The following is a 114,161-nucleotide window of genomic DNA, read 5'->3' on the forward strand; positions in this document are numbered from 1 at the left end:
CGCGCGGCCATTTCCGGCCAATCGTCCTTTTGCAATTCGAGCAGATGCCGGCGCGAGGAGATGAAGGCCATCAAGGCGGATTCATTGCCACCGAGATCGGCCGCCCTGATTTGTTTGAGCAATTGCTCGCGGCCATAGCGTTCCATTTCGGTGCGAAACTGGCGCGCGGCCTGATGTTCCTGCGCTGTGCCGAGGGCTTTGACATAGCTGTCGGCGCTGGTGTTGAGCGTCTCGAGCCAACCTTCGAGGCCGCAGGACGGGCCGGCAAAGCCGGGCAGAGCCAGGGGGGCACCGAGGATCAGGGAGAGGCACAGGCGCAGGATCGCAAGCCGCTTGCGCGGATCGCCACGCAGAAAATTGTGCTGATGTCGTTTCGATCTGGACCGCGGCATGACCTGTCAAACATATGGGTTTTCCCCTTGATACGGCGGAAAACCTCAATATCTGGTTACTTCACGCCGCCGTTTTTGGCTGGCTGATGCGTCTCGGACTTCCATCAACGGGCCGAGCCGTGTAAGGAAAAGCAGTCGAAAAATAAGGGGGCACGAATGCGCCGAGTAGTTGTCACTGGACTTGGAATGGTTTCGCCGCTGGCCTGCGGTGTTGAGGAAACGTGGACGCGTCTTCTGGAGGGCCAATCGGCCGCCGGAACGATCCAGCGCTTTGATGCGAGCCATTTGGCAACGGATTACGCCTGTGAGGTGAAATTCGGCGATGGCACGGAGGGCACCTTCAATCCGAACGATTGGATGGAGCCGAAAGAGCGCCGTAAGGTCGATGATTTCATTCTCTTTGGCATGGCGGCCGCCGAACAGGCGCTCAATGATGCCGACTGGATGCCCGAGGACGAAGACGACCGTCTGCGCACCGGTGTGCTGATCGGCTCCGGCATCGGCGGCTTGTCGTCGATTGCCGATGCGGCGATCGTGCTGAAGGAAAAAGGCCCGCGCCGGATCTCGCCCTTCTTCATCCCCGGTTCGCTGATCAACCTGATCTCCGGTCAGGTGTCGATCCGCTACGGTTTCAAAGGCCCGAACCACGCGGTGGTGACGGCCTGTTCCACCGGCGCGCACGCGATTGGCGACGCCTCGCGTCTGATCATGCTCGGCGATGCCGATGTCATGGTTGCGGGGGGCGCCGAAAGCGCGATTTGCGAGCTGGGCATCGCCGGGTTCAACGCCTGCAAAGCGCTCTCGACCAAGCGCAAGGACGATCCTTCGCACGCTTCGCGCCCCTATGATGAGGACCGGGACGGTTTCGTCATGGGCGAGGGCGCCGGTGTGGTGATCCTCGAGGAATACGAACATGCCAAGGCGCGTGGCGCCAAGATCTATGCCGAGGTTGTCGGCTATGGTCTCTCGGGCGATGCCTATCACATCACCGCGCCCTCCGAGGATGGCGATGGCGGCTATCGCGCCATGCAGGCGGCGCTGAACCGCGCCGGCATCACCCCAGATCAGGTGGATTACATCAACGCTCATGGCACCTCGACCATGGCGGACACGATCGAACTCGCCGCCGTCGAGCGGCTGATGGGCGATGCGGCCGAGAAGGCCACCATGTCCTCGACCAAAAGCTCCATCGGTCACCTTCTGGGCGCTGCCGGTGCGGTCGAGGCGATCTTCTGTGTCCTGGCGATCCGGGATCAGGTCGCGCCGCCGACGATCAATTTGGACAATCCGGCGGTGGAACCGAGGCTCGATCTGGCGCCCAACCAGAAGCGCGAGCGCGAGATCAATGTCGCCCTGTCGAATTCCTTTGGCTTCGGCGGCACCAATGCCTCGCTGGTTCTGAAAAAGGTGGATAGCTGAGATGTGGCGATCGATCGCCTCGAACGCTCTCACGCTTCTGATTGTCGCCCTCGTCGCTTTGGCGGGGGTGATTGCTTGGGGCAAGAGCCAATATACCGCCGAAGGCCCGCTCGATCAGGCGATCTGCCTGCGCGTGCCCTCCGGCTCGAACATGCGCCGTGTGTCGGAGGATCTGGCCGGCCAGCATGCGATTTCCAACCCGTCGATCTTTCGTATCGGCGCGGATTACAGCGACAAGTCGCAACAGTTGAAAGCCGGGGCCTTTCTGGTCGATGAGGGCGCCTCGATGGCGGAGATCATCGAGATCATCACCCGTGGCGGTGCCTCGACCTGTGGCACGGAAGTGGTTTACCGGATCGGTGTGAACCGGGCGCTGATGCAGGTGCGCGAACTCGACCCGGCCCAGGGCAATTACGTCGAGACGGCCGAATTCCAGCCCGGTGAAGCCGGTGACGAAGGCGATGCCATCCCGGAGACCTATACCAAGGTGCGCGCCGACGCCAACACCCGCTACCGGGTGCTGGTGGCCGAGGGCACGACGGTATGGCGCGTGGTCGAGAGCCTGAAAGGCGCGGACTTCCTCACCGGCTCGGTCGAGGCCGATGAAATGCCGGCCGAAGGCATGCTGGCGCCCGACAGTTACGAGGTGCGCGACGGCGATGATGTCGATGCGCTTCTGGCCCGGATGGAAGCAGTGCAACAGCAGCGGATCGATACGGTCTGGGCGACGCGTGTCGACAGTCTGCCCTTCGAGACGCCGGAAGAAATGCTCACCATGGCCTCGATCATCGAGAAAGAGACCGGGGTTGCGGCGGAACGGCGTCAGGTGGCGTCCGTGTTCGAGAACCGTCTCAAACGCGGCATGAAGCTGCAAACCGACCCGACGGTGATCTATGGCGTCACCAATGGCATTGGTGTGCTGGGGCGCGGCCTGCGGCAATCCGAGCTGCAGTCGAACAGCCCCTACAACACCTATGTGATCGAAGGCATGCCGCCGGGACCGATCGCCAACCCGGGGCTCGAGGCGCTTGAGGCCGCGGTGAACCCGGATACGACGCCGTACCTGTTCTTTGTCGCCGATGGCACGGGGGGGCACGCCTTCGCGGAAACGCTGGCGGAGCATAATGCCAATGTCGCCAAATGGCGCGAGATCGAGGCGCAGCGCGCCAGCGAGTAAGGCAGAGATGATTTGACGGGAGGGCGCGGTGCAGATCGCGCCCTTTCGCGTTTTGAAGGTTTTCAAAGGAACGGGCATGCAGCTATTGGCGATCATCGGCGCGACGCTTCTGGTGGCGGGGCTGTTGAGCTGGCGAGGTTTTTCCAGCGCGCCTTTGTGGAAAGCCACGGTAACGCCACTGGCCTCGATCATCGGCTCCGGGTTTCTGGTGCTTGGGCCGATTCTGGCCCAGGCCTATGGTGCCTGGACGCCGCTGGCCATGGCGCTCCTGTGTGCGCTCGCCTATGCGATCGGGGCGGCGATCCGGTTCAATATCTCGGTGCGGGCGGGGACGGGTCATGATGCGCTCTCGGCGCGGATCGAAAGCCTTGCCTCCTGGGCGCTGTCCTTCGCCTATGTGATCTCGGTCGCCTATTATCTCAATCTTCTGGGCGCGTTTGCGGTGAGCCTGACGCCCTGGGACAGCCAGCTGGCCGGGCGCTGGGTGACGACGGTGGTGTTTCTGCTGATCCTCATTGTCGGCTGGACCAAGGGCTTCTCGGCCTTGGAACGTCTGGAGCAGGTCTCGGTGAGCCTGAAACTGGCGATCATCGCTGGGCTTCTCATGGGATTGGGCTGGTATTTTGGCGGGCGGGCCTCCGAAGGGAGCTTGATCGTGAGCCCGGCAAAGCTCACGGGCGGGGCGGCGGTGAGCCTGTTGTTCGGGCTGTTGGTGACGGTGCAGGGCTTTGAGACCTCGCGCTATCTGGGCGCCGAATACGATGCGGCGCTGCGCATCCGGGCGATGAGGTTGGCGCAAGGGCTCTCGACCGCGATCTATATGATCTATGTGGTGCTGATGGCCTATGTGTTCGTGCCAGAGCAGATCGAGACCTCGGAGACCGCGATCATCGACATGATGGCCGTGGTCGCGCCGGTGTTGCCCATCATGCTGGTGATGGCGGCGCTGGCGGCGCAGTTCTCGGCCGCGGTGGCGGACACTTCGGGGGCGGGCGGTCTGGTCGCGGAACTGACCCGGGGCAGGGTGCCGGTGAAGACGGGTTATGCCGCGCTGGTGGCGCTGGGGCTATGCCTCACCTGGTTTCTCGACGTGTTCCAGATCATCTCCTGGGCGTCGAAGGCTTTCGCTGGGTATTACACGCTGCAAGGCGCGATTGCCGTGGTGTTGGCCCGGCGCGAGAGGCGCCCTGCGGGCCAGGTGGTGTTTTTCGCTCTGGTGACCGCTTTGGCGGCGGCCGTGACGCTGTTCGGCGTGGCGGTGGAGTAGGGTGAGGCTCTGCTTCGCGGGACGGAGGGAACGTTTGAACCATGTGCAACCGCCCGGAACAGCAACGCAGTTGCCCGGGCGTGCGCCGGACCGTCCCGGCGGTCAGGCGCATTACCACCCTAGTACAACGCTCTGATCTCTTTCGGGTTTGGCAGACATAAAGCACAGCGTTCAATCGTTGCTGCGCCAGCCCACGGTCCGGCGCACGCCCTCACGACCAATGTCTGCAAAGGGCTCAGTTCAACCCTTCGGTGCCGATATGCACCACCGCGCCGCAATGTTTGCAATGCACCGCATCGGCATCATGGAGCATCAACCCGCAGCTCTCGCATTCGTAGCGCACTTTCGAGGGGCGAAAGAGCACCTGTGCCAGGCGCAGGAACAGGGTGACGCCAAAGAACATCACGCCGATGGACAGGAGCCGCCCCGAGGTGCCCTGAAGCGTGATATCGCCAAAGCCCGTGGTGGTGAGCGTGGTGATGGTGAAATAGAGCGCATCCGCATAGTTGCGGATCATCGGGTTGCGCCCGTGTTCGAGCGCGTAGATCAGCCCGGTGGTGACGAAGATGAAGACCAGAAGGTTGATCGCGGCGATGATCACCTCTTCATGTTTGCGGAACAGGATGAAATCCTGCCTGAGCCGGTTCATCAGCTGATAGGTGTGCAAGAGCCGCAAGGTCCGCAGGATGCGCAGAAAACCGAGCCCTTCGCCGGCCAGCGGCGCGATGAAGGACAGCATCGCGACGATATCCGCAAGCGTCGAGGGCCGGGTGAGGTAATGGAGCTTGCGCTGGGAGACATAGACCCGGGCGGAAAAATCCATCAGGATCAGCAGTCCGACGATGAGATCGGTGATCTCGACCCAGAGCGGATGGGTGAAAAACGAGGTGACGATGACGAAGAGGATCGTCGTCAGGTCAAAGGCCAACAGCGCATAGCGGAACCGATGCGCGCGGTCGCTGCTGCCCTCATAGAGTTCGCTGAGCCTCGCATGAAACGTGCTGGCCATATGCGCGCCTCCTTTGCACCTCTTGCCACGATCCTGTCGTGGCTTCTGGTGATGGGCGAAAACCCGTGTGTTTTCAAGAGTAAACAGCACGGCGCCTGCAAGAGGGTAAAAAGACTGCCTGCACTGCGGACTTTGTGTTAGTTCTTTGAAAAATATAAATAAATTGACTTTCGAGCGGTGTTGTGGCAGGTTCCGCCCATGCTAGAAGACCTGAGCGAACGGTCCATGGTGCACCTGAGGGGGTGTGCCGGGGCCGTTTTTCTTTGGCGCGGCGGCGCGGTCGGACGGAGCGGTTTTGACCGTCCGATCCTGTGAGGCGCGCCGGGCACTCGGATCTCTCGTGCGGAGACAAGCATGAGAGGCACTACCATGAAAAAGACAGCATCATCTGTGGGGGATGAGAGCGGTTCGATGGATCGCATCGACAGATCCGTGACGAATGCGCTGAGCTGGGCGATCGACGCCCTGGAAGACGCAGTCGGCAGGCTGGCTCTGGGCGAGAAGGCGGAAAAAGAGGTGCGACCTCTGATCGCCGATCTGCGGCGGGCGCAATTGCTGGCGATGAAAGAAAGGCAAAATCTCGATGAGGAAAGACGCAAACGCGGAGAGCTTGTTCCGGGAGAGATCGACTTTGACGCAGCCCGATCTCAGATCCTTGATCACCTGGCTCGCCTCCGAGCCGCCCGAGGTCCAGAGTGAGTTTCTGGATAGATTGGAGGAGGGGGCGCTTCTGGCGCTCCCTTATCTGTTCGAGGCCTGGGCGCTCGAGCATCAGATCCCACCCGAGGGCAGATGGCGCAGCTGGGTGATCCTCGGCGGGCGCGGTGCGGGTAAGACCCGCGCCGGCTCCGAATGGGTGCGGAGCCAGGTCGAGGGCGCGCGGCCGAGGCAAAAGGGCAAGGCCCGGCGGGTGGCGCTCATCGGTGAGACCTATGATCAGGCGCGCGAGGTGATGGTGTTTGGCGACAGCGGTATCCTCGCCGCGTCGCCGCCGGACCGACGGCCGACATGGTCGGCCACACGCCGGACGCTTGTCTGGCCCAATGGCGCCGAGGCGACGGTGTTTTCCGGCCATGATCCGGAGGCTCTGCGCGGGCCGCAATTTGATGCCGCCTGGGTCGATGAGCTGGCGAAATGGCGCGATCCTCAGGCGGCCTGGGATATGCTGCAATTCGGGCTCCGCTTAGGCGACGACCCGCGGGCGGTGGTCACCACCACGCCGCGCAATGTGGCGGTACTCAAAGCGCTTCTGGCCCGCGACAGCACGGTCACGACGCATGCCCCGACCGAGGCCAATGCCGCCAATCTCGCCAGCTCCTTTCTCGAAGAGGTCAAGGCGCGCTATGCCGGAACACGGCTCGGGCGGCAGGAGCTCGACGGTGTGCTTCTGGACGAGGAGGAGGGCGCGCTCTGGTCGTTGGCAAAACTCGAGGCGAGCCGTGCCGACAGATTACCGGAGTTCGACCGCATCGTCGTCGCCGTCGATCCGCCGGTCACCGGCCACAAAGGCTCGGACGAATGCGGCATCATTGTCGTGGGCGCGGTGACACAGGGCCCGCCACAGGACTGGCGTGCCTATGTGCTCGAAGACGCTTCGGTCTCGGCCGCCTCGCCCACCGTCTGGGCCGAGGCGGCGATTGCGGCCTTGGCGCGCTGGCGGGGCGACAAGGTGGTGGCCGAGGTCAATCAGGGCGGCGATCTGGTGGAGACGGTGCTCAGACAGATCGATCCTCTGGTCGCCTATAAATCCGTCCGGGCGAGCAAGGGCAAGGCGGCGCGTGCCGAACCCGTCGCCGCGCTTTACGATCAGGGCCGGGTCCGGCATGTCAGAGGCCTGGGCGATCTGGAAGACCAGATGGTTCGCATGACTGCCCAAGGTTATCAGGCGCCGGGCAGCCCCGACCGCTTGGACGCGCTGGTCTGGGCCATCCACGAGCTGATGATCCTGCCCAACCCGGCACGACCGCGGATCAGGACGGTGGGGTGACGCGACTTGTGACGCGCGGCGCATCGAAAAGGTGATGCCGCGCATCCGGGTTATTGAGCTGTCTCTTTCGCGGTGAACTCATCCAGTGTGGATTTGAGTTGTTTGGGGAGGTGGCGTTGATCAAAATGGGCAGTCAGAGCCTGAAACGCGAGAACCGCCCCGGCTAACCCCATGATTTGCACTCGGGATATGTTTGCCGATGGCTCGACCGTAATCATTCCGAAGAGGAAGATCGCCAGCATGATCCTCCAGTATATTTTTGTTATCTTTTTGCTTTTGGAAGTCGGTTCCAGAACGAAACAGGGCAAGGAGGTGCTGGTCTCTAGCCGAACTTCGTAGATCACCGTGAGAAACCAGAGCATTGCTATCGGATACAGTTTGATCCGCCCGGCATTCAGATAGTCCAGCGCGTCTTCGGCGACTGTTGTGCGATCCTCGTCCACCTTGGTGAGAGGGATACAAACTGTGTTCAAAAACATGAGCTCAAAAAGGATCTTCCTAGACGTGTCGAAGAAATCTTTAAGGCGTGTAAAAATCAAATTCATCTTCTGCAAAGCCAAATCTTTCTCAAAGCATCCTTGATCTTCATGGCAGGTGCAAGACGCATCACCCGTTGCGCCCCGTGCCCTCACCGTACGCTCTGCTCAGAACTTCTTTTCTCCTCGGCGTTAAAACCTGTCTCCAACGACGGCGCGGGATCGCAGGACCCGGCACAGATCAGGAGATGAGAGCCAGATGTTTGATATGTTCAAGCGCAGTGCCGAGGCCCGTGCAGAGAGCCCGGAAGAGGCGAAGGCCTCGGCCACCGGGCCGGTCGTGGCGGCGATGTCCGGGGCGATGTTCGGCACGGGTCGGGTGGCCTGGTCGCCGCGCGACACGGTGACGCTGGCCCGCGTCGGCTTTGCCGGCAACCCGGTCGGGTTTCGCTGTGTCAAACTGATTTCCGAGGCTGCGGCTGCCCTGCCTTTGATCTTGCAAAACAAAGAGATGAGGTTCGAGGTTCATCCTGTCTTGGAGCTGATTTCGCGCCCCAATCCGGCGCAGGGGCGCGCCGAGTTGTTCGAAGCGCTCTACGGTCAGTTTCTTCTGTCCGGCAATGGCTATCTTGAGGCGGTTGGCGATTGGGAGATCGGCCCCGCAGAGGTGCCAAAAGAACTCCATGTGCTGCGCTCGGACCGGATGAGTCTCATTCCCGGCGCCGATGGCTGGCCGGTCGGGTATGAATACGCGGTGGGCGGGCGCAAGCATCGGTTCAGCGTGACCGAGGGGCATGCCCCGATCTGCCATATCAAGGCCTTTCACCCGTCCGATGACCATTACGGGCTCTCGCCCATCCAGGCGGCGGCCACCGCGATCGATGTGCACAATGCCGCCTCGCGCTGGTCCAAGTCTCTCTTGGACAATGCCGCACGGCCCTCGGGGGCGATCGTCTACAAGGGCGCGGATGGCCAGGGCGCCATGGGGGCGGATCAGTACGATCGGCTCCTGTCCGAGATGGAGGCGCATCATCAGGGCGCGCGCAATGCCGGGCGACCGATGCTTCTGGAAGGAGGACTGGACTGGAAACCCATGGGGTTCAGCCCGTCCGACATGGAATTTCAGAAGACCAAGGAGGCGGCGGGGCGCGAGATCGCGCTCGCCTTCGGGGTGCCGCCGATGCTCTTGGGCATTCCTGGCGACATGACCTATGCCAATTATCAGGAGGCCAACCGGGCCTTCTATCGCCTGACCGTGCTGCCGATGGTCACCAAGGTGAGTGCGGCGATCGGCCATTGGCTCTCCGAGATGGTCGGTGAGGCCTTGGAGCTGAAGCCCGATCTCGATCAGGTGCCGGCGCTGGCCATCGAGCGCGATGCGCAATGGGCACGGATTGCGGGGGCGGCTTTCCTCACCGATGAGGAGAAGCGCAGCATGTTGGGTCTGCCGCCGCTGGTGGCAGAGGAGGCGCCGAAGGATGACCCCGCGCCAGATACCGATCCCGAAGCCGCAGGGCCGGACGCCGCCCCCGAGCACCCAGCGCCCTCCGAACTCCCTGTGCCCCTCGGGCCACCCGCGCAGGACGCGCGGGACTCGGAGCCCGAGACGCAGGGAGGCAGCGATGCGTAACTCGGAGGTCGCGGCTTTGGAGCATAAATTCACCCGCATCGACGCTATCGATATTCTTGATAATATCGTTAAAATAGAGGGTTACGCCTCACTCTTCGGGCGATGCGACAGTGGCGGCGACATCGTGCAGAGCGGCGCCTACCGGGCTTCGCTTGCCGCGCTCAAGGCCAAGGGGCGCTCGGTCAAGATGCTATGGCAACATGATCCGGCGCAGCCGATCGGCGTTTGGGATGCGGTCTATGAGGACGCACGCGGGCTCTATGTCAAAGGTCGGATCCTGCCGGAATTGCAGCGCGGCCGCGAGGCGATGGCGCTGATCGAAGCCGGCGCGATCGACGGGCTCTCCATAGGCTATCGCACGGTGAAGGCGCGGAAGGATGCCAAAGGCCATCGGTTGCTGACCGAGCTGGAGCTTTGGGAAGTCTCGCTGGTGACATTCCCGATGCTGCCGGACGCGCGGCTGAGCCCGGAGGCGAAAACTGATCTGCTACACGAGATTGCGGCGGCGCTGAGAGCGGCGCGGGCGGCGCTGGCGGCCGATCCATGACGCCCGGTCCAAATCTTCGCGTCCCGGCGCCCCCCCATGACACCAAAGGAGCGTTTGGATGAGCACCATCGAGACCGAGGAGATCGGATCTGTGCAGGAGGTCAAACTCGAACTTTCGAGTTTCATGAAGGATCTCAAAGGCTTTCAGGCCGATATCAACTCAAAACTTCAGTATCAGGAAGAGCGACTGACCATGCTTGATCGTAAATCTCTTACTCTGTCCGCCGCGGCGATGCGCCCGGCCTTGTCCGCCTCGCGGGAGCCGGACCTGTCGCATAAGACGGCGTTTACCACCTATGTCCGCAATGGCGATGACGAGGCGCTGCGCGGGTTGGCGCTCGAGGGCAAGTCCATGTCGACGGCGGTGAATGGCGATGGCGGCTATCTCGTCGATCCGCAGACGTCGGAGATGATCAAATCGGTGCTGAAATCCACCGCCTCGATCCGCTCCATCGCCAATGTGGTCAACGTTGAGGCGACCTCTTACGACGTGCTGATCGACACCACCGATCTCGGCTCCGGCTGGGTCACCGAGACCGGCAGCCTGTCGGAGACCGACACGCCGACCATCGATCGCATTTCGATCCCGCTTTACGAGCTGTCCGCCCTGCCGAAAGCCTCGCAGCGGCTGTTGGACGACAGCGCCTTTGATATCGAGGCCTGGCTTGCGGGCCGCATCGCCGACAAATTCGCCTCCGCCGAGGCGATGGCGGCGGCGTTCAATCAGGAGATGGGCCGCCTGCAGGCCACGGTGGCGGAGACGGGCCGCGAGGTTTCGAAGCTCGAAAGCGGTATCTCGCGCGGGCTGAAACGCGCCATCGACGGGCTGGTGTTCGACGGCGATACGCTCTCGGATGCGCTCAGGGGCTTGGGCACATCGATGCTGGATGCCGCCTATAATGCCGCGCTGACGCCGGTGACCTCGCATCTCGGCTCGGCGCTGGGCTCCGGGCTCGAAGGGATCATCCAGGGGCTGATGCCGTTCGAGCGCGGCGGGGCATTTGCCCAGGGCCGGGTGATGCCTTTCGCCAAGGGCGGGGTGGTCACCTCGCCGAGTTATTTCCCGATGCGCGGGGCCATCGGGCTGATGGGCGAGGCGGGCGCGGAGGCGATCCTGCCGCTCACCCGTGGCGCGAATGGCCGGTTGGGCGTCGAGGCGCAGGGCAGGGCCCGCCCGGTGAATATCACCATGAATGTCACGACGCCCGATGTGCAGGGCTTCCGGCGCAGCCAGAGCCAGATCGCGGCGCAGCTCAGCCGGGCGCTGGGCCGCGGCTCGCGCAATCAATGACGGATGGGAGGCAGAGACATGGGATTTCATGAGGTGAGATTTCCGGCCAATCTGAGTTTCGGCTCGGTCGGCGGGCCGGAGCGGCGCACCGATGTGGTGACGCTGGCCAACGGGTTCGAGGAGCGCAACACCCCCTGGGCGCATTCGCGTCGTCGCTATGACGCGGGGCTGGGCATGCGGTCCCTGGACGATATCGAGCTGATGATCGCCTTCTTCGAGGCCCGTCAGGGCCAGCTCTATGGCTTTCGCTGGAAAGACTGGTCGGATTACAAGAGCTGCAAACCCTCGGCCACGGTCGGGTTCGAGGATCAGCTGATCGGCCATGGCGATGGCGAGACCGCCACATTTCAGCTCGCGAAATCCTACATCTCCGGCGACGCCAGCTATCGGCGCCCGGTGACCAAACCTGTGCTCGGCACGGTGCTGGCGGGGATTCAGGGGCAACAGGCGCTGGAAGCCGTCGACTGGTCGGTCGACACCGACACCGGGCTGATCACATTCGAGGCGCCGCCGGGTGAGGGCGCCGCCGTCACCGCAGGCTTCGAATTCGACGTGCCGGTGCGGTTCGACACCGACAGGATTTCGACCTCGGTGGCCTCGTTTCAGGCCGGCGAAGTGCCGAATGTCCCGGTGGTGGAGCTGCGCATCTGATGGCTTTTTCCGAGGAGTTCAAAACCCATCTCGCCTCCGGTGTCACCACGCTCTGTCGCGCCTGGTCGCTCAGGCGGCGTGACGGCGTGGTCTATGGCTTCACCGATCACGACCGGGAGCTGCGTTTCGACGGGATGGTCTTCAAGGCCGATACCGGGCTCACGGCGCAGGCGCTGGAGCAATCCACCGGGCTCTCGGTGGACAATAGCGAGGCGCTGGGCGCGCTCACGGCGGCCTCCGTCACCGAGGACGACATTCGCGCCGGGCGTTTCGATGGTGCCGAGATCCAATGCTGGCTGGTCAACTGGGCCGATGTCGGCCAGCGGGCGCTGTTGTTTCGGGGCAGATTCGGCGAGATCACCCGGGTCTCGGGCGGGTTTCGTGCCGAACTCAGGGGGCTGACCGAGGCGCTCAACCAGCCGCAGGGGCTGATCTATCAGAGCCAATGTTCCGCCATTCTCGGCGATGCCCGCTGTGGCGTGGCCCTCGACCAGCCCGGCTATTTCACCGAGATCGCCGTGGAAACGATGGAAAAGGGCAAGGTTTTCAGCTTTGCGGGTCTCGATGAATTCGACGACCGGTGGTTCGAACGTGGCCGGTTTCTGGTGCGGAGCGGCGCGGGTGAAGGGCTGATCGGGCTGATCAAGAACGACCGGCTTTCGGCCACGGGCCGCGTCATCGAGCTTTGGGAAGATCTGCGCGCCGATGTCCGGCCCGGCGATCTGATCCGCATCGAGGCGGGCTGTGACAAACGCGCCGCGACCTGTCGTCTGAAATTCGACAATTTCGCGAATTTTCGCGGCTTTCCGCATATCCCCGGCGAAGACTGGCTCGCCACCTATCCGGTCAAATCCGGCCAGAATGACGGTGGCAGCCTCTCGGGGAGCGGATCGCAAGAGGCATCGGGGTGAGAAGATGATGGATCAGCTTGTCCTTCACCATGCCCGCGACTGGCTCGGAACGCCGTACCGGCATCAGGCCTCCTGCAAAGGCGCGGGGGCCGATTGTCTCGGGCTTTTGCGCGGGGTCTGGCGCGAGCTCTATGGTGCAGAGCCCGAAGCCGTGCCGGCCTATACCGCCGATTGGTCGGAGCCGCAGCACGACGAGCGGCTTTTGGCGGCGGCGATGCGCCATCTGATCCGCAAACCCTGCGCCGCGATGGCGCCGGGCGATGTGATCCTGTTTCGCATGCGCGCGGGCTCTGTGGCCAAACATCTCGGCATCCTTAGCGCAGGGGGCAGCGCGCCACGGTTCATCCATGCCTACAGCGGCCATGGGGTGATCGAGAATGCGCTCAGTGCGCCCTGGCGGCGGCGTGTGGCCGCCTGTTTCGCCTTTCCTCCAATCACCGCAACCTCGGGGAGCTGAACCATGGCAACGATCGTGCTTTCTGCGGCGGGGGCCGCGCTCGGGGCCTCCGTCGGCGGCGGGGTGTTCGGCCTGTCCTCGGTGGTGATCGGCCGCGCCATCGGCGCCACCATCGGCCGGGCCATCGATCAGCGCCTGATGGGATCGGGCAGCCAGACGGTGGAGAGCGGCCGGGTCGAACGTTTTCGCCTCACCGGCGCTTCCGAGGGCACGGCGGTGGCACAGCTCTTTGGTCGGATGCGTATCGGCGGTCAGGTGATCTGGGCCACCCAGTTCAAGGAGCATGTGACGGCCAGCGGCGGTGGTGGCGGCAAGGGCGCGCCGAGCCGCCCGACGGTGGCCGAATACAGCTATTCCGTGTCTCTGGCCGTGGCGCTTTGCGAGGGCGAGATTTCCCGTGTCGGCCGGATCTGGGCCGACGGCAGCGAGATCGACCGAAGCGCGGTGACGCTTCGGGTCTACTCGGGGGCGGAAGACCAGCAGCCGGATGCCAAGATCGAGGCTATCGAAGGCGCAGGCCAGGTGCCGGCCTATCGCGGCATTGCCTATGTCCTCTTCGAGGATCTGGATCTCACGCCCTTCGGCAACCGGGTGCCGCAATTCACCTTCGAGGTGATGCGCCCGGAGCAGGTCTTGAACCCGGGCGATACGGCGCGTGATCTCACCCATATCGTGCCCGCCGTGGCGATGATCCCGGGTACGGGCGAATATGCGCTGGCCACCACGCCGGTCTATGTCGGCGACGGGGCCGGGGTGACGCTCGCCTCGAACATGAATTCGACCTCGGGTCAGCCGGATTTCACCACCTCCCTGGACGCCATGGTCGATGAGCTGCCGAATTGTCGCTCGACCTCTCTGGTGGTGTCCTGGTTCGGTTCCGATCTGCGGTGCGGGCAATGCGCGCTGCGGCCCAAGGTCGAACAGAAAGCGGTGGATGCCGCCAAGATGTCCTGGACGGTCTCCGGCGTGACCCGCAGCACGGCGGAGGCTTTGGCAAAGGATGCCGAGGGCCGGGTGATCTATGGCGGCACGCCGTCGGATCAATCCGTCATTCAGGCGATCAAGGCGCTGCACGCGGGCGGCCAGGAGGTGATGTTCTACCCGTTCATCCTGATGGATCAGGAGGCGGGCAACGGGCTCACCGATCCCTGGACCGGAGAGGCCGAACAACCGGCGTTGCCCTGGCGCGGGCGGATCACCACATCGCTGGCGCCGGGTGTCAGCGGCACGCCGGATGGTACGGCGGCAGCCGAGGCCGAGGTGGCGGCGTTTTTCGGCACGGCGCAGCTCGGCGATTTCACCGCCGCAGGCAATACGGTCAGCTATAGCGGCCCGGCGGAGTTCTCGTTTCGGCGGATGATCCTGCATTACGCCCATCTCTGTGCGCTGGCCGGCGGGGTGGAGGCGTTTTGCATCGGCTCTGAATTGCGCGCGCTCACCCAGATCCGCGACGACAGCGGCTTTCCGGTGGTGGATCAACTGATCGCCCTGGCCGCCGATGTGCGCGCCATCCTCGGCGCGGGATGCAAGATCACCTATGCCGCCGATTGGTCGGAATATTTCGGTTATCACAAGGGGGGAGACCTGTATTTCCATCTCGATCCCTTATGGGCCGATGACAATATCGATTTCATCGGCATCGACAATTACATGCCGCTCTCAGACTGGCGCGAGGGCGATGACCATGCCGATGCCAAGTGGGGCGCGATCTACAATCTCGACTACCTCAAAGCGAATATCGAGGGCGGCGAGGGCTTCGAGTGGTATTACGCCCATCCGGAGCATAAGGCGGCGCAGATCCGCACGCCGATCACGGATGGGGCTTACGGTGAGGCCTGGGTCTGGCGCTACAAGGATATCCGCAGCTGGTGGCAGAATGCCCATCACGAGCGCATCGCCGGGGTGCGCAGCGCCACACCCACCTCGTGGGAGCCGCAATCGAAACCGATCTGGTTCACCGAGCTGGGCTGTGCCGCCGTGGACAAGGGCACGAATGAGCCGAACAAGTTTCTCGATGCCAAAAGCTCCGAAAGCGCCCTGCCGGCCTATTCGACCGGGCGACGCGATGACTTTATCCAGATGCAGTATCTCCGCGCCATGCTCTCCTACTGGGGGGATGCGGCGCATAACCCGATCTCCGAGACCTATGCCGGGCCGATGATCGAGATGTCCCGCGCCCATGTCTGGGCCTGGGACGGGCGGCCTTACCCGGCCTTTCCCTCTGTGTCCTCGGTCTGGTCCGATGGTGAGAATTACGCCAGGGGGCATTGGCTCAACGGTCGGAGCACGGCACGGTCGCTGGCCGATGTGGTCACCGAGATCTGTGCCCGTTCCGGGGTCACCGAGGTCGATACATCCGAGCTCTGGGGCGTGCTGCGCGGTTACCACGTGAACGACATTCAGGGCGCGCGCGCGGCTCTGCAGCCTTTGATGCTGGCCTATGGGTTCGAAGCGGTGGACCGCGAGGGGCGGCTCAGCTTCCGCTCCCGCACCGGCAAGCCCGGGTTTGCGCTGACCGAAGCGCAACTGGCCGAGAGCGAGGAGCTGGACGGTTTGCTCGAGCGCAGCCGGGCGCCGGAGGCGGAAGTGGCGGGACGCGTCCAGCTTACATTCGTCGATGCCGATGGCGATTATGCCGCGCGGTCCGAGGAGGCGATCTTCCCGGATGAGGAGAGCCGGCTTCTTTCACAGAGCGAGTTGCCGCTGGCGCTGACCCGGGCCGAAGGCCGGCAGGTGGTCGAACGCTGGCTCGCCGAATCCCGTGTCGCGCGCGACAGCGCACGCTTCTCGTTGCCGCTCTCGAAACTGCCCTATGGCGCCGGCGATGTGGTGAGCCTTGACACCGAGGCAGGCACGCTGCGCTACCGGATCGATCATGCGACGCTCGGGGCGCAGCAGGACATCACTGCGGTCAGGGTGGAGCAAGAGATCTACACCCCCTCCGACGCGGTCGAGGAGGTGATCGAGGCCCAGCCTTTCGTCGCGCCCCTGCCGGTCTATCCGCTGTTTCTCGATCTGCCGCTGCTCAGCGGTGATGAGGTGCCGCACGCGCCGCATATCGGGGCTACGGCAAAGCCCTGGCCCGGATCGGCGGCTGTCTACAGTTCCGCCTCCGACAGTGGCTATGCGCTCAACACGCTGTTGCCGACATGGGCCACCATCGGGGTGACCGAGACCGCGCTGGGCGGGGCGACACCCGGGCTCTGGGACCGTGGCGGGGCGCTTCGGGTCCGGCTCACCCGGGGCGAGCTCTCCTCCGCCGATCCTCTGGCGGTTCTGAACGGTGCCAATGTGGCGGCGATCGGGGATGGGACATCCGGCACTTGGGAGGTCCTGCAATTCGCCGAGGCCGAACTGGTGGGGCCGCAGATCTATGAGATTTCGCTGCGGCTCAGAGGGCAGGCGGGAACCGATGCGCTGGGCGAAGGTCTTCTGAACGGGGTGACGCCGGACTGGCCGGCGGGGTCGCGCTTTGTCTTGATCAATTCGGCCCTGCGTCAGATCGATCTGGCGCAATCGGCGCGCGGTCTTGCCCGGCACTACCGGATCGGACCTTCGGGGCGGAGCTATGAGGACGCGAGCTATCAGCATCTTGTCGAGGCTTTCGATGGCGTCGGTCTGCGCCCCTATGCGCCGGCGCATCTGACGGCGCATAGCGGCGCTTCGGGGGAGATCGAACTGCGCTGGACCCGCCGCACCCGCATAGATGGCGACAGCTGGCAATCCGTCGAGGTGCCGCTGGGCGAGAGTTTCGAGCTTTACCTGATCCGGGTGGTGCAGGGCGGCAGCCTTCTGCGCGAGCTGACCACGGGCAGTCCGAACTGGACCTACACGGCGGCGCAGAAGGCGAGGGACGGCGTGGCGCCGCCCTATGAAATCCATGTGGCCCAGATGTCCGAGAGCTTCGGCCCGGGGCTGTTCCGAAAGGTCGAGATCAATGTGTGAGACGAAGATGCGTGAGGAATACCATGAAGGAGAAGGGGCATGAGTAACACCAGCCGTTTCGCCCTGCCGCTGCTGGAGGCGGCGCAGGCCCAGAAACATGTCACCGTGAACGAGGCGCTGGCCCGCATCGACGGGGTGATTCAGCTCAGCCTGCGATCCGTGGCGGACAACACCCCGCCGCTGACGCCGCAGGAGGGAGAGGTTTACGGTGTCGGCGCGGCACCGGTCAATGATTGGGCCGGGCAGGCGGGCATGATCGCGCTCTATCTGAACGGTGGCTGGGTCTTTGTGGCGCCCGCGCTGGGCCTGCGGGCCTATGTCACCGATCAGGCGGGCTGGGCCGCCTATGATGGGGCAGGGTGGCAACTCGGGGCGCAAACGCTCTCCGTTCATGGTGCCGGCATGGTGATGAAAGTGATCGAGATCGATCATGCGATCAGCGCCGGGGCCAGCTCGGCTGTCAGCTTTGCGCTGCCGGGGCAATCCGTGGTCTTTGGTGTCACCGGGCGGGTGCTCTCCGACATCACCGGTGCCGGGCTGACCGGGTTTTCGCTCGGCGTCGCCGCCTCTTCCAATCGCTACGGCTCCGGCCTCTCGACCGTGCAGGGCAGCTGGCTTCGGGGCCTCACCGGCACGCCTTTGACCTATTACGCCTCGGAGGATCTGATCCTCACTGGCGAGGGCGGCGATTTCAGCGGCGGAACGATCCGGCTCGCCGTGCATTGTGCACAGTTCTCCCTGCCGTCGGAGTGAGCGTTTGCGTAGGGAGGGAGTTCGTCGTTCACGGCGCTCGCACAGCCTGGTGTGCGGGGTTTTTCGCCGCTCTCCCCTTGTGCTTTGGCAATTGGACCTATCTATAGTATTCTCTCGGAAAAAGAGGACATGGATATGGCCAAGACCCGCACCACTTTGAAAGAACTCGACCCCGTCTGGAGCCAGGTCGTCTCCGAGGCGCGTGCCGCTGTGGCCGCCGAGCCGCTCCTGGGCGGGCTGGTGCATGCCTGTATCCTGCATCACGAAACGCTCGAGGATGCGCTGGCCTACCGGATCGCGCAAAAGCTCGCCTCGCCCGAGATGTCGGAACAGCTCATCCGTGAAATCGCCGATGATGCCTATGCCGGTGATCCGAGCCTCGCGGAGGCCGCGCGGGCCGATATCGCCGCCGTGTTCGACCGTGACCCGGCCTGCCATCGCTACATTCAGCCTCTGTTGTATTTCAAAGGCTTCCAGGCGATTCAGGCGCATCGCGTTGCGAACTGGCTGTGGCGCGAAGGACGCAAGGATCTGGCCTATTTCTTCCAGATGCGCATGTCGGAGCAATTCTCTGTCGATATCCATCCGGCCTGCCGCATCGGCAAGGGGCTGTTCCTGGACCACGCCCATGCACTGGTGTTCGGTGAGACCGCCGTCATCGGCGACAATGTCTCGATCCTGCATGACGTGACCTTGGGCGGCACCGGCAAGGAGGACGAGGATCGTCATCCCAAGATCGGTGATGGCGTGTTGATCGGCGCCGGTGCCAAGGTGCTCGGCAATATCAAGATCGGCTGCTGCTCGCGGGTTGCCGCCGGCTCGGTCGTGCTCTCCGACGTGCCGCCGGCCACCACGGTCGCGGGCGTGCCCGCGCGGGTCGTTGGCGAAGCCGGCTGTTCGCAGCCTTCCGTGTCGATGAACCAGCTCATCGGCGCGCGGGCGGGCGACGACAAGGCCACCTAAAGGCCTTCCGAGATCCGTCTCTGGATCGCAGCCTGTAAGTCGCAGCCTCAAAACCGCAGAAATTCCTGCCCCCATCGCTCTGCGGTGGGGGTATTTTTCTCGGCAGGTGCATTGGCCCGCATCACGCGGCGAGGGTCACCAGCTCGTCATAGGCCTCGAGCGCCTTGATCCCGTACATATAGGACGGCCCGCCGCCCATCAGGATCGCCACGCCGACGGTCTCGGCGATCTCTTCGCGGGAGGCGCCTGCGTCGATCGAGGCTTTGACGTGAAAGCCGATGCAATTCATGCATTGCTTGGTGATGCCGATCGCCAGGGCTTGCAATTCCTTGTGTTTCACCGGAATGGCGCCCTCGGCCATGGCGCCGACATGCAGCGCGTGAAAACCGTCCCCCACGGCGGGGAGCTCTGTGCCGAAATCGCCCATGGCGTTTTGCACCGTTTCAAGTTCTTTTGCCCAGCTCATGATATCCTCCTTTGCCACTGGGTGTGGCTGATCGCTGTGCCAGAGATTTGTCCAAAGACAGTGTCAGTTTAGCATGATGGGCCGGGCGGCGCCTATGAGGCGGATCAGATGGGCCAGAAGATTGATCTGTGGAGTGACCAGTATATTGGGGCGGATGAGGGCTCTGGAAAAGCCCCACGCGCCTGAGGCGGTGGGGCTTTCTGGCGTTTGATCAGAACCGGTCATGCAGGTTGGGGCGCGCCTGCGCCCGCAGGGGCGGCAGGCCGATGTCGCGCCTCAGATGATCCGAGAGCACGATGGAGGGCGGCGGGCGTTTGGCCCGGAGCATGGCGCGCAACACCCGCAGCAGCACGGCCCAGATGCCGTAATTGGCGATCACGGTGTGGATATGAAGACGCGGAAAATCCCCCCGCGCCGGGGTGGTGTAATAGTTTGTCATGATATCAATCTCTTGCGGGGGAACCGCAGAGCCTGTTTTGTCAGTTTTTAGAAAAGGGCAGAGGCGAAAAGATGCGCTCGATCAGAGCGGATTCTGTGTCAGGACTGCCGGGAGGGGATGCGGGACGGGCGGGTTATCCGCGACGTCGGTGCGATCCGGTCTGAACGGAATGACCAAACGTAAAGGTGGTCTGAGTATATGCAGTCATCATTACGCCTCCTTCGTCAGTTCCGGTTTCAGATGTGCAGAAATTAGCCAGCCGCGGCCATTTCACCAAGGGAAAAGATTTCGACAGACATGACCGTGGCGGATTTGCATCAAAGGCGGTTTGCGCAGGCGCAAAAGAAAACCCCGCCGGAGGGGCGGGGCTTTTGGGTTTTGTGTTGGTTCTGAAACGGATCAGGCCGATTATATCAGGCCAGCATCGCCACCGGGTTTTCGAGATTGTCGACGATGGCTTTCAACAGGTTGGCGCCCACCGCGCCGTCGATCACCCGGTGATCCACCGACATGGTGACGGACATCACGGTCGCGACCTTGATCTCGCCGTCTTCGCCAATAACCGGTTTCTTGACGCCCGCGCCAACGGCGAGGATGCCGGCATGCGGCGGGTTCACGATGGCGTCGAAATTATCGATGCCAAACATGCCCAGGTTCGAGATGGCAAAGCTGCCGCCCTGATACTCATGCGGTGCAAGCTTGCGGTCGCGGGCGCGGTGGGCCAGGTCCTTCATCTCTTTGGAGAGGGCCGAGAGCGACTTCATATCGGCATCCTTGAGCACCGGGGTGAACAGCCCGCCTTCGATTGCGACCGCCACGGCCACATCCGAGGGTTTCAGTTGCAGCACCCGGTCGCCGGCCCAGACGGCATTGGCCTCGGGGACCTCTTGCAGAGCGTTGGCGACGGCCTTGATGATGAAATCATTGACCGAGAGCTTGACGCCCTTGCCGGAGAGCTGGTGGTTCAACTCGCCGCGGAATTTCAAGAGCGCGTCGATGTTGATGTCGCGGCGCAGGTAGAAATGCGGGATGGTCTGTTTTGCCTCGGAAAGACGTGCGGCGATGGTCTTGCGCATGCCGTCGAGCTTGACCTCTTCGAAGTCGCGGCCCTCGTACATCTTGAGCACGGTCTCGGTCGAGGGACCGGTCGGCGCTGCAGCAGCAGCCGGAGCGCTCGCGGGCGCGGCTGCGGCGGCTTTCGGCGCTTCGGCCTTGGGGGCGGCGGTGGCGCTTTCCACATCCGCTTTCACGATGCGGCCTTTCGGACCGGAGCCCTTGATCGCCGTGAGATCCAGACCTTTCTGGGCGGCGATACGACGGGCGAGCGGCGAGGCAAAGAGACGCTCGCCAGAGGCGGCCACGGGGGCGGCCGGCGCGGGCGCTGCCGGAGCGGCGGCGGGTGCAGCAGCTTCGGCTTTCGGCGCGTCCGCAGCGGCGGCAGGAGCTGGGGATGCGGCTGGGGATGCGGCGGGGCCGGCTTTGCCTGCGGTCTCGACCGCAGAGGCATCCTCGCCCTCTTCCAGCAGGACAGCGATCACATCGTTGACCTTCACGCCTTCGGTGCCCTCGGCCACGATGATCTTGCCCATCACGCCTTCGTCCACGGCTTCGAATTCCATCGTCGCCTTGTCGGTCTCGATCTCGGCGATCACGTCGCCCGATGAGATCTCGTCGCCTTCCTTGACGAGCCATTTCGCCAGCGTGCCTTCCTCCATGGTCGGAGACAGGGCGGGCATCAAAAGTTCAATAGCCATATCGGGGTCTCCTCAGCGGTAGGTCACTTCTTTCACGGCGGCGATCACCTCATCGGTGGTTACCAGCGCGAGTTTCTCGAGATTGGCGGCATAGGGCATCGGCACGTCTTTCCCGGCACAGTTGATCACCGGCGCGTCGAGGTAATCGAAGGCGCGTTGCATGATCGTGGCGGAGATGTGGTTGCCGATGGAGCCAACCGGGAAGCCTTCCTCGACGGTGACGCAGCGGTTGGTCTTCATCACGGAGGCCAGCACGGTGTCATAGTCGATCGGGCGCAGCGTGCGCAGGTCGATCACCTCGGCGGAGATGCCCTCTTCGGCCAGCTTGTCGGCGGCTTCCAGAGCATATTGCATGCCGATGCCGAAGGAGACGATGGTCACATCCGTGCCCTCGCGCCAGATCCGTGCCTTGCCGAAGGGGATGGTGAAATCCTCGAGCGCCGGCACCTCGAAAGAGCGGCCGTAGAGGATCTCGTTTTCGAGGAAGATCACCGGGTTCGGGTCGCGGATCGCGGTTTTCATCAGACCTTTGTAGTCGGCGGCGGAGTAGGGCATCACCACTTTCAGGCCCGGGATCTGCGCATACCAGGCGGCGTAGTCCTGCGAGTGTTGCGCGCCGACGCGGGCGGCGGCGCCGTTCGGGCCGCGGAACACCATCGGGGCGCCCATCTGACCACCGGACATGTAGAGCGTCTTGGCGGCTGAGTTGATGATCTGGTCGATCGCCTGCATGGCGAAGTTGAAGGTCATGAACTCGACGATCGGTTTCAGCCCGCCAAAGGCGGCGCCGGTGGCGATCCCGGCAAAACCGTGTTCGGTGATCGGCGTGTCGATGACGCGTTTGGAGCCGAATTCGTCGAGCATGCCCTGGGTGATCTTGTAGGCGCCTTGGTATTCGGCCACCTCTTCGCCCATGATGAAGACATTCTCGTCGCGGCGCATCTCTTCGGACATGGCGTCGCGGAGCGCTTCGCGTACCGTCTGGGTCTTCATCTCCGTGCCTTCCGGCCAGTCGGCGGAGGCTTTCGAGACCACTTCCACGGGGGCTGCGGCTTTTGCCGGGGCCGGTGCGGGCGCCTCGGCTGCCGGGGCTTCGGCAGTGGCGGTCGGGGCTGCGGCGGGGGCGGCGAGATCATCGACGCTTTCGCCCTCTTCGACGAGGATGGCGATCACATCGTTGACCTTCACACCTTCGGTGCCCTCGGCCACGAGGATCTTGCCGACCACGCCTTCGTCGACGGCTTCGAATTCCATCGTCGCCTTGTCGGTTTCAATTTCCGCGATGATGTCGCCGGAGGTGACGGTGTCGCCTTCCTTGACGAGCCATTTCGCGAGCGTGCCTTCTTCCATCGTGGGGGAGAGGGCCGGCATCAAAAGTTCGGTTGCCATTGTCGTATCTCCTCCGGATCAGGCGTTGTGCGGCGGAATTTCATCCGCGTAGATGTCGGTCCAGAGCTCTTCGAGCGCCGGTTCCGGGCTTTCCTTGGCGAATTCGGCAGCCGCGTTGACCACGGATTTGATCTCCTTGTCGATCGTCTTGAGATCGTCCTCGGTGGCGTGGTTGCCGGTCAGAAGGATCGAGCGCACAGCTTCGATCGGGTCGCGCTCTTCGCGCATTTTCTGAACCTCTTCGCGGGTGCGGTACTTGGCCGGGTCGGACATGGAGTGGCCACGGTAGCGGTAGGTCTTGATCTCGAGAATGTAAGGCCCTTTGCCGGCGCGGCAGTGCGCCACGGCGCGTTCACCGGCGTCCTTGACGGCCAGAACGTCCATACCGTCGACCTCTTCGCCCTCGATGCCGTAGGCATTGCCGCGTACCCAGTAGGACGGCGACTTGGTCGAGCGCTGGGTCGAGGTGCCCATGGCGTATTGGTTGTTCTCGATCACGAAGACCACCGGCAGATCCCAGATCTCGGCCATGTTATAGGTCTCGGCGACCTGGCCCTGGTTGGCGGCGCCATCGCCGAAATAGGTGAAGGTGACATTGTCATTGCCACGGTATTTGTCGGAGAAGGCGAGACCGGCGCCCAGCGGCACCTGTGCGCCGACGATGCCATGGCCGCCGTAGAAATGCTTCTCTTTCGAGAACATGTGCATCGAGCCGCCCTTGCCCTTGGAATACCCGCCCTCGCGACCGGTGAGCTCCGCCATGACGCCTTTCGGGTCCATGCCACAGGCGAGCATGTGACCGTGGTCACGATAAGAGGTGATACGCTTGTCGCCCTCTTTCGCCGCGGCCTCGAGGCCGACGACAACGGCCTCCTGACCGATGTAGAGGTGACAGAAGCCGCCGATCAGGCCCATGCCATAGAGCTGGCCGGCCTTTTCTTCGAAACGACGGATAAGAAGCATGTCTTTGTAATAGGCGAGCAGCTCGTCTTTCGAGACATTCGCTGGGCTCGCTGCTTTCGACGCAGGTTTCCGGGGTGCCATGCGGCCTCCTCCTCCAAGATCGCAATAGATAGATAGTTTAGTGTTAAACTATATAGTAGCGGCAGCGGCCGGTGATTGCACGGATTTTTTGATATGCGCTGCGGGTGGCTGCCATGCATCAGGCGAATAGCTGAATTGAAAGACAAAAATTCGCGCATTGGTTGTAAATGGCGGGCCGTTGTTAAAGGTTTCGAAAGTCACCCGGACTAGTTTCGGTCCCGTCTCGCGCCGAGGGCGGTGCGATCTCGTTTCACCTTATGCTGCCGGGAGATTAGTCGTGACTCTCTATGTTGACCTTACCAGTTTTGCTCCTTCCAACTTCATTTACGGGACTGCGTCCGGGGACAAGATTTTCGGGACCGACGGTGACGATTATATCGTCGCGGGTGCGGGCAAGGATTTCTGGGTCGCTGGCGGCGCGGGCGCCGATATGTTCGAAGTGAACTACGGCGACCAAGTCGTGCGGATCGCGGATTTCGTCGTTGGCGAGGATCATATCGCACTTGCGGATATATCCGTTCTGGACGGCGCGACCTTTGAACAGGATGGCGATCGGTTCGATATCACCCTGCGCGATAGCACGCTGATCCGGGTCGATGGTGTCACCGCCGCCGATATCGGCGAGCTGTTCGCGTTCCGCTCTGATGTGGTGGGGGGCGATGCGACGCCGGAGGCCGGCACGTTTGATCCGCTCGACACAACAGCGTTGAACGTCATCACCGGGACGGAGGATCGCGACAAAATCATCGGCACGTGTGATGATGATTACATCATCGCCGGCCAGGGTCAGGACTTCTGGGTCACCGGCGGCGCCGGCCGCGATACATTTGAAGTGAACTATGGCGATGATATTGTAAGGATTGCCGATTTCGTGACCGGGGACGACCATATCGCGCTTGCGGATTCCACCGTTCTGGACGGCGCCACCTTCGAACAGGATGGCGACCGGTTCGATATCACGCTCGACGACGGCACCCTGATCCGGGTTGACGGTGCGACGGAAACGGATCTCGCGGATATGTTCGTGTTCCGCTCTGACGCGCCTGCGCCGACTGACCCGACGCCGACTGACCCGACGCCGACTGATCCGACGCCGACCGACCCCGCGCCGACTGATCCGGCCCCGGGTGATGCGGCGCCGGAGCTGAAAGTCGTGGTGTTCGGTGGGCAATCGCTGGCCTTTGGGGCGACCGGGCGCGATTGGGTCACGACCGAACCGGTCTATGACAACTCGCTGATGCTGGATTTCGACGATCCGGCGAATGGCGCCCGGGGCTGGGATGCCGAGGCGGTGGATGTCGACACATTCAACGGGTTCACCCAGCGCTATGAGGTGGCGCAGGAGACCCCGGCCACCGGCACGATGAACGTGCTGGCGGCGGCCAATCCGGATACGACCTTTGTCAGCCTGCATTACGGTCAGGCCGGCAAGTCGCTGGATTACATTCGCGAAAACACCCTCGACGGGCTATATACGCAGCTCGAGTTGTTGAAAGCTCAGGCCGATGCCGAGGGCTATGCGATCAACAATGTCATCGAACTGGCCTGGATTCAGGGGCAGTCGGGCTCTCTGGGGGATTATTCCGATACGCTTTCGGCGCATCAGGATGAGGTCGAAGCCTTCGTGAAAGACCTGTTCGGTGCGGAGTTCGAGGTGGAGTTCTATGCCTCGATCACCCGCGGTTTCGGCGGCAAGGTCACCACCGGCGAGCAGTTCGATGCGATCATGGACGATCCGGAGATCCATCTCGGCACCACCGAGGTGGTGTTCAACTCGCAATACCCGGCGCAGGGAGACCCGTGGAACGCGCACCTGTCGGGCGAGGGCTATTACATGATGGGGGCACAGATCGCCTCACATATCATGGCCAATATGGCCGGCGATCCGTTGGCGCCGATCGCGGTCGAGGCGGTGGAAGAGGTGGCCCCGAGCACCTATCGGATCCATTTTTCCGGTGTGCAGGGCGGCCTGATGGAAAATCCGGGCGTCTATGCTGATGATGACTTCATCGGTGCCCCCGACAATTTCGGGATCGATGTCTATCGTGCCAACAACGGTCAGCTGGAGGGCGATATCATCGAGAGCCGGATCGTCGACGCCGATACGATCGAGTTTGTGTTCAGCGAGGATCTGTCGGGTGACTATCGTCTCTGGGTTGGGCGCAGCGAGTCGGATGGCTGGATGGTCGACGGGCGCGGTGCGGGCTACGGGGGCACGACGCTTTATGACAGCGGTCAGATCTATAGCGCGGTCGATCCGGGCAACGGGTTCGACTTGCAGACCGCGGAATTGGCGGAATTCGTGCCGCAGCAATATTTCGATTTCACTGTCTGAGGTAGCGCTATTGATGCGATTTATACGGGCGTGCCCTTTGGGGCGCGCCCGTATGCTTAGCGACAGCTGGCAAGCTGTGCCTTGTAGCGCGCGGCGCGGGCGGCGAGCTGATCGGCGACCCCGATCAGCCAGGCTTTGCTCTGGTGGCTGCCGCGGCGATAGCCGGTGCGGCCCTCGTGATAGGCGAGGTAGCTGTTCCTGGCGTCGGCGTTGGAGATCCCCAGCGCCTTGTTGTTCGTGCTCACGTACCAGCCGAGGAAATCGGCGGCGTCGAAAATGTTGGATCGGCTGGCGCCGCGCCGTCCCGGGCCGTTGCGATAGTCGTCCCAGGTGCCGTCGAGCGCCTGAACATAGCCGCGTGCCGAGCTGGCGCGGCCTTTCGGGATCACCCAGAGCGTATAGCGTTTCGGCGGGCGGGCATTCGCCCGGAAGCCGGATTCATGATAGATGAAGGCCATCTGCGTGCTCACCGGCACGCCCCATTTGCGCTCGGATTTGCGCATCGCCGTGTAATATTGCGGCTTGTCGCGGATGATTGCGCAGGCGTTTTCCGGATTGGCCGGCACGCTGTTGCGCGCGCCACAGGCGGCCAAGGTGCAAAGCGCCGCTGTGCCGGTGACAATCACGGCGCGGCGCGACAGGGTCGGGGTGCGGGAGGAAAGGGCGTTGGAGGTCATGTCGGGTCTCTATGCTCCTCTGTCCGGGGCCGGGGGTGTCGCAATCGAGCGGGGGGTCAGCGAATGACGATCTCATCCGAGCGCAGATAGCCCAGAATGTCGCGGGCCTGCTCGTCGAGCAGGTCGAGATCGAGATAGCCGTCGGAAAGTCGCATGGTCTTGTTGCGCAACACGCCGAGCTCGTCATCGAGTTTGCCGCTCACCGCCTGCAGATCGGAGAGCTCGGCCTCGATCTGCAGGCGGCGAAACAGCCCGTACTCCCCTTGCACGGCGGCAAAGGTGAAGTAGCCACCGAGGGTGACCATGACGCCGGTGTACAAAAGCACAGCCAGCGACGGGCGTTTGCGCGGATGAGCCATGATAGGCTTCTTTCCTTTGTATGAATGGGCGTTTTGACAACACCCAAGTCTGCCTCACGGGGTGTTCTCTTTGGTGGAACGCCTCCGTAGACCTCTTATGACACAGGTGATTCGACGTGTGAATCCCAAAAACGAATCATCCGCAAAAAAATGCCGGGGGAGGGGGCGGGATGTCGGGTTTGCGGGACGGAGCCGTCATTCGAACGATGCGCAACCGCCCGGAACAGCCACGAAGTGGCCCGGGCGCATTGGGCATCCCCGTACAACAGATTGATCTTTATCGGATTTGGCCAACATAAATCGCCGACCACAGAGAACAGATGCGCCAGCCCACGGTCCGGCGCTCGCTCTCGTGATTAATGTCCCCAAAGGGCTCAGCCCCGTCCTTCTTCCATGTCGTTTAGACGTTCTTCAAAGCCTGAAACAAGAAACGCCCCCGTTTCCGGAGGCGCTTCAAACTGTCGTCGCGGTTTCGTCTCAGCCGGCGATCGAAGCGGCGTGGATGCTGTCCACGGCGGCTTTCAGCGTGGCGTCGAACTCGGCCTCGCTCTGCTGAGCACTCAGGCCTTCGGACAGGGCGCGCGAGAAGGAGGCGATCATGCCGGTGTTTTTCGACAGGATGTCATTGGCCTCATCGCGACCGTAACCGCCCGACAGCGCCACGACTTTCAACACGCGCGGGTGATCGACCAGCGGTTTGTAGAAATTCGCCTCGGTCGGCAGCGAGAGTTTGAGCATCACCTGCTTGCTCTCGTCCATGGCGTCGAGATGCGCAAGGATTTCGTCGCGCAGGATCGCCTCGGCCTCGGCCTTGTCGGCGATGGTGATGGTGACTTCCGGTTCGAGGATCGGCATCAGACCGGCCTTGATCACCTGCTCACCCACTTCGAACTGCTGATCGACCACGGCCTTGATGCCGTCCGGGTTGGCGGCGTTGATCACCGAACGTTCCTTGGTGCCGAAGATATGCAGCTTGGCGGCGCGGGCCAAGAGATCGTCGAGACCCGGCATCGGTTTCATCAGCTGGACGCCATTGGCCTCGGCCTCGAGCCCCTTGTCGATCTTGAGAAACGGCACGATGTCTTTTTCTTCCCACAGGAACAGCGATGTGGGCTTGCCGCCGACGTCGCGGTCCATGGTCATCTCAAAGAGGATGGCGCCGATCACTTTGTCGCCGGTAAACGACGGGGACTGGATGATCCGCGAGCGCATCGCATGGACCATGTCGAACATTTCGGCATCGCCGGAGTACTCGCTTTCCTCGACGCCATAGAGTTTGAGCGCTTTCGGGGTGGAGCCCCCGGATTGGTCAAGCGCTGCAATGAAGCCCTGGCCTTCGCCCATTTTGGCGGTCATTTCCTCGATATACATAGTCGTCCTCTCTGTGGCTCAAATCTTGACCCCTGCGGGCGGGGCGGATCTCGCATCCGAGTTACCCTGCCCGACAGGTTGTCGCAATCGTGATGGCGCTAACGTCTTGAATATTCACATTTGTGAGACATGCGCGATGTCCTTGGTGGCGCTAACATCCTTCTGTCGGCACGCTACCCCTGTTCGGTTCGCGAGGGATTGATTCAGAACAAGATGGCCCATCATAGCCGACATGCGGTGGGAACAGGGCAAAAAAAACCGGGCAAAAAAAGACCCGCGCGAGGGGCGCGGGTCTGTCTGTTCCGGGGGTTAACCGAGGGCTTCGACGCCGGGGAGCGCCTTGCCTTCCATCCATTCGAGGAAGGCGCCGCCGGCGGTCGAGATATAGGTGAAATCATCGCCGTGGCCGGAGGCGTTGATCGCCGCCACCGTGTCACCGCCGCCGGCGACCGAGACCAGCGCGCCGGAATTGGTCAGCTCGGCGATCTTGTCGAGCATGGCGAATGTGCCGGTGTTGAACGGCACGAGTTCAAACACGCCCAGCGGCCCGTTCATGATCACCGTCTTGGCGCCGTCGAGGATCTCGTTGATCCGCTCGACCGATTTCGGGCCGGCGTCGAAGATCATCGCATCGGCCGGGCATTCGGTGGTCGGCACGGTCTCGTTCTCGGCATTGGCCTTGAACTCGCGGGCCACGACCACATCCACCGGCAGGACGATTTCACAACCGGCCTCGTCGGCCTTGGTGATGATCTCGCGCGCGGTTTCCGCCAGATCGTGCTCGCAGAGCGATTTGCCGACATCGACGCCCTCGGCGGCGAGGAAGGTGTTGGCCATGCCGCCACCGATCACCAGGTAATCGACCTTGCGCACCAGATTGCCCAAGAGATCGAGCTTGGTCGAGACTTTCGCGCCGCCGACGATGGCGACGACCGGACGGGTCGGGGTGGAAAGCGCGCTTTCGAGCGCGGAGAGCTCGGCTTCCATCAGGCGTCCGGCGCAAGAGGGCAGGAGCTTCGCCACACCTTCGGTCGAACCATGCGCCCGGTGCGCAGCCGAGAAGGCGTCATTGACATAGATGTCGCCGAGCGCGGCCAGCGAGGCGGAGAATTGCCCGTCATTCTCGGTCTCGCCCTTGTGGAACCGGGTGTTTTCCAACAGCAGCACCTCGCCCGCGCCCAGGGCGGCGACGGCCTCTTTCGCAGGCGCCCCGATGCAATCGGAGGCGAATTTTACCGGTGCGCCCAGAACTTCGGCGACGGTGTCCTTGATCAGCCCGAGGCTCATCTCCGGCACGACCTGGCCTTTCGGGCGGCCGAAATGCGCCATCAGCACCGGTTTGCCGCCACGCGCGAGAATATCGTCGATGGTCGGTTTGATCCGTTCGATCCGGGTGGCATCGGTCACCTTGCCGTCTTCCACCGGCACGTTGATGTCCACGCGGGTGAGCACCACTTTGCCGTTCAGGTCCATGTCGTCGAGGGTTTTCCAGGCCATATCCATCCATCCTTTTCGGGGCGGTCAACTGTTGCCCTCTGTTTGACGGCTCCGCTGCGTTACGTCAACTGTGCGTGAGGGCGCAGCCGCACCGAGGGGCACGGGCGGGGCGGCAGTGACTTCACCCTTTCGCTTGCGCGTTTCGCGCACTAGAGTGCGGCAAAATCTGACCCTGAGGAGGCATTCATGGCCGAGATCAAAGATCCTGAGAACACCATCATCATCACGCTCGAGAATGGCGAGGTCGTGATCGAACTTCTGCCCGATATCGCGCCGAAACATTGCGAGCGCATGAAAGAGTTGGCGCGTTCGGGCGCCTATGACGGCGTGGTGTTCCACCGCGTGATCGACGGTTTCATGGCGCAGACGGGCGACGTGAAATTCGGCAATCAGAACAAGGATTTCGAACTGCGCCGTGCGGGCACGGGCGGTTCCGATCTGGACGATCTGCCGGCCGAATTCTCCGGTATTCCGCACGATCGCGGCACCATCGGTGCGGCGCGGGCGCAAAACCCGAATTCCGCTAATTCGCAATTCTTCATCAACTTCTCGGACAACCATTTCCTCAATCGCCAGTACACGGTCTATGGCCGGGTGATCGAGGGCATGGAAGCGGTCGACAAGATCACCCGCGGTGAGCCGCCGATGGTTCCGGATGCGATGATTTCGGTAAAGGTGGCCGCCGATGTTTAAGCCCGTCGCTCTGATCGCCGCTCTGGCCGCCACGACGGTCGCCTTGCCGGCCTTTGCCACCGGTCTCGATATCGAGGTCAAAGGCGAAGCCAATGGCATGGTCCATATCGATCTGTTCGAAGATGTCGCCCCCGGCCATGTTGATCAGATCACCAAGCTCGCTTCCGAGGGCGCCTATGACAATGTTGTCTTTCACCGGGTAATCGACGGGTTCATGGCCCAGACCGGGGACGTGCAATATGGCAAGATGGGCGCCGAGGGCTTCTCCATGCAGATGGCCGGCCGCGGCGGGTCGCAATATCCGGATCTCAAAGCCGAATTCTCCGACATGTCCTTTGACGAGGGTGTCGTCGGCATGGCCCGGAGCCAGAGCCCGGACAGCGCCAATGCGCAGTTCTTCATCATGTTCGCGCCTGCGCCGCATCTCAACGGCCAGTACACGGTCGTGGGCAAGGTGACCAAGGGCATGGACGTGGTGCATGCGATCAAGAAAGGCACCGGCCCGAACGGTGCGGTGATCGGCCAGCCCGACGTGATGGTGGCGGTCAAGGTCACCGACTGAGCCGGGGCTCGTTCTCAAGCACAAAGGGCGCTTTCGGGCGCCCTTTTTCGTGTCTGCCTGCCTTGCGATGTCGCTCCGATGAGATTGGAAATTGGGATCAGAAGTCGAGGCGCAGCGCCGCACCGGCGAGCCCGTCGCCGCCATCCGCGCCGCCGCTGTAGCCCGCCGAGAGATCGAGAGAGGCGCTGCCTCTGAGATAGACATTGGCGCCCAGAAGCGCGACCCCGTCCTCGGGCGCTTCGAACGGCACGGAGACCAGTTCGGTGAGCGCGATCCGGTCGTTCAGAGGATGGCGATAGGCCATTTCCACCGCGCCCGGTGCATCATTGGCCTCGTTGTAGAACAGCGATCCGGTGAAAGTGCCGGGGCCGAGCGCGACGCTGCCTTGAAGCTTGGCATTGGCCGCGCGCCCGTCGCCCTCGACCAGCTCCACGGCGCTTTCGAGCCGCCAATTGTTCAGCGCCCAGCTGCCGCCGGCGCTCAGCACCGTGACATCGTAATCCTCGACGTAATGCAGCGAGACCGCCATCTCCGCCCCGCCATAGGACAGGCCGTAGGGCAGGTAGTCGTTTTTGGTCAGCGTGCCATCGGTCAGGCGGCTGAAGCCGGTGGCGCTGCGGCTGAGCGCCTCGGGGAGGAGCACATCCGAGATCTGTGGTCGGGCAAAAAGATCAAAGGCCGGGCGTGGATTGCCGAGCGCGATGCGATTGCCATCTGAGAGGCTGTAGGTCAGCGCGGCATAGGTCTCGTGATCGCGGCCGACCGTGCCGAAGCCGCCAAAGCTGAGCCCGAGCCCGTCGCCGGTGGTGGCCCAGCTGGTGTCGCCGCCGAGCCAGAATTCCTCGTCCTGGCCCGAGGCCGCGCCCAGCCCGATCCAGCCGGTCTTTTCGAACACAGGCTCGGCGCGCAGCGGGGCGGCGAGGCTCAGGGCCAAAAGGCCCGTGGCGAGGCTCAAAGAAGAGAGGCAAAGGCGTGATGTAATCTCGGGCATGATGAAACAACTATGCCGCGACTCGTCGGAAAATCCCATTGCAATCATAAGGCTAGACGATCACAAAACCGCGCGCGGATCGCTCCGCACGCGGTTTCTACAGTTTTCAGGAGCTCTGGTCAGTCTTTCAGCACCACGAGCGCATGGCGTTTCTTGCCCGCCGAGAGCTTCATCGGCTCTGCCAGCATCTCTGCGGTGACCATCAGGCCCGCGTCCTTGTGATCCGCGTCGTTCACCTTGGCACCGCCCTCGGCAAACAGGCGTTTGGCGGCTTTGCCGCTGTCAGAGAGGCCGGATTTCACGAAAAGCTGCACGATGGAGATGCCGTCGCCAAGCTCGGCGGCGCTGAATTCCACGGTCGGCAGGTCGTCGCCCATGCCGCCTTTCTCGAACACCTCACGCGCGGTGGCCTCCGCCGCCTGTGCCGCCTCTTCACCGTGCAGGAGCTTGGTGACTTCATTGGCGAGGATGATCTTGGCTTCGTTGATCTCGGAACCTTCGAGCGCGCCGAGGCGGTCGCATTCCTCGACCGGCAGCTCGGTGTAGAGCTTCAAAAACCGTCCCGTGTCAGCATCCGTGGTGTTGCGCCAGAATTGCCAGAACTCATAGGGCGAGAGCATATCGGCATTGAGCCAGATCGCGCCCTGTTGCGATTTGCCCATCTTCTTGCCGTCCGAGGTGGTCAGCAGCGGCGAGGTCAGGCCATAGATCTCATTGTCCAAAACGCGACGCGTCAGGTCGATACCGTTGACGATATTGCCCCATTGATCGGAGCCGCCCATCTGCAATAGGCAGCCGTAGCGGCGGTTCAGTTCCAGGAAATCATAGGCCTGAAGGATCATGTAGTTGAATTCGAGAAAGCTCAGCGATTGCTCACGATCCAGACGCGATTTCACGCTCTCGAAGCTGAGCATCCGGTTGACCGAGAAATGCCGTCCGATGTCGCGCAGGAAATCGAGGTAGTTCAGCTCATCGAGCCATTCGGCATTGTTGAGCATCAGCGCCTTGTTCGGCGCCTCGCTGTCATAGTCGATATAGGCGGCGAAGACCTTTTTGATCCCGGCGATATTGTCGTCGATCTGCGCGGGCGTCAGCAGCGGGCGCTCATCGGCGCGGAAAGACGGATCGCCCACTTTTGTGGTGCCGCCGCCCATGAGGGTGATCGGCTGATGCCCGGTCTTTTGCAACCAGCGCAGCATCATGATCTGGATGAGCGAGCCGACATGCAGCGATTTGGCTGTCGCGTCAAAGCCGATATAGGCCGGAACCACCCCTTTGCTCAGGGCTTCGTCCAAGCCCTGATAATCGGTGCAATCCGCGAGGAAGCCACGTTCGATCATCACAGCCATGAAGTCTGATTTGGGATGGTAGGTCATTGCTCTCTTTATCCGTTCCAAGCTTTGGTGCGGCCTGATATATCGGGGCAAAGACCAAAGGGAAAGAGTGTGATGGGTGGGAAAGCTCTGAAAGAGCCGATCTGGGTCGCGGGCTGCATGTCCGGGACCTCGCTGGACGGGGTCGATGTGGCACTTTTGAAGACCGACGGCGTGGCGATTGTCGGTTTCGGTGAGAGCGCCTTCCGGCCCTACAGCGAGGCGGAACAGGCGATGTTTCGCGCCGAGCTCGGCAGCTGGCAGGCCTCGGAGCCGCTCACCGAACTGATCGAGACCGCCCATTCGCAGGCGCTTTCCCAGCTTGAACCGCCGCAAGACGCGCCGGAGCGAGGTATCGCCCTGATCGGGTTTCACGGCCAGACTTTGAACCACGCGCCCGACGAGGGTCGGACCTATCAGGCCGGGGATGGCGCGGTTCTGGCCGCGGTCATGGGGCTGCCGGTGATCTGGGATTTCCGCTCCTCCGATGTCGAGATGGGCGGGCAGGGGGCACCATTGGCGCCTTTCTACCATCATGCTTTGGCGCGCTATGTCGGGGCAGAGGCGCCGGTGGTGTTTCTCAACCTGGGCGGTGTCGGCAATCTGACCTGGGTCAATCCAAAGGTTGCGGATCCGGCCGCGCCCGGCGCCTGTCTCGCCTTTGACACCGGGCCGGCCAATGCGCCGGTGAACGATCTGATGCGGGCGCGTCTTGGCCAGAGCTATGACAAGGATGGCGCGCTGGCGGCGCAGGGCAGGCCGGATATGGAGATCGTGGCACGGGGGCTGGAGCATGCGTATTTCTACAAAATGCCGCCGAAATCCTTGGATCGGAACGATTTTCACGGCGTGCTCGAGGCGGTCGCGCCGCTCTCGGATGCTGATGCCGCCGCCACGCTCACCGCTTTCGCCGCCGCCTGCGTCGCCCGCGCCATGGATCATTGTCCGTCCCCGCCCGCGGCGCTCTATGTCACCGGTGGCGGGCGCCACAATCCGGTCTTGATGGCGATGATTGCCGCCGGGGTCGATTGCGAGGTGCTGCCGGTGGAAGAGATCGGGCTCGATGGCGATATGCTGGAGGCCCAGGCCTTTGCTTATCTTGCCGCCCGGGTGCGGGCCGGGCTGCCGACCTCGGCGCCCTCGACCACCGGGGTGCGTGCGGCGATCGGCGGTGGCCGGCTGTCGCGACCCGAGGTCTCCTCAAAAGCCTGAAAACCCCTGCCGCAAGGCAGGGGCCGTTTCGTGGTCCCGGGTTGGGTCTATCAGGCGGCTTCCGCCTCGGGGGCCTTGCCGACCAGCAGACCCGCCGCTTTTTCGGAGACGAACCCGAAGAGCGTGCCGAGGATGAGCGAGATCAGCACCAGGGCCGTGGCCTGAACGGAGGCTGCGAGATCGCCGATCGCCACGCCCGACAGAAGCGCGAATGCGGCGGTGGCGGCATAGCCATAGACCGCCGCGGGGATGGTGGCCAATGCCGGGATATGCGCGCCCAAAACCAGCGCCACGACCGAGACACCGACGATGATAGAGGTGACGGCGACGGAGCCGCCCACGGTGGCGACGACAAACAGCGCGATTGTGGCCACTACGGCGCCCCAGGCATGGTTCACGGCGCATTTGCCGATCGAGGCGGTGCCGCCGCCGGTGTGGTAAAAGGCGCCCCAGCCGATGAACAGCGCCCAGACCTGTAGGCCGAGCCCGGTGCCGAGGCAGAGATAGGTGGCGACGCTGGCCAGCGCGCCAATGGATATGGCCAATGCCGTGATCAGATTCATTTGGTGTCCTCCCGTTGGATCTTGCGCGTGGTTTTTGATTTTGCGCGAGGGAGAGCCTAGGCGCGGTGCGCCTCCGGTCCCAATTGGACCTAGGTGGGGCGGGTCTTACGACCGATCCGACCCCGGAACATTGGCGCCGGGACATTGCCCCCCGGAACAGTGGAGCCGGTCGCAGGGTAGGAGACAGGTTTGGAAACTGCGGGCCACAGGCAGCCGCGCCGCCAAACCGGAAAATCCACGCGCGCACAGCGTAGCTGGGCGCGGAGGGATGATCTCGGAAGATTGTTCGGGAAATGTGCGGAAACTGGAGCTGGCGGTCCGACCGATCTGAGCGGATCCCCCCCAATCCGATCTGACTCGCCAGCAGATACGCAACTGGTACCAAAGGTGCAGACAACATGTCACGCGCACCGACACTCGTTAGCTTACGTAAGGGTAACCGAATGTCAGATCGACGCCAGTGCGGAAAACCTTACCATTTGGTCGGCATTGCTGCGAAATTTAGGGTAATTTGATATATTTATGCTCAATTGTTGCGCAATACGTTCCAATTGCAACCTTCGGGCGCGGGGAATTCGACTCGGATTCCTCAGGGAAACGGCTGTTTCGGCAGCTCGGGCAAGGTTTCGCATGACGCCGCCGTGGTTATGGCGAAGCGGTCTTGTCCCGAGCGGATACGTTCGAAGGTGGCAAGACAGATTTCATCGCCCTCGGCAAAGAGCAGTATCGGCTTGGCGTAGAGCAGACGAACCTTTGTCCCGTCGGCCAATTCGGCGGTGATGGAAAACCGGGGGCCGTGTTCCGTGCCGAGCTGGGTCGCGATGGCGAGCACCCGGGCGCGCTGATAGCCGGTGAGACGTTCCGGATCGCGGATCGAGCGCAACAACAGGCCGATGAAGAGGCCACAGACGAGGGTAACGGGGATCAGAGTGCTCAGCGCCCGGCGCCAGGAGAGCCCGCCGGGGGGCAGGTCGAGCCACAGGGCGATCTTGTCCCAGAGGCTCAGGTTCGGAGGGCGCGGCGCCCTAGCCATCGGCCCTTCGCGGAATGTCAAACCCCGGTGCCGCCAGGTCGAAGCCCTCGAAGCGGAAGCCGGGCGAGACGGTGCAGCCGACCAGCGTCCAGTCGCCGGTGGTGCGCGCGGCCTGCCAATGGCCGGTCGGGACGAGGCGCTGTGGCGCTTCGCCAGCCGTCAGGTCCGGTCCGAGGATCAGATCCTGCGCCGGGCCCGTGTCCGTCGCCGAGACCGAGAGCACCAGAGGTGCGCCGGCGTAGTAATGCCAGATCTCGGCGGCATCGACCCGGTGCCAATGGCTGGTTTCTCCCGCTTTCAACAGGAAATAGATACAGGTGCCGGCAGGGCGGGCGTCGCCCTGCCGCGTACCAGAGGTCTCGGCCACCCAGGTCTGACGGTAATGCCCGCCTTCGGGATGCGGGGTGAGGCCGAGTTTGGCGATGATCTCGTCGGCGGTCATGGGAGAGGCCCTCAAATCAGCGGGATATGGGAGGCGGCGCTTTCCGGAATTGGCCCGCCGTTCATCCGCGGATCGTCCATCACCTCGATGGCGCGGCCATAGGGTTTGAACCCAGACCGGATGTAGAAGCCCACCGCCTGCGGGCTGTCGAGCGTGCAGGTGTGGACAAAAAGCCGTTTGATCTGACGTGCAAAGGCCAGATCGAGCGCCTGTTCCATCAGCCAGCGTCCGGTGCCGCCGCCGATGAGGTCCTTGTGCAGGCCGAAAAACGCCAGTTCGGTGTTGTCGGGATCGCGGAAGTCAAGTTCCAGGAGCCCGAGGTCCTGTCCGTCCTTGTGGACCGAATAGATCGCTACATTGGGATCGGTGAGAATGGCCGAGAGCCTCTCATCCGCCATGTAAAGCCGCGAAAACCAAAGCCAATCTTCACCGACACGGCGATAGAGCGCGCGATACCAGTCGAGCGTGGGCGCCTCATGGTGGACCAATGCCAAGCCGGGCCGCTCCGGCGCAGGCCGCGGCGCCGGACGTTCGAACATTTCGAGATAAGTGACAATGGCGGCGAGCTTGCCGGAGGGCAGATCGTGGATGCCATCTTCGAGAGGGCTGGGGAGGGGGGCGGCGAGAGGCGTGTTGGTCATGGTCGGAAGGTGACCCAGCCACATTGGATTTGCAAGCTGTCCGGATCGTGATGCGCAGAGAATTTTTCTTGTGGTACAAAGTCTCGAACGCACGGAAAACGCAGACAGGACAGATATATGACCAGCCCAGCACATTCGGTGGCTTTCGCTCTTGCGCTCGCCCTTGTTCCCCAGATGACCCTGGCCCAATCGGACCCGCATATGCATGGCGCGAATGGTCATGATGAGGTCAACATGCCGGGCCTGCGGGGACGGGATGCGACGGTGCAGGAAAGCGCCGAGATGGAGGTGATGTTCAAGAACTTCCCCACCTTGTCGCGCGAGGTCGAAAACCTGCCCGATGGCATCCGCACCGTGACACGGTCCTCCGACCCCGATGTGATGGACGCGCTCGTAAGCCATGTGGTCGGCATGACAGCCCGGGTGGACGAGGGCCGCGACCCGGAGGTGATCATCCAGTCCCCGACACTCGACATCTTTTTTGAGCGCACCGGCGCGATTGAGACCGAGATCGAGGTGACGGAAGAGGGGATTGTCGTCGTGCAGACCTCGGACGACCCGGAGATCGTCGCCGCGCTCCACACCCATGCCGCGGAGGTCTCCGACATGGCCGCGCGCGGGATGGTGTCGGTGCATGAGCGGATGATGGGACCGGCGAACGGGGGGTGATGGCCCCGCCACACGTTGCGGACCGGAGGCGAAGGTGTCGCCTAGTCGGGGGAACCGGCACAGTCGCGAAGCGGGTGCGCGAAAGCGACGGCGGGGAGAAGCAACAGCGGGATCAGATAAAATTGCGCAGGTGTATCGGTCCTAAACAAAAAAGCCCCACCAAAATGGCGGGGCTTTTACTCAATTATCCAGCCCGGAAGGGCCATCAAAGTCTGCATCGCCGTTCTCGTCTCCGTCGGAAGTGTCTTCGCCTTCGTCCAGAAGACGATTTACATCGCGGGTCTCGATGGTGGATGCAAAAATGCCCGCCGCTGCCAGTGTCAGGACGACATAGACCATTTTGTCGGTCAGATAGGCCGCGACGTAGGATGGGATAAGGATCACCGCCGCTTTCAGAAAAGCTGTTCTGAGATTTGGGGTGATCCTCGAGGTCATCTTACTTCTTCAGGATGCTCGTCCCAGCATATTCCGCCGTCGCACCCAGCTGTTCCTCGATGCGGATCAGCTGGTTGTATTTCGCCATCCGGTCGGAGCGCGACATGGAGCCGGTCTTGATCTGGCCGCAGTTGGTAGCAACCGCGAGGTCGGCAATCGTGGCGTCTTCGGTCTCGCCGGAGCGGTGCGACATCACGTTGGTGTAGCGGGCGCGGTGGGCCATATCGACGGCTTTGAGGGTCTCGGAGAGCGAGCCGATCTGGTTCACCTTGACGAGCATGGAGTTGGCCACGCCCTGTTCGATGCCGGAGGCCAGACGCTCCGGGTTGGTCACGAAAAGATCGTCGCCGACGAGCTGGACCTTGTCACCGAGTTTCTCGGTCAGGAGTTTCCAACCGGCCCAGTCGTCCTCGGCCATGCCGTCTTCGATCGAGATGATCGGGTAGTCGTTGCAGAGCGCGACGAGGTAGTCGGCGTTTTCCTCGGAGGTGAGCGATTTGCCTTCGCCCTTCATCTCGTATTTGCCGCCCTCGTAGTACTCGGTCGAGGCGCAATCGAGCGCGAGGTAGATGTCCTCGCCCGGTTTGTAACCGGCTTTCTCGATGGATTTCAGCACGAAGTCGAGCGCTTCGCGGGTCGAGGAGATGTTCGGGGCAAAGCCGCCCTCGTCACCGATGCCGGTGTTGTAGCCGGCGGCCGAGAGCTCTTTTTTCAGCGTGTGGAACACTTCGGACCCCATGCGGATCGCTTCTTTCACACTCGAGGCCGAGACCGGCATGATCATGAATTCCTGAAAGTCGATCGGGTTGTCGGCATGTTCGCCGCCATTGATGATGTTCATCATCGGCACCGGCAACACGCGGGCGGCGGAGCCACCGACGTAGCGGTAGAGCGGCAGGGCGGAGTAATCCGCAGCGGCCTTGGCCGCAGCCAGCGACACGCCGAGGATGGCGTTGGCGCCCAGGCGGCCTTTGTTGGGCGTGCCGTCGAGTTCGATCATCACCGCGTCGAGCGCTTCTTGCTCGGTGGCGTCCATGCCGACCAGAGCTTCGGCGATCTCGCCGTTGACGGCAGCGACGGCTTCCAAAACGCCTTTGCCCAGGTACCGGGACTTGTCGCCGTCGCGTTTTTCCACCGCCTCATGCGCGCCGGTCGAGGCACCCGAGGGCACGGCGGCGCGGCCCATGGTGCCGTCTTCCAGAATGACGTCGACTTCGACGGTCGGGTTGCCGCGGCTGTCGAGAATTTCGCGGCCGATGATGTCGATGATGGTGCTCATGGCGTAGTCCCTTTGCAAAGTTTGAATGGCGGGCCAGTTGCTTGCTTGATACCAGCCGGGGCGGGCAGGTCAACAACGCATGCGCTAACATGATGCAGCCTGCGTGCTGTCAGTGGCCTCTCTGTGCCGGAAAACCCGTTAGCGGTAACTGATTTGCGTCAAAATGCCGGGCAGAGAATAATTCCGTGACATTGCTCAAATGTTCGAGCAGCTTGCTAACGCAAGTATTTGGAAGTTTGAGAGCATTGGCGAATAAATGACATTTGGCGTGTTTCTGCACCGTACAGACTCGATTTATGACGATGTTCCCTCTGTACGCTACCAATTCCCGAAGCAATATTTGAGCCGCGCCAAAGAGATGGTGCGAGATTGGATCGTCTATCTTGAACCGAGCAAGGTAAAAGAGACAAAAGGCTATTTTGCCGTTGCCAAGGTGCAGGAGATTATTCCGGATCCGAACGCCAAGGACATGTATCTTGCTGTGATTGAGCCCGGAACCTATCTAGATTTTGGCGACCCGGTCCCTTTTCGACTTGATGGTGCAGTTGTTGAGCGGGGCGTGTTGAATGATCTCGGTCGCATTTCCGGACGGGCGCAGGCGGCTGTGCGACCGCTTTCTGTGAGCGATTTTGCAAGGATTGTTGAGTTGGGCTTGGAAGGGGGAGAAGACATTCTCCCTCGCGTAGGAGAGCTCGCGGAGCGAAGCGGTTTTGCAGACGCACCTGCGCCCTATTCTTTTCCTGACGCGCGAAAGCGTATCGAGAGCATTACCAATCGAGCTGTCCGCGATCGGAACTTTCGCAAAAATGTGCTCAGGGCCTATGGCGAACGCTGTGCGATTACTGGGCTGCGTTTGATCAACGGAGGTGGGCGCGCTGAAGTCGAGGCGGCTCATGTTCGTCCGGTTGAGCACAATGGGCCTGATATCGTGAGCAACGGGTTGGCACTATCGGGGACAGTGCATTGGATGTTTGACCGGGGATTGCTTGGCCTTTCTGACAAGTTGGAAATTATGGTCTCGCGTCAGGTCAATGATGAGCGCGCCGTCCGTTCCATGATCAATGAGACGGGGCATCTACTTGCTCCGGCAAGAATTTCTGAAAGGCCGCGGCTTGAGTTCCTGCGCTGGCATCAAGAAAACTGTTTCAAAAACTAGGCATAATCAGCCCGTCAAAACCCGTGGGTTTGCAGCTCTTCTTCCGGATGGGCGTGGGACGTGTCCTGAGAGAGAGGGGCTTGCGCCAGCCGCGCCAGTTTGCGTTCGCGCAGGAATGTATAGAGGCCGGACAGGATGATCAGCGTGGCGCCGGCGAGGGTCATCGCATCGGGGCGTTCGCCAAAGATCAGCACGCCGCCGATCATGGTGAAGACCAGGCGGGTGTAGCGAAACGGCGTGACGGTGGAGGCGTCGCCCAGTCGCATGCCGGCCACGATCAGCGCATAGCCGATGGCGCCGCCGGTGGTGGCGAGAGCGATCAGGCCGAGGCTCGGGGCGTTGAGCGGCAACATCCGTTCCCCGGAGGCGATCAGGGTGAGCGCGGCGGCGGTGATGACGGTGAGAAAGGCCTGGAGCGAGACCACGCTGGAGGGCACTGTGGCATCTATCACCCGGGTCATCAGATCGCGGGTGGCCACGGCCACCACCGCCACCAGAACCCAGAGCACCTGCGGATTGAAGCCGGAGAGCCCGGGGCGGATGATCAGCAAGACGCCGAGAAACCCGACGCACATGGCGGCCCAGCGGCGCCAGCCGACCTTTTCGCCGAGAAACAGCGCCGCGCCCATGGTGACCGCCAGAGGCATCGACTGGAACACCGCACCGACGGTGGAGACATCGACACGCGACAGCGCGGTGACGAAGGAGAGCGAGGCGACGGCCTCGGTCGAGGCGCGCAGCACCACCATCGGCCGCCAGTTCTGCCGGGCCAGAATGGCATCGCGACGCAACAGCGCCCAGAGAAAAAAGCTCGTGCCGCCGCCCAGAGCCACGCACAGAAGCACCTGACCCACCGGCAGATAGCCGGTGAGATGTTTGATGACCATGTCTTCCACGGTGAAAAACGCCATGGCGCCGATGATCATGAGAATGGCGCGCAGATTGTGCATGAAGGGACGGGTCCTCTGGGTTTTTCTTGCCTAGCCTCTCTGCGGCGGCAGCGGCAAGCTTTGTCGCCGTTCAAAGCCGCGAAAGGGGGCGGGCGAAACCACTCAGGGAGCAGGTTGAGCCCTTCGGGGATGTTGGGAGCCGAGGGCGCACGCCCGGGCAACTGCGTTGCTCTTCCGGGCGGGAGCGCATCCTCCGAAGGACGGCTAAGTCCGCAAAACCGCCTTCACGCGCTTGCCCCCGCTTGCTTCGGCCCTGTCAGACCAGCAACCGACCTTCCATCATCCGCAGGGCGTGCCCGCCGATGGTGGTGCCGCGCGCGTTGGCCGTGGCGGTGATCCGCGACGGCCGTCCCATGTCGTCGCCCTGATGGATGGTGAGGCTGAGATCGCGGCTCTCCTGCTCCGCCAGAAGCCGCACCAGCGCGGCGGAGGCCGAGCCGGTTGCGGGGTCTTCTGGCACGCCATCCAAGGGCGCGAACATGCGCATATGCAGTGTATCGCCCTCGCGGAAATAAGCGGCGACGGCGAAATCATGCGAGGAGGGGTAGGCCCTGACCCCGTCGCGCATCGCCTCGGGATCGGGGCTGCAGCTGGCAAGCGCGGCGCGCGAGGTCAGTTCGACAAAGGTGAATTCCAATCCCACCCCGGCCAGAACCGGCGCCGAACCGATTTGATCCGGATAGAGGCCGAGGCAACGGGCGGCAAGCTCGCGTGGCGGGCGGGCCAGAATGGAGAGCGGCGTGGTGGTGGTAAAGGCGGCCCGGCCATGCGCGGCCGTGGCCTCGATTAGGCCGATTTTCAGCTCCAGCCGCATGTCGGGGCCGTTTTGCGACCCGTGTCCCAGCTCGGAGAGCGCCACCGCCGCACCGATCGTCGGATGACCGGCAAAGGGCACCTCCCGGAACGGCGTGAAGATCCTGAGCCGCGCGGTGTTGGCGGCATCCTCGGGCGGGTAGAGAAACACGGTCTCGGAGTAGTTGAACTCCCGGGCGATCTTCTGAAGCTGCTCCTCGGGGATCTTCTGCGCCTCGGGGAGGACGGCGAGGGGATTGCCGCCGAAAGGCGCGGCGGTGAAGACATCATAGGTGAGATAATCGATCGGCATGGCTTAGTCCTTGCTCACATCCGGGGCGACAAGATCGCGGAATTTGGTGAGGGAATTGAGATTACGGGCGGTGGCGCGCCCCTTGAACAACCGCTCCAGAGGCCCTGAGAGTTTCGAGCGCCCGAGGCCTTCGGGGGCCAGTACAGCCAGCCCGTCGGGGATCGGATGCAGGGTCTCGCCGGCGCTGCAATAAGGGGCCAGAGCGATGATTTCAGTGTCAGAGACCGGAACGCCGAGATGAAGATAGATGAATTTCGGGTCCAGCCCGGCGGGGGCCGGTGTGGCGGCGATCAGCCTGTCCAACTCTTCGAGGGTGAGGGCGAGCGCAAAGGGCCGAAACCCGAACCGCGCCGCGATCAGATCGGAGACCTGTGCGGCGATGATCGCCGGGTCGGTCTCTGGATGGTCAAAGGTGAGATTGCCGGATTGGATATAGGTGGCGAGCTTTGTGGCGCCGATCTCCGGCAGAGCCTCGCGCAGCTCGGCCATCGGCAGCTTGCCATGGCCGCCGACATTCACCCCGCGCAGCAGCACGGCCCATCTGGTCAGTCCCGATCCGGCCTCGCCGCTCATACGTTGAGCCCCGGTTCGCGGCCCAGCCGTTTGGCCAGAGGCGCGACCGTGAGACCCTGCACGATGATCGAGAAGACGACGACGAAATAGGTGGCGGTGAGGATGAGCGGTTTCCATTCGCTCTCCGGCAGCGACAGGGCCAGCGCCACGGAAATCCCGCCCTTGAGCCCGCCCCAGGTCATGATCGGCACGGTGCCCTTGGAAAAGCTGCGGAAGGGTTTCAGGAGCGCCACCGGGATTGCCACGGCAGTCAAGCGCGCGATGAGCGCCAGCAGGATTGCCAGAGCGCCGGCCTTGACCGAAGACATGTCGAAGGCCACGGCAAACACCTCGAACCCGATCATCAGGAACAGGATGGCGTTGAGGATCTCGTCGATCATCTTCCAGAACGCATCGACATAATGCCGGGTCTCCTCGGACATGCCGTATTTCGCGCCGACATCGCCGATCAGAAGCCCGGCACAGACCGCCATGATCGGGGCAGAGACGCCCAGCGCGACGGCGAGCTCATAGCCACCGAAGGCCAAGCCCAGCGTGATCAGCACCTCGAGCGCATAGTCATCGATCAGCCGCATGACCCGGAAGGTCAACCAGCCCAGCACGAGGCCCAAGAGCGCGCCGCCAAGCGCCTCCTTGGCAAAGAGCATGGCCGCGGCCTCAAAGGTCGATTGCGCGCTCTCGGCCCCGGCCTCATGGCCGCCGCCATGCCCGGTGGCGCCAAAGGCGATGCCCACGAGCACGAGATAAACGACGTAGCCCACGCCATCGTTGAACAGGCTCTCGCCGGCGATCTTGGTCTCGAGGCTCTTGTTCAGGGAGGCCTGCCGCAACACGCCGAGCACCGCCACCGGATCGGTCGGCGAAATCAGCGCCCCGAACACCAGCGCAATTGCCAGAGGCATGCCGGTGATCCAGCTGAAACCCGCGCCGACCACGGCGGTCGAGAGCGCCACACCCAAAGTGGCCATCAGGAACACCGGTCCCCATTGCGCGCTCAGATCCTTGATCTTCACATGCAGCGCGCCGGCAAAGAGCAGCAGCCCGAGCATGCCTTCGAGAAGCGCATCGGAGAAATCCACCGCCAGAACCTGCGCCCGGATCGATTCCTCGACCTGTGAGGCCGGAAAGATGGCATCGAGCCCGATCACGCCCAGAGAGGCGATCAGCGCCACGACCAGAATGCCGATGGCGCCGGGCAGGCGCAGGAACAGGTAGTTGATGGCCCCGAATGCGCCGGCAAGCACGATCAGCAGCGAGGTGATTTGTAAAAGCGACATGGCGGGCCCCTGATTGACGTCTCGGGAGGAGTTTTACCTCTCCTGTGACGACTTCCTAGGGGAATATGCGCGCGTTATGCGCTGGCGGGGTTCTGCAGATCCGCCCAGATCGGCAGGTGATCAGAGGCGCGCTGGCTGAGCTCGGTCTCCGCCACACCGGCATCGCGCAGCTCGAGCGTGTCGGAGAGTGCAATCCGGTCGAGCGCCGCCATCGGTCGGGACGCGTGAAAGCTGCGCCCCGGGGCGTGGACATGAAACGCATCTTTCAGCGGGTCGAGCCCCTGGTGGCGCGACCATTCGTTGAAATCGCCGAGGATTACGGTTGGGCGATCGTCGAGACCTGCGAGATGCGCGCGAATGGCGTGGAGCTGTTTTTGTCGCGAGCTGCGCAACAGCCCGAGATGCACGCCGACGACCCGAAGCCCCGGCAGATCGACGGCCACGGCGCCGCGCGGCTCCAGACCGGGCAGATCAAAGCGATGCGTGGCCTCGACCATCGCACTCTTGCGCACAAGGATCGCATTGCCATGCCAGCCGACCGAGACCGGCGAGGTGTTCACCGGCAGGGCGGTGAAATCCGTGTGGTCATCGATCATCCGCTGGGGCAGGGCGGCGGGACGCGGCCCGAGCCGCATATCGGCCTCTTGCAGGGCGATGACATCCGCCTCGAGGGCGTTGATCACATCAAGCACCCGGCCCGGCGAGCGGTGCCCGTCGGTGCCCTTGCATTTGCGCAGATTATACGACGCCAATCGCATGGCGCCCATTTCCAGTTTCGGCATCATCAGATACAGATAAGCATTGAAAGGCGGAATTTCAGCATGGGCCTAGGGCAAAATCTTATCGGTCTGATCCGGGCGGCGCGTCAGAACCCGCTGGTGATGCGGCTGGTGTGGCTGGCGCTCACGGTGGAATTCATCGCCGCTCTGTTGACCGGGCGCTATGCCTCCTCCTTTATCGCCCTGGGCACCTTTGGTCTGACGCTGATGCCGCTTTTGTTCGCGCGACGGTTTCACATCTACATCCCGCGCTCCTTCATGGCCGGGATCGTGCTGTTCATCTTCGCGACGTTGTTTCTGGGCGAGGTGGGCGATTTCTACAATCGCTACTGGTGGTGGGATGTGGTGCTGCATGGCGGGTCTGCCTTGGGCTTCGGCCTCATCGGTTTCGTGGCTATTTTCATGCTGTTCCAGGGCGACCGCTATGCCGCGCCGCCCTGGGCCATGGGACTGTTTGCCTTTTGCTTTGCCATGACGATCGGGGTGATCTGGGAGATTTTCGAATATTCCATGGACCAGATGTTCGGTCTGAACATGCAGAAATCCGGTCTGCAGGACACGATGTGGGATCTCATTGTCGACGCGGGGGGCGGGCTGTTCGGGGCGGTGTCGGGGGCGATCTATGTGGCGCGTGATCAGGGCGCGCCCTTTGCCAGCCTGTTTCGCGATTTCATCACCCGCAACAAGCGCTTGTTCGGGAAATATCGCGGGAAGTGAAGGGCGAGCGCCTGACCGCGGGGACGGTCCGGCGCACGCCCGGCGCCTTCGGCTTGTTCCGGGCGAAAGATCACGTCCCACAAAAGGTCTGATGCACCACCTGATCCTCGCGTGGCGGATGGGTCAGGTCCTCGTCGTCCTCCGAGAGGGTGAAAGGCCGTGAGAGCACGCGCACCAGACGCTCGGCCTTGCTGTCGTCTCCGGCCAGCGACGCCTGTATCGCCTCTTCGATCCGGTGATTGCGCGGGATGACGGCGGGGTTCACCTTGGCGATCATCTCTTGCCAATTCTCTGCCCGGCGGGCCTGCCAGCGGGGGACCCAGGCGTCGAAGGCGTCGCGGTCGAGAAACCAGTCACGCGCCGATCCGTCAAGCAAGCCCCGGAAGGTGTTGGTGAAATCGGCGCCGTCCTGAGCCATCAGGCCCAAAAGATCCTGAATGAGCGGCACATCGTCTTCGCCCGGATCGGCAATGCCGAGCTTGGCGCCAAAGACCCTGCGCCATTCTTCCTGATAGAGCGGCGGGAAGCTATTGAGCACCTCGGTCAGTGCATCCACCGCCGGTTGTTCGCCGCCCAGTTCCGCCTCGAGCTGTGGCACGAAACAGGAGCCCAATTGCGCCAGATTCCAATGCGCCATCGAGGGCTGTTGCTCATAGGCATAGCGGCCATATTGGTCGATGGAACTGTACAGCGCCTTGGGCGAATAGCCATCGATGAAGGCGCAGGGGCCGAAATCAATCGTCTCGCCGGACACCGCCATATTGTCGGTGTTCATCACCCCGTGAACAAAGCCCAGCCCCATCCATCTGGCGATCAGCCGGGCCTGTGCCCGGACGATCTCCTGATAGAGTTCGAGCGTGTTTGCCGCCTGCGGATAATGCCTTGCGCGGACATGCTCGGTCAAAAGCCGCACCGCCTCTTCGTCGCCGCGCGAAGTGAAATATTGAAACGTGCCGACGCGGATATGGCTCGCCGCGATGCGCACCAACATGCCGCCGGGATAGGCGCGCTCGCGCTGCACCCGTGCGCCGGTGCGCAGCGCCGCCAAGGCCCGCGTCGTCGGCACGTCCGCCGCATGCATGAATTCGCTGACGATATATTCGCGCAGCACCGGTCCGATCCAGGCGCGCCCGTCGCCATTGCGCGAATAGGGCGTGCGCCCTGCGCCCTTGAGATGAATGTCGAACCGGCCCTGATCGGTGGCGACCTCGCCCAGAAGCACCGCACGCCCGTCGCCCAGCTGTGGCGACCAGCCGCCGAACTGATGCCCGGCGTAGACCTGAGCCAAAGGTTCAGCGCCCTCGGGGATCACGTTGCCGGCGCAGATCACGGCATCCCAGTCGGAGGTGCCGAGAAGCTTCGCCAGATCGGGGTTCCATAGCACCATCTCGGGCGCAGGCGAGAGTTCCGGCGCGATCCGAGTGAAAAACCGCTCGGGCAGGCGGGCGTATGAATTGTCGAAATCGGTCATATGTCCAACCTAGCCCGGATTGCAGCCCTGTCCAAAGCGACCAAAGGCCTATAGAGACTTACGCCAGACGGCGCACACGTTCGGTCAGGAGGGTGAAGAAGCCCTCGGCATCGGCGTCGCCCATGAACATGGCGTTCTGTTCCCGGTCGGTGACGCCCCACCAATCGGCCACGGTCATGCCGCGGGTCAGCTCGGAGCCGGTCTCGATCTCGACATTGATGAAGCGGCCGGAGAACAGCTCCGGCTTGATCAGATAGGCGATTACGGTCGGGTCATGCAGCGGACCGCCGAGAGAGCCGTATTTCTCCACGTCGAAGCGCTCGAAAAAGTCGAGCCAGCCAGCGACGACATCGCCCAGATGATTGCCGAAATCCTTGAAGGCCTGAAGCCGTGGTGCCGTCACCAGCACCTTATGCGTGCAATCCAGCGGCATCACGGTGAGCTTGACCCCGGATTTGAACACGATCTCGGCAGCTTCCGGGTCGACATAGATGTTGAACTCGGCGGCGGGCGTGACATTGCCCACTTCGAAATAGGCGCCACCCATCAGGACGATCTCCTGCACGCGGGCGATGATGTCGGGGGCCTTTTGAAAGGCCGTGGCGATATTGGTGAGCGGTCCCAGCGGGCAGAGCGTCACCGTGCCGGCGGGTTCCGCGCGCAGGGTCTCGATGATGAAATCGACCCCGTGCTGGTCCTGGATCGGCATTTCGGGGGCGGGCAGTTCGATGCCGTCGAGCCCGGTCTTGCCATGCACATGTTCGGCGGTCACCAGCGTATGCGCCAGTGGGCGATCACAGCCGGCATAGACTTTGACATCCGGGCGCTTGGCCACTTCGCAGACCTTGCGGGCATTCTCGGCGGTGCGCGCGATCGGCACGTTCCCGGCGACGGCCACAATGCCCAGAAGATCAATTTCCTCGGGCGAGCCGAGCGCCAGCAGGATCGCCATGGCGTCATCCTGTCCCGGATCGGTGTCGATGATGATTTTGCGTGGGAAATCCGACATATGCCTGTCTCTCTACCTGTTTTACCAGTTGGTCAGAACCGGCAGGATGGACGCGTCGTAGGCGGATGTAAAGCCGATCAGCGGCGGACCTGTCGTGCGCCCTCGGCCCCTTTGACGATAATCGTGCGAATGCCTGCAATTTCCGCGTTCGAGAGCGATTTGGCGGCGGTGATCCGGCGCTGAGCTGTCGTGCCCGTGGGCGCGGCCTCTGCGGGCGGGCGCAGGCGGAATTCGAAGATCGCCACACCGGGCTGATCCGAAGGCATGCGCAGCAATTCGGCGTCATAATAGCCGGTCGAGGGCAGGGCGGCGCTGGCGGTGATGATCGCGCCGGAGGCGGATTTGACCACTTGCACGTCGGAGATTGCCGGCGCCAGCGGGCGGGTGTCGACAAAGACCGGATAGCCCTTGCGCGGTGCCAGCGTTTTGAGCACCACCACCTGTTGGCCGTATTCGTCCACGGCGACGGGTTCGGAGGCGCCGAACCAGTTGAGCGGGTTGAATTTTGAGTCGCGCACCGTCGCACAGCCCGCCAGAAGCGACAGAACCAGCCCCGAAATGATCACCTGACGCCGCATCGGCCTCTCCTCTTACCCGTTTGCCCAAAGGGCTACCCGAAAAGCCGCGGCTTGAAAAGACCCGCATGTCCGGCGGGTGGCTGGACCTTTCGCAGGCGAGCGCCTAAGTAAATTCGCGACAGAATTGCGGTGGCGGGGCCACCAGAGTGACAAGCAGAGCGGCAAGGAGTGGATCATGGCGCGCGAAGAATTCGAAGAGATCGTCGAAACCTTTGAGTTTCTGGACGATTGGGAGGATCGCTACCGCCATGTGATCGAGATGGGCAAAGCCTTTCCGCCGCTGGACGAGGCGTTCAAAGTGCCGGCGACCAAGGTCGAGGGCTGTGCCTCACAGGTCTGGCTGGTGCCAACATTTGAAGGCGGGAGTTTTGAGTTCCAAGGCGCCTCGGACGCGATGATCGTGCAGGGGCTGATCGCCATTCTGCATGAACTTTTCGCCGGGCTCACTGTGGCGGAGGTTCTGGCCGTGGATGCGCCTGCGGAACTGGCACGGCTGGGTCTGGACGAACACCTGTCCTCGCAACGCTCCAACGGTCTGCGCGCCATGGTGGAACGCATTCGCGAGACCGCGGCGAAGGCGGGCTGAGCGGCGGCTTAGAGCCCACTGGGGACATTGGGAACGTCGCGCAACCGCCCGGAATAGCAACGCAGTTGCCCGGGCGTGCGCCGGACCGTCCCGGCGGTCAGGCGCATTTGGACCCGCGCACAAGGCTCTGATCTTTTTCGGACTTGGCAAACATAAAGCGTGACGTTCAGTCGTTGCAGCGCCTGCCCACGGTCCGGCGCACGCCCTCATGTCAGACAAATCGCCAAGGTCAGCTCCGTCCCGCAAACCAACCAATCAGTCGCGCTGGCTGTCCACCAGAAATCGCCCGAGATCGCCATACCCGGTGAACCGTCTCTCGAACCGTAGCCTGAGCCGTTCCGCCGCCTCCCGCGCCACGTCCGTCAGGCCCTCATCCTCGGTCTGCGCCAGATATACGAGTTTCTCGTAATTGCCGAAATACATCGGCAGCAAGTCGGGGTAGCGGTCGAGCCCTAAGGGTTTCCAGACGAAAGTGTCGAATTGCCGGGCGAGAAAATCTGTGAGATAGAAGGTCGTCGGTTCATCGCGGGTGGTGAACACCTCCATCCCGTCGAAAAACGCATAGCAATGCGGGGCGTCGATCATCGTGACCCCGAGGCGGTCACACAGCGTCTGCAATTGCCCGCCGGTGCCGCAATCGCCGTAAGCCACGAGGATCTGATCGTAATCCGCACGATGCTCAGTCACCGCACGCTCGACCGCAGCGGGAATTTTCGTGGGCTCATTGTGGAGGATCGCCGGCAGGCATGTGAGGGTGAGGTGCTCCAGCGCGTTCATCTCGATCACCGCCAGCACCTCGCGCGCCAGCGCGCCACAGGCGATGACCAGGGTCTTGCCCGTGCCGGTCTCTCCGAGGCCCTGATCGCGCAGATTTTCGTCGCGCAGGGCCTCGTCGCTTATCGTATCAATCGGTTTCACACCTGATTGTGGCGCGCGGCCACCAGCTTTTTCGCGGTCTCGACGGCAATCGCCGCGTCATCGCAATAGGCATCGGCGCCGATCGCATTGCCGAATTCCTCGTTCAGAGGCGCACCACCGCAGAGCACGATGTACTTGTCACGCAGCCCCTGTTCGCTCAGGGATTCAATGACGGTTTTCATATAGGGCATGGTGGTGGTCAGAAGCGCCGACATGCCGATGATATCCGCGCCTTCGCGCTCCGCCGTGCCGATGTAATTCTCGGCCTCGGTGTTGATCCCGAGATCGATGATCTCGAAGCCGGCGCCTTCCATCATCATCGCCACGAGGTTCTTGCCGATGTCGTGGATATCACCCTTCACCGTGCCGATCACCATCTTGCCCATCTTGGGTGCGCCGGTTTCGACCAGAAGCGGCTTGAGGATCGCCATGCCGCCTTTCATCGCCTGTGCCGCGCGCAGCACTTCGGGGACGAACAGGATGCCGTCGCGGAAATCGTCGCCGACGATCTGCATCCCGGCCACCAGCGATTTGGTGAGAATGTCATAGGGCGTCCAGTTGCGGTCCAGAAGGATCTGCACGGCCTCTTCGATTTCCTCTTTCAGGCCATCGTAGAGATCGTCCATCATCTGTTCCGTGAGTTCCTCGTCGTTCAGCTCCGACAGGATCAGGTCGTCTTCTTCATCAGACATGGGCGTTTCCTTTCGTCCGGGTGTTTTGTGCCAGAGCGCGGAGGAAGGGCTCTTGGCAAATGTTCTCATTTTGTTCTAGTTTGGCGGCATGAGCCGCGAATCCATGTTCTTCTCTGAAACCCTGCCGCTCGGCCTTGTTCCCAAGGCCCGGGGCAGCACGTCCAATGCCACGGGGCGGTTCGAGCGTCTGGCACGCGAAACCTTCATCGATGGCTGGGATGCCGAGGTCGAGGAGAGTGTGCTGCGCACCACCACGGTGGATGAGCGCGTGCGCAAGATCCTCACCCGCAACGACAGTCCGGACATTCCGTTCGATCGCTCGATCAACCCGTACCGCGGCTGTGAGCACGGCTGTTCCTACTGTTTTGCACGCCCGACGCACGCCTATCTCGGCCTGTCGCCGGGGCTCGATTTCGAAACGCGGCTGACCCGCAAACCGGAGGCGGCCCAGCTTTTGGCGCGGGAGATCGCCGCCAGGGGCTACGAGGTGGCGCCGATTGCCATTGGCACCAACACCGATCCCTACCAGCCGATCGAGGCGCGCGATCGCATCATGCGCGGTCTTCTCGAAGTGTTGGCCGAGCACAACCACCCGGTGGCGATCACCACCAAGGGCACGCTGATCGAGCGCGACATCGACATTCTGAAACCCATGGCTGCCAAAGGCCTGGTGCATGTCGGCATATCGGTGACCACGCTGGGTTCGCGCCTGTCGCGACAGCTGGAGCCGCGCGCGCCGGTGCCGGCAAGACGGCTCAAGACCATCCGCGCGCTCTCGGATGCCGGCATCCCGGTGCGCGTCATGGTGGCGCCGATCATTCCGGCGCTCACCGATCACGAACTGGAGGCCATTCTGGCGGCGGCGGCCACCCATGGTGCCAGGGCGGCGGCCTATATCATGCTGCGCCTGCCGCTCGAGGTTGCGCCCTTGTTCGAAGACTGGCTCGCCACCCATGTGCCGGATCGGGCGCAGCGGGTGATGAACCGGGTGCGTGAGATCCGTGGCGGCAAGGCCAACAGCGCGGAATTCGGCACGAGGATGACGGGCGAGGGCGAATGGGCGGAGCTGTTGCACAAGCGTTTCGAGATCGCGCTCTCGCGCGCGGGCCTGTCCAAAAGGACGCCCCCGCTGAGAACGGATCTCTTCGCCGTGCCACCGAAACCCGGTGACCAGCTCAGCCTGTTTTGACCCCGCGCGTTGCATGATCAGGTGCGGCGGCGACGCCCGGAGCGTTCGCGTTTCGCCGGACCCTTGTCATCGGTGCCGTCCGAAGCCGAGGAGAAGGCCCCGAGCTTTTCGACGATCTGTTCGAGCGTCGGGCGCGGCCCGCGCGGACGGGTCTCGAGCGCTTCTCTCATGGCTTTCAGATGCTCCGGCGTGGTGCCGCAGCAGCCGCCGATGATCTTGGCGCCCGCGTCGCGCGCCATACAGGCGTAATCGGCCATCAGCTCCGGCGTGCCATCATAGTGGATGTGGCCGTCGACATAGCGCGGGATGCCGGCGTTGCCCTTGGCGATGAACGGGCGCTCATGGCCCTGCGCGGCAAAGCCCAGAACGGTGCGCATCAGATCCGACGAACCCGTGCCGCAATTGGCGCCATAGGCCACGGGCGGGGTGTCGAGTTTTTCGACCATATTGGCCAGCTCGGCGGAGGTGACGCCCATCATGGTGCGGCCCGCGGTGTCAAAACTCATCGTGCCGACCCAGGGCAGACCCGCCTTGGCGGCGCCTTCGGCGGCGGCCTTGTACTCATCGGGCGATGAGATGGTTTCGATCCAGGCGACATCGGCGCCGCCCGCTTTCAGCCCCTTGGCCTGTTCAAAGAACATCTCGACTGCGGCGTCATAAGACAGCGGCCCCATCGGTTCCATGATCTCGCCCGTCGGGCCCATGGAGCCCGCGACGATCACCGGACGGCCTGCGGCATCGGCGACCTGGCGACCGATCTCGGCGGCGGCCTTGTTCAGTTCGAACACCCGGTCCTCGGCCCCGTGCAGCTTGAGCCGCGAGGCGGTGCCGCCAAAGGAATTGGTCAGGAAAATGTCGGAGCCGGCATCGACCGCGCCCTGATAGAGCTTGGCGATATTTTCGGGCTTGTCGACATTCCACAGTTCCGGCGCATCGCCCGAGGAGAGCCCCATGTTGAACAGCGTGGTGCCGGTGGCGCCATCGGCCAGGAGCCAGTCGCGGGTTTCGAGCAATTTGGTCAGGGCATCGGTCATCAGAGGCTCCGGGTCAGGGGCGCAGGGCGGGGCTGCGCGTCACAGGGGGATCGCCCGCGCGGGCCACGCCACGCAGGTGTTTGCGCCCATGTGCCATGTCTGGGCGCGTTTATCAAATTCAATCAGATCATAAAGATCATGAGCGGCTTGCACATTGATCAAATCCGGGGATCAAATCTGGCGGGATCAAATCTGGGACAGGCGCGGGAGCGGACGTGCGGTGTTGCCTCAGGCAACACGGCTCATTTCGCCGGCGCCCGGTTCCGGTGCCAAGGCAGGCGCAGGGTCGGATGGGTCGCGGTCTTTGCCGCTTTCATCGGGTTTTGCGTTGTCCGTGACGGCGGTGCGGTGATCCGGCGCAGGATATCCATGCCGGCGATAGTGAGCGCGAGACGGTTCGGTGCCACGAGATAGAGCGTCTCCCAATGCGGCTTGTAGAGCGATTTGAAACGTCTGAGCCCTTCGGCGCCGGACCGTGCCAGGAATTTCTTGCGCAGGAAGCGGGTCATGACGGTGCAATCCTCGCCCTGCCAGGGCACGGCGGCCAGAGAGAGCCGCGGGCATTTGCGCTCTTTCGCGGCCAGAATGGCCTTGGTGATCAAAAGCTGTACCGTGCCATCGGGCGCGGCCTCGCCCGAGCGCATCAGATCGAGCGTCATCTCGTTGCGGGTCTCGTGCAGGGACACGAAGGCGACGAGATTGGTGCCTTGCCAGGCCAGAAAGACGCGCTGGCAGGAGATGTAATCGCGATCATAGGTGCCCATGGAAAAGCCGCGTTCCTTGCCGCGCGCCGCGCGCCATTCCTTGGCCACCCGGTCCATCTGATCGAGCGGCAGGTTGCGCTCGCCCTCGGTGACGGTGACGCCGGCCTCTTCGGCCTTGCGCAGATAGCGGCGCAGCTGTCGGGCTTTCGAGCCTTCGAGGCTGAACTCGGCGGGGGTGAGCCAGGCTTCCTCGGCGGTGGGCAGCACCACCCATCCGGCCTTGCGGGCAGAGGCGGCCATGCGGGCGCCGCATTTGTAGATCGCCGGCATGCGGTAGCGCCGGGCAGCGGTGCGGGCCAGTGCCGTGCGGGTGGCCGAGGGGCAGGCGCGCGCGGCCAATGGGTCCGAGAGCATGACCAGTGATTGCCCGATCGGGGCGGCGAGCCCCAGCGCCGTGCCATCGGCGGCGGTCAACAGCGAGAAATCGCGGGTCCTGAGCAGGTTGGCCTCGGCGCGGGGCGCGGCGAAAATCTGTTGTTCGAGGCGGGGCGCCAGGAAAGGCGAGCGTTCGGTTGCCACCAGACGCGGTTCCTGCAACAGATTGCATTTGCGCGGACCGCGCAGGATCACCAGCGCCGAGATGCTCGCCGGGATGGCGTAATAGATCAGACGAAAGGCGACGACCGCGCCGAGAAGCGGTTCGAGCGGGATATCCGGCAGGAGCGAGGTGAGCGTTGCCTCGAACGGGCCGACACCGCCGGGGGTCGAGCCGATGAGACCGGCGCCCAGCGAAAACAGATAGGCGGCGATGGTGTGGCCCAGCGGCAGGTGCAGCGCATCGGGCAACATGACAAACAACGCCAGCCCGGCACAGATCGTGTCGATCGCGGCCAGACCGACCACGGTGGCCATGGTTCTGAGCGAGGGCCAGGGCAGGCGCACGAGCCGGCGCGGCGGGTAGACCGAGAGCGCCGCCATGATGAGGAAAAGCGCAATGGCACCGGTGGCCAGGGTTTTCATCCAGGGCACATCGGGCTGGAACAACAGAAGCGCCGCGGCGGCCACCACGGCCCAGCCGGTGAGAAAGGAGAGCGCCACGGCGCCCGAGAGCCGGGCCGCCTGCCAGAGCGTGAGTTCCGGCAACATGCGCCAGCGAATGAGCGTGCCGGTGAGCGCCCCGAACCCCAGGGCCTGCGACAGGCCGATGGCGACGATGCCCGAACGCCGCGCGGCGGCGTCGGAAATTCCGGTGCCGAGCTGGGCGTGCAGGACCCGGTCGTAATGCCCGACGGCCCAGAAACTCGCGGTGGTGGCCAGCGCCGCCAGGGCCCATTGCCAAAGCTCGACGGTGGCGACGGTGGCAAACACCGCCCTGACATCGAGATGGGCGGCCTTTTCCCACAGCAGCCAGCCGAAGAACAGCATCACCGCGAGCGGCAGCGCCTGTTTGCTCAGAAGTTTGCGCAGGCCTTTGCGATCGCCCTCTGTCGTGAGAGAGGGCGTCTTGTTTCCTGCCTGCTTCGGGGCCTGATTTCGGGCCTGTTTCCGGACGTGTTTCTGCCCGGAAGCAGGCAGGGTTCCGGCGCCGGCGTGTTTGAGGGCCTCTTCGATGTCGCTCTGGCTGTGTCGCATGGACCGTTCTGTCTTTCCGTCTTGGCGCGCAGCGCGATCGGGGCCGGTGGACGCCCGTCCCTGCGCGCTGCGGGGCGTGTTTGCTCCAAGAATAGGCAGGCTTTGCCAACATTCGATTAAAGAGGTGGCGGAAATTTCACCGCGACGGCGGCGGTATGCCGCGCGGGGAGGGCGACGAAAGGAAGAGGCCCGTACAGATGCACGGGCCTCCGGAGCCTGACGCCGAGGCGTAGCCGATAAGGTCTGAGCGGCCCGAGGTCGGGTGCGTTAGCCTGTGGCGAGTTCCGCCTTGGCGTCGGCCAGGAAGGCCGCGTATTTTTCGCGCACGGTCATGGCGGTGGCCGCCGGGCCGAGATCCTCGGTGACCTTGGCGATGACATCTTCGGCTCCGGCCTCTTTGAGATCGGCGCGGATCACATCGCGCACATAGGCCTCGAGCACGGCCCCGGTCTTGCCAAGCTGTGCCCCGGCCCAATGCGCAAGTTTCCGGTCGGCGCGGCTTTCCAGCTTGAACCGGGTCGTGGCGTCATGGGCGAATTTGTTTTCATAGCCCGCTTCACGTTCGTCGAAGGTGGTCATGGTTGGCTCCTCCAGTTTAACTCCCCGTTAAGAATTATGCCCGGCGGGCAGAGTTCCGACAAGGATGCAGATCAATGTCGCAGATGACGCCTGTGTGACGGGCGAAACGGTCCCAGAGGGGCGCACCGCGCAGCTCGGGGCAGGTGGGGCCGTTTCGGGGCGTCTCGGGCAGTCTCGGGGCCTGTCGGGGAGGAGATCGGAGAGCCGGTCCCGCCCTCGTTCTCTGAGCGGCGCGCGTGCTGCGAACTTGCTCCCGGGCGCCCCTTGCCCTAAAGAGCGCATTTGAAGAGGTCGGTGCGATGATTCCCGGCCCCATAGCACTTGGAGGCCCCATGGCGCGCCGTAAGAAAATCTACGAAGGCAAGGCGAAAACCCTCTATGAAGGTCCGGAACCGGGCACGCTGGTTCAGTACTTCAAGGATGACGCCACCGCGTTCAACGCCGAGAAGAAGGCGACGATCGAGGGCAAGGGCGTTTTGAACAACCGCCTGTCCGAGTTTTTCATGACCGGGCTGACCTCGCTGGGCATTCCGAACCATTTCATCAAGCGCCTGAACATGCGCGAGCAGTTGATCCGCCAATGCGAGATCATCCCGCTCGAAGTCATCGTGCGCAACTATGCCGCCGGGTCGATGGCGAAACGTCTCGGCCTCGAAGAGGGCATGCGCCTGCCGCGGCCGATCATCGAGTTCTCCTACAAGGACGATGCGCTTGGCGATCCGCTGGTGCCGGAAGAATATATCATCGCCTTTGGCTGGGCCTCGCAGCAGGATCTCGACGACATCGTGGCGCTGGCCTTGCGGGTCAACGACTACATGTCCGGCGTGATGTATGGCGTCGGCATCAAGCTCGTCGATTTCAAGATCGAGATCGGGCGTGTCTGGGATGGCGATTTCATGCGGCTCATCGTGGCCGATGAGATTTCGCCCGACTCGTGTCGTCTGTGGGACATCGAGAGCGGTCAGAAGCTCGACAAGGACGTGTTCCGCCGCGATCTCGGTTCGCTCACCGATGCCTATACCGAAGTGGCGCGGCGCCTTGGTGTCCTGCCCACCAATGGCCCGATCGGCGACAAGCCGACGCTGATCAACTAACCACTGCCCGAAAGAGGATTGCCCCGATGAAAGCCCGCGTCTTTGTCATGCTGAAAACCGGAGTTCTGGACCCGCAGGGCGCCGCCGTGCAACACGCGTTGGGTGCGCTTGGCTTCGAGGGTGTCAACGAGGTCCGTCAGGGCAAGGTGATCGAGCTCGATCTCGCCGAGGGCACCACGGAAGAGACGATCAAGGAGATGTGCGAGAAGCTCCTCGCCAACACCGTGATCGAGAGCTACCGGGTTGAATTGCTCTGAAGCTCAGATACTCAAGATAAGATCGTGCGAAAGCCGCTCCATCCGGGGCGGCTTTTGTCTTTGGCGGTTTTTAGTTCTTTGGGGAATTTAGTATGGAGCGTCTGCGCTGGCCCGTGGGAGAGCGCTTCGACCTCTGTGGTCGTCGTTTTATCTGTGCCAAATTTGCGAAAGTTCAATCTGTTGCGCGCGGGAGAAAATGCGCTCGCCCGCCGGGACGGGCCAGCGCAGGCGCGGCGGCTTCGCCTTGTCCCGCGCCGATGCGCTTCGTTCAAAAGGCAGTAAGGTCCCGCAAAGAGATCATTCCACCTCTGCCGAAACGGCGAACTGCGGCGCCTTTTCGAACGGGCGCGCTGGGGTCATTTCGAGCGTGGCAAGCGCGCCGGGCAGCCTGCCGCGGGTGCGGCTATAGGCGGTGACCAAGAGGCTTTCGGCCCAGGCGCCATTGGCGCGGACCAGTTCGTGCGTGTCGAAGATCAGATGGCAATAGCGTGCCATGCGGCAGGCGGGGCGGGGCGTGACCCCGGGCAGCGACAACAATTTCCTGGCCGCGACGAGATGGTCGGGCGCGTCTTGGGGCAGGGCGATCCGGTGCTGTGGCGAGACCAGAAGCTCACGCGCCGGAAAGCCCGGGCCAAGTGCCCCGGGCTTGATACGAATGGGTTTCATCCTGTGCGGTCCGTCCCGGAACCGGTAGGTCATCGCGCGCATCAGCCGCAGCGGCTGATAGCCGTGGTCATAGGTCAGGATGCGATCGCCGGGGTGCAGGGTCTCGACCGGGCGCGGACCATCGGCCGTGTCGATTAGCGTGCCCTGGAGAAAACAGATCGTGCCCGAGGCAAAGGAAAAATCAGACGCGGATTGGGTGGTGTAGTTCAGCCATTTCACCTGGGTGACCGAGCCGTCGGGCAGGGAGATCAGCGTGCCCCAGTTGCCATCGTCGCTGAGATAGGGCTCGAGATCGGCATAGGTGTTGATGCCGGGGTAATCGATCAGAAGAACATCACCATCGGCGGCGGAATAGTCCTCGATCGTGTCGAGCCCGCTGCCATCGGCGATGATGAACGTATCGGCCCCGGCATGGCCATAGATCGTATCATCGCCGGCGCCGCCACGGATCGTATCATCGCCGTCACCGGCATAGATCAGGTCATTGCCGGCGCCGCCCAGGAGGATGTCATTGCCGGCCCCGCCATAGAGCGTGTCATTGCCATCGCCGCCATAGACATAATCATTGCCGTCATCGCCGAACAGCGTGTCATCGCCGGCCTCGCCATAGATCGTGTCGTCGCCACCGTCGCCCTGAACCCAGTCGGCGCCGTCGCCGGCATAGATCGTGTCGCCGCCATCGGCGGAATTGGTGCCGTCATTACCGAGAATCTGGTCGTCGCCGGCACCGCCATAGATGGTATCCGCCCCATCGCCGCCGGCGATGGAGTCATTTTCTGATGTCCCTTCTAGGTTGTCGTCACCACTGGTGCCGTTGATTTGTGCCATGCCTGCGGACCGCTCTTTTCGGCCCAAGCGTTACAGGGCAAGACTTTAGAAACTATAAATCATGACCCGGTTGGGGCCGGAAAAAACAGGCGGTGCGCGGCGGTGATCTTGGCGGTTTTGCACAGGATCCGGGTCGCTTTTGCGGCGGCCGGTCGGCATGCAGAAGGTCCGCACCCAAAGTTTGGAATTTCAAAGCTTTAAGGGTGCGCTGATCTCGGAACAAGGAGACCCGTCATGAGTTTGAAATCCGCGTTGATTTTCCAAGGACTGCCGACGCTCACCGCCCATGCCCTGAGGCTGGGGATGCCGGATGCCAATGGCCAACCGGCCGAATATGTGCTGAACCCCTATGACGCCGCGCCGTGCCGTCATTGCCTGAACCATGTGCCGAAGGGGCAGGGGATGCTGATCTGTGGCCACCGGCCGTTTTCAGCGCCGCAGCCCTATGCCGAGACCGGGCCGATCTTTCTCTGTGCTGCCGACTGTGCGCCCTATCGCGGCGAGAGCCTGCCCGAGGTGCTGACCAGCTCTCCGGATTATCTCGTGAAGGGCTACGGCGCCGATGAGCGCATCGTCTATGGCACGGGCCGGGTGACGCCGCGAGGCGAGATCGAGAGCTATTGCGCCGAGCTGCTGGCGCGCGACGGAATCGCCTTTGTCGACATCCGCTCAGCGCGCAACAATTGCTGGCAGGTTCGGGTGACAGGCTAGGCAGGGTTTGCGGGCAAGGCGCAGGTATCGTATCAGGGGGAGCTCATTTATGTATTCCCGATCACAAGGTTTTGCCGATGTTTCCTTGCCTCAAACCTTTCGCAGCTGTGCTGGCCTTTGCCTCCGCTCAGGCGGTTTTGCCAGAGCTGGCCGCGGCGCAAGACGTCACCCGTTTTCACCACAAGCAATGGCAGGCCGAATGCGGGCCGGACTATTGCACGCTCATGCCGCGCGCCGAGCCGCATTTTGCCCTGATGCGCGGTCATCGCGGTGGGCCCTGGGTGTTGAGTTTCGAGACCGATGCCGATGCCGCTGGTCGCTTTTCGATCGACGGCAAGGGGGTCGACTGGGCCGTCGGTCAGAAGATGCCATTCCCCGAGGCGCTTCTGGACGGAAACATCTTTGAAATCGCGTATTTTGAGGCGGGGGAAGAGGCCGGTTTCGGCACCGGGTCGTCTCTGGCCGGGATCAAGGCGGCGCTGATCTGGGCCGAAGCGCAACAGCCCGCGACGAAAATGGCGCGTATGCTGGAACTCAGGCAACCGGATTGGGCCGCGCTCGAGGCGCAGGCCGTAGAGATGACCCGGCAGAGCTGCGATATCCCGATGGAACATGTCTCGAACGGGCGCGGGGCGCAAATGATCCCCGATCACCCCGAGCTGCGGGTCCTGGAGCATCCATGTTGGATGGCGGCCTATAATACCGGCTCGACGGTCTATCTCCTGGGGCCGATGATTGACGGCGTGGCCCCTGTGCGGGCCGCCGCCCGCGCCGAGGGCGAGGATGTGCCGGAGGTGGGGCTCTACGCACTCTCGGGCGACATCATGACCAGCGGCTCCAAGGGGCGTGGGGTCGGGGATTGCTTTACCCGCGAGACCTGGCGCTTTGACGGGTTCGTCTACCAGTTGGAGCGCCGGATTGTCGACGATGACTGTGACGGGAAACTCATTCCGCGTCTGGTTTGGCCGAATTAGCATTCAGAGGTCGGGCCCGACCGGGTTTGAAGGCTTGATCCAGGCGCCGAGCCGGCGTATCAGGCGCATGAACCGCCTTGTGCCCAGCCCCGAACAGGAGTTCCGCCCGATGAAAGCCGCCGTTCTGCAATTCCCCGGCTCCAATTGCGACCGTGACATGTACACGGCGCTCAAGAATGCCGGTGCCGATGTCACCATGGTCTGGCACAAGGATGCGGTGCTGCCCGACGGTGTCGACGTGGTGGGCGTGCCCGGTGGTTTCTCCTATGGCGATTACCTGCGCTGTGGCGCGATTGCCGCCAATTCGCCCATTGTGGCCGCGCTGAAGGCGCATGTCGAACGTGGCGGCTATGCGTTCGGGATCTGCAACGGTTTTCAGGTCCTGACCGAAGCCAAGCTGCTGCCCGGCGCGCTGTTGCGCAATGCCGGTCTGAAATATATCTGCAAGACCGTGCCGCTGGCGGTCGAGAGCACGGACAGCCCCTATACCAATGCCTACGCCCAGGGCCAGCATATCGGGGTGCCGATTGCTCATCATGATGGCAATTATACCGCCGATGCCGAGACCCTCGATCGGCTCGAGGGCGAGGGCCAGGTGGTGTTCCGCTATCTCGACAACCCCAATGGTTCGGATCGCGATATCGCCGGCATCGTCTCCGGGAACCGTCGCGTGCTCGGCATGATGCCGCACCCGGAACGCGCCGCCGAAGCCGCGCATGGCAATGAAGACGGCAGGTACTTCTTCACCTCGCTCCTGGAGGCCGTGGTCTCCGCCTGAGCGGGTGGTTTCCGCCTAAACCGCGTTGATACAGGCGATAATTTGCTCAAATCGGATCAAAACCCGGGGCCAGGCGTCCCGGGTTTGTCTTTGCGCCCCTTGCAGGTGCTTGCGGCCCCGGCGTAATCTCTGAGCCATGAATGATCGCGACGCCATCGGGGATACCGCCCAAAGGGAGCGCCCCCGGACCATGACATGGACCGGGCGTCTGGCGCTATTGGCCTTTGTCGCCGGCGCCGTGGGCGTGATCTGGTTCACCAACCTGTTTCTGACCGACCGCTATACCACGGTGACGCGCTCGCGCGCCGAGGTGCGGCAAGCGCTCTATGCCGGCAACCTGATGAGCGAGCTGCAGCGCAACTCGATCGTGCCGACGCTTCTGTCGCGCGACCCGGTGCTGGTCGGCGCGTTGACGTCGAATGATTTTCAACAGACCTCGCAGCATCTGATCTCTTACGTCGAAGAGATCGGCGCGGCGGGGATCACGCTCCTCGATGAGAGCGGCCGGGTGGTCGGCGCCACCGATCGCGCGCTTTTGGGCACCAATAACCGGCAGAGCCCGAATTTCGTCGATGCGCTGCGCTCCAATGACACGATTTTCAAGGCGATGCAGCTCGACAATGGCGCCTATGAGTTCAGCTATTCTCGGCGTATCGACGTCAATGGCGCGCTTGCGGGCGTGATCGTCGTCAAGGTCGACCTAGCGCGGTTCGAGAAAAGCTGGGCGGGGATTTCCGACGCGGTGATCGTGGTCAATTCCGAGGGCAATATCATCCTCTCGACCGAACCGCGCTGGCGCTCCAAGCTTGAGGCGGAAGCGCTGGCGACCCGCGATGCGCCGACCGCGATCGAGCGGGCTTTTCAACTGACCACCGATTGGTCGACCCATCCCAATGACGCCTATCTTGGCGGCGAGGCGGTGATGCGGCTCGAGAGCCGGATTCCGTTCCGTGGCTGGCGGATGATTTCCTTTACCACCTACGCTTCGGTGCGCGAACGGGTGAACGGGTTTCTGGCGCTGGAGATCATGGGCTTTGCCATTCTCCTCTCGGGCGCCTTTTATCTGACCTCGCGCCGCGCCGTGTCGCGGGCCGGTCTGTTCCAGCGCGAAAGCGCCGAGCTGCGTCAGCTCAACGCCGCGCTGCAACGCGAGATCGCCGAGCGCAAACGCGCCGAGAAAAGCCTGGAGGTGGCGGAACAGACCTTGGCGCAGAGCTCCAAACTTGCGGTTCTGGGCGAGATGTCGGCGGCGGTCAGCCATGAGCTGAACCAGCCGCTGGCGGCGATGAAGACCTATCTCGCGGGCGCGCGGCTCTTGATCAAACGCAAGCGCAGCGAAGAGGCGCTGGCCTCCTTCGGGCGGATCGACGATCTGATCGAACGCATGGGCGCAATCACCAAACAGTTGAAATCCTATGCCCGCAAGGGCTCCGATCATCTGCAACAGATCGATCTGCGCGACTGCGTCGCCTCGGCGCTCTCGATGATGGAACCGCAGTTCAAGCAAGGATCGGTCGAGATCATCCGTACCCTGCCGCCGGAACCGGTGGTGGTCGATGGTGACCGGGTGCGCCTCGAACAGGTGTTGGTGAACTTGCTCAGAAACGCGTTTGACGCCAGCAACGCCTCGGACGAACCTCAGATCGAGATCATCGTCGCGGGCGGCACCCAGGCCAGCGTGACGGTGCGCGACAATGGCTCCGGGATCAAGGATCTCGAGACGCTGTTCGAGCCGTTCTACACCACCAAGGCGCCCGGCGACGGGGTGGGCTTGGGCCTCGCGATCTCGTCGGGCATCGTGGCCGAGCTCGGTGGTCGGTTGATGGCGCGGAACCGTCCCACCGGCGGGGCCGCATTCGAAATGATCCTGCCGCTCTCGCAAGAGGGGCGGGAAGCGGCGGAATAACCCCGCTCAGACGTTTAAGGTTCAGGGATTGAACCGGAGGAGAGAAGGAAAGCCCATGGCGACAGCAATGAAAATCGCGATTGTCGATGACGAGCAGGACATGCGTCAGTCGATCAGCCAGTGGTTGGCCCTGTCGGGTTTCGACACCGAGACATTCGCCTCGGCCGAGGATGCGGTGAAAGCGCTTGGTGCGGATTACCCGGGCGCGGTGATCACCGATATCAAGATGCCGGGCATGGACGGGATGCAGTTTCTGAAAAAACTGATGAGCGTCGACAGCGGCCTGCCGGTGATCATGATCACCGGGCATGGGGATGTGCCGATGGCGGTCGAGGCGATGCGGATCGGCGCCTTTGATTTTCTCGAGAAACCGTTCAACCCGGACCGGATGACCGAGCTTGCCAAGAAAGCCACCAATGCCCGGCGGCTGACCTTGGACAACCGGGCGCTGCGCAAGGAATTGTCCGACGGCACCGGCATCATGAACAAGCTGATCGGGGCCAGCCCGGTGATGGAGCGGCTGCGCGAGGATATTCTCGATCTCGGTCAGGCCGATGGCCATGTGCTCATCGATGGCGAGACCGGCACCGGCAAGACGCTGATCGCCCATGCGCTGCATGCCGTCGGTGTGCGCGCCTCGAAGAAATTCGTCACCTTCTCCTGCGCCGGGCGCGATGAGGCGGATATCGCCAAGCGGCTGTTTGGTCCCGATCCGGACGGTCAGATTCAGCCGCTGATCGAGGAAGCGCGCGGCGGCACTCTGGTGATCGAGGATATCGAAGCCATGCCGATGACACTGCAGGCGCGGCTGTTGAAATGGATCGACGAACAGGGCACGCCGCCCGAAACCCGGATCATCGCCATTTGCAACCTGCAGGAACAGGGCCGGACCTGTGAGTCTGCACTGCGTCCCGACCTCTATTTCCGGCTGGCGGCGATGAAGATCACCACGCCGCCCTTGCGCGCGCGCGGCGAGGACATCCTGTTGCTGTTCACCCAGCTCAGCCAGCAGTTTTCCGAGGAATATGGCTGTGATGCGCCGGAAGTGTCCGCGCAGGAAGCGGCGCAGCTGTTGCAGGCGCCCTGGCCGGGCAATATCCGTCAGCTGATCAATGTCGCCGAACGTTCCGTGCTGCAAAGCCGGCGCGGCTCCGGCTCGATCACCTCGCTCTTGCTGTCGGAAAGCGATGCGCCGGAGCAGCAGACCATGACCACCGAGGGCAAGCCCCTGAAGGAATATGTCGAGGCCTTCGAACGCATGTTGATCGACAACACCATGCGCCGACACAAGGGCTCGATCGTGGCGGTGATGGACGAGCTCTGCCTGCCGCGCCGGACATTGAATGAGAAAATGGCCAAGTATGGCCTGCAGCGCTCGGATTACCTGTAAGGCATTCTGAAACATGAAAAAGGCGCTCCATGACGGAGCGCCTTTCCACATCCGGGGACAGGGGGGGGGGATTGTCTCAGATGTGATCCGCGACCCATTTCGCATAGGCCGCCATCCAGGATTTCAGGAAATCCTCGGTGCCTTCGGTGACGATCTTGCCATCCTCGTCGAACATGCCCCAGAGATTGCCGATATAGGCTTCCGGCTGTTGCATGGTCGGCATGTTCAGGAACACCAGCGGCTGACGCAGGTGGTGATTGGCGCCGAAGCCACCGATGCCCGAGGGGCTGGCGGTGACGATGCCGGCGGGTTTGCCGGCCCAGGCACTGGCGCCATAGGGGCGGGAGCCGACATCGAGCGCGTTCTTGATCGCGGCGGGCACGGAACGGTTGTATTCCGGGGTCACGAACAACACGCCATCGGCGGCTTTGATGGCCTCGCGCAGGCGGGTCCAGGCGGCAGGCGGCGTGTCCGTGTCGAGGTCTTCGTTGAAGAAGGGCAGGTCGCCGATCTCGACGAAGCTGAATTCCATCCCGTCCGGCGCCAGCTCGGTGAGGCGTTCGGCGAGTTTGCGGGTGAGCGAGCCGGCGCGCAGGGAGCCGACCAATACTGCGATTTTAGACATGGATCTTCCTTTTTGATGGGCACGCCTTCCTGCTCGGAAGTTCTGTGCGAATATGTTTGATTTCTCCTCTTTGGTATCATTTGTGTGCGATAAAGGTGAGTGAAACTTATGTGCAGCGCGGCATAGGATCTCTGTGCCCTTGCACAGAATTTCGCCTTGGGTCTGTGTCCATGCGCGGGAGATCCGAGGCGGCAGGCGCTCCGTTGCGGCCGGGCGCGGTCTCCGTGAAAGGGCATTCTTTATGCAAATCTTCAGATATTCCGGCCTATCTGGGGCTGAAATTGGGGCTCGACCCAATTTGCATGTTGTCTAAAGGCACATGCATCACTACTGATATAGGAACGCAGGTCCGCCTGACGGCAGAAGCGACTGGTGAAACGACTGGTGACATGACCGGTTCAGTCAGTTGGCCGAAACCGCCGCGGAAACCGCGTCATGAAAGATTCGCTGCATGCGAGAGTGGGAGCCTTCGGGGACGACATCGATCGATCCTCCGCACGGGCACCCTCCGCAGAGCAGACCGATACCGCCGCTTGGAATGACAAAACCACGGCACGAACCGCCCCGAAAGCCCAAAATTGAGGGCTGGTGGGATTTGAATGGGTGCAAAGGACAACAGATCCTCGATGCGCCGGAGAAGAACCGCGATGCAACGCGCAGAGGCAAGATTAGAGCACAGAGCGGGCGCCAGCGCCCCCGCCGTCTTGCCCGCGCCGCACGCCTCAAGACATCACCCGACATCACGTGCCAGACCGCTTTGCGGATCTGCGCCTGTTTCGGGTGCCGAAAGACAACTTACATGGCAAAGAAAATGCTCATCGACGCCACTCACGCGGAGGAAACCCGCGTCGTGGTGGTCGACGGAAACAAGGTCGAGGAATTCGACTTTGAATCGGAAAACAAACGCCAGCTCGCTGGCAATATCTATCTCGCAAAAGTAACCCGGGTCGAACCCTCGCTGCAGGCGGCTTTCGTCGATTACGGCGGCAACCGCCACGGGTTCCTGGCATTCTCGGAGATCCACCCGGATTACTACCAGATCCCGGTTGCGGATCGCGAGGCGCTGCTGGCCGAAGAGCTGGAATATGCGAAAGCCCAGGAAGAGGATGAGGAGCGCCCGAAACGCTCCCGCCGTCGTCGCACCCGCGGCAAATCCAAGGCCGAGGATGTGAAATCCGCAGATGCGGTGGAGACCAAAGAGGTCGCGGCAGACGCGCTTGAGGGCGGGGATCTCGAAGGCGATGAGGCCCCGAAGGCGATTTCCTCGATGGAGGTGATCGAGCCGGAAGCCTCTGAGGCCGATGCGCTGATCGCGGATGGTGATGTCGAAGAGGGCACCTCGCCGGCTTTCATGGTGCAGGAAACCCCGGTTGAAGAGCCGACGGAGGCATCCGAGACCCCGGAAGAGGGTGCGGGGCAGGGCGAAGAGCCGGCCACGACCGCAGAAGACGTGGCTGAAAATGGCGCCGAAAAGGCGCCTGAAGACGCGGCTGAGGCCGAAGTGGCCGACGCCGACGCCGACGCATCGAGCGATGAGGGCGGGGAAGAGGCCTCCGACGAGGATGATTCCGATGAAGAGCCGGAAACCGCCTCGGAAAAGGACGACTCGATCGAAAGCGTTGCCGACGATGACACCGATGAGGAAGTCCGTCCGCGCCGCAAACCGCGTCCGCGCAAATACAAGATCCAGGAAGTCGTCAAGGTGCGCCAGATCATGCTGGTGCAGGTCGTCAAGGAAGAGCGCGGCAACAAGGGCGCGGCGCTCACCACCTACCTGTCCCTGGCCGGTCGCTACTGTGTCCTGATGCCGAACACCGCCCGTGGCGGCGGCATCTCGCGCAAGATCACCAATGCCGCAGACCGCAAGAAACTCAAAGAGATCGCCGGTGAGCTTGAAGTGCCACAGGGCGCCGGTCTGATCATTCGGACCGCAGGCGCGCAACGCACCAAGACCGAGATCAAACGCGATTACGACTATCTCAAACGGATGTGGGAACAGATCCGCGAGCTGACGCTGAAATCTGCGGCGCCGGCGAAGATCTATGAGGAAGGCGATCTGATCCGTCGTTCGATCCGCGATCTCTACAACAAGGATATCGACGAGGTCTTCGTCGAGGGCGAGGCGGGCTTCCGCGAGGCCAAGGACTTCATGAAAATGATCATGCCGTCCCATGCCAAGAATGTGAAACATTACACAGAGCAACTGCCGCTGTTTGCCCGCTATCAGGTGGAAAGCTACCTCGGCGGCATGTTCAACCCCACGGTGCAGCTCAAATCCGGCGGGTACATCGTCATCGATGTCACCGAGGCGCTGGTCGCGGTCGACGTGAACTCCGGCCGGGCCACGAAAGAGGGCTCGATCGAGGAAACCGCGCTCAAGACCAACCTCGAGGCCGCCGAAGAGGTGGCACGTCAGGCGCGCCTGCGCGACCTTGCCGGTCTGATCGTCATCGATTTCATCGACATGGAAGAACGGCGCAACAACGCGGCGGTCGAGAAACGTCTGAAAGACAAGCTCAAGACCGACCGCGCCCGCATTCAGGTGGGCCGGATCTCGGGCTTTGGCCTGTTGGAGATGTCGCGTCAGCGTCTGCGCCCGGGCATGCTCGAGGCGACGACCCAGCCGTGCCCGCATTGTCACGGCACGGGGCTGATCCGCTCCGATGACAACATGGCGCTCACCATCCTGCGTCAACTCGAGGAAGAGGGCACACGCAAGCGCTCCCGCGAGGTGCTGCTGAAAGCGCCGGTGGCGATCGTCAACTATCTGATGAACATGAAGCGCGAAAAGATCGCCCAGATCGAAGCGCGCTATGGCATGGCGATCCGGATCGAGGCCGATCCTTTCCTGATTTCGCCGGATTTCTCCATTGAACGGTTCAAGACCGCGACCCGCGTTGTGCCGGAAGTCTCCGCGACGGTGATTTCGGCATCGGCCGATCTGATGGCCGATTACGACGAGGCAGAGGACGACGAGGATCAGGTGGAAGAGGCCGAAATCGTCACCGCCGAAGAGACCGGAGACGAGGAACAGAAGCCGAAGAAACGTCGCCGTCGCCGTCGCCGTCGCCGCAAGAATGGCGATCAGGCCGAAGGGGCCGAGAACGGTTCGGAAGAGGGTGAGACCTCGGAAGAGACCGAGGGCGACGCCTCGGAAGAAGATGCGCCCGAGACCGTTGCGACCGAGGGTGCGGAAGAGACCGCCGCCGAAGAGGTGACCGAGAAGCCGAAGCGCAAGCGTACCCGCACGCGCAAGAAGGTGGAGCCGGCGGAGGGCGAGGCCACAGAGGCAAGCGCCGAGGCCGCAACACCGGCTGCCGAGGCCGATGACGCAGAGGCGGAGGCTCCGGTCGAGGCGCCGAAACCCAAGCGCAAACGCCGCACCAAGGCGGAGATCGAGGCCGACAAGGCTGCGAAAGCTGCCGAAGCGGAGAAGGCCGCCGCCGAGAAAGCTGCCGTTGAGGGCGAAGAAAAGCCGAAACCCAAGCGCAAGCGCCGCACCAAGGCCGAGATCGAAGCCGACAAGGCCGCAAAAGCCGCCGCCGAGGCGGAGAAAGCGGCGCAGGCGGAGACGCCGGTTGACGCACCGGTCGATACGCCGGTCGAATCCCCGGTTGACGCTCCTGTCGCAGAGGCCGAGACCCCGGCGGAAACGGCGCCCGAAGCCGCAGTGGCCGAACCGGTCGAGACGGAAGCCGGAGCCGAAGAGGCTGCGCCAGTGGCAGAACCGGTGGCCGAAGCGGTCACGCCCGTGCCGGAAGAAGTCCAGCCGGAGCCGGAACTGGCCACGGCTGAGACGTCCGAGCCGGTGGCAGAGGCCGAGGCGGACAAGCCGAAACGACGCGGCTGGTGGAGCCGCGGCTAATGCGGACAGCCGATATCGAGATATGAAAGACGGCCGGGTCATTCCCGGCCGTTTTCTTTTGCGGCTTTGCGGGACGGAGGGGACCTACACTTCTGGCGCGGAACAAGGCCGAAGGCCGCCGCGTCTGCGCCTGCCCGTCCCGGCGGGCTGGCGCATTCTGATCGCGTAAAGGCCTCAGATCTAAGATGTATTTTGCACCATAAAGCGCACCGCACAGCCGTTTGAGCGCCACCCCACGGGCAGGCTTGTCACGGCTCGCGTTGCGCGAGAGGGAATGTCCCCAAAGGACTCGTTGCGGCCTTTTCTCCGATCCCCCAACGCGAATGTGAGGAGCTGCGACTCTCTCTCCGCTAGGCAGGCAAGCCTTCCTGTGGCATGAGGGTCCCCATGTTCGGAATCGATCTTTTTGACGCCACGCTTCTGCCCTCTGTCCTGGTCGCGCTCGCCGCCGGGATGGTGTCGTTTCTCTCGCCCTGTGTGCTGCCCATCGTGCCGCCCTATCTCGCCTATATGTCAGGGATTTCCATGGGCGAGTTGACCGGCGGTGGCAAAGGGTCGCGCAAGGCCATCGTGCCGGCGCTTCTCTTCGTCCTGGGGCTTTCCACCGTCTTCCTGCTGATGGGCTTCACCGCCTCGGCCTTCGGGATGTTCTTCCTGAAGAATCAGGAGCTTTTCGGGCGGATCTCCGGCGTGGTGATCATCATTCTCGGCCTGCATTTCCTCTCGGTCTTCCGCATTCCGATCCTCGATCGCGAGGCGCGGATCGACGCGGGCGACAAGGGCGGTACGGCCTTTGGCGCCTATATCCTCGGGCTGGCCTTCGCCTTTGGCTGGACGCCTTGCATCGGGCCGCAGCTGGGCGCGATCCTCTCCATGGCGGCGTCTGAGGGCTCGGTGTCGCGCGGCACCACGCTCTTGGCGACCTATGCCATTGGCTTGGGCCTGCCGTTTCTCCTCTCAGCCATCTTCATCACCCGCGCGGTCGGGCTGATGAACCGGCTCAAGCGCCATATGGGGCTGATCGAGAAGGTCATGGGCGCGCTTTTGCTTTTCGTCGGCCTGCTGATGGTCACGGGGGCCTTTTCGCGGCTGTCCTATTGGCTCTTGGAGACCTTCCCAGCGCTCAGCCAGCTCGGGTAATTCCCCCTTAAACTCGCCGCAATCTCGGTCTAACATCTCGGAAACAGTGCAGGTTTTCGGGGCAGGTTTTCGCGTATGTCTGACGGGGCAACAGGGCAGGTGAGGCGCAGGCGGGTGTTCTACATCCCCGGCTATGACCCTTTGCCGCCGCGCCGCTACCGCGAGCTTTACCGCAAGGAGGGCGCGGCGCAGGCAGAGATCTCCGGCTATACGCTCGCGCTCTCGCCGAAGAAGGGCCGCAATTTCGGCTGGTCGGTCGCGGCCGAGATCGACGGCAGAAAGACCCATAGCGAGATCGATGTGCTGGTCTGGTCCGACATCGTGCAGGAGAGCATGGAGGCGGGGATTCTCCGCACTTACCTGATCCTCGCGCGCACCGCCTGGATCTATATCTCCACCGGCGCGCTGTTTCGGCTGATGAAGCTCCGGCGCGGGCCGGTTCTGGCGGCGCTCTACCCGATTGGCGTACTTCTGGTGCAGCTCCTGATCGCGCTCTTGCTTCTTTGGGCGATCACCGCGATTGGGGGGCTGTTCGGCGCGGCGGGCCATTGGGGCGGTCTGGCCGTGGGCCTCATCGCCGGATACGGGCTTTTGACCTGGTTCAAGACCCAGGATGGCAAGTTCTTCGCCTATTACCTGATGCATGACTACGGGTTTTCGGCGCGTTGGCGCGGGGCCGATCCGCCGGTGCTCCTGGACCGCATGACCGCGTTTCGTGACGAGATCCAAGAGGCCTTGCAGGAAGACTGGGACGAGGTCCTCATCGTCGGCCACAGTTCCGGTGCGCATCTGGGCGTGCAGATCCTCGCCGATCTTCTGCGACAGGGCGATCTGCCGGAAGACGGCCCGGTGCTGTCTTTCCTCTCGCTGGGCCAAGTGGTGCCGATGGTCTCCTATCTGCCGGAAGCCAGGACGCTGCGCCGCGATCTGGCCCAGCTCTCCGTCACCGATCAGCTGTTCTGGCTCGATGTCACCGCGCCCGGCGATCCGTGTTCCTTTGCGCTCTGCGATCCGATCAAGGTCTCAGGCGTCGCGCCACCGGATCAGAAATGGCCCCTGGTGATCTCGGCCGCCTTCACCCAGACCTTGAGCCCTGAGAAACAGGCGGAATTGAAGCGCCGCTTCTTCCGGCTGCATTTCCAATATCTCTGCGCCTTCGACCGGCCCGAGCGCTATGACTACTTTAAAATCACCGCCGGGGGAGACACCCTCGCGACCCGTTTTCAGGCGCACATCCCCAGCCCGAGCCGGATCGACACGCCGGCGAATAAATTCAAGGATATGGCGTCATGATCCCGCCGAAGCCGAGCCCGCGGCCCGAGAAAACCAGCCTGCGCAATTACATCAAACTGTTCCGCAAGGACATCCTGTCCGCCCAGCCGGAAAAGCTCTACCGCGCCTGGATGGCGGAGTTCAAAACCCCGTTCTTCCGCAGCTATCTGGTCAATCAGCCAACGCTGGTGAAGCGCGTCCTCAATGAAGAACCGATGCAATTCCCCAAGTCCGGGCGCATTGCGGAGGGGCTGCGGCCGCTTCTGGGCGACTCGGTGTTTCTCACCAATGGCGAGACCTGGCTCAGGCAACGGCGGATCATCGATCCGGCGTTCGAGGGCGGGCGGTTGAAGGATACGTTTCCGGCGATGCTGGCGGCGGGGCAGGCGATGGTGGCGCGGCTCTCGGAAATCGACGGGCCGTTCGACGTCGAGCCGCATGCTTCCGAAGGCGCGGCGGATGTGATTTTCCGCACGCTGTTTTCCCTGCCGATCACCCATGACACGGCCCGCGCCGTGTTCGACAAGTTTCAGGACTATCAACGCGCGCAACCCATTCTCAACATCGCCGCCTTCATTCCGCTGCCCAAGTGGATTCCACGGTTTCATCGCAAACGCACCCGCGACGGCGCCAAGGCGATCCGGCGTCTGATCACTGATCTTACAACGCAAAGGATGGCGGAGATCACGGCGGGCACGGCGCCCGACGATCTGGCGACCAAGATCATGACCACGGCGGACCCCGAAACTGGCGAGAGGTTCGACACGGGCGAGATGGTCGATCAGGTGGCGATCTTTTTCCTCGCGGGGCATGAAACTTCGGCGACAGCTCTGGGCTGGGCGCTCTGGCTCTTGGCGGCCAATCCGGAGGTGCAGGCGCGTGTGGCCGAGGAGGCGCTGTCGCTGCCCGATGAGCCATCATTTTCCGATCTCTCCAAGCTCAGGTTCACCAAGGACGTGTTCCGCGAGGCGCTCCGCCTTTACCCGCCGGTGCCGATGATGGTGCGCGAGGCGAAATGCCCGGTGCGGTTTCGCGAACGCGACGTGCCGAAAGGCGCGCAGATCGTGCTCTCACCCTGGCATCTGGGACGACATGAGATTTTCTGGGAGAGGCCCGACGAATTCGATCCGGACCGGTTCAAGACGGAGAATGGCCGTGAATGCCTGCGCGATGCGTTCATCCCGTTCTCGAGCGGGCCGCGGGTCTGTACCGGGGCAGGCTTTGCCATGGTCGAGGGGCCGTTGTTTCTGGCGCTTTTGCTGCGCGCGTTCAGACTGGAGACCGTCGAGGGCAGGGTGCCCATGCCGGTTGCGCATTTGACCGTGCGGTCCGAGGACGGGATCTGGCTGAACCTCCGCCCCCGCGACCCGGCGGCGTGAGAAACGTGCGTTCCGTTGCTGCTCGAAAAACCGGAACACCCTCCCTCTCTGTGTTGCCCAGACTTGAGCTTGGGGAATGTGCGTCCTACACATTCAGGGACTGCGAGATAAAAGGACCACACCATGTCTGTGCCCAGCCCTATTAAAAGCGATATGATCGACAGCATCGGCAACACGCCGCTGATCCGGCTCAAAGGCCCGTCCGAGGCCACCGGCTGTGACATCTATGGCAAGGCGGAGTTCATGAACCCCGGCCAGTCGGTCAAGGACCGTGCGGCGCTCTATATCATCAAGGATGCGCTGGCGCGGGGCGAGCTCAAGCCCGGAGGCACGATTGTCGAGGGCACGGCCGGCAACACCGGCATCGGTCTGGCGCTCGTTGGCTCGGCTCTGGGCTTTCGCACCGTGATCGTGATCCCGGAGACGCAAAGCCAGGAAAAGAAGGACATGATCCGTCTGGCGGGGGCCGAATTGGTGCAGGTGCCGGCGTCGCCCTACAAGAACCCGAACAATTATGTCCGCTACTCGGAACGTCTGGCGAAAGAGCTGGCGCGCCAGACCAACGAAGGCGTGATCTGGGCCAACCAGTTCGACAATGTCGCCAACCGTCAGGCCCATATCGAGGGCACCGGCCCGGAGATCTGGGAGCAGACCGGCGGCAAGGTCGACGGGTTCATCTGTTCGGTCGGCTCGGGCGGCACATTCGCCGGTGTCGGCATGGCGCTTCAGCCTAAGGGCGTGAAGATCGGCCTGGCTGACCCGATGGGCGCGGCGCTTTACAGCTATTACAAGACCGGCGAGTTGAAGTCCGAGGGCGGTTCGATCACCGAGGGCATCGGCCAGGGCCGGATCACCGCCAATCTCGAGGGCTTCACCCCGGATTTCGCCTATCAGATCCCCGATGAAGAGGCTTTGCCGGTGGTGTTCGACCTTTTGGAACACGAGGGGCTTTGCGTTGGCGGTTCCTCGGGCATCAATATCGCCGGCGCCATGCGCATGGCGCGCGAGATGGGGCCGGGGCACACGATCGTCACCGTGCTTTGCGACTATGGCACACGCTACCAGTCGAAGCTGTTTAACCCGGAGTTTCTCAAGGAGAAAAATCTGCCGGTGCCGGAATGGCTTGACCGTGGACCGCGCGCTCTGCCTGACGTATATGAGAGTGTATGATCACGCAGATTTTTCGTCGTCCGTTCTGGACCCGTCTCTTTCTGATCGTCCTGCTTGCTCTGCCGATGGCAGCGCAGGCACAGGACGTTGCCACACCCGATTACAAAGAATGGCAGGCGCTTGCCAGCCGGGCTGAGGATCAGCTCTCCTCGCTCGGCGCCTCCAATGCCGATCTCGAAAACCTGCGCGAGACCCTGACCGTCTGGCGACAGGGTTTTCTCTCGGCCGAAGACACCAATGCCACGCGCATCGAGACGCTCAAGGCCCAGATCGAGGCGCTGGGACCGGCCCCCGCAGAGGGCGAGAGCGAAAGCGCCGAGATCGCCAAGCGCCGCAAGGAGCTGACATCACAGCTCGAGACCGCACAGGCGCCGGTCAAGGCCGCCGAAGAAGCCTATACACGGGCCAACGGACTGATTTCCGAGATCGATCAGATCCTCACCGATCGTCAGGCCGAGGCGCTGATGCAACTCGGTCCCAGCCCGCTCAATCCGACGCTCTGGCCCGAGGCGGTCCGTGCCATCACCGGCACCGGATTTCAGGCCTGGTCCAGTATTCGCGACAATGCCGCCTCGAACACGACGCAGGCGACGCTGAAGGCCAATGCCGCCACGCTGCTGTTCTACCTGTTGATCGCGCTTGTGCTGGTGGCCCGCGGGCGGCACTGGTCCGAGCGGATCACCCGGTTCGTGCGCGAACGTGTGGCCGGCGAGGCCGGGCGTGGGGTCAGCGGCTTTCTCGCCTCGCTGAGTCAGATCGTGGTGCCCGTGGCGGGGCTCTACGCGATCACCGAGGCGGCACAGGTCTCGACGCTTCTGGGGCCGCGCGGCGAGGTGATCTTTGCCGCTCTGCCGAAAATCGGCCTGGCCTATTTTGTGTCGCGCTGGATCGTCGGGCGGCTGCTGTATCCGACCGGCAGGGGCGAGGCGCTGTTCGATCTCTCGGCCTCGCGCCGGGTCGAGGCCACTGGCATGGCGACGCTTGCGGGGGTCATGTTCACCTTCAATGCCGTGCTGGGCAGTCTCGCCGGGATCGACGGGTACAGCGATGCCACCCTGGCGGTGCTGCGCTTTCCGCTGGTGGCGATCACCGCCGTGGCGCTGTTTCGCCTGGCGCAGATCCTCGGGGCCTGTGTGGCGCGCCCGACGAACGGGGATGACGAGGCGGCCGGTCTGCGCGATCAGGGCTTCACCGCGCTGATCGTCCGCTCGGTGTCGCGCATCGTGCTGATCACCTCGGTCGTGGCGCTGCTTTTGGGCGCGGTGGGCTATATGTCGGCGGCGCAGAGCATTGCTTTCCCGCTGGTGCTCTCTCTGGCGCTTCTGGGGCTTCTCGCGGTGCTCTCGCGACTGGCGCATGATCTTTATGCCCTCATCACCCGCAAAGGCGAAGAGGAGCGTGAGGCGCTCATCCCGGTCTTGCTGTCTTTCGCGCTGGTGATTGCCTCGCTGCCGTTCTTTGCCCTGATCTGGGGCATGCGGCCGGATCAGATCTGGGAACTCTATGCCCGGATGCGCGAAGGTGTCTCTTTGGGCGGGGTGCAGATCTCCGTCACCGATCTTCTCACCCTTGTAGTGGTCTTTGCCATCGGCATGGCGGCAACACGGTTGCTGAAATCGGCGCTGGCCACCGCGATCCTGCCCAAGACCTCGCTCGACAAGGGCGGGCAGAATGCGCTGGTCGCGGGCGCCGGCTATATCGGCATTTTCATCTCCGCCATCGTCGCCGTGACCGCCGCTGGGATCGATCTTTCGGCGCTGGCGATTGTCGCCGGGGCGCTCTCGGTGGGCATCGGTTTCGGCCTGCAAAACATCGTGCAGAACTTTGTCTCCGGCATCATCCTGTTGATCGAGCGGCCGATTTCCGAAGGCGACTGGATCGATGTCGGCAATGGCCAGATGGGCTTTGTGCGCGACATTTCGGTGCGCTCCACCCGGGTCGAGACCTTTGACCGGACCGATCTGATCGTGCCCAACGCCGATCTGATCTCCAACCAGGTGACCAATTACACCCGCGGCAATCTCATCGGCCGCGTCATCGTGCCGGTGGGCGTGGCCTATGGCACGGACACGCGCAAGGTCGAGGCGATCCTGCGCGAGATTGCCGAGGCGCAGCCGATGGTCACGCTGAATCCGGCGCCACAGGTCTATTTCCTCAATTTCGGCGCCGATGCGCTCGAATTCGAGATCCGCGCCATCCTGCGCGATGTGAATTATATTCTGGCGGTGAAGAACGACATCAACCACGCGATCGCCAAACGCTTTGGCGAGGAGGGGATCGAGATCCCCTTTGCCCAACGCGATATCTGGCTCAGAAATCCCGAAGCGTTGCAGCCATCCTCGACAGCGACGCCGACGCCGCAGCCCGCCACGGAGGCCACGCCACCGGGCCTGCTCGCGGCCGAGGATTTCGGGAGCGCGCAGAGCCAATCCGACACAGACCCCGATGCCGAGGGAGAGAGCGCATGACAGAGCTTTTGTTCCGTGAAGATGCCTATTTGCAAGAGGCCGAAGGCAGGGTGACCGAGCTGACCTCCGAAGGCGGTATCGTGCTCGATCGGACGATCTTCTACCCGACCGGCGGCGGCCAGCCCGGCGACAGCGGCCGGTTGGAGTGGCAGACCGGTGGGGTCGCCGATCCGCAATTCGGTGGCTTGACCATCGCCACGGCGATCAAGGGGCACGGCAAGGATATCATTCTCATTCCCGCCGAGGCCTCGCGGCTGCCGCCCGTCGGCGCCAAGGTGGTGCAGCGTCTCGACTGGTCGCGTCGGCACCGCCATATGCGGGTGCACACCGCGCTGCATCTCCTGTCCGTGGTCCTTCCGCTGCCGGTCACCGGCGGTGCGATCGGCTCGGAAAAGGGTCGGCTGGATTTCCTGATGCCGGACCCGCCCGCCAACAAGCAGATCCTGGAAGATCGGCTCAACGTGCTCATTGAACGTGATCTCGTGGTCTCGGACGGCTGGATCTCGGACGAGGAGCTCAAGGCCAACCCCTCGTTGGTCAAGACCATGTCGGTGAGCCCGCCGATGGGGCAGGGCAAGGTGCGGCTGGTGCGGATCGGCGACGGATCGGATCTGGTCGATCTGCAACCCTGCGGCGGCACCCATGTGGCGCGCACCTCGGAGATCGGTCGCATCCGTTTCGGCAAGATCGAGAACAAGGGCAAGGAAAACCGCCGGGTGACGATCCATCTCGACTGATGGGCGGGCGCTTCGGCGCCCGGCCGGCGTGCGGATGCAGAAATTTTGCTGCGCCGCGCGAAGCTTCCGCCAAGGAAAAAAGGCCTTACGAGGGTGCGGTGAAAAACGCCGTCAAAAAACATTCATTTTCTGACAATCCGGGGGTTGCATCCCCTTATGCACCTCCACTATAGACGCTCTCGGACAGGTGGCCGAGTGGTCGAAGGCGCACGCCTGGAAAGTGTGTAGGCGGGGAACCGTCTCGAGGGTTCGAATCCCTTCCTGTCCGCCACTTCCCCCTTTTTTCGATGTTTTTGACCGTTCAGAATGCCTGTCCGGTCGCGCTCGGCGCGCCGCGTCATGGCCGGGGCAGGGTGTCCAGGAGCCCGTCGCGGGCTTTCTCTGGGGCGGAGACAGCTCGCCGCGCCGTTCCCTGGGACAGAGCAGCCGGGCCTTTCATTCTCCCGAGGGTCCGCTTTCAGGCACTTTGCGTCGTCAGCCGTCTCTGGAGATAGTCGGAAAATTTCCCGGCATAACGTCGCTGGAGTTCCGGCAGCTTCCAATCCCGTCCGGTCACCCGGCCCCGGCAGCAAGATGCGCCGCAGGCGCATTCCATTTCCCAGTCATCGTCATCGCCGGTCGCGTAGTCGAAGGTAAGTTCTTCGCCGGGGTCAATCTCGCGCATCGCACGAAAGGTGATTTGCCCGACGATCTGCACATTGGGGTCGCATGAGTGATTGAGACACATCATCGACGCTTCCCGCTCCTCCTGGGTCACAGGCCCGATGAACAAATGATCGTCGATCTGGATTTCCGCAGGGCCAAGCCTTTTGGCGAGCGCATCCCTCGTCTTCCGGTCAAAGACGTGACCGCCTTTCACGACGACGGTTTCGCCTGCCTGTATCGATGCGACGCAGAACAGGCCCCGACCTTCGATTTCGCTTCCGCGCTTTTCGACCTTCTCCGAAAACCAGGTTGTCATGGCCGAGCTCCTTTCACATCGTGCAGCCGCCCCTATCGTTGTTTTACGACAGCCGCGTGACAGGGACCGCCTGGCTGACTGTGCTGGGCTGCCGTCCTGATCGACGAGCGACCCGCTGACCCATTTCTGATACGGATCGGGCCCGCGTGCGATGAGCGTGCCGCTGATCTTGGCCACGTCGCTGCCGCCGGGTATTGCCTTACCGCTGAGGCTTGTCTGCCTCGGCCTCGAAGGCCCGGATCACCGTGATCATGTCCCGCTCGTGCTCTCCCATCGCTTCGGTGGTTTCATACAACCCCACGCAGATCTCCATCAGGGGATGGGCGGTGCCGGCGGCTTTTGCGGCCTCGACGACCAGTCGGCTGTTCTTCAGCACATCCGAAATGCCCGCCTGACGCCTGAAGTCGCGGCTGCGCAGCTTGTCGATCTTCATGCGGGACACGTCGCTGGCCATTGGGCCGGCGTTGAGGATGTCGGCGAAGCGGTCCATGTCGAGCCCGTGGCGGGCGGCGAAATGCCCGGCTTCGGCAAGGCCGGTGACCATGGTGATCAGGAAGGTGTTGACCGCCAGCTTCATCTGCAGGGCGGCGGGCACCGGGCCGCAGTCGAAGAGCTGTTTGCAGACCGGCGAGAGCAGGGGGCGCAGGCGCTCGATCTCCTCGGGAGGGCCGGCCAGCATGCCGATGAGTTGTCCGGCCTCCGCCGGTTTTCTGGAGCCCGAAACCGGCGCCTCCACATAGTACCCGCCGACGGCGGCAATGTCCCGTGACAGGTCGAGGGAGTACCTGGCCGAGGTCGTGCCCATCGCCACGATGCAATGCCCGGCGACGCGGTACGCGAAGGCCCCGGTGCCGCGGCCCAGCACGGCATCGGTCGCCGCCTCGTTTTCCAGCATCAGGAGCACCGTGTCGCAATGTTCAAACAGGTCGTCGGGGTCGGTGGCGACCATGGCACCGGCCTTTTTCAAAGAGGCGGTCCGCTCCGGCGTCCGGTTCCAGACCCTCAGGGGCTGTCCGGCGCGGCAGAGGTTCAGGGCCATCGGTTCGCCCATGGTTCCCAGGCCGATGAAGCCGATCTGTTTTCCTGTGTCCATGACGGCCTGCCTCCTCTGCGGGTCGTAAGCTAGCCGATATCGATCAATTGGAATAACGAAATGATCGAAATTACAGATTTTGAAATTCGGGTAAGTTGGTTTGTCGTGGATGTTGACACGACCGCGTTTCTCGAACAGTCTGCCGCCACTCACCCGGGGGGTCTCGACAAGAGGCTGAGATACTGCTGGCCGGACGTCAAACGGGACGTCAAATCCGCGCAGCGCAGTGACCCGATGAACCTGATCCAGTTCACACTGGCGTAGGGATGGTGCACTGGCCGCGCGGGCCCCGACCACGTTTTCGTGGCAGGGGGCTATTCCCACACCGGCAATCCCATTCGACGCGGAACTGGGTCTCCAACGCTTTGAGCTATGGAGGCTCCGACCGATGAAAGACCTGACACCAAACGTTACCACGGGCCCGCTGCCCGCCTCGCGCCGCGTCTGGCACGCGGGCGAACGCCACCCGGATATCCGTGTGCCGATGCGCGAGATTGACCTGCATCCCACGGCCGGGGAGCCGCCGGTCACCGTCTATGACAGTTCCGGCCCCTATACGGACCCAGAGGCCGAGATCGCCATCGACCGCGGGCTGCCGCGCCTGCGCGAAGACTGGATCATCGCGCGCGGCGATGTGGAGCGCTATGCCGGGCGTCACGTGATCCCCGCGGACAACGGTTTTGCCGAAGGCACCCGGCTGACCCCGGAGTTCCCCATTCGTCATGCGCCGCTGCGCGCCCGGGACGGCAGGGCGGTGACCCAGATCGCCTATGCCCGCGCCGGCATTGTCACGCCGGAAATGGAATTCGTCGCGATCCGCGAAAATCTGGGCCGCAAGGCGGCAAAGGAGGCACTCTTGCGCGACGGCGAGAGCTTCGGTGCGGCGATCCCGGATTTCATCACGCCCGAGTTCGTCCGCGACGAGATCGCCCGGGGCCGCGCCATCATCCCGTCGAACATCAACCATCCCGAGGCCGAGCCGATGGCGATCGGCCGCAACTTTCTGGTGAAGATCAACGCCAATATCGGCAATTCGGCGGTGAGTTCCTCGATGGCCGAAGAGGTGGAAAAGATGGTCTGGGCCACCCGCTGGGGCGCCGACACGGTGATGGACCTGTCGACCGGGCGCAACATCCACAACATCCGTGACTGGATCCTGCGCAACTCTCCGGTGCCGATCGGCACGGTGCCGCTCTATCAGGCGCTGGAGAAGGTCGGCGGCATCGCCGAGGATCTGAGCTGGGAGGTCTTCCGCGACACGTTGATCGAACAGGCCGAGCAGGGGGTGGATTACTTCACCATCCACGCCGGTGTCCGCCTGCATATGATCCCGATGACGGTGAGCCGGGTGACGGGCATCGTCTCACGCGGCGGCTCGATCATGGCCAAATGGTGCCTGCATCATCATCGCGAAAGCTTTCTCTACGAGCATTTTGACGAGATCTGCGAGATCGCGCGGGCCTATGACGTGTCCTTCAGCCTCGGCGACGGGTTGCGGCCGGGCTCCATCGCCGATGCCAATGACGAGGCGCAGTTTGCCGAGCTGGAGACGCTGGGCGAGCTGACCCAGATCGCCTGGGCCAAGGATTGCCAGGTGATGATCGAAGGCCCCGGCCATGTGCCGATGCACAAGATCAAGGAGAATATGGACAAGCAGCTTGAGACCTGCGGCGAGGCGCCGTTCTACACGCTCGGGCCGCTCACCACGGATATCGCCCCGGGTTATGACCATATCACCAGCGGCATCGGCGCGGCGATGATCGGCTGGTTCGGCACGGCGATGCTCTGCTACGTCACGCCCAAGGAGCACCTCGGACTGCCCGACCGCGACGATGTGAAGGTGGGCGTCATCACCTACAAGATTGCGGCCCATGCCGCCGATCTGGCCAAGGGCCATCCGGCGGCGCAGATCCGTGACGATGCGCTGTCGCGCGCGCGCTTCGAGTTCCGCTGGGAGGATCAGTTCAACCTCTCGCTCGACCCGGACACCGCACGCTCCATGCATGACGAGACCCTGCCGAAAGAGGCCCACAAGGTGGCGCATTTCTGTTCCATGTGCGGGCCGAAGTTCTGTTCGATGCGGATTTCCCACGACATCCGCGCCGAGGCACAGAAGGACGGCATGGCGAAGATGGCCGAGAAATTCCGTGAAGGTGGAAAATTGTACATCCCGCTGGAGGACAAGCAATGAAGGACGCGATGAACCAGACCCCCGAAACCCTTCTGACGGCCCTGCGCGCCACGCCGCCGCTGGTCCAGTGCATTACCAATTACGTCGCCATGAACATTGCCGCCAACGTCATGCTGGCGGCTGGCGCCAGCCCGGCCATGGTTTCGGACGTGGAGGAGGCCGAGGAATTCGCCGGGATCGCGGGGGCGGTGACGGTGAACATCGGCACGCTGTCGCCGTCCTTCGTGGCGGGGATGCAGGCGGCGATCCGGGGGGCGCAGGCCGCGGCGCGCCCCTGGGTGCTGGACCCTGTGGCCTGCCAGGCGACCCGCTATCGCCGCGAGGTGGTACAGGCGCTGGTGGCCGAACGCCCGACGATCATCCGGGGCAATGCCTCGGAAATCCTGTCGCTGGCCGGAGAGGTCAGCCAGGGTCAGGGCGTTGACGGGCGCGACACGGTGGAGGCGGCGGAAGCGGGCGCGCGTCGCCTCGCCCAATCGAGCGGTGCGGTGATCGCGGTGACCGGCGCGGTGGACTACGTGACCGACGGCACCCGCGCGGTGCGGATCGAGGGCGGCTCGCCCTTCATGCCGATGAACACCGCTCTGGGCTGTTCGCTGACCTGTCTCTGCGGCGCCTATGCGGCGGTGGCCGAGGATGCCTTCGACGCCGCTGTCGGCGCGCTGGCGCATTTCGCCGTGGCGGGGGCGCTGGCCCATGACGGCGCCTCGGGGCCGGGCAGCTTTGCGCCCCGGTTCCTCGATGCGCTGGCGGCGGTGCCCCCCGAGGCGCTGGCCGGCGCAGTGATCCGCGACGCGGCGGTGCCGGCATGAGGCCCGGCATGAGGACATGCGCCGATCTCTCGCTTTATCTGGTGCTCGATCCCGGCCTTTGCGCCGGGGTCGGCATGGTCGAGACGGCCCGCGCCGCCGTGGCCGGCGGGGCGACGGTGGTGCAGCTGCGCGACAAGACGGCCGACACCGCGCGGATGATCGAGACCGGGCGCGCGCTGAAGGCGGTGTTGGCGGGGACCGGCGCGGCGCTGATCGTGAATGATGACGTTGAGGCCGCGATTCAGATCGGGGCCGAGGGGCTGCACATCGGGCAGGGCGACATGGCGGTGGCGGAGGCGCGGGCCCGGATCGGCGCGACGATGCTGCTGGGTCTCACGGTCGAGACCCCCGCGCTGGCCGCCGCGGTCGATCCGGCGCTGGTCGACTATATCGGCGCCGGTCCGGTCTTTGCCACGCCGTCCAAGCTGGATCATAAGACGCCCGTGGGTTTCGACGGGCTGGCGGCACAGGTCGGGGCCAGCCCGGTGCCGGCCGTGGCGATTGGCGGACTCAAGGCCGACCATGTCGCGCGGGTCCTCAAGGCCGGGGCGCAGGGGATCGCCGTGATCTCGGCGATCTGCGGTCAGCCGGACCCCGAGGCCGCGGCCCGCAGCCTCAGGGAAAGGTGCGACCTTCTAGGTGTCTAATAAGTGCCTGAGCCCCAGAGCGCGTGGAAATGATGCACCGGCCCATGGCCCCGGCCCACGTCGAGCTGGTCGCCCTGGGCCAGTGCGGCATGGAGATAGGCCTTGGCGCGGGCCACGGCCTCGGGCATCGGGTGATGCGGCAGAAGCGCCGCTATGGCCGAGGACAGGGTGCAGCCGGTGCCATGGTCCTTCGTTGTGGTGATGCGCGGGGCGTGCAGGGCACGCGTGCCCTCGGGCCAGGCCAGCAGGTCGGTGCTGTCCTCGCCCTCCAGATGCCCGCCCTTGAGCAGCACATAGTCGGAGCCAAGCGCCATGAGCTCGGGCAGGGCGCAGGTCATCGTCTCGGCGGTCCAGTCGTCTTCGCGGCCCAGCAGGACGGCGGCCTCTGGCAAGTTCGGGGTGATGACCGAGGCCAGCGGCACCAGCGTCTCGCGCACCACCGTCACCGCCTCGGGGTCGAGCAGCGCATGACCGCTCTTTGCGACCATCACCGGGTCGAGCACGATGTTGCGCGCGCCGTGGTGGTGCAGCCGGTCGGCCACGGCGCGGGCGATCTCGGCATTGGCGATCATGCCGATCTTGACCGCGTCGATGCGCACGTCGTCCAGCACCGCGTCGATCTGGTCGGCGACGAAATCGGGATCGAGCGCCCGGAAGGACCGGACGCCGCAGGTGTTCTGCGCCACCACGGCGGTGACAACCGAACAGGCATAGGCGCCCAGGGCCGACATGGCCTTGATGTCGGCCTGGATGCCTGCGCCGCCGGAGGGGTCAGTGCCCGCGATGGTCAGGACATTGGCGATCATGACGGCAGCTCCGACATCAGGGCAGCGGCTTGGTCCACGGTTTGACACAGGGGCGCGCCGTGATCGATCTGTCCGCCGGGAACGCCCCAGCACCCTGCGTCGGGCGGATTTGCGCGGCGAATGAGACGCGCCTGGTGTTCGCGTATGACGGCGGCGATGCTCGCCGAAATCGGGTGGGGGGCTGTCGATAGATAGGGCAAGTCGGCCTCGTCATGCTGAGGCCGGCAAGGGCAAGAGAGCTGTGCGGTCCTGTCCCTTCGCCGGCATGATCCGGATCAGGTTCGAAGGGTCACCGCGCTGCCCGACGATCCTGCAACCGACGCGCCAGCGATATCTCAGCCCCTTGTCGGGACACCCCTAGGTGGCGCGCATCTTATCAAGACGCTGTTCGAAATCAACGCTTGCCGTGCGGGAAGTGTATTGGGTCCAGATGCTTAAGGGTCTCTTCCCGCAAGGTTTCTGCAAGTCTTTCGGCAAAACGCGACAGGTTCGGGGCCCGCAACAGGCGCAGCTCGATATTCGGCAATGCCGGCAGGCCAAGCTCTGGGCCGACGCAGGTGATATCCTCCGGTCTGCCGTGATCCGTGCGCACGGCGATGCCGAGACCGATGCGCAAGCCGGACCAGACGGCGGGCAGGCTCGGTGTGGTGAGCGCTGCCCGCCAGCGCGTCTGGCTGTGGTCCAGCGCCGTAAGCATGGCCTGACGAAACAGGCAGGGGTGGTTGAACATGATCAGGGGCAGGGGATCGGCGATGTGCCTGTCCAGGAGATCGCGCTGCGCGAGCCAGCGCATGGGGAGTTCGCACAGGGTTTCGCCTTCGGCGGAACTGCCCGGACGGAAGAAGGCGATCGCTGCGTCGATGCGTCCGGCACGGACCTCTTCGGCGAGCCTGTGGTTTTCTCCGGCCTGCACGTCGACATGCACGTTCTCGACGTCCTGTCCGAACCTGGCAAGTGTCGCGGGCATCACGTCCTCGAAGAAATCCTGCGGCAGGCCGAGACGTACAGAGCTCGCGCTTGCCGCCGCGCCAACGGACAGCGCGGCTTCATCGTTCAGCGCGACGATGCGTCGGGCATAGGCGATGAAAGCCTCGCCCGCCTCGGTCGGCACGAGGCCGCGCCCCTTGCGAACGAAAAGCACTGTGCCCGCCTGTTGCTCCAGCTTCTTGAGATGCATGCTGACAGCGGATTGGGAACGGCCCAGTTGAACGGCAGCGCGCGCAAAGCTGCCCAGATCAGACCCGACGACGACCGTCCGGAGCGCGTCCATGTCAAAGCTTGGCATCAGTTTCGAGTCTCGAATTTTTGGATTTTGATGTATTCGATATTGGCGAGTCTAGCCCCGCGTATCCTTGCCTTCAAGAGGGCGCTCGCCGGCGGGGCGCGAGTTGTCGACGCCAGATTTACGGCGACAAAGGAGAGTTTCGGGGCGAAAGATGACGAGGGCGGAAATGCGCTGGCAATCGTCGCGGCGGCCGTGCTCCGACGCTCCCCCCCACTCAGGTTATGATAATCCGGTCGGGTCTTTGCGTTAGATCTGGCACGCCTTCAACTCCTCTTGAAGCCAGTCGAAGGAATCGCTGCGCCAGCTTCGATCTTGAGCGCTGCGCGCTCTCGACGAACCAATAGGCGGAGCCGGTTCGAAATCGTCCCGGCAAGGCGTGCAGCCGTCCCATGCGAAGCGCATCGTGCGACAGGGTTTCCCAGGAGAGGAAAGCGCCCTGACCGGCAATGGCCGCATCGAGGCAGAGCGAGGCATCCGAATAGGACGGCCCGTCCGCGAGTTGCGCGGCGTCCATGCCATTCGGGCGCAGCCAGTGATTCCAGTCAAAGCCCGAGCCGGCGTCGCGGATGATCGGAACGTTCAGCAGGTCGGCGGGGGTGCGAATGCGATCTGCAAACGCGGGCGCGAAAACCGGAAAGACACGAATATCGGCCAGAGGTATTGCCCTCGTTCCGGCCCAGTCGCCCTTGCCAACGCGAATGCAGGCGTCGATTTGCTGATCGTCGAGATCTGCGAAATCTGTCGTCGCCTCGATTGAGATTTTGAGCTTGTCCTGACCCTCGGTGAACCGGTGCAGACGCCACACCAGCCATTTCGCGGCAAAAACGGGCGGTGCCGAGATCGCAATCCCGTTGGATTGCGTCGGTTGCGCGAGGGCAACCGCGCGCGCAAGTTCCCGGAAGCCGGCGTGAAGATGATTTTCCAGCTTTCGGGCGGTCTTGGTCGGCTCAAGCCCCTGCGGTGTCCGTCTGAAGAGCCTGACGCCGAGTTGAGCCTCGACCTTGATCACCTGTTGGCTGATGGCTCCTGGCGTGACGCAGAGCTCATCCGCTGCGGCGTTGAGGTTGCCCAACCGCAAGACGGCCTCGACGGCGCGCAGGCCGACGAGGGGGAGGCGGGCGCCAGGGGGCCTAAAGGTTTCCTTCACGGCCTGCCTTGAAACCTCGATTGTCGCGCGGCCTCGGCCGTCGGAGTCTGTCGTCATGTTTGGATCGTTCCACAGAGTGTTGCGCCGTTGGCGCCGGGCCCGCGGCTTGTGCCGCATCCGGGAGGCGCGCCGTGTCGCGGAGGCCGCGCGTCGGCAATGGGATCGAGATCCTTTGTCTCACCCGGCACTGAGCCGGATGAGCTGCCGCGATCTTGCCGACCTGCCGTTCGATCGCGACAGGCTAAAATCCGATTGAACGGGGGGACAGCATCGTTTTGCTGCTGCGGGATCTGTTTCCGACCGTCGCGCTGCGGCGACCGAACGGCGTTGTGTTCTTGTGAATTCATGACATCTGCCTCTATTTTTCTTCATAGGGTAGACGGTATTAATGCCTCTGAAAAACGAATGTTAATGAAGTTTCGGTTTCGATTTTTCGATTGATATGTGTGCGTCATCCTTCGGCGAATGCTGTTGCGATAAATGCCGACGGCATCCAGGCAAAGTGCGCTTTTAAAGAGGTCAGGTTTAAAGAGGCCAGGTTTAAAAGGGGGGGGGGCAGACGGAGGCTCTCCCCGCATCTTAGGGGGACGCAATCGCCGGATGGATTGCCAGGGTTTGGCGACGACGATAACGGTGCCGAGATGAGTGGCTCGCCGCCTTTTGACTGTGGCTGACCGCATGCCTCGGGTTTGTCTCGAAAATCGGATGCCTGCCGACAGGTGTTGCTCGACCTTTGCTCCGCGGAGGATTATCTATGATCCATGTCGACTGCAAAATCAGAACCCCTGGCGTCGCGTATCAGCAGTGAGCTGGCCGGCCGCATCATCTCAGGTCGGATCGCGGCGGGCGCCCGCTTGCGTCAGGATCAGATCGCCGAGGAATTCGGTGCCAGCCATGTGCCGGTACGGGAGGCGTTCCGTTTGCTGGAAGCGCAGGGCCTGGTTGAAAACGTGCCGCGACGGGGAGTCCGGGTCGCGGCTTTCAGCCTGGACGATCTCCGGGAAGTCGCTGAAATGCGTGCGGCGCTTGAGGTGCTGGCGCTTCGCAATGCCGCACCGCATCTGACCGCGGCCATCCTGGACGAAGCCGAAGAGGCTACGCGACTGGGGGATCGTGCGAGCAACGTGGAGGCCTGGGAAGAGGCAAACCGCAGATTTCACAGGCTGATCCTGACGCCCTGTCGCTCGGTGTGCCTGCGGGCACGTTCTTGGGGGCCATTCTTGGCTGGCGCGCCTGTTTCGGCCTGATGAGCCTTCTGACGCTGGGTCTGACCCTTTGGGTGCTGGCCAAGGTTCCGGATTTCGCTGGTGAGCCCGCGGGCCAGCGCCGCACCCTGCGCGGCGTTCTGAGGCTCCCGGGCATTCGCCCGGTGCTCGGCGTCGTGTTGAGCTTCGTGCTGGCCCACAACATCCTTTACACCTACATCGCGCCCTTTCTTGCCGGGGCCGGGATGGCCGGGCGCACGGATGCCGTGTTGCTGGTTTTCGGCCTCGCCTCGCTAGTCAGCATCTGGGTGGTTGGGGTGCTGATCGACACCCGCCTGCGGCCGCTGACCCTTGCCAGTATCGCGCTCTTCGCGCTGGCGGCGGGGATGTTCTGGCTCTGGCGCGACGCGCCGTTGGCAATCTATGCGGCCAGCGCGATCTGGGGACTGGCATTCGGCGGATGCGCGACCCTGTTCCAGACTGCCAGCGCTAGGGCGGCAGGGCCGTCGGCGGACCTGGCGCAATCCATGCTCGTGACCATGTGGAACACCGCGATTGCAGGCGGTGGGCTGGCGGGCGGCTTGTTGCTTGAGCGGTTTGGACCGGCGAGCCTTGCGCCCAGCCTGCTGATCCTGATCGCGCTGGCATGGGGGCTTACGCTGCGCGCGCGGGATCATGGGTTTGCAACCTCACCCCATTAGGGCGCGGGGCGGCCCGAGGAAGAGGGCCGCCCGAAAGACAGAGACCTCGTTCAGGCGATCTGGCGCAAGGCGATCTGCGCCACCTCACGGATCGCGGCGACCGAGGGGCGTACGCTGTCGAGGCGGGTGTCGATATAGACCGCCAGCACGAAGCGCGGCCCGTCGGGTGACCAGAGTGCCGCGATATCGTTGGCGGCGCCGTTGGGCGTGGTGCCGGGCTTGTTGGCGACCGTCCAACTGCCGGGCACGGCGGCGCGGATACGATCCTTGGCGTTCTGTTCGTTGCGCATCCAGGCGACAAGCTGCTGGCGCGCGCCCTCACTCAGCACCGAGGTGCCAAGGGTGAGCCGCTCGACGGTTCGCGCCATCGCCTCGGGAGTGGTGGTATCGCGCGGATCGTTGGGGGTATTCGCGTTCAGGGCCATCTCGGTGCGGTCGAGACGGCTGACATCGTCGCCAATGTCGCGAAAGAACCCGGTCACGGCAGCCGGACCACCGACACGGTCGAGCAGGAGATTCGCGGCGGTATTGTCGCTGCGCTCGACGATTGCCTTGCAGAGCGTGCGGATCTCGAGTGTGCCCGAAGGGGGCTGTTGCGAGGTCACGGGCGAGGTCGGCAGGAGCGGTACGCCGTTCAGGCTCAGCCGTTCATCGAGATCCAGCTCTCCCCGGTCGGCCCGTTGCAGGCAGAGCGCGGCGAGAGAGGCCTTGAAGGTCGAGCACATTGCAAAGCGTTCTCCCGCGCGATGGGAAAACTCGGCGCCGGTGTCGATGTTGCGGGCAAAGACGCCGACCCGGGCGGCGAGCGCCTGCTCGATCTCGCGCACCGGCGTGGGCCGGTTGCATGCCCGTCAGTGTCATCGCTGAAAGACAGAGCGGCACGATCCTGCTCCAGCCGGCGGCAAGGCGTTTCTTTCTTGAACCGATCTTGCCTGGGGTCTGGTGTCCTCGATGCGGTGTCTTCCATCCGTTCGGAACAGGTCTTGCCGTGCGCCCAGATGCGGGGCGTGGGGTGGTCTGTGTCATGTGTACTGCCTCGGTGTTTTGGACGAACCCTAGGGCAGCTTTGGCCTTTCGGAAAAGTGAATGTTTCAAAAAGCCGGTTGTGGAAATCGGGACGATGGGCGCGGTCGGGATCTCATGACCTCCTGAGCTCTGTCTGGGCGGGGCTCCGGTTGCCATCAAGAAAACCTATATCAGGGGGCAGCAAAACTGCATTGTGCAGACCAGACCGGAATGTGCTTATGCCGCACATGGACACGCAAACCTCGCACATCACACAGGCCGAACGCCTCTCGCCGGCTTTGGTTCTCCTCCTGGCCATGGGGGCAGGGGCCGCCGTCGCCAACAGCTATTACAATCAGGCCCTGCTTGGCCATCTGACCGCTGATTTCGACCTGCGCGCCGGCTTTGCCGTTGCCGTGCCGGTCCTGACACAGCTCGGCAATGCTGTCGGTGTGCTCTTTCTGGCGCCGCTCGGAGACCGGATCGAGCGGAAATCCCTCATTCTGGTGACGATCGGCGCATTGGCGGTTGCGCTCATCGGTGCCGCCGTCGCTCCCGGTTTCATATGGCTTGCGGTTGCCAGCCTTGCCGTCGGTCTGGGCGCCACCGTTGCACAGCAGATCGTGCCGCTCGCCGTTCATCTCGCCGCGCCGGCGGAACGCGGCCGGGTCCTTGGCACCGTGACGGGTGGCATTCTGATCGGTATTCTGCTCGCCAGGGCGGTTGGCGGGCTGATCTCCGATACCTGGGGATGGTCCGTCGTATTCTGGTTCGCCGCAGCCCTGATGATTGTGATCGGTGCCGCCTTGGCGATCTGGCTCCCCCGTGTCCCGCCGACGACCACCCTGAGCTATCCGCGCCTGATCGGTTCTCTTTGGGGACTGATACGGAGCCATCGCATCCTCAGGCGCGCGGTTGCGGTGCAATTCCTGATCTTCGCCGCCTTTATCGGTTTCTGGTCGACACTCGCGCTGCTGCTGGCCGAACCGGTCTATGGGCTCGGTGGCGCGGCTGTGGGCCTTCTGGCACTCGTTGGCGTGGCCGGAGCTCTGGCTGCGCCCATGGCCGGTGCGATGTCGGATCGGTACGGCGCGGGTCCGATCGTTTCCATCGGGGCGTGCCTTGTCCTGATTGCCTTCCTTGTTTTCTGGCTCTGGCAAGCCTCCCTTGTCGGGCTGGTCGTCGGCATTCTTGTGCTGGATCTTGCGGTGCAGTCGTCGCAGGTGGCCAATCAGGCGCGCATCTATGCGCTCGATCCGACGGCACGAAGCCGGCTGAACACCGTCTTCATGGCAACGATGCTTGCCGGCGGTGCCTTTGGGGCAGGGATCGGTGGCGCCGCCTATGTCTATTGGGGGTGGAGCGGTGTGTGTGCCTTTGGCGTGCTGTCCGCCGCGCTGGCGTTCCTGTTGTCGCACAGGTCGTGAGGTTTCCGCCGCTCCAGATAGGTCACCGTCAACCGTCAACCGTCAACTGTCAGCCGGCCGGGCCGGAACGGGCGGCTGTGAAACACCGAGGGCGCGATAGCCGTCCTCCTCGACGATTTGCCGGATCAGGGCGCGAACCGCTCGCGATTGTGCACTCTTGCCAAGGCGCGCGACTGTGGCGACGGAGGGAGGTGTTGCGAGCGCTTCGGTGATCGTCTCCATGTCGGCGTCGACATGTCCCGCATTGAGCAAGCTGATGCCAAGCCCCGACCGCACGGCGCTCAGAATGCCCGACAGGCTCGCGCATCGCATGACGGTCGAGAACCCGTGTGGCGGCAAAGGTGCGGCGTCCATGGCCCAGCGGCGGTAAAAACAGGTCTCGTCGAAGGCGAGAAACGGGAGCGGTCGCGCCCAGTCGAGTTCGAGATCGCGGGCTTTGACCCAGGCAAGCTTCGACTCGGATAGCAGAGTGTCATCGGTCCGCCGCTGGTCGGGAAAAAGCTGGAAGATGCCGACGTCGATCTCGCCCCGGTCGAGCTGGGCTTGAATCGTCAGGCTCTGGGACACTTCCGTGAGAACGGTGACATCGGGCTGAAGCCGGGCGAAGCGGCCGAGAACGCGGGCCAATGCGCCATGTGTGGTTTCCTCGGTCACGCCCAGCCGGACCAGACCGTTGAGCGGATCGGTGCTGAGGCTGGCGACCGCCTCGTCATGAATCGCAAGCATGCGACGGGCGTAATGCAGCAGGCGCTCTCCCTCCGGCGTAAACGCGGGCCGCCCCAGGCGCCGGTCGAGAAGCTTGCAGCCCAGCGCCTCTTCCAGGCGTCTGATCTTGTGGGAGACCGCCGACTGGGACAGTGCCAGGCGATGCGCCGCCCGCGTGACCCCGCCATTGTCTCTGATCGCGCAGAGCGCCTGAAGTGCGCCGATGTCCAGTTTCGATGCCATGGCATAGTCATGACAAAATTGGATCATTTAATCAATTCATTTCATTTTAGTCATATATGCCCATGACCTAGGTTGCGGCTGACACCCGCAACTGGAGATCGACATGAACCGCATCCTCGGGCAGCACGCCCTGATCAACGGCAACCGCATCGCCTATGGCGTGCATGGGCAGGGCGCGCCGGTCGTTCTCCTGCACGGAACGCCCTCATCTTCGCTGATCTGGCGCAATGTGCTGCCGCAATTGGTGGCATCCGGGTATCGCGTCCATGTCTACGACCTGTTGGGCTATGGTGCCTCCGAACGCCCCGCGGATCCGACCGTCGACACTTCGATCAGCGCGCAGGTTCCGGTTCTCGAAGCCCTGTTGGCGCATTGGCAGCTGGATACGATCCATCTCGTCGGTCATGATTTCGGCGGTGGCATCGCGCAGCGTTTTGGCGTGTTCAATCCCGGGCGTCTCCGGTCGCTCACGCTCATGGATACCGTCAGTTTCGACAGCTCCCCGTCGCAGCGGACCAGGGAACAGCTGGAAGCGGGGCTGGAAACCCTGATCAAGACCTCTGACGCCGCCCATCGCGCCCATTTCCGCGACTGGCTGTTGTCGGCGGTCTGGAACAAGCCGGCCTTCGCCGACGATGTCTTGTCGGCCTATGTGGAGATGATTTCGGGGCCGGTCGGTCAGGGCAGCTATTTCCAGCATCAGGCGCGCACCTACGAGGCCAGGCATACGATGGAGATCGCCGACAGGTTGCACGAGCTGGCCGCGCTGCCGGTCAAGATCATCTGGGGGGCAGAGGATGCCTGGCAGTCGGTCGATTGCGGCGAACGGCTGCAACGCGCGATTCCCGGATCGGAGCTGAGCGTTGTCGAAGAGGCCGGGCATTTCGCGCCCGAAGACCGGCCCGTCATGATCGCCGAGCTCCTGATCGAATTCTTCGACAGGCACCGCGCCCGCGGCACTTGAGAGGCCGCTCCGGCCCCGGCGCCACATCGCCAATTGCCAATCACCAATGAGAGACGCACAACATGCTGGATCTGCCGAACACCACGATCATCGAGGGCAACGCCGTCCGCTGGGGGAAAACCGGCGACGGCCCGCCGCTCGTCGCAATTCACGGAACGCCGTTTTCCTCTCAGGTCTGGCGCCGGATCGTGCCGCTGCTGACCGACCGGCGGACGGTCTATTACTTCGATCTGGTGGGATACGGACAGTCGGAAATGCGCGCTGGGCAGGATGTCTCGCTGGCGGTGCAGAACCGGGTTCTGGCCGCGCTGTTCGCCGAGTGGGGGCTCGACCGGCCGGAGGTTCTGGCGCATGATTTCGGCGGTGCCACTGCGCTGCGCGCCTATTACCTGAACGGGTTGCGCTATGCCGCGCTGACGCTCTTCGACGCCGTGGCGCTGGCGCCCTGGGGTTCGCCGCTGGTGCAGCATGTGCGCCGACACGAGGCGGCGTTTTCCGGCATGCCGGACTATATGCACCGGGCCGTGCTGCGAGCCTACCTGCAGACCGCCGCGCATGAGCCGCTGTCGGAAGAGGCGCTGGAGATCTACTCTGCTCCCTGGCTCGGCCCGGTGGGACAGCCGGCCTTCTATCGCCAGATCGCCCAGATGGATCAGCACTTCACCGATGAGGTCGAGCGGCTCTATGCCAAGATGGATTGCTCGGTGACGGTTCTCTGGGGGCGGAATGACGACTGGATCCCCTATGAGACGGGCCAGGCATTGGCCGCGATACTCTCCGATCATCCCTGTATCCCGATCCCGAATGCCGGGCATCTGGTGCAAGAGGACCGGCCCGAGGCTCTGATGGCCGCGATCCTGAAAAGATGGAACTGAGCTGGCCAGGTCGCGGCCAGCTCTCCCGACAGGTTTCGAAAGGCGCCCGCGCCGCTCAGGCATATTGCGCGATGCCGTTGCCGAGCGACCAGTTCACCTTGTCCACCTCGGTCAGATTGATGAAAACGTCCTCCGGGCGAAGGCCGGGCGCCTCCCCAAGCAGGTCAACGATCCGCCGGAACAGGGCCTTTTTCTGCTCGTCCGTGCGTGTGTTGTTCGCGGTGATGCAGATGAACACCAGATCGTCGCTGCGCGCGATATCCAGATAAGAGGCGCCATAGCGGAAATTGGCGGCCTCATGTTCGGTGATGACCATGAACTGATCGTCCTCGGGCACGTCGAACACCTCGGTCATCGCACGATAAAGCCCGTCGAAGATCGCCTGTCGGTAGCTGTCGGGTTTTCCGGCGCGCAGTGAGATATGGAGCAGTGGCATTCTAGGGGTCCTTTCTGAAGGGTACGAAAGCCATGTTAGACGCGCCGAATTATTTTGGTATCCTATCCATTCCTATTTCAGTGATGAGGATTTGAAATGATGAAAGCCCCTCTCGATCTGGATGCGGTGAGGGCCTTTGTCCGGATCGCCGAACTTGGCAGCTTTACCCGTGCCGCGGAGGCGATGCAGGTTTCGCAATCGGCCATCAGCCTGAAACTGAAGCGGTTGGAGGAGCGGCTGGGCTGCCGGCTTGTCGATCGCACCCCGCGTCACGTCGATCTGACGCAGCAGGGCACGGGATTTCTGCAGCATGCGCGCACCCTGCTGGAGGCGCATGATCTTGCGCTGGCCACGGTGATCGAACCGCGCCAGCGCCTGACCATTGGCATCAGCGACCATGTGGCGGGGCCGGAATTGCCGACGGTGATCGCCCGGATCAATGCCGAGGCACCGCAGCTGGTGATCGAAATTCAGATCGGGTCGTCGGATGCGCTGTTGCAGCAGTTCGACCGGCGCGAGCTGGATGTGGCGATCGTGCGCTTCGACGCGGATCGGGACGATGGGACAATCCTGTGCCGGGAAAGGATCGGCTGGTTTGCCGCCCCCGGCTGGCGCCATCGCGAGGGGCTGCCGCTGCCGCTGGCCACGATGCCCGATCCGTGCGGCATGCGAAAGCTGGCCTGCGAGACGCTGGATGCGGCGGGGATTGCCTGGCGCGAGGTCTTTGTCGGCGGCGGGGTTGCTGCCGTGTCGGCGGCTGTCATGGCGCGGCTCGGAATTGCCGCCCTGTCGCCGCGCATGCTGCCGCCCGGGGCGGTCGATGTCGGCGCTGGGCTTGGGCTGCCGGCGCTGCCGCGCTTGCCCATCGCGCTGCATTCCCGGGCCACGACCGCAGATAGCCGCAGCGCAATCGACGCGCTGTCCTCGGCCTTCCGCAGCGCGGTGCGCGGGTAACCTCGGCCGATGCCCGGCGCCGCTGTGGCCCATTGCAAATGGGGAGGGGCGGCGGTTTCAGCGGGAGGCAATCTGAGGACGACGCGCGCCTTTGCGCAAGAAACGGGTCGCCTCTTTCTGAACGGTCGCCCAAATTGAAAGCAAACTTTGATGAGACAGAAGAGTTTCCGAGAATGGCGAAGCAAGACGAAACGACGATGTGGCCGCCCCAAGCCAGACGAAACGACATACAGGACAAGCTGAACGGGATGCTTGTCGATGCCATCGACAGGATCCAGAAGGGGCCTGCGGCTCCGGCGGTCGATATCACGGACTTGCGGCGAAGGATCGGTCAGTTCGACTTTTCTGCGCCCGTCGCGGTCGAGACGGCCGCGCGCGATGTCATCGACCTGCTTGTGGCGGGCAACGTGCACATGATGCACCCGGGCTATATGGGGTTGTTCAACCCCAGCGTCGCGTTCCCGGGCATCCTCGCCGATCAGATCACCGCAACGATCAACCCACAGCTCGCGGTCTGGTCGCATGCGCCGGCGGCGGTGGAGATCGAGCGCTATACCATCAATGCCATCGCGGAACGGTTCGGCTGGACAGCGGTTCACACCGCAGGGCATTTCACCTCCGGCGGCGCCGAGGCGAATTACACGGCTCTCTTGATGGCGCTGACGGACAGGTTTCCTGCCTATGGGGAGGAGGGGGCACGCGGCATTCCGGGACAGCCGACCTGCTACGTCTCGGCCGAAAGCCATCTGGCCTGGCTCAAGATCGCGCATCAGGCCGGGATCGGCCGAAACGCTGTCCGGCTGGTGCCGACGGACGGGAGCGGCCGAATGGACGCGGATCGGCTGGCCGATATGATCGAGGCGGACGCGGCCGCCGGTCACATCCCGTTCTTCGTCGGCGCCACCGCCGGAACCACCAATGCCGGCATGATCGACCCGCTGGCCGACATCGCACGGCTCGCCGCCGGGCGGCTGTGGTTTCATGTCGATGCGGCTTGGGGTGGGGCGGCCATTCTCACGCCGCGAACGAGTGACGCGCTGGACGGTATCAAACAGGCCGATACGCTCACACTCGACGCCCATAAATGGTTCGCCGTGCCGATGGGGGCGGGGATGCTGCTGACGCGGCACGAAGAGAGCCTGGCCCGGACCTTCCGGGTCGCGGCCAGCTATATGCCGGGGGAGACGGCGGAAACGCTCGATCCCTACACCCACAGCCTGCAGTGGTCCCGCAGGTTCATTGGCCTCAAGCTGTTCCTGTCGCTGGCCGCGCTGGGCTGGCAGGGCTACCGGCGCCATGTGGAGCACGCGATGGATATGGCGGCACGTCTGAAGGCGCTGCTGGAGGCAGAGCGGTGGTCCGTCGTCAATGACAGCCCGCTCGCGGTGCTGTGTTTTGTCGACGAGGACACTGGGCGGGAGCCCGGCGAGATCGCCCGCGAGGTTGTCGCGCAAGGCACAAGCTGGATCTCGGCGGCGCAGTTCGAGGGGCGGGCGGTTCTACGCGCCTGCATCACCAGTCATTTCACCGACGAAGCTGATCTTCAGGCGCTTCTGTCCGCTTTGAATAGGGCCCGCACCCGGTTGGCTGGGCAGGCCTGACTGTCGGGGGGCGTTCCGGCACCGCGCCTCGCCATGTGCAAAGCCTGACATGGCGCGGTTTCGCAGTGTCGATGCGGAGCTGATCCCGGCGCGCTATCTCAAGTGCTCGATCAGCATGTCGCGGGCCTCGGCGACGAAGGCGGCCTCTCCCTGGCGCGGTGGCAGGAGGTGGAATTCCACATCTGGCAGAGCCGGAAGGGCAGATGTGTCGCTCAGGATCTTCATGCCGTCGGGGATCGCGGATTCGTTCAGACAGGAGATCCCAAGCCCTGCCGACAATGCCAGATGAAGCCCGCCAATGCCGGAGGCGGAATGTGCGATCGTGTAGGGGATGGCGCGATCGTTCAGAGATTTTGTGATATACCGCTGCAACGAGCAGGTCGCGGGCAGCACCAGAAGCGGCAACTCGCGATCTGTTGGCAGTGTGAACGTCTCCTGCGTGATCCAGCGGAGCGGCTCGCGGCGCAATGAAGCGCGGCCGTGGCGCCCGGTTCGCGAGGATCGTTCCCCGTCCAGGATGTTCATGGAGAGGCCGATATCGAACGTGCCCTTGTCGGCCTCTTCTTCGATATGGGCGCTTTTCAGGATCGAGACGTTGAGCTGCAGGCGTGGAAATTCGTCGCGTAACCGTTTCAGGATCGCGGGCAGCGCCGCCGGGCGGAAATAGTCGGTGATCGCCAGCCGCAGCTGTCCGGCGAGTTGCGCGCCCTGCAGGTCACGATAGGCGGCTTCACTCAGAGCGAGGATTTTTCGGGCATGTTCCACCAGCCGTGCCCCGGCGGGGGTCAGACGCGCGCCGGACTTGCCCCGGATCAGCAGCGGTTTGCCGCAGGCGTCCTCGAGTTTGCGGACTTGCTCGCTCACGGCTGATTGCGACCGGAACAGGCGTGGCGCAGCGGCGGAAAGGCTGCCTGTTTCGGCAATGACCACCAGGGTGTTGAGCAATTGAAGGTCGAAATGCGCCATAATTTATCCATTCTATTTTCCGATAGATATTTCCATATATTCCCGTTTTTCAAGTGGAATGCGTGCACGTATGGTCGCCTCACCGATCATTTCCAACGAGGTTACACCATGCCAGGCATCATCCTGACCCATTCCGGGCTGCCCGATCCGGCGCAGGCCGACGCGCTTGCCGCCGAATTGGCGGAGCTGACATGCAGATACTTGAAGAAAGAGCGCGGCCGGACCATGGTCATGCTGCGCCACCAGCCGAAAGATCAGTGGTACATCGCCGGCACATCGCTCGAAAAGGATGGGAGAAATTCCTTCCGGCTCGAAGTCTCCATCACCGAGGAGACCAACACCAAGGACGAGAAGGCCGCGTTCCACAAAGCTGCGTTTGCCTTGCTGTCCGAACGGTTGGGGAACTTGCATCCGCATTCCAACGTGCATGTCATCGACTGTCGCGCCACCTCATACGGCTATGGGGGTGTGACGCAGGAATGGCGGTATCAGCAGGGCTCTGAGGGCCTCGTCGCACAAGCCGGGGAATAGCCGCTTTCCCTTTCCCGTTCCCCGGAACACCGTTCTCCAATGGGATCTGTGACAGCTATGTCGGGTGGGGGCACTGCGGCTGTGTGGCTTTGGGGCCCGGCGATCTGGCGATTGAAGGCGCGGGCCATGAGGCGTTGTCCCAAGCGCCTCAGACCGTGCATCTTCGGTGTCGCGCCCGATCGCCATGGGCTGCGGAGGGGCGGAGGCGCTCAGCCCCTGCAGCGTGCCAGGTTTGACTGTCCTTTCGCGCGCGTCTTTCTCCAGGGGGGGGGGGCGCCGCGGGGCATCTGTTAAAAGGCTTCGTCTCATGATAGACGCTGCCTTTGCGCATCCCCCGTGCATCTGTGCTGGAACTCGCATCTTTGCGTCTGCGTGTGGTGATCGAGCCATGTTGGCCTGCTCATTTGGTCCGGAATGAGCGAAAAGGAGACGGACGAGAAATGCTTGAAAATGGCTGATATGAATAAAAATCAAGAATTATCAAAGGCCTCTCGCCTGTCCGTGGCGCCGATGATGGATTGGACCGATCGGCATTGCCGTTATTTTCATCGGCTGATGTCGCGGCGGGCTTTGCTCTATACGGAGATGGTGACGGCGCCGGCTTTGGTGCGCGGCGGGGCCTTGCATCTGCTCGATTTCAATCCGGAAGAACATCCGGTGGCGCTGCAGCTCGGCGGATCTGAGCCGGAAGAGCTGAAAGCCGCGACCAAGTTTTGCGTCGATCACGGCTATGACGAGGTCAATCTCAATGTCGGCTGTCCCTCGGACCGGGTGCAGTCGGGGGCCTTTGGTGCGGTCCTGATGAAATCGCCGGATCTTGTGGCCGATTGTGTCGCCGCGATGCAGGAGGCGGCGGGCGAGGTGCCGGTGACGGTGAAATGCCGGATCGGGGTCGATGATCAGGCGCCCTCCGAAGTCCTGCCCGATTTCCTCTCGAAAATGCAGGCGGCGGGCGTAGCGCGGATCACGGTGCATGCGCGCAAGGCCTGGCTGGACGGGCTGTCTCCCAAGGAAAACCGTGATATCCCGCCTCTGGATTATGATCTGGTGCATGCGATGAAACGGGAGTTTCCCGATCTGCACCTGTCCTTGAACGGCGGCATTCAAAGCCTTGATATGGTGGAAGAAGAACTTTCCCACATGGACGGGGTGATGGTCGGGCGTGCGGCCTATCATCAGCCTTACGACATTCTGGGGCAGGCGGATCAGCGGATCTTTGGCGATCCGCGCGCGGCGCTCAGCCGTCACGAGGTGGCGCTGGCGATGGAGGATTACATCGGCCGCCATCTTGCGGCGGGCGGCAAGCTCGCGCAGGTCACCAAACACATGCTCGGGCTCTTCGCCGGTCAGCCCGGGGCGCGGCGCTGGAAACGGGTGTTGTCCGAAGGCGCGCATAAGGACGGCGCCGGGTTTGAATTGGTGAAAGAGGCTTTGCCGGGGTAGGGGGCTATGAGCCCTTACCAGACATTGGTCACGAGGGCGTGCGCCTGACCGCCGGGACGGTCCGGCGCAGGCGCGGCGGCTTCGCCTCGTCCCGCGCCCAAAAGGTCAATGTCCGCTCCGTCCCGCAAAGCGGACAAAGCTGCGCTTCGGGTCCTTCGCTCTTACTCCGCCGCTTCCTTGCCGCCGCCTTTGGGTGGTCTGCGTTTGAGTTTCTTGATCTTACCGGTTTCCGTCTGTTCCGCTTCCACCTCGACCATGCTCTCGGGCGTGGCAGGGGGCTGTTCAGCGGGGCGTTCGGGGGCTTTGGGGACCTCGGCTTGTCGCGGTGCAGCGCCTGCGGCCAGCGCGCGCGAAGACACGCGATGCGCATCAAAGCCTTCGGGGCCACCCCAAGCCGCCTCGCCAACGGGCCAGACGAATTCCGGGTTCCTGGCGCGTTTGGCTTCGCGCATCATCCGGTAATCCTCGGCGGCGCGGCTTTGCGAGCCGAACAGTGTCGCCAGACGCATGCTCAGGTGATGCACCCCGACCCAGAACCAGACCCGGAGCGCCAGCATGGCCGGGGTGAAAATCAGGGTCAGGAAGGTGGCAATGCCGAGGCCAAAAACGACGGCGGTGGCGAGATTGGTCCAGAATTGCGCCGTGGGCGCGTTGATCGTATAGCCGCCGTCGATGAAATCCAGAGACACCGCGAACATCATCGGCGTCAGGCCCGCCATGGTGGTGATCGTGGTCAGGAGCACGGGACGGATGCGGTCCTCGGCGGTGCGCACGATGGCCTCGATCCGGGGCATGAAACGCGCGTATTCCTGATAGGTGTCAATCAGAACGATGTTGTTGTTCACCACGATGCCCGCCAAGGCCACGACGCCCGTCCCGGTCATGATCATGCCGAAGGTCATGTCCATGACCATCAGACCGATGAGCACGCCGGCGGTCGACATGACCACGGCCAGAAGCACCAGAACCGAATTGTAGAAGCTGTTGAACTGCGCCAGCAAGATGATGAACATCAGCGCCAGCGCGGCCCCGAAGGCCTTGCCCAGAAAGGCGCCGGTTTCCTTTTGCTCCTCGTCGTCGCCGGTCCATTCCCAGGAAACGCCCTGGGGCAGGGTGGCGTCCTCTTCGAGCCAGGTTGTGAGCGTCTCGATCCGCTCGGTGGGGGTGATCGTGACCCCGTCTTCACGGGTCAACCCGCTGTCCACCGCCGCTTTCACATCGTAATAGCGTTGTTGATCATAGCGCGAGATCGAGGCGAGTTTCTCGACCGGTTTGCGGGTGATGAAATTCGACAGCGGCACCAGCCCGTCATTGGTGCGGACCTTGAGCGTGTCCAGTGTGGACAGCACCCGGTCCTGTTCCGGCAGGCGGACGCGGATCTCGATCTCTTCATCGGACGAGGGCACCCGCATGGTGTCGAGCAAGATGCCGCGGGTCACGAGCTGGATCATGCCGCCGACCGTGGCGACATCGGCGCCAAAGCGCCCGGCCTTTTCGACGTCGACGTCGATCTGCCAGTCGATGCCCGGCAGCGGGCGTGTGTCCTCGATATCGGCCAACGCCGCAGTCTCGTCGAACTTGGCGCGCACCATGTCGGTGGCCTGATCGAGCGCGGTCCAATCGTCGCCCTTCAGGCGCAGGTGCACGGGTTTGGCCGAGGCCGGCCCCATCGAGAGGTTCAGAGTCTCGGTGTAGATGCCGGGGATCTTCGCCAGTTTCTCTTCGATCTGGGCCAGCACATAATCGCCGTCATATTCGGGTCTGACATGGGTGTTCTCGAAGAACAGGAAGCCGTCCTCGGTCTCGGTCGGACGATCCTCCCAGGGAATGAGCTCGACCTGGATCTGGCCGATCGTGTCGCGCGGCCCCGAAGAGCCACCGGTATTGGCATTGAGCCCGCCTGCGCCAGCAAAGACAAAGGCATTGTCGACCCCGGGCTGGTTGAGGATGACATCTTCGGCCTGCGCGACCAGCGCGTCCTTTTCCGCCACCGAAAGATTGCCGCGGGCCCGGACGTAGATGATCGCCTGTTCCGGCTCGGTGGCGGCAAAGAATTCCATGCCCTTGTTGTGGCCGCCATAATAGACGAAGACCCCGCCCACCGCGCCGATCACCGTCAGAATAGCGACAAAGGGCATCACCGGGTTGCCGGCGATGAAATGGGTGAAATGGCCAAACGGGCTGCGTTTATAGCCGGCATCGACCTTTTTGCGCGGGCGCGGCGTGTGCAGCGCGTTCATGGCGATCGAGGTGGCCGAGCCGCCGAGGAACAAAAGCGCCATGCCCGGCAGCAGCTTGTTCTGCAAGATCGACATCAGAGCCGCGCCCAGAATTGCCAGCGAGACGGCGGCCAGCGCCAGACGCAGGGCGACAGGCGTATGCGCCTTGAGCCAGGCGGAGGCGTGATCATAGGCCCGCGCGATGCGCCCGGTCACCCCGCCCATGACCGGCAGGTAGACGAGCGCCACGATCAGCGAGGCGGAGAGCACGAAAATGATCGTCACCGGCAGCATGCCCATGAACTGCCCGGCCACCCCGGGCCAGAACAGCATCGGCAGGAAGGCGCAGAGCGTGGTGGCGGTCGACGACACGATCGGCCAGAACATGCGCTTGGCGGCCTCGACGAATGAGGCCATCGGGCCTTCGCCCTCATCCATCTTGCGGTCAGCATATTCGACCACCACGATGGCACCATCGACCAGCATGCCGACGGCGAGGATGAGGCCGAACATGACGATGTTGGAGATGGTGATGTCCATCAGCCCCAGAAGGATGAAGCACAGAAGGAAAGAGGTCGGGATGGCAAAGCCGACGAGCAGCGACGAACGGATGCCCAGAGCCGCCAGCACCACGATCATCACCAGCGCGATTGCGGTCAGCACCGAGTTCTCGAGCTGGTTCACCATCGAGGAGACCTGACGCGACTGATCGTTCGAAGTGCCCACCGTGATCGCGTCCTGCAGGGGCTGCGGCCAGCTTTCGTATTCGGCCTGCACCTCCTGTTTGACCAGCTCCACCGTGTCGATGATCGGGTAGCCTTTGCGTTTCACCACCTGCAGCGCCACGGTCGAGGTGCCGTTGAACCGCGCGGTGCCGGCCCGATCCTCGAAGGTGAGGCGGATATCGGCGAGATCGCCCAGGGTGACCACCCGGTCGCCATTGACCTTGACGGGAAGTGCCATGACATCGCGTTGGTCGCTGAAGGAGGCGGGGATCTTGACCGAAAACGTGCCCTGATCGGTCTGGATCTCGCCCGCCGCGACGAGCTGGTTGTTCATCGTGACGACGTTGATCAGCTCGCCCGCCGTGACATTGTAGGATTCGAGCCGCAGCGGATCGATCTCCACCTCGAGCATCTCATCGCGCTGGCCGGCGAGTTGGGCGTCGAGCACCGGCTCGAGCCCTTCGATCCGGTCCTGCATCTGTTTTGCATATTGCACCAGCGTGCGTTCCGGCACCGGGCCGGTGAGGTTGACGATCAGGATCGGAAATTCCGAGAAATTCACCTCGTCGATCGTGTAACCATCGGCGCCGGTGGGGAAATCCGCCTCGACCCGGCCCATGCGGTCGCGCACATCGGCGATGGTCTTGGTCTTGTCCCAGCCGAACTCGAATTGCAGCCAGATGCCGCCGTAATTCTCCGACGCCGTGGCCGACATGCTGTCGAGCCCGTCGAGATCGGACAGCTCGGTCTCCATCGGCTTGATCAGCAGTTTCTCGGAATCCTCGGCGGAGATGCCGGGGAATTGCACCGAGACATAGAGCCCGGGGATCTCGATATCCGGTTCGCCCTCTTTCGGCAGGCTGACATAGGCATAGCTGCCGGCGATCAGTGTCAGCGCGATGAAGGCGAGGATCATGCGGGCACGCTGGCCCGCCCAGTCGACGATGCCGGTCATTGCTCGGTCTCCGTGCCTTGCGCGGTTTCGCTGTCGAAATGCGGTTCGATCAACACGCCGGCGCGGACGAATTCCTGCCCGACGGTGATGATATCGGCCTGATCCGGCAGGCCCGCGACCCAGATGCCGTCTCGGGTGTCGCGCAGCACTTCTACGGGTGCGAAGACCACGCGATTCTCCGGGCCAACGAGACGCAGGCCGATCTGGCCCTCATCGTTCAGGGTGAGCGACGATTGCGCCACCAGATGCGCCGGTTTGCCCGCCGCCGAGATCGCCAGTTCCACGGTCTGCCCGTCGCGAATGGCGAAATCCGGGTTGGGGATCTCGACCTCGACGCGGAAGGTGCGGGTGGCCGGATCGGCGGAGCGCGACAGGAAGCTGACCTGACCGGTCACGGTGTCACCCGACACCAGGCGCGCACCGGTCAGAGCGCCGAGCTTGATCTCGCTAACGTCGGCCTCGGGGGCGTAGACCACCAGCTTGATCGGATCGAGCTGAAGCACCGTGGCACAGGCGGCGCCGGCGGACAGGAAGGTGCCGAGCTCGGCCGTGTCGCTTTCCAGCAGCCCGGCGAAAGGCGCCTTGATCTGCAGATTCTCGATGTCGCGGGTGATCTGTGCCACTGCGGCGCGAGCACTTTCGAGCCCGGCCTCGGCGGAGAGCACCCGGGTCTCGGACGCATAGCCGCCGGTCGCGAGTGTGCGGGCGTTCTCGAGCGCCACCCGGGCCTCGGTCTCGGCGGCTTTCGCCTGGGCCAGAGAGGCATCGCGGGTGCCCGGGTCCAATTCGCAGAGCGCCTGACCGGCCTCGACCACGGTGCCTTTGCGCAGCGGCGGGTTGATCACCCGGCCGGTGGTCTCGGCGGTGACATTGACGCTGCGGGCGGCCTCGGTCTCGCCGCGCAGGATCACCGCGCTGTCGAGCTGACGGGCGCTCGAGTGCCGCGCGACCACGGCGACGGGTTTGACCTCATTGGCGATCTTTTGCGCCGGCGGCAGGTCGAGCGTCACGGCATTGGCCGGTTCGGACGCGTCCTCCGCCGGGTCCGTGCCTGCCAGGCGGTCGCGTTCGAAAATGAACAGGTACAGGGCCACGGTGACCAGGAGGGCGATAAGAATGGAAACAATACGCATGGCTCTACAGCTCTTTCTGTGGCTCTTTCAGTCCGATCTTGCGACCCGTTCGGGCCGGTTTGGCAGGGGCCGATCCCGGGGAGGGGCCGGGGGCAGGTCAACAGGTTTGCAACCCTTTCGTATCATGTCTGCGATCCTTTCCCAGATCACACTCTGCCGCACGTGAGACTTGGTCTCGGGTCATCACATCCTCGGGAGTTAATGTGATTAACATTGCGGCCAAGATGGGAGCATGTCGCAGGCTACACAAGGTTGTGTTTCAAAAAAATGAGTGCCGAATTGAGAATTTGTCAGTTTTTCGCGACGAGGGGCGATTTTGTTAACCGCTCGGCCCGGTGAGCTGATCAAATCCGCACAAAGCGTGGCATGGGCGGCGGGCGGCGCGGCCTGTCGTGGCGACAGAGTCGCGCGGGTCTTGGCAATCCGTCGATGTTCGGGGTAAGAGAGGGCCAGAGTTTAGAAACCATAAGATCCTGCGCCAGGGCGCGCGGCTGGGGGAACAGTGAGCCACAGCGATACGTTTATCGAAGAGGTGACCGAAGAGGTCCGCCGCGACAAGTTCTTTGCCTTCCTGAAAAAATACGGCTGGATCGGGATCGCCGCCGTTGTCGCGCTGGTCGGCGGGGCGGCCTATAACGAATATGCCAAATCCCAGGCCCGCGCCCAGGCCGAAGCCACCGGTGATGCGGTGACCGCGGCCCTGGGCGCCGAGACATCTGAGGCCCGGGCCGAGGCGCTGGCCACCGTGCCGGCCGAGGGCGAGGCCCGTGTGGTGGTGGCGATGCTGCGCGCCGGCGAGCTTTATGACGCAGGCGATATCAAGGGCGCCATGGCGGCGCTGGCGCCGCTCACCGCCGATGCCATGCTCGATCCGGTGTTCCGTGATCTGGCGGTGCTCAAGACCGCGATGATCGGCGCCACCGAGATCAAGCCCGAGGACCGGATCAGCCAATTGGCTGGCATTGCCAGCCCCGGCGCGCCCTACCGGCTTTTGGCCGAGGAGCAAATCGCCGCAGCTCAGGCGGAAATGGGCGATGTTCAGGCCGCGGTCGAGGGGCTTCGTGCGATCTCTCAGGATGTTGAGGCCAGTAATGCCTTGCGTCGGCGCGCGGCACAGATGATTGTGGCGCTTGGGGCCGATCCGCTGGCGGAATGAATGCGCTGAGCAATCGGGCCGAATAAACTTACGGAGCGATCCGCAGATGCCCTGGAGGGCCGCGACGGATCGATAGGGGAGTGCGATGATGGGTCAGTCGGGCAAAGCGGGGCGTCCCAGAAACCTCGGGATCACCAAATTCGGTGCCCTCGGGCTTGTGGCCATGCTCGGGCTGACCGCCTGTGGCGCGGCCCGGGACGAGGTCCTGAGTGGTACACGGGTGGATCTGCGCGAGGGCTCGGTGCTGGGCGCGGCGCAGAGCGAAACGCCCGAGAATCGCACGGTTTCGATTTCCTTGGGCAAACAGGTCGCACGCAGCGCCTGGACCATGACCGGCGGCGGGCGCACCCATGACGCCGGGCACAATGCCTTTACCGCGGCCACGCCCAGCGTGATCTGGAGCGCCAAGATCGGCGAGGGCAAAAGCCGCAAGACCCGGCTCACCGTCGATCCCGTGGCTGCAAACGGGCTCATTGTGGCGATGGATGCCCAGGCACGTCTGACCGCCGTTTCCGCCGAGAGCGGCGCGCCCGCCTGGTCCGTCGATCTGACGCCTGCGGGCGAGAAGGCCGGCAAGGTCTTCGGCGGCGCGCTGGCGATTTCCGGCAAACAGATTTTTGCCACCACCGGCTATGGCGATCTGATCGCGCTCGATCTCGCCTCCGGCACCGAGATCTGGCGTCAGCGGCTCGATGCGGTCGGTGCCGCCGGGCTGTCGGTCTATGACGGGCTGGCCTATGTGGTCGCCGGCAATGGCCGGGTCTGGGCAGTGAACACCGTTGACGGCCGCGTCAAATGGCAGATCACCGGGCCTGAGAGCGTGACCTCGCGCGCCGGCGCCACCTCGCCGGCCATTGGCGATAAATTCGCCGTGCTGCCTTTCTCTTCCGGCGATCTCTATGGCGTGTTCCGCAAGGGCGGCGTGCGCTATTGGTCGGCTTCGCTGGCCGGTCAGCGCAAGGGCGTGGTCTATGCCAATGTCTCCGACATCACCTCCGACCCGGTGGTGATCGGCAACCGTTTCTACGTCGGCAACCAGTCCGGGCGCTATGCCGCTTTCGACATGGATACCGGCAGCCGGCTCTGGACCGCCGATGAGGGGGCCTACAGCCCGGCTTCGATCGTCGGTGGCTCGGTCTTCATCGTCACCGACCGCAACGAGCTGGTGCGGCTGTCGGCCACGACCGGTGAACGGATCTGGGGGCAGCAATTGCCGTATTTCACCACCGACAAGGAGCGCAAGCGCAAGACCGTGTTCGCGCATTACGGTCCGGTGGCGGCGGGCGGCAAGCTCTGGGTCGCGTCCGACGATGCGGTGCTGCGCGGCTTCGATCCGGCCTCGGGGGCTTTGGTCGCCTCGGTCGCCCTGCCGAAGGGGGCGTCTTCCGATCCGATCGTGGTGGGCGGGGTGATGTATATCCTGCTCGAGGACGGGTCGCTGGCCGCTTTGCGCTAAATCTCTTTGACGCGCCCCCCCAAACGGGTGTATCGCAGCCGCTTGAACCAATCCCGGAGCCTGTCATGAGTTTCTCCCTCGCCATCGTCGGTCGCCCCAATGTGGGCAAATCGACCCTGTTCAACCGCCTCGTCGGGCGGCGTCTGGCGCTGGTCGATGACCAGCCCGGGGTGACGCGTGACCTGCGCGAAGGCGAGGCGAAACTGGGCGATCTGCGGTTCACCGTGATCGACACGGCCGGGCTCGAGGAGGCCACCGACGAGAGCCTTCAGGGCCGGATGCGGCGGCTGACGGAACGCGCTGTCGATATGGCGGACGTGTGTCTGTTCATGATCGACGGGCGTGCCGGGGTTCTGCCCGCCGACGAGGTCTTTGCCGATATTCTCAGAAAACGTGCCAAACATGTGATCCTGGCGGCCAACAAGGCCGAGGGGCAGGCGGGCGAGGGCGGCTACTTTGAAGCCTATGGCCTCGGTCTGGGTGAACCTTTGCGGCTCTCGGCCGAACATGGCGAGGGCATGCCGGATCTCTACGATGCGCTGAAACCGCTGGCCGAGCAGTTCGATATCCGTTCGGCGCAAGAACAGCCCGAGGTCGATGTCGAGCTGACCGAGGAAGAGCAGGAGCTCGGTGAGGGCGAAGATATCGGGGGCGCGTCGCGCGAATTCACCTTCGACAAACCGCTGCAGATCGCCGTTGTCGGTCGTCCGAATGCCGGTAAGTCCACCCTGATCAACAAGCTTCTGGGGGAAGATCGCCTGCTCACTGGCCCCGAAGCCGGGATCACCCGCGATTCGATCTCGGTCACAATGGAATGGAACGGCACGCCGGTGCGCGTGTTCGATACTGCCGGCATGCGTAAGAAGGCCAAGGTGCAGGAAAAGCTCGAAAAGCTCTCCGTCGCCGACGGGTTGCGCGCGGTGAAATTCGCCGAGGTCGTGGTGGTGCTTCTGGATGTGTCGATCCCGTTTGAGCAGCAGGACCTGCGCATCGCCGATCTGGCGGAGCGCGAAGGCCGTGCCGTGGTCATTGCCGTGAACAAATGGGATGCCGAAACCGACAAGTCGAACAAGGCCAAGGAGCTGCGCGAGGAATTCGCGCGGCTTTTGCCGCAGCTCAGAGGCGCGCAGCTCGTCACCGTGTCGGCGATGACCGGCAAGAATCTCGACAAGCTGCAGGAAGCCATCCTCAATGCGCATGCGATCTGGAACCGTCGTGTCTCCACCTCGCGGCTGAACAACTGGCTGGGTGCCATGACCGAGGCGCACCCGCCGCCCGCTCCGGGCGGTCGCCGGATCAAGCTTCGCTACATGACCCAGGTGAAGGCCCGGCCGCCGCAATTCGTGGTGATGTGCTCGCATCCGGACGAGTTGAACGACAGCTATAAACGTTATCTGATCAATGGCTTGCGCGAAGATTTCGACATGCCGGGGACGCCGATCCGGCTGTATTTCCGGTCTCAGGCGGATAAGAACCCCTATAAGAACAAGACGAAATCGACGCCGTCGCGGCTCAGGAAACACCTGGGCAAAGACCGCGCCGATGCGCCGAAGGTCAAGAAACAGCGGCCGCCGAAACGGTAAAACAAACGCTCACGCGTTTGCCATCGGCGGGAGATATCTAGAGACAGAAAAAGGGAGGCGTTGCGCCTCCCTTTTTTATCTTAGAGGTCCAGCTCAACCCAGATCGGCACGTGGTCCGAGGGCTTGTCCTTGGCGCGTGTATAGGCGTCGATCTGGCAATCGATCAGCCGATCCGCCGCCTGGGGTGACAGTAAAAAGTGGTCGATGCGGATGCCGTCATTCTTCTGGAAGGCCCCGGCCTGATAATCCCAGAACGTATAGGTTTCCGGCGCCCTATTGCGCACGCGCAGCGCGTCGGTGAGGCCAAGCGCCGTGAGTTTGCGAAACTTGGCCCGGCTCTCGAGCCGGAACAGCGCGTCGTCTTTCCACACTTCCGGGCGTTTGGCATCTTCCGCCTGCGGAATGAGGTTGTAATCCCCCGCCATCAGGAAGGGCTGTTCCAGCGCCATCAGCTCGGAAGCCCGCGCGGTGAGCCGGTCGAACCATTTGAGCTTATAGTCATATTTCGAGCCGGGGAGGGGATTTCCGTCACCGTCGAGATCGACCGGATTGCCATTCGGCAGGTAAAGACCACAGATGCGGATCGCCTCGCGCGCGCCCACCACGGTGGCTTCGATATAGCGCGCTTCCTCGTCATCGGCACCATCGCGCCCGGCGCCCGTTGCCCCCGGTAGGCCACGGGTGACATCTTCGAGCGGCAGTTTCGAGAGCAAGGCCACGCCGTTGAAGCTTTTTTGCCCGTGGGTCTCGACGTTGTAGCCCAGGTCTTCGAAGAGCTCGCGCGGGAAATTCTCGTCCACGGATTTGATTTCCTGAAGGATCGCCACATCCGGCGCGGCCTCTTTCAGCCAATCGGTGAGCGCGTTGACCCGCGCCTTGATGCCGTTGATGTTGAAACTGGCGATTTTCATGGAGTGGCTCCCGGCTGTCTTCGGCGTTTTGCCCCTTTGTAGGGGGCTTAGCCCCGTTCCGCAATCGCCCGTCCGCAGGCCGCGGCCGAGGCCCAGGCCCATTGGAAATTATACCCGCCGAGCCAGCCGGTGACATCGACCACCTCGCCGATGAAATAGAGGCCGGGAACCGCCTTGGCCTCCATGGTCCTGGAGCTGAGCCCATTGGTGTCGACGCCGCCCAGGGTGACTTCGGCGGTGCGATAGCCTTCGGAACCGGTGGGTTTCAGCTTCAGCCCGTGGATCTGATCCGCTAATTCTTTCAAAGCCTTGTCGCTCTGATCGGCGAGATTGCCTTTGAGGGCGAATTTCTCGGTCAGGGCTGTGGCGAGCTTGCCGGGCAGGAGCGTCGCCAGCGCGGTCTGCATCTGGCGCCGGCCGTTGTCCTGACGCGCCGCTTTCAGGGCCTCGAACGCGTTCTGAGAGGGCAGAAGATCGAGTGAGATCGCATCGCCCTCGCGCCAATAATTGGAGATTTGCAGAATGGCCGGGCCGGAAAGGCCGCGATGGGTGAACAGCAGTGCCTCGTCAAACGAGGTGCCGTTGGCGGTGACCCGCGCCTCCACGGCGGTGCCCGCCAGGGGCGCGATCCAGTCCAGCTCATGCGGCGCAAAGGTCAGCGGCACCAGACCCGGACGGGTCTCCAGCACGTTCAATCCGAAGTGCGTGGCGATCTGGTAGCCCAGCCCGGTCGCGCCCATTTTCGGGATCGATTTGCCCCCCGTAGCGACGACGAGGTTGTGGGTTTGCACCGGTGTGCCGTTGAGCAACACGGTGAAATGCGTGCCGTCATGGGAGATCTCGCCCACCTCGGTCGCAAGCCGCAGCTCGGCCAGACGGGCCTCTGTGAGCAGCATGTCGATGATGGCGGCGGATTTGCCGTCGCAAAACAGCTGGCCGAGGCCTTTTTCAGGAGTCTTCTCGTGCCAGGTGATGTCGTGTCGGGCCAGAAGATCGATAAAATCCCATTGCGTGTAGCGCGCCAGCGCCGATTTGGCGAAATGCGGGTTCTGCGACAGGTAGTTCCCGGCCTCGGCGTAGAGATTGGTGAAATTGCACCGCCCGCCACCGGAAATGCGGACTTTTTCCGCCGGGCGTCTGGCGTGATCGACGATCAGGACGCGCTGTCCCGTGGCCGCTGCGAAATGCGCGCAGAACAGCCCGGCAGCCCCGGCGCCCAGAATGATCGTGTCGAATATTTCCATAGCGTGGTTTTGCGCAGTCGCGGCCGGATTTGGCAAGGGGCGGCGATGCTTTACTCCGAATTAAGGCGCTGAGGCTACCCTGCGGTGCGCATGCGTGGGGGCTTGTCGTGTCGGTCGTTGCCGTTTGGGATCTTCAGGATGTTACCTTTACCGGTACGCCATTCGCCTCGGGGGCAACGGCGGACGCAAGCGATGTCGGCACGACATTCACCATCAACGCCGGTCCACAGCTCGTCGATTTCTCGGATGATGACGGGTTTTTCGAAGACGCGGATTCCTCGCAGGATCTGGTCAGCCCTGTGACCCTGGGCGGCACCACCTACACGGCGGGCGATGCGGTCGAGAATGAATATTCCTACATCGTGCGCCCGGTCGGAGGCGCGACCGATGGTTCCGAAGATGTCACGATCTACGCGTTCGAGGTCTCCGCCGATGTCGTGGGCATGGCCTCCGACGGCTATCTGAAGCCCGGCACAACCTATGAAATCATCGCCAAGGACAGCGACGACCCGGTGGTGGCCTATTCCGCGATGTTCGTCTGTTTCGTGGCCGGGACGCGGATCGCGACACCGTCCGGCCCGCGCCCGGTCGAAGAGCTCAGAGTGGGCGATCTGGTCGCGACCCGGGAGGGCGGCGATCAGCCCCTGATCTGGTGCGGGCAGTCCACCGTGCCGGGCGAGGGAGCGCAGGCGGCGATCCGTTTCGGGCCAAAGGCAGTGGCGGCCCTGGGCGGTGCCCCGTCGCGGGCACCGCTTCTGGTCAGCCCGCAACATCGCATGTTCTGGCCCGATCCCGAGCATGGCCCGCGGCTGGTGCCGGCCAAGGCCTTTCTCGGTTGGCGGGACGTGCGGGCGGCGCGGCGGCGGCAACAGCACTATGTGCATCTGATGCTGGCGGAACATGCGCTGCTCGAAAGCGCTGGCATCTGGTCGGAGAGTTTCAATCCGGGGCCGCAGGCCCTGCGCAGCTTGCCGGCGCGCATGCGGGCTCAGATCCTGTCGCGCTTTCCGGCTGCGGCGGACAGGCGGGTCTTTCCCGATCTCTATCCGGTTGACCGGGTCGGACCGTTTCGGCGGCGGCTCGGTCTGCCGCCGCTGGCAAATCATATGCTGTCCCGTCGGGCAAAAAAGGCCCCGCGCGAGAGGCGGGGCCAGGGGGAGAGAACTTGTGAAACGTCGGGCCGGTGATCCGGTCGGATCTTAGCCGGCATCCATGGTCTGCATGTGGCGCAGGGTCGAGGTCGCCACCGGCGTGGTCTTGCCGTTTTCGGTCAGCACGATCAGCACTTTGCGCGCCGTGGTCGGCATGATCTCGACCTTGACATTCTCATTGGCACCGGCGTGGATCGCGGCAGAGCCGAGGAACGCGCCCTGGCTACCCTGCGAGAAGTCGTAGATCGAGATCGTGCCAGCGTCGGAAGCGCGCACGAGATCCAGGTCGACGACGGATTTCAAGTCGCTCGCATGGCCGGGGATGATGTAATTATAGTCCATCGTCGCTGCATAGGAGGCGCTGCCGGCCGCGACGGCGATCAGGGCGGCGGCGGTGAGGGTTTTCAGCGTTGCAGAAGTCATTGTCTTGTCCTTTCCAAGGTTGTTTCAACATGGCGGAACGGGAAGAACTTCGGGTCCGTCTGTGCCCTTAGACCTGTGGCCCCCGGGGGCGGATTGTAAGGGATTGATTTATCACAAGAACGCGCCCGATCCGTGAGGGTGTCGTGCATTTTCGTGAGTGGTGGGGGGATTGCGGCGCTCAGAGGCAGGGAAAGCAGGCGATTATGCGGGGTGTCTGTTCACGACACCTTGGCAAGTGGGACTTTGAGGTCATGTCGGACATTGGGAGCTGAGGGCGGGCGCCGGACCGTGGGCTGGTGCAGCCCTCCTCAGTGGTCTTCACTTTATCCTAGTCAAATCCGAAAAAGATCGATGCGTTGTATGGGGATGCCACATGCGCCAGACCGCCGGGACGGTCCGGCGCACGCCCGGGCAACTGCGTTGCTGTTCCGGGCGGGTGCGCAAATTGCGAACGTCCGCTCCGTCCCGCGAAGCGGCCATTCCGTCTTACATCGAAAACGACACGCCACAGCCACAGGCCGACGTGGCATTGGGGTTGTCGATCACGAAACGCGCGCCGATCAGCTCCTCGGTGAAATCGATGGTGGCGTTTTCCAGAAACGGCAGCGACACCGGATCGATCACCACCGTGCCGCCATCGCCCTTCAAGACCACGTCATCATCGGCCACCTGATCCAGGGTGATGTCATATTGAAAGCCGGAGCAGCCGCCGCCCTCGACGGCCACGCGCAAGACCTTGTCCTCGCCGGTGGTGGCGTTGATCTCGGCCAGCCGCGCAAAGGCGCGGGGGGTGACTTTCGGGGGCAGGGTGAGGGCCATGAGGTCGATCCCGGGTGTTCAGGCTGAAAAAACAGCGGTTTATTACGAAAAACCCGACGTCATATGTTTGTCGTGGGGCG

Annotated in this window: 102 protein-coding genes, 1 tRNA gene, 1 pseudogene and 2 riboswitches (1 of these 106 only partly in view); of the genes and pseudogenes, 54 read left to right on the top strand and 50 right to left on the bottom strand. The window is 63.3% G+C overall.

Annotation, left to right across the window (positions count from 1 at the left end; all coding sequences use genetic code 11):
- Positions 1–392 carry the beginning of a PilZ domain-containing protein gene (locus BM151_RS02595; RefSeq protein ID WP_090056825.1) on the bottom strand. 943 nt of this gene lie to the left of the window's left edge, so 392 of the gene's 1,335 nt are visible here — the first part of the coding sequence; its start codon is at positions 390–392; the stop codon falls past the left edge of the window.
- A gap of 156 nt (positions 393–548) precedes the next feature.
- On the opposite strand from BM151_RS02595, the gene fabF reads away from it, so the two are divergent.
- The 3 genes from fabF (at position 549) to BM151_RS02610 (ending at position 4,255) form a co-directional block, all read left to right on the top strand.
- Positions 549–1,811 carry a beta-ketoacyl-ACP synthase II gene (gene fabF / locus BM151_RS02600; protein ID WP_090056828.1) on the top strand — a complete coding sequence of 421 codons (1,263 nt, stop codon included), beginning with the start codon at positions 549–551 and terminating at the stop codon, positions 1,809–1,811.
- Between the two features lies 1 nt (position 1,812).
- Complete coding sequence (gene mltG / locus BM151_RS02605; RefSeq protein WP_090056832.1) at positions 1,813–2,988, top strand: endolytic transglycosylase MltG; 1,176 nt, start codon at positions 1,813–1,815, stop codon at positions 2,986–2,988.
- Between the two features lie 76 nt (positions 2,989–3,064).
- Complete coding sequence (locus BM151_RS02610; protein WP_090059130.1) at positions 3,065–4,255, top strand: APC family permease; 1,191 nt, start codon at positions 3,065–3,067, stop codon at positions 4,253–4,255.
- 235 nt (positions 4,256–4,490) lie between these two features.
- Here BM151_RS02610 and BM151_RS02615 read toward each other — a convergent pair whose 3' ends face one another.
- On the bottom strand, positions 4,491–5,264 hold the full coding sequence (locus BM151_RS02615) for a potassium channel family protein (protein WP_090056835.1): 774 nt from the start codon (positions 5,262–5,264) through the stop codon (positions 4,491–4,493).
- Between the two features lie 411 nt (positions 5,265–5,675).
- Between BM151_RS02615 and BM151_RS21375 the strand changes: the two genes are divergently transcribed.
- Both BM151_RS21375 and BM151_RS02620 read left to right on the top strand, forming a co-directional pair.
- Positions 5,676–5,963: a hypothetical protein gene (locus BM151_RS21375; protein ID WP_143093022.1), complete on the top strand. Its 288-nt coding sequence runs from the start codon at positions 5,676–5,678 to the stop codon at positions 5,961–5,963.
- On the top strand, positions 5,848–7,251 hold the full coding sequence (locus BM151_RS02620; protein WP_090056839.1) for a DNA-packaging protein: 1,404 nt from the start codon (positions 5,848–5,850) through the stop codon (positions 7,249–7,251). The genes BM151_RS21375 and BM151_RS02620 overlap by 116 nt, the downstream gene beginning before the upstream one ends.
- A gap of 50 nt (positions 7,252–7,301) precedes the next feature.
- Here BM151_RS02620 and BM151_RS02625 read toward each other — a convergent pair whose 3' ends face one another.
- On the bottom strand, positions 7,302–7,805 hold the full coding sequence (locus BM151_RS02625; protein ID WP_143093023.1) for a hypothetical protein: 504 nt from the start codon (positions 7,803–7,805) through the stop codon (positions 7,302–7,304).
- A gap of 181 nt (positions 7,806–7,986) precedes the next feature.
- On the opposite strand from BM151_RS02625, the gene BM151_RS02630 reads away from it, so the two are divergent.
- From BM151_RS02630 to cysE, 9 genes are all read left to right on the top strand, one after another.
- Positions 7,987–9,357, top strand: a complete 1,371-nt coding sequence (locus BM151_RS02630; protein WP_090056846.1) for a phage portal protein — start codon at positions 7,987–7,989, stop codon at positions 9,355–9,357.
- The gene (locus tag BM151_RS02635) at positions 9,350–9,904 is read left to right on the top strand and encodes an HK97 family phage prohead protease (RefSeq protein WP_090056848.1); all 555 of its coding nucleotides are present in this window, start codon (positions 9,350–9,352) and stop codon (positions 9,902–9,904) included. Before BM151_RS02630 ends, BM151_RS02635 begins: the two co-directional genes overlap by 8 nt.
- Before the next feature lie 58 nt (positions 9,905–9,962).
- Entirely contained in the window at positions 9,963–11,195 is a 1,233-nt protein-coding gene (locus BM151_RS02640; protein ID WP_177213004.1) for a phage major capsid protein, read from the top strand.
- A gap of 18 nt (positions 11,196–11,213) precedes the next feature.
- Positions 11,214–11,846: a DUF2460 domain-containing protein gene (locus tag BM151_RS02645; protein WP_090056851.1), complete on the top strand. Its 633-nt coding sequence runs from the start codon at positions 11,214–11,216 to the stop codon at positions 11,844–11,846.
- Complete coding sequence (locus BM151_RS02650; RefSeq protein WP_090056855.1) at positions 11,846–12,757, top strand: DUF2163 domain-containing protein; 912 nt, start codon at positions 11,846–11,848, stop codon at positions 12,755–12,757. Before BM151_RS02645 ends, BM151_RS02650 begins: the two co-directional genes overlap by 1 nt.
- A gap of 7 nt (positions 12,758–12,764) precedes the next feature.
- Positions 12,765–13,214: an NlpC/P60 family protein gene (locus BM151_RS02655; RefSeq protein WP_090056857.1), complete on the top strand. Its 450-nt coding sequence runs from the start codon at positions 12,765–12,767 to the stop codon at positions 13,212–13,214.
- Positions 13,215–13,217: 3 nt separating this feature from the next.
- A complete protein-coding gene (locus BM151_RS02660) occupies positions 13,218–17,159 on the top strand; it encodes a baseplate multidomain protein megatron (protein ID WP_090056860.1) in 3,942 nt (1,313 codons plus the stop codon).
- A 39-nt stretch (positions 17,160–17,198) separates the two neighbouring features.
- The gene (locus tag BM151_RS02665) at positions 17,199–17,912 is read left to right on the top strand and encodes a DUF2793 domain-containing protein (protein WP_090056862.1); all 714 of its coding nucleotides are present in this window, start codon (positions 17,199–17,201) and stop codon (positions 17,910–17,912) included.
- 135 nt (positions 17,913–18,047) lie between these two features.
- On the top strand, positions 18,048–18,875 hold the full coding sequence (gene cysE / locus BM151_RS02670; RefSeq protein ID WP_090059133.1) for a serine O-acetyltransferase: 828 nt from the start codon (positions 18,048–18,050) through the stop codon (positions 18,873–18,875).
- Between the two features lie 121 nt (positions 18,876–18,996).
- On the opposite strand, the gene BM151_RS02675 is transcribed toward cysE, so the two are convergent.
- The 5 genes from BM151_RS02675 to pdhA form a co-directional block, all read right to left on the bottom strand.
- Positions 18,997–19,341 (bottom strand): carboxymuconolactone decarboxylase family protein, encoded by a 345-nt coding sequence (locus BM151_RS02675; RefSeq protein WP_090056865.1) that lies wholly within the window; start codon positions 19,339–19,341, stop codon positions 18,997–18,999.
- Positions 19,342–19,552: 211 nt separating this feature from the next.
- Positions 19,553–19,780 carry a hypothetical protein gene (locus BM151_RS02680; RefSeq protein ID WP_090056867.1) on the bottom strand — a complete coding sequence of 76 codons (228 nt, stop codon included), beginning with the start codon at positions 19,778–19,780 and terminating at the stop codon, positions 19,553–19,555.
- Positions 19,781–20,193: 413 nt separating this feature from the next.
- Entirely contained in the window at positions 20,194–21,534 is a 1,341-nt protein-coding gene (locus tag BM151_RS02685) for a pyruvate dehydrogenase complex dihydrolipoamide acetyltransferase (RefSeq protein WP_090056871.1), read from the bottom strand.
- A gap of 12 nt (positions 21,535–21,546) precedes the next feature.
- Positions 21,547–22,923: a pyruvate dehydrogenase complex E1 component subunit beta gene (locus tag BM151_RS02690; RefSeq protein ID WP_090056874.1), complete on the bottom strand. Its 1,377-nt coding sequence runs from the start codon at positions 22,921–22,923 to the stop codon at positions 21,547–21,549.
- Positions 22,924–22,941: 18 nt separating this feature from the next.
- On the bottom strand, positions 22,942–23,967 hold the full coding sequence (pdhA, locus tag BM151_RS02695; RefSeq protein WP_090056878.1) for a pyruvate dehydrogenase (acetyl-transferring) E1 component subunit alpha: 1,026 nt from the start codon (positions 23,965–23,967) through the stop codon (positions 22,942–22,944).
- Between the two features lie 277 nt (positions 23,968–24,244).
- Here pdhA and BM151_RS02700 point away from each other — a divergent pair, with 277 nt between their 5' ends.
- Entirely contained in the window at positions 24,245–26,302 is a 2,058-nt protein-coding gene (locus BM151_RS02700; RefSeq protein ID WP_090056884.1) for a calcium-binding protein, read from the top strand.
- 56 nt (positions 26,303–26,358) lie between these two features.
- Here BM151_RS02700 and BM151_RS02705 read toward each other — a convergent pair whose 3' ends face one another.
- The 4 genes from BM151_RS02705 to BM151_RS02720 form a co-directional block, all read right to left on the bottom strand.
- Positions 26,359–26,979, bottom strand: coding sequence for a transglycosylase SLT domain-containing protein (locus BM151_RS02705; protein WP_245781074.1), 621 nt, complete (start codon positions 26,977–26,979; stop codon positions 26,359–26,361).
- A gap of 56 nt (positions 26,980–27,035) precedes the next feature.
- A complete protein-coding gene (locus BM151_RS02710; RefSeq protein ID WP_090056888.1) occupies positions 27,036–27,338 on the bottom strand; it encodes an FtsB family cell division protein in 303 nt (100 codons plus the stop codon).
- A gap of 477 nt (positions 27,339–27,815) precedes the next feature.
- Positions 27,816–28,709 (bottom strand): fructose bisphosphate aldolase, encoded by an 894-nt coding sequence (locus BM151_RS02715; RefSeq protein WP_090056891.1) that lies wholly within the window; start codon positions 28,707–28,709, stop codon positions 27,816–27,818.
- Positions 28,710–29,018: 309 nt separating this feature from the next.
- Positions 29,019–30,206 carry a phosphoglycerate kinase gene (locus BM151_RS02720; RefSeq protein WP_090059137.1) on the bottom strand — a complete coding sequence of 396 codons (1,188 nt, stop codon included), beginning with the start codon at positions 30,204–30,206 and terminating at the stop codon, positions 29,019–29,021.
- Positions 30,207–30,392: 186 nt separating this feature from the next.
- Here BM151_RS02720 and BM151_RS02725 point away from each other — a divergent pair, with 186 nt between their 5' ends.
- Both BM151_RS02725 and BM151_RS02730 read left to right on the top strand, forming a co-directional pair.
- On the top strand, positions 30,393–30,899 hold the full coding sequence (locus BM151_RS02725) for a peptidylprolyl isomerase (RefSeq protein WP_090056895.1): 507 nt from the start codon (positions 30,393–30,395) through the stop codon (positions 30,897–30,899).
- Entirely contained in the window at positions 30,892–31,461 is a 570-nt protein-coding gene (locus BM151_RS02730) for a peptidylprolyl isomerase (RefSeq protein WP_090056898.1), read from the top strand. The genes BM151_RS02725 and BM151_RS02730 overlap by 8 nt, the downstream gene beginning before the upstream one ends.
- Positions 31,462–31,558: 97 nt before the next feature.
- Here BM151_RS02730 and BM151_RS02735 read toward each other — a convergent pair whose 3' ends face one another.
- Both BM151_RS02735 and tyrS read right to left on the bottom strand, forming a co-directional pair.
- Complete coding sequence (locus BM151_RS02735; protein ID WP_143093024.1) at positions 31,559–32,452, bottom strand: hypothetical protein; 894 nt, start codon at positions 32,450–32,452, stop codon at positions 31,559–31,561.
- Positions 32,453–32,571: 119 nt separating this feature from the next.
- A complete protein-coding gene (tyrS, locus tag BM151_RS02740; RefSeq protein WP_090056905.1) occupies positions 32,572–33,828 on the bottom strand; it encodes a tyrosine--tRNA ligase in 1,257 nt (418 codons plus the stop codon).
- A 72-nt stretch (positions 33,829–33,900) separates the two neighbouring features.
- Between tyrS and BM151_RS02745 the strand changes: the two genes are divergently transcribed.
- Complete coding sequence (locus tag BM151_RS02745) at positions 33,901–35,037, top strand: anhydro-N-acetylmuramic acid kinase (RefSeq protein ID WP_090056907.1); 1,137 nt, start codon at positions 33,901–33,903, stop codon at positions 35,035–35,037.
- Positions 35,038–35,087: 50 nt separating this feature from the next.
- On the opposite strand, the gene BM151_RS02750 is transcribed toward BM151_RS02745, so the two are convergent.
- From BM151_RS02750 to BM151_RS02765, 4 genes are all read right to left on the bottom strand, one after another.
- The gene (locus tag BM151_RS02750) at positions 35,088–35,600 is read right to left on the bottom strand and encodes a DUF1097 domain-containing protein (protein WP_090056910.1); all 513 of its coding nucleotides are present in this window, start codon (positions 35,598–35,600) and stop codon (positions 35,088–35,090) included.
- A 589-nt stretch (positions 35,601–36,189) separates the two neighbouring features.
- The gene (locus BM151_RS02755; RefSeq protein WP_090056914.1) at positions 36,190–36,633 is read right to left on the bottom strand and encodes a hypothetical protein; all 444 of its coding nucleotides are present in this window, start codon (positions 36,631–36,633) and stop codon (positions 36,190–36,192) included.
- Positions 36,626–37,075 (bottom strand): cupin domain-containing protein, encoded by a 450-nt coding sequence (locus BM151_RS02760; protein WP_090056918.1) that lies wholly within the window; start codon positions 37,073–37,075, stop codon positions 36,626–36,628. Before BM151_RS02760 ends, BM151_RS02755 begins: the two co-directional genes overlap by 8 nt.
- An 11-nt stretch (positions 37,076–37,086) precedes the next feature.
- Positions 37,087–37,716, bottom strand: a complete 630-nt coding sequence (locus BM151_RS02765; RefSeq protein WP_177213005.1) for a GNAT family N-acetyltransferase — start codon at positions 37,714–37,716, stop codon at positions 37,087–37,089.
- A 117-nt stretch (positions 37,717–37,833) separates the two neighbouring features.
- On the opposite strand from BM151_RS02765, the gene BM151_RS02770 reads away from it, so the two are divergent.
- Positions 37,834–38,385, top strand: coding sequence for a hypothetical protein (locus BM151_RS02770; RefSeq protein WP_245781075.1), 552 nt, complete (start codon positions 37,834–37,836; stop codon positions 38,383–38,385).
- Between the two features lie 180 nt (positions 38,386–38,565).
- On the opposite strand, the gene BM151_RS02775 is transcribed toward BM151_RS02770, so the two are convergent.
- Both BM151_RS02775 and eno read right to left on the bottom strand, forming a co-directional pair.
- On the bottom strand, positions 38,566–38,820 hold the full coding sequence (locus BM151_RS02775; protein ID WP_090056925.1) for a hypothetical protein: 255 nt from the start codon (positions 38,818–38,820) through the stop codon (positions 38,566–38,568).
- 1 nt (position 38,821) lies between these two features.
- The gene (gene eno, locus BM151_RS02780; RefSeq protein WP_090056928.1) at positions 38,822–40,099 is read right to left on the bottom strand and encodes a phosphopyruvate hydratase; all 1,278 of its coding nucleotides are present in this window, start codon (positions 40,097–40,099) and stop codon (positions 38,822–38,824) included.
- 256 nt (positions 40,100–40,355) lie between these two features.
- Here eno and BM151_RS02785 point away from each other — a divergent pair, with 256 nt between their 5' ends.
- On the top strand, positions 40,356–41,255 hold the full coding sequence (locus BM151_RS02785) for an HNH endonuclease (RefSeq protein ID WP_090056930.1): 900 nt from the start codon (positions 40,356–40,358) through the stop codon (positions 41,253–41,255).
- A gap of 14 nt (positions 41,256–41,269) precedes the next feature.
- On the opposite strand, the gene BM151_RS02790 is transcribed toward BM151_RS02785, so the two are convergent.
- The 5 genes from BM151_RS02790 to BM151_RS02810 all read right to left on the bottom strand — a co-directional run bounded on the left by BM151_RS02790 (position 41,270) and on the right by BM151_RS02810 (position 45,942).
- The gene (locus tag BM151_RS02790) at positions 41,270–42,205 is read right to left on the bottom strand and encodes a DMT family transporter (RefSeq protein WP_090056933.1); all 936 of its coding nucleotides are present in this window, start codon (positions 42,203–42,205) and stop codon (positions 41,270–41,272) included.
- Between the two features lie 256 nt (positions 42,206–42,461).
- The gene (locus BM151_RS02795) at positions 42,462–43,310 is read right to left on the bottom strand and encodes a PhzF family phenazine biosynthesis protein (RefSeq protein ID WP_090056935.1); all 849 of its coding nucleotides are present in this window, start codon (positions 43,308–43,310) and stop codon (positions 42,462–42,464) included.
- 3 nt (positions 43,311–43,313) lie between these two features.
- Positions 43,314–43,883: a DUF1697 domain-containing protein gene (locus BM151_RS02800; protein ID WP_090056937.1), complete on the bottom strand. Its 570-nt coding sequence runs from the start codon at positions 43,881–43,883 to the stop codon at positions 43,314–43,316.
- The gene (locus BM151_RS02805) at positions 43,880–45,160 is read right to left on the bottom strand and encodes a cation:proton antiporter (RefSeq protein WP_090056939.1); all 1,281 of its coding nucleotides are present in this window, start codon (positions 45,158–45,160) and stop codon (positions 43,880–43,882) included. The genes BM151_RS02800 and BM151_RS02805 overlap by 4 nt, the downstream gene beginning before the upstream one ends.
- Positions 45,161–45,234: 74 nt before the next feature.
- Positions 45,235–45,942, bottom strand: coding sequence for an endonuclease/exonuclease/phosphatase family protein (locus BM151_RS02810; protein ID WP_245781076.1), 708 nt, complete (start codon positions 45,940–45,942; stop codon positions 45,235–45,237).
- Positions 45,943–45,981: 39 nt separating this feature from the next.
- On the opposite strand from BM151_RS02810, the gene BM151_RS02815 reads away from it, so the two are divergent.
- Positions 45,982–46,656, top strand: coding sequence for a DUF2238 domain-containing protein (locus BM151_RS02815; protein WP_090056941.1), 675 nt, complete (start codon positions 45,982–45,984; stop codon positions 46,654–46,656).
- 70 nt (positions 46,657–46,726) lie between these two features.
- Here BM151_RS02815 and BM151_RS02820 read toward each other — a convergent pair whose 3' ends face one another.
- The 3 genes from BM151_RS02820 to BM151_RS02830 all read right to left on the bottom strand — a co-directional run bounded on the left by BM151_RS02820 (position 46,727) and on the right by BM151_RS02830 (position 49,714).
- Positions 46,727–48,127 carry a protein adenylyltransferase SelO gene (locus tag BM151_RS02820; RefSeq protein ID WP_090056943.1) on the bottom strand — a complete coding sequence of 467 codons (1,401 nt, stop codon included), beginning with the start codon at positions 48,125–48,127 and terminating at the stop codon, positions 46,727–46,729.
- Between the two features lie 58 nt (positions 48,128–48,185).
- Entirely contained in the window at positions 48,186–49,136 is a 951-nt protein-coding gene (locus BM151_RS02825) for a nucleoside hydrolase (RefSeq protein ID WP_090056945.1), read from the bottom strand.
- A 77-nt stretch (positions 49,137–49,213) separates the two neighbouring features.
- Positions 49,214–49,714 (bottom strand): hypothetical protein, encoded by a 501-nt coding sequence (locus tag BM151_RS02830; RefSeq protein ID WP_090056947.1) that lies wholly within the window; start codon positions 49,712–49,714, stop codon positions 49,214–49,216.
- A gap of 175 nt (positions 49,715–49,889) precedes the next feature.
- Here BM151_RS02830 and BM151_RS02835 point away from each other — a divergent pair, with 175 nt between their 5' ends.
- Positions 49,890–50,300: a SufE family protein gene (locus BM151_RS02835; protein ID WP_090056949.1), complete on the top strand. Its 411-nt coding sequence runs from the start codon at positions 49,890–49,892 to the stop codon at positions 50,298–50,300.
- 255 nt (positions 50,301–50,555) lie between these two features.
- Here BM151_RS02835 and BM151_RS02840 read toward each other — a convergent pair whose 3' ends face one another.
- Positions 50,556–51,218 carry a DUF1638 domain-containing protein gene (locus BM151_RS02840; protein WP_425429524.1) on the bottom strand — a complete coding sequence of 221 codons (663 nt, stop codon included), beginning with the start codon at positions 51,216–51,218 and terminating at the stop codon, positions 50,556–50,558.
- Entirely contained in the window at positions 51,215–51,910 is a 696-nt protein-coding gene (locus BM151_RS02845) for a corrinoid protein (RefSeq protein WP_090056953.1), read from the bottom strand. The genes BM151_RS02840 and BM151_RS02845 overlap by 4 nt, the downstream gene beginning before the upstream one ends.
- A gap of 88 nt (positions 51,911–51,998) precedes the next feature.
- On the opposite strand from BM151_RS02845, the gene BM151_RS02850 reads away from it, so the two are divergent.
- Positions 51,999–53,099 carry a PA0069 family radical SAM protein gene (locus BM151_RS02850; RefSeq protein WP_245781077.1) on the top strand — a complete coding sequence of 367 codons (1,101 nt, stop codon included), beginning with the start codon at positions 51,999–52,001 and terminating at the stop codon, positions 53,097–53,099.
- Positions 53,100–53,116: 17 nt separating this feature from the next.
- Here BM151_RS02850 and bmt read toward each other — a convergent pair whose 3' ends face one another.
- The 3 genes from bmt to BM151_RS02865 all read right to left on the bottom strand — a co-directional run bounded on the left by bmt (position 53,117) and on the right by BM151_RS02865 (position 57,048).
- Positions 53,117–54,133 (bottom strand): betaine--homocysteine S-methyltransferase, encoded by a 1,017-nt coding sequence (gene bmt / locus BM151_RS02855; protein ID WP_090056956.1) that lies wholly within the window; start codon positions 54,131–54,133, stop codon positions 53,117–53,119.
- 242 nt (positions 54,134–54,375) lie between these two features.
- A complete protein-coding gene (locus BM151_RS02860; RefSeq protein ID WP_090056960.1) occupies positions 54,376–56,469 on the bottom strand; it encodes a bifunctional lysylphosphatidylglycerol flippase/synthetase MprF in 2,094 nt (697 codons plus the stop codon).
- Between the two features lie 267 nt (positions 56,470–56,736).
- Positions 56,737–57,048 (bottom strand): DUF1476 domain-containing protein, encoded by a 312-nt coding sequence (locus BM151_RS02865; RefSeq protein WP_090056964.1) that lies wholly within the window; start codon positions 57,046–57,048, stop codon positions 56,737–56,739.
- Between the two features lie 332 nt (positions 57,049–57,380).
- Here BM151_RS02865 and purC point away from each other — a divergent pair, with 332 nt between their 5' ends.
- Together purC and purS are read left to right on the top strand one after the other, a co-directional pair.
- Positions 57,381–58,142, top strand: a complete 762-nt coding sequence (gene purC / locus BM151_RS02870) for a phosphoribosylaminoimidazolesuccinocarboxamide synthase (RefSeq protein ID WP_090056967.1) — start codon at positions 57,381–57,383, stop codon at positions 58,140–58,142.
- Positions 58,143–58,168: 26 nt separating this feature from the next.
- Positions 58,169–58,399 carry a phosphoribosylformylglycinamidine synthase subunit PurS gene (gene purS, locus BM151_RS02875; RefSeq protein WP_090056971.1) on the top strand — a complete coding sequence of 77 codons (231 nt, stop codon included), beginning with the start codon at positions 58,169–58,171 and terminating at the stop codon, positions 58,397–58,399.
- A 297-nt stretch (positions 58,400–58,696) separates the two neighbouring features.
- Here the strand turns inward: purS and BM151_RS02880 are convergent, their stop codons facing one another.
- Positions 58,697–59,893 carry a Hint domain-containing protein gene (locus tag BM151_RS02880; protein WP_090056975.1) on the bottom strand — a complete coding sequence of 399 codons (1,197 nt, stop codon included), beginning with the start codon at positions 59,891–59,893 and terminating at the stop codon, positions 58,697–58,699.
- Between the two features lie 234 nt (positions 59,894–60,127).
- On the opposite strand from BM151_RS02880, the gene BM151_RS02885 reads away from it, so the two are divergent.
- From BM151_RS02885 to BM151_RS02905, 5 genes are all read left to right on the top strand, one after another.
- A complete protein-coding gene (locus BM151_RS02885) occupies positions 60,128–60,604 on the top strand; it encodes a DUF1203 domain-containing protein (RefSeq protein ID WP_177213006.1) in 477 nt (158 codons plus the stop codon).
- Between the two features lie 77 nt (positions 60,605–60,681).
- Complete coding sequence (locus tag BM151_RS02890) at positions 60,682–61,578, top strand: DUF1176 domain-containing protein (RefSeq protein ID WP_090056978.1); 897 nt, start codon at positions 60,682–60,684, stop codon at positions 61,576–61,578.
- A gap of 109 nt (positions 61,579–61,687) precedes the next feature.
- Positions 61,688–62,356, top strand: coding sequence for a phosphoribosylformylglycinamidine synthase subunit PurQ (gene purQ / locus BM151_RS02895; RefSeq protein ID WP_090059149.1), 669 nt, complete (start codon positions 61,688–61,690; stop codon positions 62,354–62,356).
- Positions 62,357–62,546: 190 nt separating this feature from the next.
- Positions 62,547–64,262: a sensor histidine kinase gene (locus BM151_RS02900; protein ID WP_090059150.1), complete on the top strand. Its 1,716-nt coding sequence runs from the start codon at positions 62,547–62,549 to the stop codon at positions 64,260–64,262.
- Between the two features lie 55 nt (positions 64,263–64,317).
- On the top strand, positions 64,318–65,652 hold the full coding sequence (locus tag BM151_RS02905) for a sigma-54-dependent transcriptional regulator (RefSeq protein ID WP_090056982.1): 1,335 nt from the start codon (positions 64,318–64,320) through the stop codon (positions 65,650–65,652).
- 76 nt (positions 65,653–65,728) lie between these two features.
- Here the strand turns inward: BM151_RS02905 and BM151_RS02910 are convergent, their stop codons facing one another.
- Complete coding sequence (locus BM151_RS02910) at positions 65,729–66,277, bottom strand: NADPH-dependent FMN reductase (RefSeq protein WP_090056986.1); 549 nt, start codon at positions 66,275–66,277, stop codon at positions 65,729–65,731.
- Positions 66,278–67,076: 799 nt separating this feature from the next.
- Here BM151_RS02910 and BM151_RS02915 point away from each other — a divergent pair.
- From BM151_RS02915 to BM151_RS02950, 8 genes are all read left to right on the top strand, one after another.
- Positions 67,077–70,142: an Rne/Rng family ribonuclease gene (locus BM151_RS02915; RefSeq protein ID WP_090056989.1), complete on the top strand. Its 3,066-nt coding sequence runs from the start codon at positions 67,077–67,079 to the stop codon at positions 70,140–70,142.
- A gap of 387 nt (positions 70,143–70,529) precedes the next feature.
- Complete coding sequence (locus BM151_RS02920; protein WP_090056992.1) at positions 70,530–71,282, top strand: cytochrome c biogenesis CcdA family protein; 753 nt, start codon at positions 70,530–70,532, stop codon at positions 71,280–71,282.
- A 75-nt stretch (positions 71,283–71,357) separates the two neighbouring features.
- The gene (locus BM151_RS02925) at positions 71,358–72,575 is read left to right on the top strand and encodes a hypothetical protein (RefSeq protein ID WP_090056996.1); all 1,218 of its coding nucleotides are present in this window, start codon (positions 71,358–71,360) and stop codon (positions 72,573–72,575) included.
- Positions 72,572–73,933, top strand: a complete 1,362-nt coding sequence (locus tag BM151_RS02930) for a cytochrome P450 (RefSeq protein ID WP_090057000.1) — start codon at positions 72,572–72,574, stop codon at positions 73,931–73,933. Before BM151_RS02925 ends, BM151_RS02930 begins: the two co-directional genes overlap by 4 nt.
- Before the next feature lie 123 nt (positions 73,934–74,056).
- Complete coding sequence (locus tag BM151_RS02935; RefSeq protein ID WP_090057003.1) at positions 74,057–75,103, top strand: cysteine synthase A; 1,047 nt, start codon at positions 74,057–74,059, stop codon at positions 75,101–75,103.
- Positions 75,100–77,571: a DUF3772 domain-containing protein gene (locus BM151_RS02940; RefSeq protein WP_090057008.1), complete on the top strand. Its 2,472-nt coding sequence runs from the start codon at positions 75,100–75,102 to the stop codon at positions 77,569–77,571. Before BM151_RS02935 ends, BM151_RS02940 begins: the two co-directional genes overlap by 4 nt.
- A complete protein-coding gene (locus BM151_RS02945) occupies positions 77,568–78,308 on the top strand; it encodes an alanyl-tRNA editing protein (protein WP_090057011.1) in 741 nt (246 codons plus the stop codon). The genes BM151_RS02940 and BM151_RS02945 overlap by 4 nt, the downstream gene beginning before the upstream one ends.
- Before the next feature lie 181 nt (positions 78,309–78,489).
- Positions 78,490–78,579 (top strand) — tRNA-Ser (locus BM151_RS02950).
- A gap of 186 nt (positions 78,580–78,765) precedes the next feature.
- Here BM151_RS02950 and BM151_RS02955 read toward each other — a convergent pair.
- Together BM151_RS02955 and BM151_RS02960 are read right to left on the bottom strand one after the other, a co-directional pair.
- A complete protein-coding gene (locus BM151_RS02955) occupies positions 78,766–79,269 on the bottom strand; it encodes an SET domain-containing protein (protein ID WP_090057015.1) in 504 nt (167 codons plus the stop codon).
- A 199-nt stretch (positions 79,270–79,468) separates the two neighbouring features.
- Complete coding sequence (locus BM151_RS02960) at positions 79,469–80,515, bottom strand: NAD(P)-dependent oxidoreductase (RefSeq protein WP_245781078.1); 1,047 nt, start codon at positions 80,513–80,515, stop codon at positions 79,469–79,471.
- Positions 80,507–80,647, top strand: a riboswitch (TPP riboswitch). It overlaps the preceding gene by 9 nt.
- A 103-nt stretch (positions 80,648–80,750) precedes the next feature.
- Between BM151_RS02960 and thiC the strand changes: the two genes are divergently transcribed.
- Genes thiC through thiE form a run of 3 tightly spaced genes read left to right on the top strand, consistent with a single transcriptional unit; the run spans position 80,751 to position 84,012 of the window.
- The gene (thiC, locus tag BM151_RS02965; protein ID WP_090057023.1) at positions 80,751–82,553 is read left to right on the top strand and encodes a phosphomethylpyrimidine synthase ThiC; all 1,803 of its coding nucleotides are present in this window, start codon (positions 80,751–80,753) and stop codon (positions 82,551–82,553) included.
- An 8-nt stretch (positions 82,554–82,561) separates the two neighbouring features.
- A complete protein-coding gene (gene thiM, locus BM151_RS02970) occupies positions 82,562–83,365 on the top strand; it encodes a hydroxyethylthiazole kinase (RefSeq protein ID WP_090059152.1) in 804 nt (267 codons plus the stop codon).
- A gap of 8 nt (positions 83,366–83,373) precedes the next feature.
- A complete protein-coding gene (thiE, locus tag BM151_RS02975; protein WP_090057027.1) occupies positions 83,374–84,012 on the top strand; it encodes a thiamine phosphate synthase in 639 nt (212 codons plus the stop codon).
- Here the strand turns inward: thiE and thiD are convergent.
- The 3 genes from thiD to BM151_RS02990 form a co-directional block, all read right to left on the bottom strand.
- Positions 84,009–84,818 (bottom strand): bifunctional hydroxymethylpyrimidine kinase/phosphomethylpyrimidine kinase, encoded by an 810-nt coding sequence (gene thiD, locus BM151_RS02980; protein ID WP_090057031.1) that lies wholly within the window; start codon positions 84,816–84,818, stop codon positions 84,009–84,011. The two genes, thiE and thiD, sit on opposite strands and share 4 nt — an antisense overlap.
- Positions 84,819–85,052: 234 nt before the next feature.
- A riboswitch (TPP riboswitch) is annotated at positions 85,053–85,187 on the bottom strand.
- A 25-nt stretch (positions 85,188–85,212) separates the two neighbouring features.
- Positions 85,213–86,088: a LysR substrate-binding domain-containing protein gene (locus BM151_RS02985; RefSeq protein ID WP_090059154.1), complete on the bottom strand. Its 876-nt coding sequence runs from the start codon at positions 86,086–86,088 to the stop codon at positions 85,213–85,215.
- 229 nt (positions 86,089–86,317) lie between these two features.
- Complete coding sequence (locus BM151_RS02990) at positions 86,318–87,367, bottom strand: LysR substrate-binding domain-containing protein (RefSeq protein WP_090057034.1); 1,050 nt, start codon at positions 87,365–87,367, stop codon at positions 86,318–86,320.
- A 644-nt stretch (positions 87,368–88,011) separates the two neighbouring features.
- Here BM151_RS02990 and BM151_RS02995 point away from each other — a divergent pair.
- Positions 88,012–88,434 (top strand): annotated as a pseudogene (locus BM151_RS02995) (GntR family transcriptional regulator); the annotation flags it as partial.
- A gap of 5 nt (positions 88,435–88,439) precedes the next feature.
- Complete coding sequence (locus tag BM151_RS03000) at positions 88,440–89,156, top strand: MFS transporter (protein WP_245781079.1); 717 nt, start codon at positions 88,440–88,442, stop codon at positions 89,154–89,156.
- A 50-nt stretch (positions 89,157–89,206) separates the two neighbouring features.
- Here the strand turns inward: BM151_RS03000 and bla are convergent, their stop codons facing one another.
- Positions 89,207–89,983, bottom strand: a complete 777-nt coding sequence (gene bla / locus BM151_RS03005; RefSeq protein ID WP_090057042.1) for a class A beta-lactamase — start codon at positions 89,981–89,983, stop codon at positions 89,207–89,209.
- A 426-nt stretch (positions 89,984–90,409) separates the two neighbouring features.
- Between bla and BM151_RS03010 the strand changes: the two genes are divergently transcribed.
- Entirely contained in the window at positions 90,410–91,588 is a 1,179-nt protein-coding gene (locus BM151_RS03010; RefSeq protein WP_090059155.1) for an MFS transporter, read from the top strand.
- 42 nt (positions 91,589–91,630) lie between these two features.
- Here BM151_RS03010 and BM151_RS03015 read toward each other — a convergent pair whose 3' ends face one another.
- Complete coding sequence (locus tag BM151_RS03015; RefSeq protein ID WP_218151317.1) at positions 91,631–92,563, bottom strand: LysR family transcriptional regulator; 933 nt, start codon at positions 92,561–92,563, stop codon at positions 91,631–91,633.
- Positions 92,564–92,639: 76 nt separating this feature from the next.
- Here BM151_RS03015 and BM151_RS03020 point away from each other — a divergent pair, with 76 nt between their 5' ends.
- Positions 92,640–93,500 (top strand): alpha/beta fold hydrolase, encoded by an 861-nt coding sequence (locus BM151_RS03020; protein ID WP_090057046.1) that lies wholly within the window; start codon positions 92,640–92,642, stop codon positions 93,498–93,500.
- Between the two features lie 62 nt (positions 93,501–93,562).
- Positions 93,563–94,375 (top strand): alpha/beta fold hydrolase, encoded by an 813-nt coding sequence (locus BM151_RS03025; RefSeq protein WP_090057050.1) that lies wholly within the window; start codon positions 93,563–93,565, stop codon positions 94,373–94,375.
- 55 nt (positions 94,376–94,430) lie between these two features.
- On the opposite strand, the gene BM151_RS03030 is transcribed toward BM151_RS03025, so the two are convergent.
- Positions 94,431–94,811: a tautomerase family protein gene (locus BM151_RS03030; protein WP_090057054.1), complete on the bottom strand. Its 381-nt coding sequence runs from the start codon at positions 94,809–94,811 to the stop codon at positions 94,431–94,433.
- Between the two features lie 96 nt (positions 94,812–94,907).
- On the opposite strand from BM151_RS03030, the gene BM151_RS03035 reads away from it, so the two are divergent.
- A complete protein-coding gene (locus BM151_RS03035; protein WP_090057058.1) occupies positions 94,908–95,765 on the top strand; it encodes a LysR family transcriptional regulator in 858 nt (285 codons plus the stop codon).
- Positions 95,766–95,938: 173 nt separating this feature from the next.
- Entirely contained in the window at positions 95,939–97,366 is a 1,428-nt protein-coding gene (locus BM151_RS03040; RefSeq protein WP_177213007.1) for a pyridoxal phosphate-dependent decarboxylase family protein, read from the top strand.
- Positions 97,367–97,459: 93 nt separating this feature from the next.
- On the opposite strand, the gene BM151_RS03045 is transcribed toward BM151_RS03040, so the two are convergent.
- Positions 97,460–98,332 carry a LysR family transcriptional regulator gene (locus tag BM151_RS03045; RefSeq protein WP_177213008.1) on the bottom strand — a complete coding sequence of 291 codons (873 nt, stop codon included), beginning with the start codon at positions 98,330–98,332 and terminating at the stop codon, positions 97,460–97,462.
- Between the two features lie 108 nt (positions 98,333–98,440).
- On the opposite strand from BM151_RS03045, the gene BM151_RS03050 reads away from it, so the two are divergent.
- A complete protein-coding gene (locus BM151_RS03050) occupies positions 98,441–98,863 on the top strand; it encodes a tautomerase family protein (RefSeq protein WP_090057069.1) in 423 nt (140 codons plus the stop codon).
- Positions 98,864–99,373: 510 nt separating this feature from the next.
- Positions 99,374–100,306: a tRNA dihydrouridine(20/20a) synthase DusA gene (gene dusA, locus BM151_RS03055; protein ID WP_245781114.1), complete on the top strand. Its 933-nt coding sequence runs from the start codon at positions 99,374–99,376 to the stop codon at positions 100,304–100,306.
- Positions 100,307–100,467: 161 nt separating this feature from the next.
- Here the strand turns inward: dusA and BM151_RS03060 are convergent, their stop codons facing one another.
- Positions 100,468–104,205 (bottom strand): efflux RND transporter permease subunit, encoded by a 3,738-nt coding sequence (locus BM151_RS03060; protein WP_090057075.1) that lies wholly within the window; start codon positions 104,203–104,205, stop codon positions 100,468–100,470.
- The gene (locus BM151_RS03065) at positions 104,202–105,338 is read right to left on the bottom strand and encodes an efflux RND transporter periplasmic adaptor subunit (RefSeq protein WP_090057078.1); all 1,137 of its coding nucleotides are present in this window, start codon (positions 105,336–105,338) and stop codon (positions 104,202–104,204) included. The genes BM151_RS03060 and BM151_RS03065 overlap by 4 nt, the downstream gene beginning before the upstream one ends.
- 502 nt (positions 105,339–105,840) lie before the next feature.
- On the opposite strand from BM151_RS03065, the gene BM151_RS03070 reads away from it, so the two are divergent.
- The 3 genes from BM151_RS03070 (at position 105,841) to der (ending at position 109,533) form a co-directional block, all read left to right on the top strand.
- Positions 105,841–106,494 carry a tetratricopeptide repeat protein gene (locus BM151_RS03070; RefSeq protein ID WP_090057082.1) on the top strand — a complete coding sequence of 218 codons (654 nt, stop codon included), beginning with the start codon at positions 105,841–105,843 and terminating at the stop codon, positions 106,492–106,494.
- Positions 106,495–106,579: 85 nt separating this feature from the next.
- Complete coding sequence (locus BM151_RS03075; RefSeq protein ID WP_090057086.1) at positions 106,580–107,950, top strand: PQQ-like beta-propeller repeat protein; 1,371 nt, start codon at positions 106,580–106,582, stop codon at positions 107,948–107,950.
- Positions 107,951–108,015: 65 nt separating this feature from the next.
- Positions 108,016–109,533: a ribosome biogenesis GTPase Der gene (der, locus tag BM151_RS03080; protein WP_090057089.1), complete on the top strand. Its 1,518-nt coding sequence runs from the start codon at positions 108,016–108,018 to the stop codon at positions 109,531–109,533.
- 80 nt (positions 109,534–109,613) lie between these two features.
- Here the strand turns inward: der and xth are convergent, their stop codons facing one another.
- Entirely contained in the window at positions 109,614–110,444 is an 831-nt protein-coding gene (xth, locus tag BM151_RS03085) for an exodeoxyribonuclease III (protein ID WP_090057092.1), read from the bottom strand.
- Between the two features lie 47 nt (positions 110,445–110,491).
- Positions 110,492–111,688, bottom strand: a complete 1,197-nt coding sequence (locus BM151_RS03090) for a BaiN/RdsA family NAD(P)/FAD-dependent oxidoreductase (RefSeq protein WP_090057096.1) — start codon at positions 111,686–111,688, stop codon at positions 110,492–110,494.
- A 107-nt stretch (positions 111,689–111,795) separates the two neighbouring features.
- Between BM151_RS03090 and BM151_RS03095 the strand changes: the two genes are divergently transcribed.
- A complete protein-coding gene (locus tag BM151_RS03095) occupies positions 111,796–112,875 on the top strand; it encodes a Hint domain-containing protein (protein WP_090057099.1) in 1,080 nt (359 codons plus the stop codon).
- Between the two features lie 12 nt (positions 112,876–112,887).
- Here the strand turns inward: BM151_RS03095 and BM151_RS03100 are convergent, their stop codons facing one another.
- Both BM151_RS03100 and BM151_RS03105 read right to left on the bottom strand, forming a co-directional pair.
- The gene (locus BM151_RS03100; protein ID WP_090057103.1) at positions 112,888–113,262 is read right to left on the bottom strand and encodes a hypothetical protein; all 375 of its coding nucleotides are present in this window, start codon (positions 113,260–113,262) and stop codon (positions 112,888–112,890) included.
- Positions 113,263–113,748: 486 nt separating this feature from the next.
- Complete coding sequence (locus BM151_RS03105; protein ID WP_090057107.1) at positions 113,749–114,081, bottom strand: HesB/IscA family protein; 333 nt, start codon at positions 114,079–114,081, stop codon at positions 113,749–113,751.
- Positions 114,082–114,161: the final 80 nt, after the last annotated feature.

Origin of the sequence: Celeribacter neptunius, assembly GCF_900113955.1 — a bacterium.
Taxonomy (GTDB): domain Bacteria; phylum Pseudomonadota; class Alphaproteobacteria; order Rhodobacterales; family Rhodobacteraceae; genus Celeribacter; species Celeribacter neptunius.

Coding starts and splice junctions, on each gene's coding strand:
- BM151_RS02685 (WP_090056871.1), bottom strand. CDS start 21,534: ATGGCTATTGAACTTTTGATGCCCGCCCTGTCTCCGACCATGGAGGAA.
- BM151_RS02715 (WP_090056891.1), bottom strand. CDS start 28,709: ATGTATATCGAGGAAATGACCGCCAAAATGGGCGAAGGCCAGGGCTTC.
- purQ (WP_090059149.1), top strand. CDS start 61,688: ATGAAAGCCGCCGTTCTGCAATTCCCCGGCTCCAATTGCGACCGTGAC.
- dusA (WP_245781114.1), top strand. CDS start 99,374: ATGATGGATTGGACCGATCGGCATTGCCGTTATTTTCATCGGCTGATG.
- BM151_RS02890 (WP_090056978.1), top strand. CDS start 60,682: ATGTTTCCTTGCCTCAAACCTTTCGCAGCTGTGCTGGCCTTTGCCTCC.
- xth (WP_090057092.1), bottom strand. CDS start 110,444: ATGAAAATCGCCAGTTTCAACATCAACGGCATCAAGGCGCGGGTCAAC.
- BM151_RS02865 (WP_090056964.1), bottom strand. CDS start 57,048: ATGACCACCTTCGACGAACGTGAAGCGGGCTATGAAAACAAATTCGCC.
- BM151_RS03075 (WP_090057086.1), top strand. CDS start 106,580: ATGATGGGTCAGTCGGGCAAAGCGGGGCGTCCCAGAAACCTCGGGATC.
- pdhA (WP_090056878.1), bottom strand. CDS start 23,967: ATGGCACCCCGGAAACCTGCGTCGAAAGCAGCGAGCCCAGCGAATGTC.
- BM151_RS02680 (WP_090056867.1), bottom strand. CDS start 19,780: ATGACAAACTATTACACCACCCCGGCGCGGGGGGATTTTCCGCGTCTT.
- BM151_RS03025 (WP_090057050.1), top strand. CDS start 93,563: ATGCTGGATCTGCCGAACACCACGATCATCGAGGGCAACGCCGTCCGC.
- BM151_RS03065 (WP_090057078.1), bottom strand. CDS start 105,338: ATGCGTATTGTTTCCATTCTTATCGCCCTCCTGGTCACCGTGGCCCTG.
- BM151_RS02930 (WP_090057000.1), top strand. CDS start 72,572: ATGATCCCGCCGAAGCCGAGCCCGCGGCCCGAGAAAACCAGCCTGCGC.
- BM151_RS02900 (WP_090059150.1), top strand. CDS start 62,547: ATGACATGGACCGGGCGTCTGGCGCTATTGGCCTTTGTCGCCGGCGCC.
- BM151_RS02805 (WP_090056939.1), bottom strand. CDS start 45,160: ATGTCGCTTTTACAAATCACCTCGCTGCTGATCGTGCTTGCCGGCGCA.
- BM151_RS02760 (WP_090056918.1), bottom strand. CDS start 37,075: ATGACCGCCGACGAGATCATCGCCAAACTCGGCCTCACCCCGCATCCC.
- BM151_RS02800 (WP_090056937.1), bottom strand. CDS start 43,883: ATGAGCGGCGAGGCCGGATCGGGACTGACCAGATGGGCCGTGCTGCTG.
- bmt (WP_090056956.1), bottom strand. CDS start 54,133: ATGACCGATGCCCTGACCAAATTGCTCGAAACCCGCGACTGGCTCCTG.
- BM151_RS02905 (WP_090056982.1), top strand. CDS start 64,318: ATGGCGACAGCAATGAAAATCGCGATTGTCGATGACGAGCAGGACATG.
- BM151_RS03010 (WP_090059155.1), top strand. CDS start 90,410: ATGGACACGCAAACCTCGCACATCACACAGGCCGAACGCCTCTCGCCG.
- fabF (WP_090056828.1), top strand. CDS start 549: ATGCGCCGAGTAGTTGTCACTGGACTTGGAATGGTTTCGCCGCTGGCC.
- cysE (WP_090059133.1), top strand. CDS start 18,048: ATGGCCAAGACCCGCACCACTTTGAAAGAACTCGACCCCGTCTGGAGC.
- BM151_RS02850 (WP_245781077.1), top strand. CDS start 51,999: ATGAGCCGCGAATCCATGTTCTTCTCTGAAACCCTGCCGCTCGGCCTT.
- BM151_RS02725 (WP_090056895.1), top strand. CDS start 30,393: ATGGCCGAGATCAAAGATCCTGAGAACACCATCATCATCACGCTCGAG.
- BM151_RS02705 (WP_245781074.1), bottom strand. CDS start 26,979: ATGACCTCCAACGCCCTTTCCTCCCGCACCCCGACCCTGTCGCGCCGC.
- thiD (WP_090057031.1), bottom strand. CDS start 84,818: ATGATCGCCAATGTCCTGACCATCGCGGGCACTGACCCCTCCGGCGGC.
- BM151_RS02615 (WP_090056835.1), bottom strand. CDS start 5,264: ATGGCCAGCACGTTTCATGCGAGGCTCAGCGAACTCTATGAGGGCAGC.
- BM151_RS02750 (WP_090056910.1), bottom strand. CDS start 35,600: ATGAATCTGATCACGGCATTGGCCATATCCATTGGCGCGCTGGCCAGC.
- BM151_RS02660 (WP_090056860.1), top strand. CDS start 13,218: ATGGCAACGATCGTGCTTTCTGCGGCGGGGGCCGCGCTCGGGGCCTCC.
- BM151_RS03020 (WP_090057046.1), top strand. CDS start 92,640: ATGAACCGCATCCTCGGGCAGCACGCCCTGATCAACGGCAACCGCATC.
- BM151_RS02935 (WP_090057003.1), top strand. CDS start 74,057: ATGTCTGTGCCCAGCCCTATTAAAAGCGATATGATCGACAGCATCGGC.
- BM151_RS03090 (WP_090057096.1), bottom strand. CDS start 111,688: ATGGAAATATTCGACACGATCATTCTGGGCGCCGGGGCTGCCGGGCTG.
- BM151_RS02845 (WP_090056953.1), bottom strand. CDS start 51,910: ATGTCTGATGAAGAAGACGACCTGATCCTGTCGGAGCTGAACGACGAG.
- BM151_RS02710 (WP_090056888.1), bottom strand. CDS start 27,338: ATGGCTCATCCGCGCAAACGCCCGTCGCTGGCTGTGCTTTTGTACACC.
- BM151_RS02810 (WP_245781076.1), bottom strand. CDS start 45,942: ATGCCGAAACTGGAAATGGGCGCCATGCGATTGGCGTCGTATAATCTG.
- BM151_RS02990 (WP_090057034.1), bottom strand. CDS start 87,367: ATGCGGCACAAGCCGCGGGCCCGGCGCCAACGGCGCAACACTCTGTGG.
- BM151_RS02795 (WP_090056935.1), bottom strand. CDS start 43,310: ATGCCGATCGATTATCTCACCTATGATGTCTTCACCGCCGCGCCTTTC.
- BM151_RS02635 (WP_090056848.1), top strand. CDS start 9,350: ATGCGTAACTCGGAGGTCGCGGCTTTGGAGCATAAATTCACCCGCATC.
- BM151_RS02860 (WP_090056960.1), bottom strand. CDS start 56,469: ATGCGACACAGCCAGAGCGACATCGAAGAGGCCCTCAAACACGCCGGC.
- tyrS (WP_090056905.1), bottom strand. CDS start 33,828: ATGACCTACCATCCCAAATCAGACTTCATGGCTGTGATGATCGAACGT.
- BM151_RS02620 (WP_090056839.1), top strand. CDS start 5,848: ATGAGGAAAGACGCAAACGCGGAGAGCTTGTTCCGGGAGAGATCGACT.
- BM151_RS02675 (WP_090056865.1), bottom strand. CDS start 19,341: ATGAGCTGGGCAAAAGAACTTGAAACGGTGCAAAACGCCATGGGCGAT.
- BM151_RS02825 (WP_090056945.1), bottom strand. CDS start 49,136: ATGTCGGATTTCCCACGCAAAATCATCATCGACACCGATCCGGGACAG.
- BM151_RS02945 (WP_090057011.1), top strand. CDS start 77,568: ATGACAGAGCTTTTGTTCCGTGAAGATGCCTATTTGCAAGAGGCCGAA.
- BM151_RS02880 (WP_090056975.1), bottom strand. CDS start 59,893: ATGGCACAAATCAACGGCACCAGTGGTGACGACAACCTAGAAGGGACA.
- BM151_RS21375 (WP_143093022.1), top strand. CDS start 5,676: ATGGATCGCATCGACAGATCCGTGACGAATGCGCTGAGCTGGGCGATC.
- BM151_RS02690 (WP_090056874.1), bottom strand. CDS start 22,923: ATGGCAACCGAACTTTTGATGCCGGCCCTCTCCCCCACGATGGAAGAA.
- BM151_RS02775 (WP_090056925.1), bottom strand. CDS start 38,820: ATGACCTCGAGGATCACCCCAAATCTCAGAACAGCTTTTCTGAAAGCG.
- BM151_RS02755 (WP_090056914.1), bottom strand. CDS start 36,633: ATGGCTAGGGCGCCGCGCCCTCCGAACCTGAGCCTCTGGGACAAGATC.
- BM151_RS03040 (WP_177213007.1), top strand. CDS start 95,939: ATGGCGAAGCAAGACGAAACGACGATGTGGCCGCCCCAAGCCAGACGA.
- BM151_RS02820 (WP_090056943.1), bottom strand. CDS start 48,127: ATGACCGATTTCGACAATTCATACGCCCGCCTGCCCGAGCGGTTTTTC.
- der (WP_090057089.1), top strand. CDS start 108,016: ATGAGTTTCTCCCTCGCCATCGTCGGTCGCCCCAATGTGGGCAAATCG.
- BM151_RS02790 (WP_090056933.1), bottom strand. CDS start 42,205: ATGCACAATCTGCGCGCCATTCTCATGATCATCGGCGCCATGGCGTTT.
- eno (WP_090056928.1), bottom strand. CDS start 40,099: ATGAGCACCATCATCGACATCATCGGCCGCGAAATTCTCGACAGCCGC.
- BM151_RS03030 (WP_090057054.1), bottom strand. CDS start 94,811: ATGCCACTGCTCCATATCTCACTGCGCGCCGGAAAACCCGACAGCTAC.
- BM151_RS02655 (WP_090056857.1), top strand. CDS start 12,765: ATGGATCAGCTTGTCCTTCACCATGCCCGCGACTGGCTCGGAACGCCG.
- BM151_RS02785 (WP_090056930.1), top strand. CDS start 40,356: ATGACATTTGGCGTGTTTCTGCACCGTACAGACTCGATTTATGACGAT.
- BM151_RS02770 (WP_245781075.1), top strand. CDS start 37,834: ATGACCAGCCCAGCACATTCGGTGGCTTTCGCTCTTGCGCTCGCCCTT.
- mltG (WP_090056832.1), top strand. CDS start 1,813: ATGTGGCGATCGATCGCCTCGAACGCTCTCACGCTTCTGATTGTCGCC.
- BM151_RS02815 (WP_090056941.1), top strand. CDS start 45,982: ATGGGCCTAGGGCAAAATCTTATCGGTCTGATCCGGGCGGCGCGTCAG.
- BM151_RS03100 (WP_090057103.1), bottom strand. CDS start 113,262: ATGACTTCTGCAACGCTGAAAACCCTCACCGCCGCCGCCCTGATCGCC.
- BM151_RS02720 (WP_090059137.1), bottom strand. CDS start 30,206: ATGGCCTGGAAAACCCTCGACGACATGGACCTGAACGGCAAAGTGGTG.
- BM151_RS02835 (WP_090056949.1), top strand. CDS start 49,890: ATGGCGCGCGAAGAATTCGAAGAGATCGTCGAAACCTTTGAGTTTCTG.
- BM151_RS03050 (WP_090057069.1), top strand. CDS start 98,441: ATGCCAGGCATCATCCTGACCCATTCCGGGCTGCCCGATCCGGCGCAG.
- BM151_RS02955 (WP_090057015.1), bottom strand. CDS start 79,269: ATGACAACCTGGTTTTCGGAGAAGGTCGAAAAGCGCGGAAGCGAAATC.
- BM151_RS03035 (WP_090057058.1), top strand. CDS start 94,908: ATGATGAAAGCCCCTCTCGATCTGGATGCGGTGAGGGCCTTTGTCCGG.
- BM151_RS02650 (WP_090056855.1), top strand. CDS start 11,846: ATGGCTTTTTCCGAGGAGTTCAAAACCCATCTCGCCTCCGGTGTCACC.
- BM151_RS03060 (WP_090057075.1), bottom strand. CDS start 104,205: ATGACCGGCATCGTCGACTGGGCGGGCCAGCGTGCCCGCATGATCCTC.
- BM151_RS02830 (WP_090056947.1), bottom strand. CDS start 49,714: ATGCGGCGTCAGGTGATCATTTCGGGGCTGGTTCTGTCGCTTCTGGCG.
- thiE (WP_090057027.1), top strand. CDS start 83,374: ATGAGGACATGCGCCGATCTCTCGCTTTATCTGGTGCTCGATCCCGGC.
- BM151_RS02735 (WP_143093024.1), bottom strand. CDS start 32,452: ATGCCCGAGATTACATCACGCCTTTGCCTCTCTTCTTTGAGCCTCGCC.
- purC (WP_090056967.1), top strand. CDS start 57,381: ATGGCGCGCCGTAAGAAAATCTACGAAGGCAAGGCGAAAACCCTCTAT.
- BM151_RS02610 (WP_090059130.1), top strand. CDS start 3,065: ATGCAGCTATTGGCGATCATCGGCGCGACGCTTCTGGTGGCGGGGCTG.
- BM151_RS02765 (WP_177213005.1), bottom strand. CDS start 37,716: ATGACCAACACGCCTCTCGCCGCCCCCCTCCCCAGCCCTCTCGAAGAT.
- BM151_RS02925 (WP_090056996.1), top strand. CDS start 71,358: ATGTCTGACGGGGCAACAGGGCAGGTGAGGCGCAGGCGGGTGTTCTAC.
- BM151_RS02985 (WP_090059154.1), bottom strand. CDS start 86,088: ATGGACGCGCTCCGGACGGTCGTCGTCGGGTCTGATCTGGGCAGCTTT.
- BM151_RS02940 (WP_090057008.1), top strand. CDS start 75,100: ATGATCACGCAGATTTTTCGTCGTCCGTTCTGGACCCGTCTCTTTCTG.
- BM151_RS02630 (WP_090056846.1), top strand. CDS start 7,987: ATGTTTGATATGTTCAAGCGCAGTGCCGAGGCCCGTGCAGAGAGCCCG.
- BM151_RS02910 (WP_090056986.1), bottom strand. CDS start 66,277: ATGTCTAAAATCGCAGTATTGGTCGGCTCCCTGCGCGCCGGCTCGCTC.
- BM151_RS02915 (WP_090056989.1), top strand. CDS start 67,077: ATGGCAAAGAAAATGCTCATCGACGCCACTCACGCGGAGGAAACCCGC.
- BM151_RS02640 (WP_177213004.1), top strand. CDS start 9,963: ATGAGCACCATCGAGACCGAGGAGATCGGATCTGTGCAGGAGGTCAAA.
- BM151_RS02645 (WP_090056851.1), top strand. CDS start 11,214: ATGGGATTTCATGAGGTGAGATTTCCGGCCAATCTGAGTTTCGGCTCG.
- BM151_RS03045 (WP_177213008.1), bottom strand. CDS start 98,332: ATGGCGCATTTCGACCTTCAATTGCTCAACACCCTGGTGGTCATTGCC.
- thiM (WP_090059152.1), top strand. CDS start 82,562: ATGAACCAGACCCCCGAAACCCTTCTGACGGCCCTGCGCGCCACGCCG.
- purS (WP_090056971.1), top strand. CDS start 58,169: ATGAAAGCCCGCGTCTTTGTCATGCTGAAAACCGGAGTTCTGGACCCG.
- thiC (WP_090057023.1), top strand. CDS start 80,751: ATGAAAGACCTGACACCAAACGTTACCACGGGCCCGCTGCCCGCCTCG.
- BM151_RS02920 (WP_090056992.1), top strand. CDS start 70,530: ATGTTCGGAATCGATCTTTTTGACGCCACGCTTCTGCCCTCTGTCCTG.
- BM151_RS02745 (WP_090056907.1), top strand. CDS start 33,901: ATGGGTGGGAAAGCTCTGAAAGAGCCGATCTGGGTCGCGGGCTGCATG.
- BM151_RS03105 (WP_090057107.1), bottom strand. CDS start 114,081: ATGGCCCTCACCCTGCCCCCGAAAGTCACCCCCCGCGCCTTTGCGCGG.
- BM151_RS02665 (WP_090056862.1), top strand. CDS start 17,199: ATGAGTAACACCAGCCGTTTCGCCCTGCCGCTGCTGGAGGCGGCGCAG.
- BM151_RS02730 (WP_090056898.1), top strand. CDS start 30,892: ATGTTTAAGCCCGTCGCTCTGATCGCCGCTCTGGCCGCCACGACGGTC.
- BM151_RS02885 (WP_177213006.1), top strand. CDS start 60,128: ATGAGTTTGAAATCCGCGTTGATTTTCCAAGGACTGCCGACGCTCACC.
- BM151_RS03015 (WP_218151317.1), bottom strand. CDS start 92,563: ATGATCCAATTTTGTCATGACTATGCCATGGCATCGAAACTGGACATC.